The sequence below is a fragment of the Kitasatospora sp. NPDC058063 genome (assembly GCF_042885395.1).
GTDB lineage: Bacteria > Actinomycetota > Actinomycetes > Streptomycetales > Streptomycetaceae > Kitasatospora > Kitasatospora lactacystinica.
This window is the reverse complement of the sequence record NZ_JBHVSD010000001.1, coordinates 281256-395478: the sequence shown is the minus strand read 5'-3', so window position 1 is coordinate 395478 and position 114223 is coordinate 281256. Positions and strand designations below refer to the sequence as shown.

99 protein-coding genes, 3 tRNA genes and 2 pseudogenes (2 of these 104 only partly in view) are annotated in these 114223 nt (G+C 73.0%); 44 read left to right on the top strand and 60 right to left on the bottom strand.

What is annotated here, in order from left to right; translation table 11 throughout:
* Positions 1–188, top strand: the end of a protein-coding gene (locus ACFVUY_RS01860) for an aminopeptidase P family protein (RefSeq protein WP_387726704.1). 1312 nt of this gene lie to the left of the window's left edge; the window shows 188 of its 1500 coding nt (coding positions 1313–1500); its start codon lies beyond the left edge, outside the window; its stop codon occupies positions 186–188.
* Positions 189–282: 94 nt separating this feature from the next.
* Here ACFVUY_RS01860 and ACFVUY_RS01855 read toward each other — a convergent pair whose 3' ends face one another.
* From ACFVUY_RS01855 to ACFVUY_RS01845, 3 genes are all read right to left on the bottom strand, one after another.
* Positions 283–1497 (bottom strand): hypothetical protein, encoded by a 1215-nt coding sequence (locus tag ACFVUY_RS01855; protein WP_387726702.1) that lies wholly within the window; start codon positions 1495–1497, stop codon positions 283–285.
* Between the two features lie 267 nt (positions 1498–1764).
* Positions 1765–3213, bottom strand: a complete 1449-nt coding sequence (locus ACFVUY_RS01850) for a hypothetical protein (protein WP_387726700.1) — start codon at positions 3211–3213, stop codon at positions 1765–1767.
* Positions 3210–3887, bottom strand: coding sequence for a SigE family RNA polymerase sigma factor (locus ACFVUY_RS01845; RefSeq protein ID WP_359897781.1), 678 nt, complete (start codon positions 3885–3887; stop codon positions 3210–3212). Before ACFVUY_RS01845 ends, ACFVUY_RS01850 begins: the two co-directional genes overlap by 4 nt.
* A 235-nt stretch (positions 3888–4122) precedes the next feature.
* On the opposite strand from ACFVUY_RS01845, the gene ACFVUY_RS01840 reads away from it, so the two are divergent.
* Complete coding sequence (locus ACFVUY_RS01840) at positions 4123–5232, top strand: helix-turn-helix domain-containing protein (protein WP_387691440.1); 1110 nt, start codon at positions 4123–4125, stop codon at positions 5230–5232.
* 69 nt (positions 5233–5301) lie between these two features.
* Here ACFVUY_RS01840 and ACFVUY_RS01835 read toward each other — a convergent pair whose 3' ends face one another.
* The 7 genes from ACFVUY_RS01835 to ACFVUY_RS01805 form a co-directional block, all read right to left on the bottom strand.
* Positions 5302–6087: a MerR family transcriptional regulator gene (locus ACFVUY_RS01835; protein ID WP_387691439.1), complete on the bottom strand. Its 786-nt coding sequence runs from the start codon at positions 6085–6087 to the stop codon at positions 5302–5304.
* 86 nt (positions 6088–6173) lie between these two features.
* The gene (locus ACFVUY_RS01830) at positions 6174–7421 is read right to left on the bottom strand and encodes a hypothetical protein (protein WP_387726698.1); all 1248 of its coding nucleotides are present in this window, start codon (positions 7419–7421) and stop codon (positions 6174–6176) included.
* Positions 7422–7684: 263 nt separating this feature from the next.
* Positions 7685–8830 carry an LPXTG cell wall anchor domain-containing protein gene (locus ACFVUY_RS01825; protein ID WP_387726696.1) on the bottom strand — a complete coding sequence of 382 codons (1146 nt, stop codon included), beginning with the start codon at positions 8828–8830 and terminating at the stop codon, positions 7685–7687.
* Between the two features lie 284 nt (positions 8831–9114).
* On the bottom strand, positions 9115–9693 hold the full coding sequence (locus tag ACFVUY_RS01820) for a flavodoxin family protein (RefSeq protein WP_380549850.1): 579 nt from the start codon (positions 9691–9693) through the stop codon (positions 9115–9117).
* 186 nt (positions 9694–9879) lie between these two features.
* Positions 9880–10761 carry an NAD(P)-dependent oxidoreductase gene (locus ACFVUY_RS01815; RefSeq protein WP_387726694.1) on the bottom strand — a complete coding sequence of 294 codons (882 nt, stop codon included), beginning with the start codon at positions 10759–10761 and terminating at the stop codon, positions 9880–9882.
* A gap of 106 nt (positions 10762–10867) precedes the next feature.
* Positions 10868–11293 carry a hypothetical protein gene (locus tag ACFVUY_RS01810; protein WP_387691430.1) on the bottom strand — a complete coding sequence of 142 codons (426 nt, stop codon included), beginning with the start codon at positions 11291–11293 and terminating at the stop codon, positions 10868–10870.
* 156 nt (positions 11294–11449) lie between these two features.
* The gene (locus ACFVUY_RS01805) at positions 11450–12010 is read right to left on the bottom strand and encodes a heme-binding protein (protein ID WP_387691428.1); all 561 of its coding nucleotides are present in this window, start codon (positions 12008–12010) and stop codon (positions 11450–11452) included.
* Positions 12011–12363: 353 nt separating this feature from the next.
* Between ACFVUY_RS01805 and ACFVUY_RS01800 the strand changes: the two genes are divergently transcribed.
* The gene (locus ACFVUY_RS01800; protein ID WP_387726692.1) at positions 12364–13644 is read left to right on the top strand and encodes a sensor histidine kinase; all 1281 of its coding nucleotides are present in this window, start codon (positions 12364–12366) and stop codon (positions 13642–13644) included.
* A gap of 67 nt (positions 13645–13711) precedes the next feature.
* A complete protein-coding gene (locus ACFVUY_RS01795) occupies positions 13712–14359 on the top strand; it encodes a response regulator (RefSeq protein ID WP_380549859.1) in 648 nt (215 codons plus the stop codon).
* A gap of 528 nt (positions 14360–14887) precedes the next feature.
* Here ACFVUY_RS01795 and ACFVUY_RS01790 read toward each other — a convergent pair.
* On the bottom strand, positions 14888–15367 hold the full coding sequence (locus tag ACFVUY_RS01790; protein ID WP_387691424.1) for a hypothetical protein: 480 nt from the start codon (positions 15365–15367) through the stop codon (positions 14888–14890).
* Between the two features lie 383 nt (positions 15368–15750).
* Between ACFVUY_RS01790 and ACFVUY_RS01785 the strand changes: the two genes are divergently transcribed.
* A complete protein-coding gene (locus tag ACFVUY_RS01785) occupies positions 15751–16533 on the top strand; it encodes an alpha/beta fold hydrolase (protein WP_380549865.1) in 783 nt (260 codons plus the stop codon).
* A gap of 275 nt (positions 16534–16808) precedes the next feature.
* A complete protein-coding gene (locus tag ACFVUY_RS01780; RefSeq protein ID WP_387726689.1) occupies positions 16809–17927 on the top strand; it encodes a nucleotide disphospho-sugar-binding domain-containing protein in 1119 nt (372 codons plus the stop codon).
* A 196-nt stretch (positions 17928–18123) separates the two neighbouring features.
* Here the strand turns inward: ACFVUY_RS01780 and ACFVUY_RS01775 are convergent, their stop codons facing one another.
* Both ACFVUY_RS01775 and ACFVUY_RS01770 read right to left on the bottom strand, forming a co-directional pair.
* Positions 18124–18723 (bottom strand): cysteine hydrolase family protein, encoded by a 600-nt coding sequence (locus ACFVUY_RS01775; protein ID WP_387726688.1) that lies wholly within the window; start codon positions 18721–18723, stop codon positions 18124–18126.
* Positions 18720–19988, bottom strand: a complete 1269-nt coding sequence (locus ACFVUY_RS01770; RefSeq protein WP_387726686.1) for an MFS transporter — start codon at positions 19986–19988, stop codon at positions 18720–18722. Before ACFVUY_RS01770 ends, ACFVUY_RS01775 begins: the two co-directional genes overlap by 4 nt.
* 145 nt (positions 19989–20133) lie before the next feature.
* Between ACFVUY_RS01770 and ACFVUY_RS01765 the strand changes: the two genes are divergently transcribed.
* On the top strand, positions 20134–21069 hold the full coding sequence (locus tag ACFVUY_RS01765) for a LysR family transcriptional regulator (protein WP_387726684.1): 936 nt from the start codon (positions 20134–20136) through the stop codon (positions 21067–21069).
* A 51-nt stretch (positions 21070–21120) separates the two neighbouring features.
* Here the strand turns inward: ACFVUY_RS01765 and ACFVUY_RS01760 are convergent, their stop codons facing one another.
* Together ACFVUY_RS01760 and ACFVUY_RS01755 are read right to left on the bottom strand one after the other, a co-directional pair.
* Positions 21121–21978, bottom strand: a complete 858-nt coding sequence (locus tag ACFVUY_RS01760; protein ID WP_387726682.1) for a choice-of-anchor K domain-containing protein — start codon at positions 21976–21978, stop codon at positions 21121–21123.
* 306 nt (positions 21979–22284) lie between these two features.
* Positions 22285–22358: transfer RNA gene (locus ACFVUY_RS01755), tRNA-Gly, on the bottom strand.
* A 276-nt stretch (positions 22359–22634) separates the two neighbouring features.
* Here ACFVUY_RS01755 and ACFVUY_RS01750 point away from each other — a divergent pair.
* Complete coding sequence (locus ACFVUY_RS01750) at positions 22635–22856, top strand: hypothetical protein (protein ID WP_380351225.1); 222 nt, start codon at positions 22635–22637, stop codon at positions 22854–22856.
* A gap of 71 nt (positions 22857–22927) precedes the next feature.
* On the top strand, positions 22928–23503 hold the full coding sequence (gene dcd / locus ACFVUY_RS01745; protein ID WP_380548121.1) for a dCTP deaminase: 576 nt from the start codon (positions 22928–22930) through the stop codon (positions 23501–23503).
* Positions 23504–23587: 84 nt separating this feature from the next.
* Here the strand turns inward: dcd and ACFVUY_RS01740 are convergent, their stop codons facing one another.
* The 4 genes and pseudogenes from ACFVUY_RS01740 to ACFVUY_RS01725 form a co-directional block, all read right to left on the bottom strand.
* Positions 23588–24478 (bottom strand): metal-dependent hydrolase, encoded by an 891-nt coding sequence (locus ACFVUY_RS01740; RefSeq protein ID WP_387726680.1) that lies wholly within the window; start codon positions 24476–24478, stop codon positions 23588–23590.
* 154 nt (positions 24479–24632) lie between these two features.
* Positions 24633–25661: a Yip1 family protein gene (locus ACFVUY_RS01735; protein WP_387726678.1), complete on the bottom strand. Its 1029-nt coding sequence runs from the start codon at positions 25659–25661 to the stop codon at positions 24633–24635.
* A 235-nt stretch (positions 25662–25896) separates the two neighbouring features.
* Positions 25897–26961: pseudogene (locus ACFVUY_RS01730) on the bottom strand (sugar phosphate nucleotidyltransferase); the annotation flags it as partial.
* 340 nt (positions 26962–27301) lie between these two features.
* Positions 27302–29527, bottom strand: coding sequence for a heterodisulfide reductase-related iron-sulfur binding cluster (locus ACFVUY_RS01725; RefSeq protein WP_387691407.1), 2226 nt, complete (start codon positions 29525–29527; stop codon positions 27302–27304).
* Positions 29528–29850: 323 nt separating this feature from the next.
* On the opposite strand from ACFVUY_RS01725, the gene dnaK reads away from it, so the two are divergent.
* From dnaK to ACFVUY_RS01700, 5 genes are all read left to right on the top strand, one after another.
* Positions 29851–31692 (top strand): molecular chaperone DnaK, encoded by a 1842-nt coding sequence (gene dnaK, locus ACFVUY_RS01720; RefSeq protein ID WP_359897741.1) that lies wholly within the window; start codon positions 29851–29853, stop codon positions 31690–31692.
* Positions 31689–32309 (top strand): nucleotide exchange factor GrpE, encoded by a 621-nt coding sequence (grpE, locus tag ACFVUY_RS01715; protein WP_387691405.1) that lies wholly within the window; start codon positions 31689–31691, stop codon positions 32307–32309. Before dnaK ends, grpE begins: the two co-directional genes overlap by 4 nt.
* Before the next feature lie 146 nt (positions 32310–32455).
* Positions 32456–33622 carry a molecular chaperone DnaJ gene (dnaJ, locus tag ACFVUY_RS01710; protein ID WP_387691403.1) on the top strand — a complete coding sequence of 389 codons (1167 nt, stop codon included), beginning with the start codon at positions 32456–32458 and terminating at the stop codon, positions 33620–33622.
* 16 nt (positions 33623–33638) lie between these two features.
* Positions 33639–34166, top strand: a complete 528-nt coding sequence (locus ACFVUY_RS01705) for a heat shock protein transcriptional repressor HspR (protein WP_387727073.1) — start codon at positions 33639–33641, stop codon at positions 34164–34166.
* A gap of 177 nt (positions 34167–34343) precedes the next feature.
* Positions 34344–35333: a hypothetical protein gene (locus ACFVUY_RS01700; RefSeq protein WP_387691401.1), complete on the top strand. Its 990-nt coding sequence runs from the start codon at positions 34344–34346 to the stop codon at positions 35331–35333.
* A 69-nt stretch (positions 35334–35402) separates the two neighbouring features.
* Here ACFVUY_RS01700 and ACFVUY_RS01695 read toward each other — a convergent pair whose 3' ends face one another.
* Positions 35403–35588 carry a hypothetical protein gene (locus tag ACFVUY_RS01695; RefSeq protein WP_387691400.1) on the bottom strand — a complete coding sequence of 62 codons (186 nt, stop codon included), beginning with the start codon at positions 35586–35588 and terminating at the stop codon, positions 35403–35405.
* 307 nt (positions 35589–35895) lie between these two features.
* Between ACFVUY_RS01695 and ACFVUY_RS01690 the strand changes: the two genes are divergently transcribed.
* On the top strand, positions 35896–36513 hold the full coding sequence (locus ACFVUY_RS01690; RefSeq protein ID WP_143204511.1) for a hypothetical protein: 618 nt from the start codon (positions 35896–35898) through the stop codon (positions 36511–36513).
* A 7-nt stretch (positions 36514–36520) separates the two neighbouring features.
* On the opposite strand, the gene ACFVUY_RS01685 is transcribed toward ACFVUY_RS01690, so the two are convergent.
* The 4 genes from ACFVUY_RS01685 to ACFVUY_RS01670 form a co-directional block, all read right to left on the bottom strand.
* The gene (locus ACFVUY_RS01685; RefSeq protein ID WP_387726676.1) at positions 36521–37105 is read right to left on the bottom strand and encodes a hypothetical protein; all 585 of its coding nucleotides are present in this window, start codon (positions 37103–37105) and stop codon (positions 36521–36523) included.
* Positions 37098–38108: a LuxR C-terminal-related transcriptional regulator gene (locus tag ACFVUY_RS01680; protein ID WP_387726674.1), complete on the bottom strand. Its 1011-nt coding sequence runs from the start codon at positions 38106–38108 to the stop codon at positions 37098–37100. Before ACFVUY_RS01680 ends, ACFVUY_RS01685 begins: the two co-directional genes overlap by 8 nt.
* Entirely contained in the window at positions 38098–39087 is a 990-nt protein-coding gene (locus ACFVUY_RS01675) for a LuxR C-terminal-related transcriptional regulator (RefSeq protein WP_387726672.1), read from the bottom strand. The genes ACFVUY_RS01680 and ACFVUY_RS01675 overlap by 11 nt, the downstream gene beginning before the upstream one ends.
* A 651-nt stretch (positions 39088–39738) precedes the next feature.
* Positions 39739–40848, bottom strand: a complete 1110-nt coding sequence (locus tag ACFVUY_RS01670) for a TDT family transporter (protein WP_387691392.1) — start codon at positions 40846–40848, stop codon at positions 39739–39741.
* A gap of 70 nt (positions 40849–40918) precedes the next feature.
* Between ACFVUY_RS01670 and ACFVUY_RS01665 the strand changes: the two genes are divergently transcribed.
* Positions 40919–41872, top strand: coding sequence for a LysR family transcriptional regulator (locus ACFVUY_RS01665; protein ID WP_387691390.1), 954 nt, complete (start codon positions 40919–40921; stop codon positions 41870–41872).
* Between the two features lie 72 nt (positions 41873–41944).
* The gene (gene clpB / locus ACFVUY_RS01660; RefSeq protein WP_387726670.1) at positions 41945–44551 is read left to right on the top strand and encodes an ATP-dependent chaperone ClpB; all 2607 of its coding nucleotides are present in this window, start codon (positions 41945–41947) and stop codon (positions 44549–44551) included.
* Positions 44552–44675: 124 nt separating this feature from the next.
* Here clpB and ACFVUY_RS01655 read toward each other — a convergent pair whose 3' ends face one another.
* Positions 44676–44960 (bottom strand): helix-turn-helix domain-containing protein, encoded by a 285-nt coding sequence (locus tag ACFVUY_RS01655; protein ID WP_387691387.1) that lies wholly within the window; start codon positions 44958–44960, stop codon positions 44676–44678.
* 404 nt (positions 44961–45364) lie between these two features.
* Between ACFVUY_RS01655 and ACFVUY_RS01650 the strand changes: the two genes are divergently transcribed.
* The 6 genes from ACFVUY_RS01650 (at position 45365) to pyrE (ending at position 52035) form a co-directional block, all read left to right on the top strand.
* Entirely contained in the window at positions 45365–45922 is a 558-nt protein-coding gene (locus ACFVUY_RS01650) for a YbjN domain-containing protein (RefSeq protein WP_380630603.1), read from the top strand.
* Positions 45923–46204: 282 nt separating this feature from the next.
* Entirely contained in the window at positions 46205–47365 is a 1161-nt protein-coding gene (locus tag ACFVUY_RS01645) for a pyridoxal phosphate-dependent aminotransferase (protein ID WP_387726668.1), read from the top strand.
* Positions 47366–47865: 500 nt separating this feature from the next.
* Positions 47866–48405 (top strand): DUF2617 family protein, encoded by a 540-nt coding sequence (locus tag ACFVUY_RS01640; RefSeq protein ID WP_380541384.1) that lies wholly within the window; start codon positions 47866–47868, stop codon positions 48403–48405.
* A gap of 154 nt (positions 48406–48559) precedes the next feature.
* On the top strand, positions 48560–50206 hold the full coding sequence (locus ACFVUY_RS01635) for a polyamine aminopropyltransferase (RefSeq protein ID WP_387726666.1): 1647 nt from the start codon (positions 48560–48562) through the stop codon (positions 50204–50206).
* Positions 50207–50428: 222 nt separating this feature from the next.
* Positions 50429–51454: a hypothetical protein gene (locus ACFVUY_RS01630; RefSeq protein WP_387726664.1), complete on the top strand. Its 1026-nt coding sequence runs from the start codon at positions 50429–50431 to the stop codon at positions 51452–51454.
* A 44-nt stretch (positions 51455–51498) separates the two neighbouring features.
* Positions 51499–52035, top strand: coding sequence for an orotate phosphoribosyltransferase (gene pyrE, locus ACFVUY_RS01625; protein WP_359897723.1), 537 nt, complete (start codon positions 51499–51501; stop codon positions 52033–52035).
* A gap of 87 nt (positions 52036–52122) precedes the next feature.
* Here pyrE and ACFVUY_RS01620 read toward each other — a convergent pair whose 3' ends face one another.
* The gene (locus tag ACFVUY_RS01620) at positions 52123–52845 is read right to left on the bottom strand and encodes a DedA family protein (protein ID WP_387691378.1); all 723 of its coding nucleotides are present in this window, start codon (positions 52843–52845) and stop codon (positions 52123–52125) included.
* A gap of 384 nt (positions 52846–53229) precedes the next feature.
* On the opposite strand from ACFVUY_RS01620, the gene fbaA reads away from it, so the two are divergent.
* Positions 53230–54252, top strand: coding sequence for a class II fructose-bisphosphate aldolase (gene fbaA, locus ACFVUY_RS01615; protein ID WP_380541376.1), 1023 nt, complete (start codon positions 53230–53232; stop codon positions 54250–54252).
* A 114-nt stretch (positions 54253–54366) separates the two neighbouring features.
* Here fbaA and ACFVUY_RS01610 read toward each other — a convergent pair whose 3' ends face one another.
* Positions 54367–54786: a DUF3151 domain-containing protein gene (locus ACFVUY_RS01610; protein WP_359897720.1), complete on the bottom strand. Its 420-nt coding sequence runs from the start codon at positions 54784–54786 to the stop codon at positions 54367–54369.
* A 219-nt stretch (positions 54787–55005) separates the two neighbouring features.
* On the opposite strand from ACFVUY_RS01610, the gene ACFVUY_RS01605 reads away from it, so the two are divergent.
* The gene (locus ACFVUY_RS01605) at positions 55006–55797 is read left to right on the top strand and encodes a DUF3152 domain-containing protein (protein ID WP_387726662.1); all 792 of its coding nucleotides are present in this window, start codon (positions 55006–55008) and stop codon (positions 55795–55797) included.
* Positions 55798–55834: 37 nt separating this feature from the next.
* Here ACFVUY_RS01605 and ACFVUY_RS01600 read toward each other — a convergent pair whose 3' ends face one another.
* The 4 genes from ACFVUY_RS01600 to purS all read right to left on the bottom strand — a co-directional run bounded on the left by ACFVUY_RS01600 (position 55835) and on the right by purS (position 59901).
* On the bottom strand, positions 55835–56650 hold the full coding sequence (locus ACFVUY_RS01600) for a sterol carrier family protein (protein WP_387726660.1): 816 nt from the start codon (positions 56648–56650) through the stop codon (positions 55835–55837).
* A 67-nt stretch (positions 56651–56717) separates the two neighbouring features.
* Positions 56718–58973, bottom strand: coding sequence for a phosphoribosylformylglycinamidine synthase subunit PurL (gene purL / locus ACFVUY_RS01595; protein WP_387726658.1), 2256 nt, complete (start codon positions 58971–58973; stop codon positions 56718–56720).
* A complete protein-coding gene (purQ, locus tag ACFVUY_RS01590) occupies positions 58973–59650 on the bottom strand; it encodes a phosphoribosylformylglycinamidine synthase subunit PurQ (protein WP_359897716.1) in 678 nt (225 codons plus the stop codon). Before purQ ends, purL begins: the two co-directional genes overlap by 1 nt.
* Positions 59647–59901: a phosphoribosylformylglycinamidine synthase subunit PurS gene (gene purS, locus ACFVUY_RS01585; protein WP_049654013.1), complete on the bottom strand. Its 255-nt coding sequence runs from the start codon at positions 59899–59901 to the stop codon at positions 59647–59649. The genes purQ and purS overlap by 4 nt, the downstream gene beginning before the upstream one ends.
* Before the next feature lie 465 nt (positions 59902–60366).
* Here purS and ACFVUY_RS01580 point away from each other — a divergent pair, with 465 nt between their 5' ends.
* The 7 genes from ACFVUY_RS01580 to ACFVUY_RS01550 all read left to right on the top strand — a co-directional run bounded on the left by ACFVUY_RS01580 (position 60367) and on the right by ACFVUY_RS01550 (position 65002).
* Positions 60367–60684 carry an Lsr2 family protein gene (locus ACFVUY_RS01580; RefSeq protein WP_359897715.1) on the top strand — a complete coding sequence of 106 codons (318 nt, stop codon included), beginning with the start codon at positions 60367–60369 and terminating at the stop codon, positions 60682–60684.
* Between the two features lie 143 nt (positions 60685–60827).
* A tRNA-Gly gene (locus ACFVUY_RS01575) sits at positions 60828–60900 on the top strand.
* Positions 60901–60939: 39 nt separating this feature from the next.
* Positions 60940–61012: transfer RNA gene (locus ACFVUY_RS01570), tRNA-Gly, on the top strand.
* A gap of 187 nt (positions 61013–61199) precedes the next feature.
* The gene (locus tag ACFVUY_RS01565; protein ID WP_387691370.1) at positions 61200–62207 is read left to right on the top strand and encodes an ABC transporter ATP-binding protein; all 1008 of its coding nucleotides are present in this window, start codon (positions 61200–61202) and stop codon (positions 62205–62207) included.
* Positions 62204–63034 (top strand): ABC transporter permease, encoded by an 831-nt coding sequence (locus ACFVUY_RS01560; protein WP_387691368.1) that lies wholly within the window; start codon positions 62204–62206, stop codon positions 63032–63034. The genes ACFVUY_RS01565 and ACFVUY_RS01560 overlap by 4 nt, the downstream gene beginning before the upstream one ends.
* Positions 63035–63131: 97 nt before the next feature.
* Positions 63132–64361 (top strand): sensor histidine kinase, encoded by a 1230-nt coding sequence (locus ACFVUY_RS01555; protein WP_387726656.1) that lies wholly within the window; start codon positions 63132–63134, stop codon positions 64359–64361.
* A gap of 17 nt (positions 64362–64378) precedes the next feature.
* The gene (locus ACFVUY_RS01550) at positions 64379–65002 is read left to right on the top strand and encodes a response regulator (protein WP_387726653.1); all 624 of its coding nucleotides are present in this window, start codon (positions 64379–64381) and stop codon (positions 65000–65002) included.
* A 27-nt stretch (positions 65003–65029) separates the two neighbouring features.
* On the opposite strand, the gene ACFVUY_RS01545 is transcribed toward ACFVUY_RS01550, so the two are convergent.
* From ACFVUY_RS01545 to purD, 4 genes are all read right to left on the bottom strand, one after another.
* Positions 65030–65929 carry a phosphoribosylaminoimidazolesuccinocarboxamide synthase gene (locus ACFVUY_RS01545; RefSeq protein ID WP_387691363.1) on the bottom strand — a complete coding sequence of 300 codons (900 nt, stop codon included), beginning with the start codon at positions 65927–65929 and terminating at the stop codon, positions 65030–65032.
* A gap of 152 nt (positions 65930–66081) precedes the next feature.
* Positions 66082–67629 carry a N,N-dimethylformamidase beta subunit family domain-containing protein gene (locus ACFVUY_RS01540; RefSeq protein WP_387691361.1) on the bottom strand — a complete coding sequence of 516 codons (1548 nt, stop codon included), beginning with the start codon at positions 67627–67629 and terminating at the stop codon, positions 66082–66084.
* Between the two features lie 228 nt (positions 67630–67857).
* Positions 67858–69441 carry a hypothetical protein gene (locus tag ACFVUY_RS01535; RefSeq protein ID WP_387726650.1) on the bottom strand — a complete coding sequence of 528 codons (1584 nt, stop codon included), beginning with the start codon at positions 69439–69441 and terminating at the stop codon, positions 67858–67860.
* Between the two features lie 662 nt (positions 69442–70103).
* The gene (gene purD / locus ACFVUY_RS01530; RefSeq protein ID WP_387726647.1) at positions 70104–71351 is read right to left on the bottom strand and encodes a phosphoribosylamine--glycine ligase; all 1248 of its coding nucleotides are present in this window, start codon (positions 71349–71351) and stop codon (positions 70104–70106) included.
* Between the two features lie 367 nt (positions 71352–71718).
* On the opposite strand from purD, the gene ACFVUY_RS01525 reads away from it, so the two are divergent.
* On the top strand, positions 71719–72504 hold the full coding sequence (locus ACFVUY_RS01525; protein ID WP_359897705.1) for an SLATT domain-containing protein: 786 nt from the start codon (positions 71719–71721) through the stop codon (positions 72502–72504).
* Positions 72505–72554: 50 nt separating this feature from the next.
* Here ACFVUY_RS01525 and ACFVUY_RS01520 read toward each other — a convergent pair whose 3' ends face one another.
* The 3 genes from ACFVUY_RS01520 to ACFVUY_RS01510 form a co-directional block, all read right to left on the bottom strand.
* Positions 72555–73202 carry a hypothetical protein gene (locus ACFVUY_RS01520; protein ID WP_359897704.1) on the bottom strand — a complete coding sequence of 216 codons (648 nt, stop codon included), beginning with the start codon at positions 73200–73202 and terminating at the stop codon, positions 72555–72557.
* A gap of 115 nt (positions 73203–73317) precedes the next feature.
* Positions 73318–74337, bottom strand: coding sequence for a GntR family transcriptional regulator (locus ACFVUY_RS01515; protein ID WP_387691356.1), 1020 nt, complete (start codon positions 74335–74337; stop codon positions 73318–73320).
* A gap of 146 nt (positions 74338–74483) precedes the next feature.
* Positions 74484–75281 (bottom strand): carbon-nitrogen family hydrolase, encoded by a 798-nt coding sequence (locus ACFVUY_RS01510; RefSeq protein WP_387726644.1) that lies wholly within the window; start codon positions 75279–75281, stop codon positions 74484–74486.
* A gap of 174 nt (positions 75282–75455) precedes the next feature.
* Between ACFVUY_RS01510 and ACFVUY_RS01505 the strand changes: the two genes are divergently transcribed.
* Positions 75456–76277: a maleylpyruvate isomerase family mycothiol-dependent enzyme gene (locus tag ACFVUY_RS01505; RefSeq protein ID WP_387691354.1), complete on the top strand. Its 822-nt coding sequence runs from the start codon at positions 75456–75458 to the stop codon at positions 76275–76277.
* A 48-nt stretch (positions 76278–76325) separates the two neighbouring features.
* On the opposite strand, the gene ACFVUY_RS01500 is transcribed toward ACFVUY_RS01505, so the two are convergent.
* Positions 76326–77705, bottom strand: a complete 1380-nt coding sequence (locus ACFVUY_RS01500; protein WP_387726641.1) for a nitrate/nitrite transporter — start codon at positions 77703–77705, stop codon at positions 76326–76328.
* Between the two features lie 62 nt (positions 77706–77767).
* Positions 77768–79000 (bottom strand): M64 family metallopeptidase, encoded by a 1233-nt coding sequence (locus ACFVUY_RS01495; RefSeq protein WP_387726639.1) that lies wholly within the window; start codon positions 78998–79000, stop codon positions 77768–77770.
* A gap of 364 nt (positions 79001–79364) precedes the next feature.
* Between ACFVUY_RS01495 and ACFVUY_RS01490 the strand changes: the two genes are divergently transcribed.
* Together ACFVUY_RS01490 and ACFVUY_RS01485 are read left to right on the top strand one after the other, a co-directional pair.
* A complete protein-coding gene (locus ACFVUY_RS01490) occupies positions 79365–80291 on the top strand; it encodes an LAETG motif-containing sortase-dependent surface protein (protein WP_387691348.1) in 927 nt (308 codons plus the stop codon).
* A 210-nt stretch (positions 80292–80501) separates the two neighbouring features.
* Positions 80502–81443, top strand: a complete 942-nt coding sequence (locus tag ACFVUY_RS01485) for an LPXTG cell wall anchor domain-containing protein (protein ID WP_387726636.1) — start codon at positions 80502–80504, stop codon at positions 81441–81443.
* Positions 81444–81541: 98 nt separating this feature from the next.
* On the opposite strand, the gene ACFVUY_RS01480 is transcribed toward ACFVUY_RS01485, so the two are convergent.
* The 3 genes from ACFVUY_RS01480 to pdhA are packed head-to-tail and all read right to left on the bottom strand — an operon-like array spanning position 81542 to position 85130.
* A complete protein-coding gene (locus tag ACFVUY_RS01480; protein ID WP_387726633.1) occupies positions 81542–82987 on the bottom strand; it encodes a dihydrolipoamide acetyltransferase family protein in 1446 nt (481 codons plus the stop codon).
* A gap of 14 nt (positions 82988–83001) precedes the next feature.
* Positions 83002–83976, bottom strand: coding sequence for an alpha-ketoacid dehydrogenase subunit beta (locus ACFVUY_RS01475; RefSeq protein ID WP_387691343.1), 975 nt, complete (start codon positions 83974–83976; stop codon positions 83002–83004).
* Positions 83976–85130 carry a pyruvate dehydrogenase (acetyl-transferring) E1 component subunit alpha gene (pdhA, locus tag ACFVUY_RS01470; protein WP_380353393.1) on the bottom strand — a complete coding sequence of 385 codons (1155 nt, stop codon included), beginning with the start codon at positions 85128–85130 and terminating at the stop codon, positions 83976–83978. Before pdhA ends, ACFVUY_RS01475 begins: the two co-directional genes overlap by 1 nt.
* 426 nt (positions 85131–85556) lie before the next feature.
* Between pdhA and ACFVUY_RS01465 the strand changes: the two genes are divergently transcribed.
* Positions 85557–86216, top strand: coding sequence for a response regulator (locus ACFVUY_RS01465; RefSeq protein WP_387726630.1), 660 nt, complete (start codon positions 85557–85559; stop codon positions 86214–86216).
* 65 nt (positions 86217–86281) lie between these two features.
* Positions 86282–87382, top strand: coding sequence for a phosphotransferase (locus ACFVUY_RS01460; protein ID WP_387691339.1), 1101 nt, complete (start codon positions 86282–86284; stop codon positions 87380–87382).
* Between the two features lie 72 nt (positions 87383–87454).
* Here the strand turns inward: ACFVUY_RS01460 and ACFVUY_RS01455 are convergent, their stop codons facing one another.
* The 10 genes and pseudogenes from ACFVUY_RS01455 to ACFVUY_RS01410 form a co-directional block, all read right to left on the bottom strand.
* On the bottom strand, positions 87455–89167 hold the full coding sequence (locus tag ACFVUY_RS01455; RefSeq protein ID WP_387726627.1) for a protein kinase: 1713 nt from the start codon (positions 89165–89167) through the stop codon (positions 87455–87457).
* A gap of 112 nt (positions 89168–89279) precedes the next feature.
* Positions 89280–90722 (bottom strand): protein kinase, encoded by a 1443-nt coding sequence (locus ACFVUY_RS01450; protein WP_387726624.1) that lies wholly within the window; start codon positions 90720–90722, stop codon positions 89280–89282.
* Positions 90723–91026: 304 nt separating this feature from the next.
* The gene (locus ACFVUY_RS01445) at positions 91027–91641 is read right to left on the bottom strand and encodes a bacterial proteasome activator family protein (protein WP_387691334.1); all 615 of its coding nucleotides are present in this window, start codon (positions 91639–91641) and stop codon (positions 91027–91029) included.
* 221 nt (positions 91642–91862) lie between these two features.
* Entirely contained in the window at positions 91863–92651 is a 789-nt protein-coding gene (locus ACFVUY_RS01440) for a hypothetical protein (protein ID WP_387726621.1), read from the bottom strand.
* Positions 92652–92801: 150 nt separating this feature from the next.
* Complete coding sequence (locus ACFVUY_RS01435; protein WP_387691330.1) at positions 92802–93779, bottom strand: NAD(P)H-quinone oxidoreductase; 978 nt, start codon at positions 93777–93779, stop codon at positions 92802–92804.
* A 43-nt stretch (positions 93780–93822) separates the two neighbouring features.
* Positions 93823–94884: a potassium channel family protein gene (locus ACFVUY_RS01430; RefSeq protein WP_387691328.1), complete on the bottom strand. Its 1062-nt coding sequence runs from the start codon at positions 94882–94884 to the stop codon at positions 93823–93825.
* On the bottom strand, positions 94881–96089 hold the full coding sequence (locus ACFVUY_RS01425; protein ID WP_387726618.1) for a molybdopterin molybdotransferase MoeA: 1209 nt from the start codon (positions 96087–96089) through the stop codon (positions 94881–94883). Before ACFVUY_RS01425 ends, ACFVUY_RS01430 begins: the two co-directional genes overlap by 4 nt.
* Positions 96086–97027, bottom strand: a pseudogene (locus ACFVUY_RS01420) (NTP transferase domain-containing protein). The gene ACFVUY_RS01425 and the pseudogene ACFVUY_RS01420 overlap by 4 nt, the downstream one beginning before the upstream one ends.
* Positions 97028–97043: 16 nt before the next feature.
* Positions 97044–98030: an MBL fold metallo-hydrolase gene (locus ACFVUY_RS01415; protein ID WP_387726615.1), complete on the bottom strand. Its 987-nt coding sequence runs from the start codon at positions 98028–98030 to the stop codon at positions 97044–97046.
* Positions 98031–98230: 200 nt separating this feature from the next.
* The gene (locus ACFVUY_RS01410) at positions 98231–98992 is read right to left on the bottom strand and encodes a polyprenol monophosphomannose synthase (RefSeq protein ID WP_380353374.1); all 762 of its coding nucleotides are present in this window, start codon (positions 98990–98992) and stop codon (positions 98231–98233) included.
* Positions 98993–99326: 334 nt separating this feature from the next.
* Here ACFVUY_RS01410 and manA point away from each other — a divergent pair, with 334 nt between their 5' ends.
* Positions 99327–100532, top strand: a complete 1206-nt coding sequence (gene manA / locus ACFVUY_RS01405; RefSeq protein ID WP_387726612.1) for a mannose-6-phosphate isomerase, class I — start codon at positions 99327–99329, stop codon at positions 100530–100532.
* Between the two features lie 23 nt (positions 100533–100555).
* On the opposite strand, the gene dnaB is transcribed toward manA, so the two are convergent.
* Positions 100556–102031, bottom strand: a complete 1476-nt coding sequence (gene dnaB, locus ACFVUY_RS01400; RefSeq protein WP_387727071.1) for a replicative DNA helicase — start codon at positions 102029–102031, stop codon at positions 100556–100558.
* Between the two features lie 577 nt (positions 102032–102608).
* On the opposite strand from dnaB, the gene ACFVUY_RS01395 reads away from it, so the two are divergent.
* The gene (locus ACFVUY_RS01395) at positions 102609–103955 is read left to right on the top strand and encodes an MATE family efflux transporter (RefSeq protein ID WP_387726609.1); all 1347 of its coding nucleotides are present in this window, start codon (positions 102609–102611) and stop codon (positions 103953–103955) included.
* 97 nt (positions 103956–104052) lie between these two features.
* On the opposite strand, the gene rplI is transcribed toward ACFVUY_RS01395, so the two are convergent.
* The 4 genes from rplI to rpsF all read right to left on the bottom strand — a co-directional run bounded on the left by rplI (position 104053) and on the right by rpsF (position 105828).
* Positions 104053–104499 (bottom strand): 50S ribosomal protein L9, encoded by a 447-nt coding sequence (gene rplI / locus ACFVUY_RS01390; RefSeq protein WP_387691319.1) that lies wholly within the window; start codon positions 104497–104499, stop codon positions 104053–104055.
* A gap of 17 nt (positions 104500–104516) precedes the next feature.
* Complete coding sequence (gene rpsR / locus ACFVUY_RS01385; RefSeq protein WP_030059640.1) at positions 104517–104753, bottom strand: 30S ribosomal protein S18; 237 nt, start codon at positions 104751–104753, stop codon at positions 104517–104519.
* A 79-nt stretch (positions 104754–104832) separates the two neighbouring features.
* Positions 104833–105441: a single-stranded DNA-binding protein gene (locus tag ACFVUY_RS01380; RefSeq protein WP_359909464.1), complete on the bottom strand. Its 609-nt coding sequence runs from the start codon at positions 105439–105441 to the stop codon at positions 104833–104835.
* A gap of 96 nt (positions 105442–105537) precedes the next feature.
* The gene (gene rpsF / locus ACFVUY_RS01375; RefSeq protein WP_188298654.1) at positions 105538–105828 is read right to left on the bottom strand and encodes a 30S ribosomal protein S6; all 291 of its coding nucleotides are present in this window, start codon (positions 105826–105828) and stop codon (positions 105538–105540) included.
* A 322-nt stretch (positions 105829–106150) separates the two neighbouring features.
* Here rpsF and ACFVUY_RS01370 point away from each other — a divergent pair, with 322 nt between their 5' ends.
* From ACFVUY_RS01370 to ACFVUY_RS01360, 3 genes are all read left to right on the top strand, one after another.
* Positions 106151–106450, top strand: coding sequence for a hypothetical protein (locus ACFVUY_RS01370; RefSeq protein WP_359909468.1), 300 nt, complete (start codon positions 106151–106153; stop codon positions 106448–106450).
* 216 nt (positions 106451–106666) lie between these two features.
* A complete protein-coding gene (locus ACFVUY_RS01365) occupies positions 106667–107785 on the top strand; it encodes a peptidoglycan bridge formation glycyltransferase FemA/FemB family protein (RefSeq protein WP_359909471.1) in 1119 nt (372 codons plus the stop codon).
* Positions 107786–107798: 13 nt separating this feature from the next.
* Positions 107799–108833 (top strand): alanine racemase, encoded by a 1035-nt coding sequence (locus ACFVUY_RS01360; protein ID WP_359909474.1) that lies wholly within the window; start codon positions 107799–107801, stop codon positions 108831–108833.
* A 1-nt stretch (position 108834) separates the two neighbouring features.
* Here the strand turns inward: ACFVUY_RS01360 and ACFVUY_RS01355 are convergent, their stop codons facing one another.
* A complete protein-coding gene (locus ACFVUY_RS01355) occupies positions 108835–110412 on the bottom strand; it encodes a glycosyltransferase family 87 protein (RefSeq protein WP_387726606.1) in 1578 nt (525 codons plus the stop codon).
* Between the two features lie 192 nt (positions 110413–110604).
* The gene (locus tag ACFVUY_RS01350; RefSeq protein ID WP_387726603.1) at positions 110605–113073 is read right to left on the bottom strand and encodes a transglycosylase domain-containing protein; all 2469 of its coding nucleotides are present in this window, start codon (positions 113071–113073) and stop codon (positions 110605–110607) included.
* 518 nt (positions 113074–113591) lie between these two features.
* Here ACFVUY_RS01350 and ACFVUY_RS01345 point away from each other — a divergent pair.
* Positions 113592–114223 carry the 5' portion of a PadR family transcriptional regulator gene (locus tag ACFVUY_RS01345; protein ID WP_359909483.1) on the top strand. 67 nt of this gene lie beyond the right edge of the window, so 632 of the gene's 699 nt are visible here — the first part of the coding sequence; it begins with the start codon at positions 113592–113594; the stop codon falls past the right edge of the window.

Below are 114223 nucleotides of genomic sequence, written 5' to 3'. Positions count from 1 at the left end.
TGGTGCTGACCGTCGAGCCCGGGCTGTACTTCCAGCAGGACGACCTGACCGTGCCGGAGGAGTACCGCGGCATCGGCGTCCGGATCGAGGACGACATCCTGGTCACCGCCGACGGCAACGAGAACCTCTCGGCCGGCCTGCCCCGCAGCGCCGAGGACGTCGAGGCCTGGATGGCCTCGCTCGCCTGAGCCGCCGCACGACGGCCGTGACGAGGTCACGGTGAAGGGCCCGGCCTCCCGAGCAGTGGGAGGCCGGGCCCTTCGGCTTCGGTGCGGGCGGCTGTTACCGGCGGCCCTGGGGGTCGAAAGCGTGCCGGCGGGCGGCCTGGTGGCCGTTCGCCTCGGCACCCACCTGGACGTCCACGTCGAACTGCGGGGCCTGCTTCATGGTGATCCGGAAGGAGTACTCGACCGAGTCGCCCCAGCGGTTGGCCTCCAGCCCGGTCGGGGTGACCGCGGTCAGACCGTTGCAGTCCTCGCGCACCTCGACCGGCTTCCAGGCGCCGCCGGCCATCACCTCCAGCGTGACGTCGTCCGGGGTCAGCCAGTTGGCGCTCGACAGGCCCACCACGGGGTGCAGGTTCGCGGTGCCGTCGGGCGCGGCGACCACGAAGCCGAACTCGGCGGGGGTCGTACCGACCTTGAGGCTCGACGCCGACACACCGGTCACCTCCGGGGCGTGGCGGTCGACGACCACGGCGTTCAGCTCGGCCTTCGCCATGTCGCGGTAGTCCGCGGAGTTCGGCACGGGGGCGTCCGCCTCGATCGTGATCCGGCCCGGACGGTTGGCCGAGGACAGCTGCATCCGGTACTCGATGGTCCGGCTCTCACCGGCGGCGAGCGTGAAGGCCCCGTCCTTCCGGTTGATCACGTAGTCCATCCCGGTGCCCGCGCTGAGGTTGTCCAGCTTCTTCCAGCCCGAGGCGTCCTTGCGCTCCAGGGTGCCCTCCGCCATCGCGATCATCGAGCAGGGCGCGCCCTCGTACAGCTGGGTCGACACCACCGGGGCCACGTTGCGGGTGCCGGTGGCGTCGTTGTTCTTCCAGGTCACGGAGAAGGACACCAGGTCGTTCAGCTCGATCTGCTGGTTCTCCTTCAGGCCGCCGAAGGTGATGCCGACGCCGCTTCCGCCGGGCTGGGCGCCCTTCGGGGCGGCGGGCTTGGCCGGCTTGGCGGGCGCCGGCTTGGCGGCGACCGGCTTGGCCGGGGCCTTCGCGGCCGGCTTGGTCCCGGTGGCGGGGGCCTGTGCCGCGGGGGCGTCGGCGGCGGGTACGGCGGCGGGCGGAGCCGCCTCGGTGGTCGGCGCGGCCGGGGCGGGGGTGGTCGGGACGGCGCCCGCGCCGGGGGTGGCCGAGGAGGTGACGGCCGGGGTGGAGGCGGGAGCGGAGGCGGCGACGGACGCTCCGCCGTTCGTCGGTCCGCAGGCGGCGACACCGACGGCGGCGACGACGGCCAGCGGGACAATCTTCGCAATACGGGCGATAACGGACGCGTTCATGTGACAGTCCCCCCAAGGACACGTGGTGATGAAGGTGATGGTGATCGGATGAACGGGCGCCTGATGTCGCGCCCCGGGGAGCCGGCCCGAGCCCCCCGGCTCCGCCGGCTCGCTCTCCCCGCCTCTCACCCTGATAGACGTCCATCCCCCCGGGGGGTTGCAGGTCGGTTCGAAGAAATTTTCCGCGGACTTCGCCCGGAACGCCGAAAGGCGCCGTGACCAGGGGAGATCCCCGGTCACGGCGCCTCGACGGCCCGCTCGGAACGGCTACTTCACGACCGTCACCGGGACGATCACCTCTTTCAGGGAGGCCAGCGGCGCGGAGCCGTCGTACGGCAGCATCGCCTGGACGGACACCGGCATCGTGCCGGGCCCGTCCAGCTTGTCGAGGCTCATCCGGTACGTCACCGTCCTGGACTCCCCCGGCGCGAGCGAGAACTGGGCCTGCTGGCCCACCATGGCGTAGTCCATGCCGCCGCCTATCCCGAGCGGGATCTCCTTCCAGACGCCGGCGTCCTGGCGCTCCAGCTTGCCCCTGTTGATCATGACTATCTCGCTCGGCGGCGTCCCGGCGTACTCCTTCGTGTAGACCAGCGGTTGGAGCTTGTCGTAGGTCTTCAGGCCGGTGTTCCGGTACGTCACCGTGAAGGTCACCGGGGTGCCGTTGGTGGACATCTTCTGTCCGGCGCCGATGCCGCCGTCGACCGTGATCGCAATGTCCTTCGCGCCCTTGTCGGACGGGGTCAGGGACGGCGACTTGTGACCGCTCACGTCCAGGCTGTTGACGATCGCCGTCAGGCCCGACTGGTAGTCGCTCTTGAGTCCGTTCGCCACCACGAAGACCTGGTCCAGACCCATCCCCCACAGCTGGGCGGTGAAGGTGTCCCCGGGCTTGCAGGTGACGTTCCACTGGGTCTTGTCGATCGTCTTGCCGGCCACGGTGGGCTTGGTCCGCACGGGTGCGCCGACCGAGGAGTAGCCGTTCTCGGGGAAGTAGGGCCGGCCCCAGATCGGGCAGTTCGGCTGGTGGCCCCAGCCGCTGTCGGCGACCAGGTCGTCCGTCGTCGGCCAGGCGCCGCCGCCGATCTCGTCCGGGCTGTTGTAGACCACGACCAGGACGCCGTACGGCTCGCACTTCGCCGAGTCCCAGCCCTGCTGCGGGTCGGTCGGAGCGCCCGGGCTCAGGACGCAGACCTGACTGGTCGAGACCGGCACGGTCTTCCAACCGGCCGGAACCTTGAACCTGACACCCCGGAAGGTGTACGAACTCGCCGTACCCGTCGGCGTGTTGGAGGCCGGAGGGGCGGAGGAGGAGAAGCCGCCGGCGGCCGGGACCTCCGGCTCGGCCTCATTCGTGGGGGTGCCCTGGTCGGTGGGGGTGGCCGTCGGGCTGGGCTCGCCGGTCGGATCGGGCGTCGGGCTCGGCACGGCGGTCAGGGTGGCGGCCGGCGGCGGGACCTGGTCCTGGGCGACCGGCTCGCCGTGGAAGGTGAGCACGCCGAGCGCCATGGCGGCGGCCAGGCCGAGCGGCACGGTGACGGCGTACACCGGGCGCAGCCGGCGGATGCGGTTCTTCGGGGGAGCGGCCGGTCGCAGGTCGGCCGCCGTGACCATGGAGGCCCGGGCCGTCATCGCCTCGCGGAGCAGCCGTTCCGTCGGTGTCTCGGCCGGCCCGTCGCCGTCGCCGCCGATGCGGCGGGGGAGCTTGTCGGTCATCGAACCTTCTCCAGGTGCTTTTCCAAGGCGTCCAGAGCGCGGCTGGCAGTGGACTTCACGGCGCCCCGGGACAGTCCCAGGGTCTCGGCAATCTGCGCCTCCGACATGTCGGACCAGTAGCGCAGCACCAGCACCTCACGCTGGCGGGGAGTCAACTCCTGCAGGGCCACCAGCACCCGGCGGTGCTCGTCGTTGAGCACCGCGTGGTCCTCGGCGGACGGGGCGTCGGCCACGTGCGGCGGCACGTACTCGCGGGCGGTCTTGCGGCGGCGAAGCATCGAGCGGGCGCCGTTGACCACCGAGGTGCGCAGGTAGCCGAGGGCGTTGTCGAGGTCGTCCAGCTCCTCGCCGTAGCGCTGGTAGAGCTGGGTGAAGGCGTCCTGCACGACGTCCTCGGCCAGGTCCTGGTGGTCGACCAGCAGGACCGCCATCCGGACCAGACCGAGCCGGTGGGCGTGGTAGAGGTCGGTCAGGGTGGGCCGGTCCTCGGCGGGCTTCCGGCCGCCGCGCAGCAGCCGGAACCCGGAGCGGCGCTGCTTCGCCTCCTGCTCGGTGGCGACGGCGGCGAGCGGCTCGCCGGCCTCCTGTGCGCCGAACAGTGCGGCGACCACTCCGCGAACGGAGAAGCCGCGCCCCCCTGCCTGCACGGCGGTCGGCCCGATGGCCATGGACATTCGCGATTCCGCTTTCCCCCGGGACGGTGACGGCGGCCGCCGTTCCGTCAGGTCCACCTGATCAAGATCGTGATCGGGGGGATCATCCCAGCCGCCCTCTGCCGGGCTCCCTCCGCCCCCGTACCAAAGGACGTGTGACGGAGGTGAAGGTTGCAGTCGGGTTCGAAGAAAATTCCGAAGGGGCCGGGACGGCTACACTCACCGGCGTTCCGCCACCCGTGAGCAGGGGGTTCGCATGGCCGAGCAGAACGTCTCCGGCCCGGCCGGCGCCCCGGTCGCCGAAGCCGCCGTCGGGCCACGGCCGGTGGCCGTCACCATCGGCCGGCGCCCGGAGCCCGTGCACGACGTCGCGGTGTACGCCTTCCCGGGCATGGCACCGTTCGAACTCGGCGTGGTGGTCGAGGTGTTCGGGCTGGCGCGACCCGAGCTGACCGGCCTGCTGGCGGCACCCTGGTACGGGCTGAAGGTGTGCGCCGACCGGCCCGGTACGGCGCTGGAGGCGGTGGGCGGCTTCACGCTGACCGCCCGGCACGGGCTGGACGAGCTGGCCGCGGCCGACACCGTGGTGGTCCCCGGGGTGCCGAACGCGTTCGGCGGCGCGGGGGCACCTCCCGGCCGCCAGGGCGGTGGCGTCTCCCCCGCCCTGGTCGAGGCGCTGCGCACCGCGCACGCGCGCGGCGCCCGGATCGTGTCGATCTGCTCGGGCGCCTTCGCCCTGGCCGCCGCCGGGCTGCTGGACGGCCGGGTGGCGACCACCCACTGGCGGTACGCCGAGCTGCTCCAGCAGCGCTACCCGGCGGTGCGGGTCGATCCGGACGTGCTCTACGTGGACAACGGCGACGTGCTGACCAGCGCGGGCAGCGCGGCCGGCATCGACCTCTGCCTGCACCTGGTCCGCCAGGACCACGGCGCCAAGGTGGCCAACACGGTGGCCCGGCGCTTCGTGGTGGCGCCGCACCGGGACGGCGGGCAGTCCCAGTTCATCGAGGCGGCGGTCCGCCCGGTCGAGGAGGAGGACGACGGGATCGCCCGCAGCATGCAGTGGGCGCTGGACCACCTGGCCTCCCCGCTGACCATCTCGCAACTGGCCGGCGCCGCCCGGATGTCGGACCGCTCGTACCTGCGGCACTTCACCGCCCGCAACGGGACCAGCCCGATGCGCTGGGTCGTCACCCAGCGCATCGCGGCCAGTCTGGCGCTGCTGGAGTCGCCGGAGGGGTCGGTGGAGGAGATCGCCGCGGCGGTCGGCTTCGAGAGCGCCGCGACCTTCCGCCACCACTTCGGCCGGGTGATGCGCACCTCCCCGACCGCCTACCGGCGCTCCTTCGGGCGCGGGGCGGCCTGAGCCCGGCACTCCTTCGGGCGCGGGGCGGCGTGGGCGCGGGACGGGCGCGGGACGGCCCGGGCGCGCGGCCTACTGCCCCGCGCGCTTCTCCTCGCGCCGGTCGGCGTTGGCGAGGACGGCGTCGTGCAGCCACTGGGCCAGGCCCGGCGCGATCTTCTCGTAGGCCTCGGTCCAGCGCGGGTCGGAGACGTACAGCCCGGCCAGGCCGCGGTGGATGGTGTACGTGCAGTCGTAGAAGTTCCGGCAGATGTGCTGCCGGTGCTCCTCGGCGAGGTCCGTGGCCACCGGGCCGTCCGCGGGCTCGCCGGCGGTGATCGCCTCGGCCAGACGGTCGTTGAGCCCGGTCATTTCGGCCTGGATCCGCTGCCAGTCGGCCTTGGAGTAGCCGCCGGTGCGGCGCTGCGACTCGGCCCAGGCCGCGGTGTCGCCCCAGCGCTGCTCGGCCTCCTGCTCCCAGTCCTCCTGGTAGTCCTCGCCGAAGATCTCGAACTTCTCCTCCGGGGTCAGCTGAATGCCCATTCTCCGTGCCTCCATGGCGTGTTCGACGGCTGAGGCGAGTTCCTGGAGGTGACTGATCCGGTCGGTGAGCAGCCGGTGCTGCCGCCGGAGGTGTTCGGTCGGGCTGACCGAGTCGTCGTCCAGGATCGCCGCGATCTCCTCCAGGGGGAACCCGAGTTCTCGGTAGAAGAGGATCTGCTGCAGCCGGTCGAGGTCGGCGTCCGTGTACCGGCGGTAGCCCGACCGGGTACGGCCGGCCGGGGACAGCAGACCGATCCCGTCGTAGTGGTGCAGGGTGCGGACGGTCACCTTGGCGATCTTCGCCACGGCGCCGACCGAGTAGCCCTCACTGGTCATCGGAGTTCCTCCCTGGTGCTGACCACCACCCTCGGCTCTCACGTCGCGTGAGGGTCAAGCGGTGAACGGGGGCGGGCCCTCCCGCGTCAGACCCCGGCGCCGGCCGGCACCCGCACGCGCCGCCGCCCGCCCCGCCGGCCGACGGCACCGCCCTCGCCGTCGCCGTCGCCCGGCGCACCGGACCGCGGCCGGCGGGACCGCTGCGCGGGCCAGAACAGCACGTACGCGGCGGAGACCACCACGAAGGCGAGCCGGACGAAACCGCGGGCCGCGTCCGACGGGAGGAACAGCGTGCCGCCGTACAGCGCGGCCAGCGCGATCCAGCTCCACCACGGGACGAGCCGCTTCTGCCCCACCGCGTCCCAGAGCAGGGTGCCGAGCAGGATCGAGGCCGTGTAGTAGGTGTAGACGCTCGGGTCGAGCAGGACGCGGGCGTCCGCGCCCAGCAGCACCACGGCCGGCCAGCGGCCGCGCCAGACGGCGACGCAGCCGAGCCCGATGCCGAGCGCGAACTGGGTCGGCCGGTCCCACCAGGGGGTGGCCGGGTCGGTGACCCCGAACCAGCGCAGCGCGGAAGCGGGCTGGTTCGGGATGGTGAACTTGGCGGCCGCCATGGTGTCCAGGTTGCCCAGGTAGAACGGCAGCCAGGCGATCGCCACCAGGGCGCAGAACCAGAGCGCGGTGCGCAGCCAGGCGGGCCGGGGCAGCGCCAGGATCAGCGGGGCGAAGGCGATCGCCCAGGGCTTGGAGTCCACCGCCAGCGCCAGGAGCACCGCGACCTGGACGGGCTTGCCGCGGGCCAGGGCGTGCGCGGCGAGGGTGGTGAAGAACAGCGCGAGGACGTCGTCCAGGTGCGCGAAGCGGACCGAGACCTCGACCCACATCGGGATGAACGCCAGCCCGGCGATCAGCAGCCGCTGCTGGAGCCGCCGGTGGTTGATCCCGGTGCCGAGGTAGTACAGGGCGGCGGTGCGGCCGACCACGACCAGCATCACCAGGCCCAGCCCGGCGCTCACCGCCTCGGCGATCAGCTCGCCGGTGTGCGGTGCGAACGGGGCGGTGAGCCTGGCCGCGGCCAGGCTCACCGGGCCGATCTGGAGCTCCGGGTGGCGGGCGTAGAGCGACAGGCCGCCGTCGGGCTGATCGCTGAAGAGCAGTTGCTCGCCCTGGCGCAGGTAGTGCCAGGAGAAGCCGCCGCTGGGCTCGACCAGGAGGAACCAGAGCACCGTCCAGGCGGCCAGCAGGACGTGGTGCCTGCGCAGCGGCAACCCGGCGATCCGCCCGGTCGCCGCCTCGTAGTCGGTGGTGGCCCGTGCCGTGCGTGCTGTCCGCACCTGTCCTCTCCCCGCCGTTCCGCCCCCCTCCGGCCGGACATCCTATGTGACGGAGGAGAACCGTCCGCGCCGCCCGCGGATCCGTCCGACGGGACGGTGCGGGCGGCACGGGGGGCTCCGGGGGCGCGGCCGGAACGGCGGGAGCGGGCGTGCCCGGAAACACCGGGAGGGCGGGCCGGGAGGGGACACCGCCCGGGAACGCCGGGAGGGCCGGGCCGGCATCAGCCGCAGCCCGGCCCTCCCGGGCATCGGTGCGCTCCGGGTCAGCCCTGCTGGGCGGACTTGCGGCGGCGCAGCACCACGAGGGTGCCGACACCGGCCGCCAGGACGGCGCCGCCGGCGACCGCGATGGCGGTGGTGTCGTCACCGCCACCGGTCTGGGCCAGGGCCTTGTCGCTGCCGTCGGCGGCGGCCTTGGCCTTGTCGACGGCGGCCGGGGTCAGCGGCGGCGGGGTGATGACCGGGGGCACGACCGGGAAGTCGATCGGGCCCGCGGTGTCGCCGCTGCTCTCGGCCGGAGCCGGGGCGGTGGCCGAACCGGAGGGCTCGCCGGTGGCCGGGGTGGTCGGCTTCTCGGTGGGCTTCTCGGTGGGCTTCTCGGTCGGCTTCTCGGTCGGCTTGCCGGTGGGCGTCTCGGTCGGCTTCTCCGTCGGCGTGGTGGTGGCCGACGAGGAGCTGCTCGGGGTCGGGCTGGGCTTGCCCGTCTGGGTCGGGGTCGGGCTGGGCTTGCCGGTCTGCGACGCGGTGGGCGTCGGGGTCGGCTTGCCGCCGCCGTGCGCCTTGATGACGAAGCCCACGCCGCCGTCGCAGCTCAGGTGGCCGTTGTCGACCGGCTGGTGGCTGGAGTCGTCGAGCTCGGCGGCGAAGACGACCGGGATGACGCCGGCCCGGCCGAGCGGGGCACCGTCGGTGAAGGACGCGCGGACCTTGATCGGGACGTTCTTGCCGCGGTTCACTCCGAGCAGGTCGTCGCCGACCGGGTTGCCGGCCCCGTCGAGGGTGCCGAGCATCATCAGGACGGAGTCGTTCTTCTCCCCGCTCTGGTCGGGGGCGACCACGGCGTTCTGCCACTCGCCCCCGGGGAGCCGGTACTGGACCTTGAGGTCCTTCGCCTGGAGCGAGCCCGCCTTGTTCTTGAACTTGAGCAGCGGGATGAAGACGAAGTCGTGCTTCGTCCTGTTGTCGACCTTGAAGGTGAACTCGCGGGCGTCACCGCCGGCGATGAAGGTGCCGGGCACGCCGTTCAGCGAGAGGTCGAGGCTCGCGTGCGACGCCTTGTCGGCCTGCTGCGCGACGGCGGACGGGGTACCGGTGGCACCGACGGCCATGGCGCCCTGGGCGCCGGCCAGGACGAGCGAGGATGCGAGCGCGACGGCTCCGGCAAGGGCAAAACTGCGACGTATGGACAAGGAGACCTCACGGAAGTGTCCGGGCGAGGCCCGGGGCGCGAGGGGGCGGCCGCAGACGCCACGTACCCCCCGCGAAGCTGAAAGTCCGACGGAGAGTACCGAACGACCCGACCGGTCCGGAAGCCGGGTGGCACGCTACGAATCGAACCCGGCGGCGGAGTGCCCGAATCATCCAACTCTGGCCACTCGTAAGGCTTTTGCGCCTTGCCCCGGGTCGACCTCCGGGGTGCCGCGTGACGGGTACACGCCCGAAGGGCGATAACGCGCGGCCCCCGGCCCGGGGTTCAGCCCGCGAAGAACGACTTGGCCGCGATCACCGCCCGCTCGTCGTCCAGCACCTCGCCCGGGCGGCTGCCGTTGCCGAGCAGCACCCCGCCCCAGCGCATGCCCATGTACTCGGCGGTCAGCCGGAGGGTGCCGATCAGCGGCTCGGCCTTGTCGTCCTCGGTGGCGAGGGCGGTGACGCCCCAGAGCGTGCCGCCGCCCAGCCGGGCCTTGAGGTTCACCCCGGGCACCCGCATCCAGGCCGACCAGTGGTCGAGGTAGAGCTTGGCGCTGGTCGGCAGCGAGTACCAGTACAGCGGCGCGACGAAGACCAGGTCGGTGGCCGCCAGGGTGGCGTCCAGCAGCGTCCGCTCGTGGCCGGCCGGCTCGGGGTAGCTGCCGTCGCCGGTGTGCCGCAGGTCCCGGAAGGGCGGCAGCGGGTGCTCGTCGAGGCGCAGCCAACGCTGCTCGGCACCGGCCGGCAGGCTCGACCCTGCGGCCAGCCGGGCGAGCCGGGCCGAGTTGCCGTCGGCGCGCGCGCTGGCGTCGAGGAACAGGAAACGGCGCGGCGCCTCGGCGCCGGACGGCTGATCGGCCATCAGGACTCCTCCGTCGTGGGTACGGTGCGGACGCAGGAGTGAGCAGCCCTCGAACGCCGGTTTATTCCGCGCCCATGCCAAACCGCGGGCGCGGAGCACCCGGCGCGGGCCGGGGGCGCGGAGCACCGGGCGCGGGCCGGGGGCGCGGAGCACCCGGCGCGGGCCGGGGGCCGGCCCGGCCGACGGTCAGTCGGGCAGTCCGGCCCGGCGGCGGGCGACGGCCGCGACGGCCGCCCAGTCCTTGTCCCCGTCGCCGTGGGCCAGCGCGTCCAGGAAGGCGTCCCGCAGGATGCTGCCGAACGGCAGCGGAACGTTGCGCGCGGCCCCCGCCTCCAGCGCGAGGCCGACGTCCTTGAGTCCGAGCGGCAGCCGGAACCCCGCCGGCTCGTAGCGGCGCTCGGCCACCATCGAGCCGTAGCCGCTGTGGATCGGCCCGGGGAAGAGCGTCCCACTGAGCATCTCCACCAGGTCGGTCGGCCGGACGCCGTGCGCCTCGGCCAGACTGCACGCCTCGGCCATCGACTCGATCGCGCAGGCGATCAGGAAGTTGGCGCTGATCTTGGCCGTGTTGGCCTGCCGGGGGCTCTCACCGAAGTGCCAGGTGCGCTCGCCCATCGCGGCGAACAGCGGCTCGGCCCGTTCCAGCAGTTCGGGCGCGCCCGCGACCAGGATGTTCAGCCGCCCCTCCGCCGCGACCGGCGGACGGCCGAGGACGGGCGCGGCGACGTAGCCGATGCCGTGCTCGGCGTACCGCTCCTCGGCCCGCTCGGCGAGGGCGAGCGAGACGGTGGCCATGTTGACGTGCAGGGTCGCCGCGGCGCCGGCCAGCAGCGCGGGGTCGAGCAGCTGCTCGACCGCCGTGTCGTTGGCGAGCATGGAGACCACCGTGTCGGCGGCGAACACCTCGGCGAGCGAGTCGGCCGCCTCCGCGCCCTCGGCCACCATGGCGGCCACCGGCCCGGGCGAGCGGTTCCAGACCCGTACGGTGTGGCCGGCCCGCAGCAGGCTGCCGGCCATGCCGCGCCCCATCGCACCCAGCCCCACGAAGCCGATCGTCCGCCCGGTCATCCCCGCACTCCCGTCGCCGCACCTGCTCGTGCACGACCGACTGTACGTCAGAACGCCCGCGGGCCGGCCGGTGACCCGGGCGGCGCACCCGCGGCCGGGCAGCGGCTCACGCGCAGGCGCGGGCCGGCATCGGGGTGCGGTCGTCGGCCGCCCCGCGCTCCAGTTCGGCGACCACCCGGCCGCGCAGGAGCTCGTACTGGGCCTGGAGCCGGCCGGGGCGGGCCGGTCGGGCCACCGGGCGGCCGGGACCGACCAGTTCGTCCGGCCCGAACTGCTCACGGGTGAGGTCGATCTCGAAGCCGGTGGCGAAACGGTTCCACCAGTGGAGGTCCGTCCGCACCCCGTCGACGTACACCTCGCCCATCATGAGCTCGCCGCCGAGCAGGTCGTGCACCACCATCGCCGTCACCCCGCACTGGCCGCGGGCGGGATTGTCGGGACGCCAGTGGGCCAGATCCTCGGGCGCACAGGTGTCGACACCCCAGGAGGAGCGGATCGCACGTTCGATGTCGTTGAGGGTCCACGCCGTCATACCGGGAAGCCTGCCACGCGCCACTGACAGTGGCACCGGCTTTTCGAAGGGTCATCCCGTGTTCTGCGGCGACCCTCCCGGTGTTCACCCGAACGAGACCATGACCCGGCCGCCGGCCCTCCCCTCGCGCGGGGCGGTCCGGCGGCCGGGCTCACGTCACTTCGCCAGCTCGGCGACGCCGGCCTGCGCGAACTGCTCGTCCAGGTCGCCGCTGGGCGCACCCGCGACGCCGACGGCCGCGATCGGAGCGCCCTTCGACTGGATCGGGGCACCGCCGGCCAGGAACAGGGTGCCCGGGATGTCCTTCAGGTTCGGGGCCTGGGCCAGCCGCTTGGCCAGCTCCGAGGTCGGGGCGTTCCAGGACACCGCGGTGAAGGCCTTGCGCTCGGCCGAGACCGGGGCCTGCGGGCCGGCGCCGTCGCCCTTCAGCAGCACCCGGGTGACACCGTCGCGGTCGACGACCGCGACCGACACGTGCTGGCCGGCCTTGGTGGCCGCGTCCAGGGCGGCCTGGGCGGCGCGGGTGGCGGCGTCGATGGTCAGGCCGCTGCTCGCGGCCAGGTTCTTGTTCTGGGTGTCGGCCTTCGCCGCCACCGGGACGGCCGGGGTGTCGGTGGACTCGGCGCTCGCCGAGACGGCGCCCACGGTGGCGGCGGCGAGCGCGGCGGCGGCGACGGTGCCGGTCAGCACCCGGGTGCGCACGGAGGTCTTCTTCATGGTCCAGCTCCTCAGCGGATCTGCGGGGTGGGTGTGGCGAGGGGGGGTGTGGCGAGGTGGGGTGGGGCGGGGGTTCGGGGGCCGCCGGGCCGTTGGGGGGATCGCCCGGCGGCGTGCTTCGATCCTCCGCCCGGGGAAGGCGCCGCCACATCGACGGTCCGGCGCGGACGTCCGGGCATGATGGTGGACGCCGGGGTCAACCGATCGGCTGATGCGGCCCCGGGCCGGACGGGTCACCATCGAGGGATCGACGCAGGTCGGTGCGGGGCCGGGCCGCGACGGTACGGGCCGATGCAGGCTGTCCGGGCCGGTGCCGACCGCGCCCGCACCACCCGTTCAGCCAGGAGCCACCCGTGCAGCAGCCCCGCCCGACCGCCGGCCGCGGCACTGCGGAACGCACCGGCACCGGCCGCCGGGACGCCCTCGGCACCCGCACCGGCACCGGCGACACCCGTGACACCGGCGACCCGGACGCGGGCCGGTTGGCACTGCTGCTGGACTCCGCCTTCCTGCTGCTGCTCGCCGCCTCGCTCAACCGCTACCTCAGCCACCACTCCGGCACCGCGCAGGCGCCCTGGGTGATCGGGCTGAGCGCCGCCCTCGCGGTCGCCCGGCCGGCCGGGTCCTGGCTCGACCACCGCCGTCCGCCCGCCCCGGGCCGGCCCCGCCGGTGGCCGCTGGCCCTGGTGGTGGCCCTCTGGGTGGTGCTGGTGCTGCTCGCGCCGAGCTTCGCCTGGTGCGCCGTCCCGCTGATCTACAGCGTGCTGCGGGTGCTGCCGGCGAGGGCGGCCATCCCGCTGGTCGGGGCGCTGACCCTGCTGGTGGTGATCGCCGAGATCCGGCTGCCCGGCGGCACCGACGCCACGCTGGTCCTGCTGCCGCCCGCGGTGGCCGGGCTCGCCACCGGCGTCTTCCTCGTCATGGCCCGGCAGGCCGCCCGGCAGCGCGCGCTGATCGCCGATCTGGTCCGCACCCGGCGCGAACTCGCCGCCACCGAGCGGCGGGAGGGCACCCTGGCCGAGCGCGAGCGGCTGGCGATGGAGATCCACGACACCCTGGCGCAGGGCCTGTCCAGTCAGCAGATGCTGCTCCAGGCCGCCGAGCGCACCTGGGACACCCACCCGGCGACCGCCCGCACCCACGTCCGCACCGCCGCCGAGGTGGCAGCCCGGAACCTGGCCGAGGCCCGCCGCTTCGTCCACGACCTCGCGCCGGTGGAGCTGTCCGACGGCCGCACCCTCGACCGGGCGCTGCGGTCGCTGGCCGAGCGGGAGTCCACCGAGAGCGGGCTGCCGGTCCGCTTCCACCTGGACGGCACGCCGGTGCCGCTGCCCGCGGCCGCGCAGTCCGCGCTGCTGCGGATCGCCCAGGGCGCACTGGCCAACGTCCGTGAGCATGCCGGGGCTTCGGCCGCCGCGATCACGCTGTCCTTCCTCGGCGACCAGGCCGTGCTGGACATCGCCGACGACGGACAGGGCTTCGACCCGGACGCGGCCGGCCCCGGGGGCGGGCGCGGGTACGGCCTGCCGGCGATGCGGGCCCGGCTGCGGCAGCTGGGTGGCAGGCTGACCGTGGAGAGCACGCCCGGTGAGGGCACCGTCGTCTCCGCCGCGATCCCCCTGACGCAGCGATGAGTGCGGAGCACCCGTGCACCCGGCGCGGCGGCGACCGGCCCGGAGCAGCCATGACCTTGGAGCAGAGATGAGCACGACTCCCGTCCGGACGACCCCGGTCCGCCTGCTGGTCTGCGACGACCACGCCGTGGTGCGGGCCGGGCTGCTGGCGTTGCTGGCGAGCGCCGGCGACATCGAGGTGGTCGGCGAGGCGAGCACCGGGGAGGAGGCCGTCGCGCTGGCCGCCCGGCTGGCGCCGCAGGTCGTGCTGATGGACCTCCAACTCGGCGACGGCATCGACGGGGTGGAGGCCACCCGGCGGATCACCGCCGCCCCGGGCGGACCGCACGTCCTGGTGCTCACCACCTACGACACGGACGCCGACATCACCCGGGCCATCGCCGCCGGCGCCACCGGCTACCTGCTGAAGGCCGAACGGCCGGAGGAGCTGTTCGCCGCCGTGCACGCGGCCGCGCGGGGCCGCACGGTGCTCTCGCCGCCGGTCGCCTCCAGGGTGATGGCGCAGATGCGGGCCCCCTCACCGCAGCTCACCGAACGCGAGCAGGACATCCTCGAACAGCTGGCGCAGGGGCTGGGCAACCGGGAGATCGCCCGGGCGCTGTTCATCAGCGAGGCCACGGTGAAGACGCACCTCGGCCGGATCTACGACAAGTTGGGCGTGGACACCCGGGCGGGCGCGGTGGCGGTGGCGAAGGAGCGCCGGCTGCTGCGCTGAGGCCGTCCGCCCCCGCTTTCCGCTCCCCCGCTCCCCGTTCTCCCGGCTGCGCTGGGCGCTCGCCCGGTGTCACTGCGTGCTGCCATGATGCTCGGAATGTCGGATTCCGAGCCGGTGCCCGCCCGTGAGCTCCACCGGCCCGGTGCGGGCGGCTCGGGCGCCGGCCGTCCCGGATCGGCCACAACTCCCTGGTCCGAGGCCTTTTCGGGTTCCGCCGAGGCCCTCGCCACAATGTGGATGTTTCGTGGATTTCGCTATTGACAAACCAACCACGCGGTTTGTTAGTTTGAGATCAACGACGTCCCCGGGGGGTGGGGGCTCGCCGGGGCCTGTGCGGACCGCTCTCGCCGGAGGGTGTGGCCAGGGGGGAACGGCGGGTTTGCCCGGGGTGTCGGGGGGAGCGGCAGCGCCGAAGCCGCGCGACGAGGCGGCGTGGAGCGGGTCCGGGGGGACTCGCTCCACGCCTCCCCCGGTCCCGTTCCGCCGGCTCCTCCGGCCTCCCCGGCGCGTTCCGGCGCGTTCCGACACCTACGCCAGGGCGCTCCAGTACGGACAGCGGACGTACGGCAGCGGCGGCGCGCAGTGGTCGACGCTCCCGGACAGCACCGGGCCCCGCTCCGAGCGGGCCACTCCGGGCGAACTCGCGGTCAGCCCGGCCTCGCCCGACTCGCCGAAGCGCAGTGCCAGCCGGTAGCCGTCCGGGGTGGTCGCGGCGACGCCCGGGCGCTCCTGGCCGGCGTTCAGCGAGGTGATCGTCCAGCCGCGCCGCCGCCAGTGCTGCTCCACCACGTCCGCGAGCACCGCCCGCCGGGGCAGCGAGACGACGGTGAGGAGGTCCCGGCCCCGGGTGACGTACCAGAGCAGCTCCGACTCGCGCCCCGGCAGCGGCAGCCGCGCGCCCGCCCGCGCGGGCGCCCCCTGCCAGACCGGCGCCGGACGGACGGCGTCCAGGGTGTCCTGGAGCAGTGTCTCGCAGCGCTCGGCGGCGTCGAGTTGATCGACCGTCACCCCCGACTCCGACCCCGGCCCGGACCCGGACCGACGGACCGGCGCGACCCGCGCGCCCCCGGGGCCGCCGCCCGGACATCCGACGTTCAGCTCGGCACCACCTGACTGCACAGGGCCCTCCGTACTCCTCCCGGTGTTCAACCCGGGCAGGCATTCCGTCACTGCTTGGACGGCGGGCGGGTACGGGCAGTTCCCCTCCCGGCTCCATCCCTCACCGTTCCCACACCCTCAAAGTGCACTGCACGGTGCAGTTGAATCACTGATCTGCACCGTGTAGTTTACTTCTCGTGTCGAGCCGCCGGGCCGCCGGTCCGAAACCGCCGTCCAGCCGCTTGCCGCACGTCTCCTGACCCACCGTCCGCCCCCTGTCGAGAGGACCCGCCATGCCCGTCATCACCGTCGGCACCGCCCGCATCCCCTACCGCGTCGTCGGCGACGGCCCCGACACCCTCGTCCTGGTGCACGGCACCGGCCCCGGCTCGGCCATGTGGGACGGCCTGCTGGACGCCTTCACCGACCGCTGCACCGTGCTGCTGCCCGACCTCTCCGGCAGCGAGGCCGCCGACGACGACGGCGCGCCGCTCACCCTGGAGGCGCTGGCCGCCCAGGTCGCCGCCGTGATCGAGGACGCCGGCCGCGGCCCCGCCGATGTCCTCGGCTTCTCGCTCGGCGCCGTCGTCGCCACCGCGACCGCCGCCCTGCACCCCGAGCGGGTCCGCCGGCTGATCGCCGCCGCCGGCTGGATCAGCGCGGAACAGGACGAGTACCTGCGGCTCTCCATGGCCACCTGGCTCTCGCTCGCCGACCACCCCGCCGCGTTCGGCGGCTACGCCACCCTCACCGCCTTCAGCCGCGGCTTCCTCGACCGGATCGGGCGCGCCGCCGTCCAGGCCAACACCGCCTACATGCAGCCGACTCCGGGCACCCTGCGGCACATCGCCCTCAACCTCGGACTGGACCTCGGCCCGCTGCTCCCGCGCGTCCAGGCGCCCGCCCTGGTGATCGGCTGCACCCAGGACGCCACCGTCCCGGTGGAGAACGCCCGCCGGCTGCACACCGCCCTGCCCGGCAGCGCCTACGCCGAGTTCGACACCGGCCACATCGTGCTCGCCGAGGAGACCGAGGCGTTCACCGGCACCGTCCGGGACTTCCTCACGGCCGCGTGACCGGCCGCCTCACGACCGGCCGCCGCACGACCGACCGCCGTACGACCGGCCGCCGCGCAACCGACCGCCGGGAGGGAGCGGGCGGCGGCGCACGGGGGTCCGGTCGGCGGGCGCGCACGGCCCGGGCGACCGGCGCGCGGAGCACACCGTTGCCCGAGAGGCAAGCCCTGCTCCAGAAAGGCCGATTACCGCGCATGGCGATCCTTATCAAATTGACTGAACGTCAACTTCAAAGGTGAGACTGCCTTGTCAGCGACATTCGCAAGGAGACCGCCATGCGCATACTCTTCACCGGCCCCACCGCGGCCGGTCACCTCTACCCGATGGTGCCCACCGCCCAGGCGCTGCGCGCCGTCGGGCACGAGGTCCTGTTCGCCGTCGGACAGCCGATCGAGCTGATCCGGTCCGCGGGCTTCCCCGTCGTCCAGATCGGCGACGGCCGGAGCCTGCGGGAGATCATCGAGGAGGCTCTCGGCGGCAAGGTCGAGTACGTCAACCAGAACAGGACCCAGGACGAGATCCTCGACATGGCGGCCGCGATGTTCGCGCGCGCCTCCCGTCCCGACGTGGACGGCCTGCTGGCGGCCGCCACCGACTGGGGCGCCGACCTGATCGTCCACGACTCCTTCGCCGCCGCCGCCCCGCTGGTCGCCGCCCAGCTCAAGATCCCGTCGGTGGTGCAGAACTTCGGTGCCAGCCCCGGCCGTCCCATGGCCGAGCTGGTGGCCTCGCACGTGTCCGACCTGTACGAGGAGCGCGGCCTGACCGGCCCGGACATCACCGCGGTACTCAACGTCGGCCCGCTCGGCGGCGACCCGGACGGCCTGCCGATGCGCTACGTCCCGTACAACGGCGGCGGCATCGTCCCGGCCGAGTTCCTCCGCAAGGCCGACCGCCCGCGGGCGGTCGTCACCCTGGGCACCGTGCTCGCCGAGCTCGACGGCGTCCGCGCGGTGGTCCGCCTGGTCGAGGCGGCGGCCGAGGTCGACGCCGACTTCCTGCTCGCGGTCGGCAGCGCCGACCTCGCCCCGCTCGGCACCCTGCCCGCCAACGTCCGCGGCCTGCCCTGGGTCCCGCTCAACGAACTGCTCGGCCGCGCCGACGCGCTGATCCACCACGGCGGCTCGGGCACCATGCTGACCGCCCTCCAGGCGGGCCTGCCCCAGCTGCTGCTCCCCCAGGGCGCGGACCACTTCCTCAACGCCGACGCCATCACCGCCACCGGCGCCGCCCTGAGCTCCACCTCCGACGCCGTCGACACCCCGCTGCTCACCCGCGTCCTCACCGACGCCGCGCTGCGCGACGCCGCCCACCGCCTGCAGGCCGACAACGCCGCCCTGCCCACCCCGGCCACCCTGGTCCCCGCCCTGGAGGGCCTCGCCGCCCGCCGCTGATCCACTGCCGGCTCCGGCCCACCCGGAGGCCGCACGACAGCCGCGGGCCGGTCGGCCTGCGGCTGTCGGCCGTCTGCGGGCGTCTGTCGGTCGGCCGTCTGCGGGCGCCCGTCGGCGGGGCCGGGTCGCGCCGGGGCTCGCCGCACACCCGCACCGGGTGGGCACGGCGTGCGGGGGCGGGACGGGTTCGGGCCCGTCAGTCGCCCCGGAGCAGGGCGCGCAGCCCGGCGGTGTCGACGACGTCGGCCCGGGAGGGGAGGACCCGGCGGAGCAGGACCTCGTGGACCTCCGGGTCCGGGTCGGCGACGCCGTCGGACAGGACGAGGAGCCGGTAGTCGCGGTCGGCCGCGTCGAGGACGGTGGACAGGACGGCGCCGCCGGTGGCGAGGCCGCAGACGACCAGCGTGGTGATGCCGCGCTCGCGCAGCCGCCGGTCGAGGTCGGTGGTGGACAGGGCCCCGTAGCGGGTCTTGCGCACGAGGATGTCGCCGTCCCCGGGCGCCAGGTCCTCGTGGACGGCGGCGGCCGGGTCCTCGTGGTGCATGGCGCGGTGCCGGGCCAGCGGGGCGAAGGTGGTGTTGGCGGCCGGGACGGCGTCCCAGTCGGCCTCGGTGAAGCCGACGCGTACGTGGGCGACGGTGCCGCCCTCGGCGCGGACGTCGGCGATCGCCCCGGCCACGCGGCCGAGCAGGGCCTCGCGGTCCCCGTCCCCGGGCAGCGCGGCCAGGATCGCGGGCTGGCAGTCCAGGACGAGGAGGGCGGTGTGCGCGGGATCGAGTGCCCGGTCGGTGCTCATGCGGGTGTCCTCCGTACGGATGGTGCGGCCGGCGGGGTGCCCGGTACGGCGTCCGGCCGCGTCCGGTCGGGTCGGGGAAGCAGGAAGGGGGTGGCGAGGATGAGCAGTCCCGCGACCGTGAGGGCGGTGCGCGGGCCGGTGGCGTCGGCGAGCACCCCGCCGAGCGCGGTGCAGACGGCGATGGACGCCTGCTGGCCGATCGACCAGGCCGACAGGGTGCGGGCGACGAGGTGCTTGGGCGTGCGTTCGAGCCGGTAGGTGGCGAGCACCGGGTTGAACAGGCTCATGTTGATGATGATCGCCAGCTCGACGGCCATCACGGTGACGAGCCCGACCACGCCGGGGCGGACGAAGACCAGGCCGATCAGCCAGACGGCCCGCAGGGTGCCGACGACCCGGAAGACCCGGTCCCGCCCGTGGCGCTCCACGACCCGCCGGGCCAGCCGGGAGCCGATCAGCCCGCCGAGGCAGGGGGCGGCGAAGGCGAGGCCGTACTCCCAAGGGGCGAAGTGGAGTTGGCGCAGGAGGAGGACGGCGAGCACCGGCTCGGTGGCCATGATCAGACCGGCGACGAGCATGTTGTTGAGGTAGAGCGCCCGCAAACCGGGGTCGCCCAGGATGTGTCGCCAGCCGTCGAGCACCGCGCCGGCCCGGAGCGGGTTCCCGCCGGCCCGGACGGGCGGCTCCTCCCGGTCGCGGATCGCGGTGACGCCCAGCGCGGAGAGCAGGTAGCCGAGCGCGTCGGCCACCACGGTGGTGACCGGCCCGAACCAGCCGATCGCCGCCCCGCCGAGCGGCGGCCCGATCGCGATGGAGCTCCAATTCGTAGACTCGAAGCGCGCGTTGGCCACGAGCAGGTCCTCCGGCCGGACGAGCGCCTTGAGGTAGGCCCCACTGGCCGCGCCGAACGCGATCTTGGCCGCGGCGATCACGATCGAGACCGCGAGCAGCTGGACGAAGCCGAGCCACCCGAAGGCGTAGGCCACCGGGATCGTCGCCATGGCCGCGAACCGGATCAGGTCCGTCGCGATCATGACCGGCCGCTTGCGCCGGAACTCCACCCACGGCGCGAGCGGCACCGCGACCAGCGCACCCACCGCGGGCCCCACCGCGGACAGCGCGGACACCTCGGCGGGCCCGGCGTGCAGCACCAGGACGGCGATCAGCGGCAGTGCCCCGAACCCCAGTCCGGACCCGTACGCACTCGCCGCGTACGCCGCCCACAGCCATCCGAACCGCCGGCCCAGCCGTTTCCCGCCCGTCATGCGCGGTGCGCTCCCCTCGACGTCCCGACCCCGGCCGAACAAACCGGGGTTGACCGGTGAGAGCCAATCGGGCGCCGCTGCGGCAGGTCAAACAACCGATTCACCCACTCCGCACAACCCCTGGTTGTTCCCTAAGGTGGGTCGCGTGGACCTCGAAGCAGTGCGCACCTTCGCCGCCATCGCGGAGGCCGGCCAGTTCCAGAAGGCCGCCGTCGACCTGTCCGTCACCCAGCAGGCCGTCTCCAAGCGCGTCGCCGCACTGGAGCGCGACCTCGGCGTGCGGCTGTTCACCCGCACCCCGCGCGGCGCCGAACTCACCATCGACGGGCAGGCGTTCCTGCCCCACGCCCGCGAGCTGCTGCGGGTCGCCGAGCGCGCGGTCGCGTCCGTGCGCGCCGGCCGCCGCCCGCTGCGGGTCGACGTGATCAACTCACGCGGCGCGGTCTCGGGCCTGATGCGCGGCTTCCACCGCAGCCACCCCGACGTCGACCTCGACGTGCTGATGCTGTTCGACATCGACACCGCCGTCGCCGCCATCCGCTCCGGCACGATCGACGCGTCCTTCCGCGCCGTCGCCGCGCCCGGCAGGCCCCTGCCCGAGGACATCGAGTCCGTCCGGGTGCTCGACGAACCGCTCCAACTCCTCACCGGCCCCGACCACGCCCTCGCGGACGCCGGGTCCGTGACCGTCGCCGAACTGGTCGGCCACCGGATCTGGATGCCCGGCATCGCCCCCGGCACCGAGTGGGGCGCCTACTACGCCGACCTGGTCGCCGAGTTCGGCCTCACCATCGAGGCCACCGGCCCCAACTTCGGCTCCGACGTGCTCCTCGACACCATCGCCGACACCCCGGCCCTGGCCACCTTCATGAGCGAGCGGACCCGCCTCGTCTGGCCCGCCGGCCACGGCCTGCGCCGCATCCCGGTGACCGACCCGACGCCCGTCTACCCCCACTCCCTCCTCTGGCACCGCGACAACCCCCACCCGGCGCTGCCCACGCTCCGCGCCCACCTCGCGGCCGCCCCCGCGGACCCCGCCGCCCCGGACACCTGGACCCCCGCCTGGGCCCTCCCCCACTGACCACCCCGAACCGGCCCGGGCAACGCGGCCCGAACCGGCCGGGACGGCACTTCAGAGAGCCTCGGTGCCGTAGCTGTAGTCGGAGATCAGTTCGCCCTCGGCGTCGGAGAGGTGTGCGGTGTCGCCCTTGTCGTTCCAGATGGCGCGTCCGCTGCCGTAGGAGTAGCCGCCCCACTCGGCATGGACTTCGTTGGTGTGGATGCGGATCCGCTGACCGGCCTTGAGCGTGGTGCCGGACGGGAAGGTGAAGTTCTGGCCGGGGTCGTCGGCGTAGAGGATCCAGCCGGAGATGTCCGCGTGCGCCGTGCCCTGGTTGACGATCTCCACGTACTCGTCGGCCTGGGTGTACTTGACCTCGCCCTTGTGGTGGACGTGGGTGATGACCACGTCCGGGGCGCCCACACGGGAGAGCACGGCGACGATGTCGGCGCTGTTGGCGCCGTTCTCCGGGCTGAGGAACCTGTTGACGATCTCTCCGTTCCGCTTGAAGCCGGTGATCACGGCGGCGTATTCCTCGCCGTCGATGGTCACGCTCTCCGGGGACACCCGCGTGGGCAGATCGACCTCGTCATCGGGCGTGGGGCCGTCGTTGGGCGTCTCGAAGTGGTGGAAGCTGAAACTGAAGTCGCGGTCCTTGTCGTCCTCTTCGAACCGGATGCGGACCACCAGATCGACATCGAACTGGTTGATGCCGCCGCCCATGATGGGGAAGTTCTGGTGGGTGAAGGTGCCAAGTGTCGCCTCTGAACCGTCGGCCTTCACTTCGACCGTGCCACCGGAGAACGAATAACCGCTCTTTCCGCCCCCGACGGGGACACCCCAGGTGATGTCGCTGGTGTTGAGGCCCGAAACGTTGGGCGGGGTCGGGGTGACAGCAGTCCAGGTTCCCGACGTCGTGACTGTGGACATGCTCGGACAACTCCTCGATTCGATGGGTGGACACGCCGCCCGCGACACGGCTGCACGCGTTTCGTGGGCACCCGTCCCTGAGGGGGCTTCGCCGGCGGATACCCACAGCGCCGGTTCGGCAGGAAGCCCGCCGCCGCCGCCGGCACACGAACGCTAGCCCCCGACCTCCCGACGAGCCCTGGGTTTCGCGCGCGATTCACCGGTTCGTGTGGCGCGGCCGGCTCCGCCGCTGCGCCGCTTCGACCAGCGCTCGAATCGGCCCGGACAACGCGAAAGCCCCAGGCCACTGGCCTGGGGCTTTACTGCTGGAGCGGGCGACGAGAATCGAACTCGCGCTCTAAGCTTGGGAAGCTCATGTTCTACCATTAAACTACGCCCGCCTGATGAGCCGTCAGAGACCGCTCGATCCAGTGTCACTGTACCCCATCTGCGACGGTGGTTGCACAGGGGGTCGGTGGACGTGGCGGAGCACGGTGGGGCGGGTGCGGGGGCGTACTGTTTGGGCCGCGTGCGAGTGCCCCGGTGGGTGGGGGCCGGGGCGGCGAGCCATGGTGAGGAATGTCCGGAACATCCCTTCGTGTGACGCTGTCCCGGGGCTCGGCCGCCGGGGCACGTGAGTACGGGTGAGTACTGGGTTAGGGATGGGAAGGGGATCGATGGAGCAGCGCGCCGTCGTTCGTTGTGCCGAGGGGCACCTGTTCAGCACCACCACGTTCCCGATGCAGAACCTCGGTCCGGGCCGGATCGGCCCCGGGCGGTTGATCCGATGTCCGCAGTGCGGACGGCTGCGGAGTTCGGTGCTGGCCGACGTGCGGGAGCTGTCGGAGCCGCAACTGGCGCGGGCGATGCGGCTGGAGGCCGCGGAGTTCCTGGCCTGAGGGCCGGCGGAAGGGCGGACGGGCTCCGGGCGGATTCGTCCGGGGCCCTTTCTTGCACGTAACCTCGAAGCGTGCTGCTCTCTGACAAGGACATCCGGACCGAAATCGACCGGGGCCGGGTCGTCGTCGACCCGTTCGACCCGTCGATGATCCAGCCGTCGAGTATCGACGTGCGCCTCGACCGCTTCTTCCGCGTGTTCGAGAACCACAAGTACCCGCACATCGACCCCTCGGAGGAGCAGCCGGACCTGACCCGGCTGGTCGAGCCGGAGGGCGACGAGGCGTTCATCCTGCACCCCGGCGAGTTCGTGCTGGCCTCGACGTACGAGGTCATCACGCTGCCCGACGACGTCGCGTCCCGGCTGGAGGGCAAGTCGAGCCTGGGCCGGCTGGGCCTGCTCACCCACTCCACGGCCGGCTTCATCGACCCCGGCTTCAGCGGCCACGTGACGCTGGAGCTGTCGAACGTCGCGACGCTGCCGATCAAGCTGTACCCGGGCATGAAGATCGGGCAGCTGTGCCTGTTCCGGCTCTCCTCGCCCTCGGAGCACCCGTACGGCTCGGAGCGCTACGGCTCGCGCTACCAGGGCCAGCGCGGCCCGACGCCGTCGCGCTCGTACCTGAACTTCCACCACACCAAGGTCTGAGCCGAAGGGCTCCGCAGAGCGCACGCACGACGGGCGGCCACCCCCTTCCGAGGTCGGAAGGAGGGTGGCCGCCCGCGGCGTTCCTCAGGCCCGCTTCGGGCTGGTGACGGCGACCAGCTCGGTGCCGTCCTCGGACAGCCGCAGCTCGGTGCGCAGCTCGGCCAGCTCGCCGAGGTGGTGCAGGTGGGTGCCGCCGCAGGCGATCTGCGCGCCGCCCTCGGGCAGCTCGCAGTGCCACTGGCGGCGGGCGGTCAGCTCGGGGCCGGGCACCTCGATGCGGACCGGGGCGTCCGCGGCGACCCAGGCGGCCAGCCGGGCGTTGACGGCCTCGGTGAGGGCCGGCAGGGCGTCGGCGAGGGCCGGGAACTCCTCGGTGGCGTCCACCGTGAAGCCCTTCTTCTTCAGCGACTTGCCGAGCCGGTAGGTGTCGGTGCTGGCCGCGGTGTCCATCACCGAGCTCGCCATGGCGAGGCTGTCGAAGTCGGGGTGGCCGAAGGCGTCCGAGCGGCCCGGGTCCTTGCGCCAGCGCGGGGCGAGCGCGGCGTTCAGGGCGAGGGCGAGCAGGTGGCAGCCGCTGTGCGAGGCGCTGAGGGCGCCCCGGCGGTCGGCGTCGACGGCGAGCGCGGCGGTGCGGCCGACGATGTCGCCGGGGTCGCCGTCGAGGACGTGCAGGACCAGCCAGGACCACTCCTCGTCACCGCGCCGGACCGGGATGTCGGCGCCGACCAGCAGCTCCCCGCCGTCCGGGCCGACGGCGCCGGTCAGGCAGTCGACGACGGCCAGCCCGGTGCCGTCCACGGTCAGGGTGCCGAGGTCGGCCGGCTGGTCCGGCCAGGTGTGGTCGAGCGGGTGGAACGGGGTCGCCTCGGTGACGACGGCGTACCGGCCGTCGGCCAGCGGGTGCACCGCGAGCACCGGGGACTCGCCGGTCACCGCCCCGGCCGGGAAGCTGACGTGGGTGGTGGGGAGGGTCATTCCTGGCTCCGGTGAAGGTGGGACGACGAGGGTGGGCGGGCCCGGCGCTCGGCCGCGGCCCGCCCCCATTCTGCCTTCCGCCCGCCGAAGGGTTCCGCCCGCCGGAGCCCGCCGGAGCCGTCCGCCCGCCGAAGGGCTCGGCCCGCCGGGGCGCTCAGCCCAGCGTCGGCAGCTTGATCAGCACCAGCAGCGCGACCAGCTGTACCGCCGAGGCGGCCGCGGCCTTGCCCCAGGGCAGGTCGTGCAGCCGCCGGACCATGCTGGTCAGCAGGTACGCGCAGAGCATCCAGGTGGCCCAGCCGACGACCTGGACGACGGCGCTGCCGGAGGGCAGCACCAGGTCGAGCAGCAGCCGGGGCGCGTCGGTGAGCCAGCCGATCAGCGCGGCCAGGCCGATGGTCGCCTTCCACGGGCCGTCGCCGCCGAGCTGGCGGGCCAGCGCGTAGGTGACTCCGCCGAAGAGCGCCCCGGTCACGGTGAAGCCGATGGCGGCGGCGAGGATGCCGGTGAGCGCCACGGTGAAGGTCGAGTTGACGATGTCGTCGTGGGTCAGCCCGATGCCGAGCACCGCGAGCGCGCCGTACAGCAGCGAGACGGTGAGGGCGGGCAGCCAGACCTGGTGGTCGCGGGTGCGGTCGAAGATGGCGGTCGGGGCGCGGAACAGGCCGGTGAACAGCTCGCGCCAGTGCGGCCGGGGCCCGGCGACGTGCGGGGCGGACTGGCCGCCGGCCCGGTAGACGGCGACGTTGTCCTGGCCGTACGGCTGCTGGTCGTACCCCTGATCGGGGTGGTGCCCCTGGTCGGGCCCGTACCCGTGGTCCGGACCGTACCCGTGGTCGGGCCCGTAGCCCTGGTCCGGGCCGTAGCCCTGCGCGGGCCCGTACGGCGGCTGCTGCGCGTACGGGCCGCCGTCCGCGTACGGGTCGCCGGTCGGGAAGGCCCGGGTGCTGCCGGGCCGGTCCGCCGCGTACGGGTCGTACCCGTCCCCCGCCGGGTGCCCCGGACCGCCGGGCGGGCCGGCGGGCCTGCCGGGACCGCCGGGCGTCGCCGCGTGTGGGGCCGTGAAGTACTCCGGCCCGTCCGTCCCCCCGTGCCCCCCGGGCACCGACGGCGGCGGAGGGGCCGACCACCCGCCGTGCGGACGGTCGGCGCCCTGACCGCTGTCGTATCGATTACCAGCCACGGTCCGAAGGTACCCGCCCGGCCCGGCCCGCGTCGGCCCCGGACGGAGCCGGGGCCGGTTTGCAGCGAGGCTGAGACGAACGGGGCCGAAAACCCGCCGGAACGACCCCCGGGAGCCCGGCAGCCCGGCACCCCGGGAGCCCCCGGAGGCGCTACCGCTGCGCGCCGACCGACGGCCCGTGCACCGCCGCGGCCGCGCTGGTGCCGGCCGGGCAGCCGCCCGGCCCGGCCGTGGTGCGGACGGCGCCGACCGGCAGCAGGGTGCCGCAGGCGATCCGGATGCCGTTCGGCAGCTCGTTGTCCGACTCCACGATCGCGCCGTCGCCGATCACCGCGCCGTCCAGCGCCGAGCGGTCGCCGACGGTGGCGAAGGCGCCCACGATCGAGTCCTTGACCAGGGTGTCCGGGCCGATCACCGCGCCCGGCAGGATCACGCTGCCCTCGACGATCGCGCCGGCCTCGACCACCGCGTCCTCGGAGACCACGGTGCCGCCGCTGAGCACCGCGCCCGGGTGGACGGTGGCGCCGGGCAGCAGCAGGGCGTCGCCGGTCGGGCCGGGGACGGCCGGGGAGTCGACCTTGCCGAGCACCAGGTCGGCCGAGCCGCGGACGAAGGCCGCCGGGGTGCCCAGGTCCAGCCAGTACGAGGTGTCGACGACGCCGCGCAGCAGTGCGCCGGTGGCCAGCAGCTCGGGGAAGGTCTCGCGCTCGACGGACACCTCGCGGCCGGCCGGGATGCGGTCGATCACGGACCGGGTGAAGACGTAGCAGCCGGCGTTGATCTGGTCGGTGACGATCTGCTCGGGGGTCTCCGGCTTCTCCAGGAACTCCAGCACCCGCCCGTCCTCGTCGGTCGGGACGAGGCCGAAGGCGCGCGGGTCCTCGACCCGGGTCAGGTGCAGGGTGACGTCGGCCCCGGCGGCCACGTGGCCGTCGCGCAGGGCGGCGATGTCGACACCGGACAGGATGTCGCCGTTGAAGACCAGGACCGGTTCGTCCGGGCCGCAGGTCAGCCCGGACGCGGCGTTGCGGATGGCCCCGCCGGTGCCCAGCGGCTCGCGCTCGGTCAGGTAGACCAGCTCGATGCCGTACGGGGTGCCGTCCTGGAAGTGGTCCTCGAACACCTCGGCCAGGTACGACGTGGCCAGCACGACGCGTGTGACGCCGGCGGCGGCCGCGCGGGCCAACTGGTGCGCGATGAACGGGACGCCTGCCACCGGCAGCATCGGCTTGGGGGTGTGGGTGGTCAGCGGACGCAGTCGCGTGCCCTTACCACCGACCAGCATGATCGCCTCGGTCATGGTCTGCGCTGTTCCCCTTGTGTCTCTGCGGCCCGGCCCGGCGGGCCGACACCTCGTCGTCGGTCTGGACCCGGCCGTCCGGCCGGCGCGGGTCGCCACCCGTCCGGGGCTTCCGTCCGGAACGGGTCGACCGGCACGAAGCCGGTCCGGGCCTACTGTATTTGCTTCCGACCGAATGCCCGTCCGGCGCCTGTGCGATTGCCGTCACTCCCCGTACGCCCGCCGTACCGGCGCGCGCCGTCGGGCCGCCCAAAAGCCCGGCCCGGCGGGCGCGTTCGGGGCGTCCACCGGGCCGGGCGGTTGTAGCAGAACTGTCGAACAGCGGGCTCTGCGGCGGGCGTTACGCGTCCACCGTCGCGGGCTGCTCCTCGCTCCCGGCCGGCGGGAGGGCCTTCACCGAGTCGAGCAGCAGCTGGGCCACGTCGACCACCTTCAGGTGCTCCTTGGCCGCGCCCTCGTTCTTCTTGCCGTTGACCGAGTCGGAGAGCATCACCAGGCAGAACGGGCAGGCGGTGGAGACGATGTCGGGGTTGAGCGACAGCGCCTCGTCCACGCGCTCGGTGTTGATCCGCTTGCCGATGCGCTCCTCCATCCACATCCGGGCACCGCCGGCGCCGCAGCAGAAGCCGCGCTCCTTGTGCCGGTGCATCTCCTGCTGGCGCAGACCGGGGACCTTGTCCATGATCTCGCGCGGCGGGCTGTAGACCTTGTTGTGGCGGCCCAGGTAGCAGGGGTCGTGGTAGGTGATCAGGCCCTCGACCGGGTTGACCGGGATCAGCTTGCCCTCGTCGATGAGGTGCTGGAGCAGCTGGGTGTGGTGGATGACCTCGAAGTGGCCGCCCAGCTGCGGGTACTCGTTGGCGATGGTGTTGAAGCAGTGCGGGCAGGTGGCGACGATCCGCTTGACCGGGGCGTCCTCCAGGGCCGCGTTCAGCGTCTCCACGTTCTGCGCGCCGAGCATCTGGAACAGGAACTCGTTGCCCAGGCGGCGGGCGGAGTCACCGGTGCAGGACTCCTCCTTGCCGAGGATCGCGAACTTCACGCCCGCGGTGTGCAGCAGCTCCGCGAAGGCCTTGGTGGTCTTCTTGGCGCGGTCCTCCAGGGCGCCGGCGCAGCCGACCCAGTAGAGGTACTCGACCTCGGCGGGGTCGATGTCCTCGCCGATCACCGGCACCTCGATGCCGGTCTCCTTCTTGAGCTCCTTGACCCAGTCCAGGCGGGCCTTGGTGGCCATGCCCCACGGGTTGCCCTTGTTCTCCAGGTTCTTGAGCATCGTCCCGGCCTCGGTCGGGAACGAGGACTCGATCATCACCTGGTAGCGGCGCATGTCGACGATGTGGTCGATGTGCTCGATGTCCACCGGGCACTGCTCGACGCAGGCGCCGCAGGTGGTGCAGGACCACAGCACGTCCGGGTCGATGACGCCGTTCTCCTCGGCGGTGCCGATCAGCGGGCGCGCGGCCTCGGCCAGGGCGGCCGCCGGGACGTCCTTGAGCTGCTCGGAGGTGGCCTTCTCCTCGCCCTCCATGTCCTTGCCGCCGCCGGCCAGCAGGTACGGCGCCTTGCCGTAGGCGTGCTCGCGCAGGCTCATGATCAGCAGCTTCGGCGAGAGCGGCTTGCCGGTGTTCCAGGCCGGGCACTGCGACTGGCAGCGGCCGCACTCGGTGCAGGTGGAGAAGTCGAGGATGCCCTTCCAGGAGAAGTGCTCGACCTGGGAGACGCCGAAGACGGCGTCCTCGGCCGGGTCCTCGAAGTCGATCGGCTGACCGTCGCTGGTCATCGGACGGAGGGCGCCGAGCGCGGTGCCGCCGTCCTCCTCGCGCTTGAAGTAGATGTTGAAGAAGCCGAGGAAGCGGTGCCAGGCCACGCCCATCGAGGGGTTGAGGCCGATGGTGGTCGCCCACGCGAACGAGATGCAGATCTTCAGCATCGCGAACAGGTAGATCAGGTTCTCCAGCGTGCCGTGCGACAGGCCGCTCAGCGCGGAGACCAGCGGGTACGAGACCAGGTGCTCCGGCCCGTACGAGTCGACGCCGTTGAGGGCGCCCTCCAGGCCGCGCAGCATCAGGATGCACAGGCCGATGCCGAGGATCGTGTACTCGACGTAGAAGGCCTGCCAGGCGATCGAGCCGGCGAACCGGGACTTGCGGCCCGACCGGGACGGCAGGCTCATCAGCCGGATCACGATCAGGACCAGGATGCCCAGGGTGGTCAGGGTGCCGACCAGCTCGACGAAGAGCTGCCAGATCGTCCAGTGGCCGATGATCGGCAGCGCGAAGTCGGCGTCGAAGAGCTGGCCGAAGGCGTTGACGATGGTCAGCACCAGGCTGAAGAAGCCCACCGCGACGAACCAGTGGGCGATCCCGACGATCCCCCAGCGGTTCATCCTGGTGTGGCCGACGAACTCGGTCGCGACGGTCTTCACCCGCTGGGCGGGCTGCCCGAAGCGGGTGGAGTCCGGCGCACCGGTGCGGACCACCTTGTAGATGTACAACGCCGCACGGGCGGCGAGCGCGGTGCCGATCACGAATGTGACCAGCGAGATGACGATCGCTGCTAGCTGCATCGGCTCTCCGTCTCCTGCGGCTTTGCGGTTGAGCAGGCTCTGCGGTTCCACGTTCTTCGGGAACCGAGTGTACTGGTCGGTAACTTGCCGGGCCGACGGCCCGGACATTACCGGTGCACAACGGTTCTCCAGAAGATTCCCAAGCTATGGCGGCAGTCACGTGGGCGCACCCCCGCCACGGCGCGGCGGGGCACTCCGGCGGCGGGCGCCCACCGATCCGCTCAGCAAAGTTGAGCGAGCCGCACTCATACCTGTTGACGCCGCCCACCGAGTCATGCATCCTTGAGCCCGTAAAGCTCAACTCTTCCGTGGAGGTATCTACGATGGCACGCGCGGTCGGCATCGACCTCGGTACGACGAACTCGGTCGTCAGCGTTCTGGAGGGTGGCGAGCCCACCGTCATCACGAACGCCGAGGGTGCGCGGACCACGCCGTCCGTCGTGGCCTTCGCCAAGAACGGCGAGGTTCTGGTCGGCGAGGTGGCCAAGCGCCAGGCGGTCACCAACGTCGACCGCACCATCCGCTCGGTCAAGCGCCACATGGGCACCGGGTGGAAGATCAACATCGATGGCAAGGACTTCAACCCCCAGCAGATCTCGGCCTTCGTGCTGCAGAAGCTGAAGCGGGACGCCGAGGCGTACCTGGGCGAGACCGTCACCGACGCCGTCATCACCGTCCCGGCGTACTTCAACGACTCCGAGCGCCAGGCCACCAAGGAGGCCGGTGAGATCGCGGGCCTCAACGTCCTGCGCATCGTCAACGAGCCGACCGCGGCCGCCCTCGCGTACGGCCTGGACAAGGACGACCAGACCATCCTGGTCTTCGACCTCGGCGGCGGCACCTTCGACGTCTCCCTGCTGGAGATCGGCGACGGGGTCGTCGAGGTGAAGGCCACCAACGGTGACAACCACCTCGGTGGTGACGACTGGGACCAGCGCGTCGTCGACCACCTGGTCAAGGTCTTCCAGGCCGGCCACGGCGTCGACCTGTCCAAGGACAAGATGGCCCTGCAGCGTCTGCGCGAGGCCTCCGAGAAGGCGAAGATCGAGCTGTCCTCGTCCTCCGAGACCTCGATCAACCTGCCGTACATCACGGCCTCCGCCGAGGGCCCGCTGCACCTGGACGAGAAGCTCACCCGCGCCCAGTTCCAGCAGCTGACCGCGGACCTGCTGGAGCGCTGCAAGGTCCCGTTCCACAACGTCATCAAGGACGCCGGCATCTCGCTCTCCGAGATCGACCACGTCGTCCTCGTCGGCGGTTCGACCCGCATGCCGGCCGTCGCCGAGCTCGTCAAGGAGCTGACCGGCGGCCAGGACGCCAACAAGGGCGTCAACCCGGACGAGGTCGTCGCCATCGGCGCCGCGCTCCAGGCCGGTGTCCTCAAGGGCGAGGTCAAGGACGTCCTGCTGCTCGACGTCACCCCGCTGTCCCTCGGCATCGAGACCAAGGGCGGCATCATGACCAAGCTGATCGAGCGCAACACCACGATCCCGACCAAGCGCTCCGAGATCTTCACCACGGCCGAGGACAACCAGCCGTCCGTGCAGATCCAGGTCTACCAGGGCGAGCGCGAGATCGCCGCGTACAACAAGAAGCTCGGCATGTTCGAGCTGACCGGCCTGCCGCCGGCGCCGCGCGGCCTGCCGCAGATCGAGGTCACCTTCGACATCGACGCCAACGGCATCATGCACGTCGGTGCCAAGGACCTCGGCACCGGCAAGGAGCAGAAGATGACCGTCACCGGCGGCTCCTCGCTGCCGAAGGACGAGGTCGACCGCATGCGCCGCGAGGCCGAGCAGTACGCCGAGGACGACCACAAGCGCCGCGAGGCCGTGGAGACCCGCAACTCCGCCGAGCAGCTCGTCTACTCGACCGAGAAGTTCATCGCCGACAACGCCGACAAGCTGCCGGGCGACGTCAAGACCGAGGTCGAGACCGCCATCGGCGAGCTCAAGGAGGCCCTGAAGGGCGAGGACATCGCGAAGATCCGCGAGGCCTCGGAGAAGGTCTCCACCACCGCGCAGAAGCTCGGCCAGGCGCTGTACGCCAACGCCGACGCCGCTGCCGGTGCCGCCCCCTCCGGTGACTCCGCCCAGGCCAAGGACGACGACGTCGTCGACGCCGAGATCGTGGACGACGAGAAGCCCAAGGGCGGTGCGGCATGACGGACAAGCCGCAGGGCGGTAAGCCCGGCGACGACTCCGCCGCCGAAGAGGCCGTGATCAAGGCTGCCGAGGAGGCCGCCGCGGCCGGCTCCGGGGAATCCGGTTCGGACGACCTCGCCACCGCCAAGCGCGAGCTCGCCGAGCGCACCGGTGACCTCCAGCGCCTCCAGGCCGAGTACCAGAACTACCGCAAGCGCGTCGAGCGCGACCGGCTGACCGTCCGCGAGATCGCCGTCTCCAACATCCTGGAGTCGCTGATCCCGGTCCTGGACGACATCGGCCGCGCCCGCGAGCACGGCGAGGTCACGGGCGGCTTCAAGTCCGTCGCCGAGTCGCTGGAGACGGTCGTCGCCAAGCTGGGCCTGCAGCAGTTCGGCAAGGAGGGCGAGCCCTTCGACCCGACCATGCACGAGGCGCTGATGCACAGCTACTCCTCGGACGTCACCGAGGACACCTGCGTGCAGATCCTCCAGCCCGGCTACCGCATCGGCGAGCGGATCATCCGCCCGGCGATGGTGGCCGTCGCGGAGCCCCAGCCCGGCAGCCAGGCGTCCGCCCCGGACGCCGAGCCGAAGTCCGCCGACGCGGACAAGTCCGACGGTGACTCGGACAGCTGACAACCTGTGACAGCTGACAACCAGTGCGCTGCGGAGTCGTACGCCGGCCAGTACGGCGGCCGGCTCCGCAGCGCTCTGTCAGCAGCCGTTTGCTCACCGGCTGTTGACAGCACAGTGACGATGGACATCGGGAGGTGGCGGAAGCCATGAGTGGCAAGGACTTTGTCGAGAAGGACTACTACAAGGTCCTCGGCGTGCCCAAGGACGCCACCGCCACCGAGATCAAGAAGACCTACCGCAAGCTCGCGCGCGAGTTCCACCCCGACGCCAACAAGGGTGACTCCAAGGCCGAGGAGCGGTTCAAGGACATCTCCGAGGCGTACGACGTCCTCTCCGACGAGAAGCGCCGCAAGGAGTACGACGAGGCCCGCAGCCTCTTCGCCAACGGCGGCTTCCGGGCCGGCGGCGCCCCCGGCGGCAACGGCAGCTACAGCTTCGACTTCGGCGACCTCTTCAGCGGCAGCCAGGGCGGCGCCGGCCAGGCCGGCGGCGGCCTCGGCGACGTGTTCGGCGGCCTCTTCAACCGCGGCGGCACCCGGCAGGCCCAGCCCCGGCGCGGCGCCGACGTCGAGACCGAGGTGACGCTCTCCTTCGAGGAGGCGGTGGACGGCGCGACGGTCCCGCTGCGGATGACCAGCCAGGCCCCCTGCCGGGGCTGCAACGGCACCGGCGCCAAGTCCGGCACCACCCCGCGGGTCTGTCCGACCTGCGTCGGCGCGGGCACCGTCAGCCGCGGCCAGGGCGCCTTCGCCCTCTCCGAGCCGTGCAAGGACTGCCGCGGCCGGGGCATGATCGTCGACGACCCGTGCCCCGACTGCCACGGCAGCGGCCGGGCCAGCTCGGCCCGCACCATGCAGGTCCGGATCCCGGCCGGCGTCCAGGCCGACCAGCGCATCCGGCTCAAGGGCAAGGGCGCCCAGGGCGAGCGCGGCGGGCAGCCCGGCGACCTCTACGTGACCGTGCACGTCGACCCCCACCCGGTCTTCGGCCGCAAGGGTGACAACCTCACCGTCACCGTCCCGGTGGCCTTCCCCGAAGCCGCGCTCGGCGCCACCATCGAGGTGCCCACGCTGAACGGCCCGACCGTGAAGCTCAAGCTGCCCCCGGGCAGCGCCAACGGCCTCACCATGCGCGCCCGCGGCAAGGGCGCCACCCGCAAGGACGGCACCCGCGGCGACCTCCTCGTCACCGTCGAGGTCGTGGTGCCCCAGCACGTCACCGGCGACGCGCTGAACGCCCTTGAGCAGTACCGCGAGGCCACCGCCTCCGACGATCCGCGCGCCGCCCTGTTCCGGGCGGCGAAGGGAGCGTGACGACCAGATGTCCCCGATGTCCCCGATGAACCCGATCGACCCCGACACCCCGATCGGCCCCGGCCTCGGCGAGGGCCTGCCCGGCGCCGGCCCCCGCCGCACCCGCCGCGCCGCGGCCCCGCCGACGTACGTCCTCACCGAGGACACTCCGGTGTACGTCATCTCCGTGGCCGCCGAACTGTCCGGTCTGCACCCGCAGACCCTGCGTCAGTACGACCGCCTCGGCCTGGTCTGCCCCGACCGCACCGCCGGCCGCGGCCGCCGCTACTCCGCGCGCGACATCCAGCAGCTGCGCGAGGTCCAGCGGCTCTCCCAGGACGAGGGCATCAACCTGGCGGGCATCAAGCGGATCATCGAGCTGGAGAACCAGGTCACCGCCCTGCGGTCCCGGGTCGCGGAACTGGTCGACTCCCTGGAGGGCGCCGCCACCGCCCTCCAGCAGCGCGAGGCCGCCGTCCACGCCTCCTACCGGCGCGACCTCGTCCCGTACCAGCCCCCCACCCCGCAGTCCAGCGCCCTCGTCGTCTGGCGCCCCAAGCGCTGACCGAAGCACCCACCGGCCGCCGGCCCCTCCTCTCGGGGGGTGCCGGCGGCTGCCGTGCGGTGAGAGAGTGCGGTCGTATTCCCTCTCCGGGGGACTCACCAGATCTGGCATGCTAAAACTCGTTCAGCACCAGCGCTGATGGGACGCAGGTAGCACGGTAACGGCAAGGAGTCGCGAATGAGTGGACGAGAGCAACCCCTTGCCGCCGGCTTGACCATCGTCTCGCCAGAAGCACGGGAGCTATATCTCGCCGTCATCCGAGGAGACGGCAAACTGCCGTTGGACTCCGATGGCGACCAGGGTGATCCCGCGCGGGACGAGCTGGTGCGGATCGGCCTTCTCATACCCGACAGCGATGATCCGAATGTTTTCGTGGCCGCCGACCCCGCGCAGCTCTCGACAAGCCTCAGCCATTCGTGGCAGCGTCAGGCACTGGAACTCCTGTCACGCGCCGTATCGCTCCCCTCCGAACTGCAGGATCTCGCCCGGGAATTCCACACCCCGAAGCGGTCCGGAGGATCCATAGAGCATGTGCGGGGGAAGGCGCTCATTCGGCAGCGACTGGAGCAGTTCAGGGGTTCCGGGTTCGAGGAGGCCCTGGCGCTTCAACCCGGCGGCCCCCGGCAGCCGGATCTTCTCGCCGGAATGATCGCATACGATCTGGAGACGCTCCGCAGTGGGACGAAGATGCGGACGATCTACCACGCCAGTACCCGGTACCACCAGCCGACCAGGGATTACGTCGCCACACTCGCCCAAGTCGGCGGCCAGTACCGCACTCTTGACGAGCCCTATACGCGGCTCATAGTGATGGATCGGCGCGTGGCAGTGATCCCGATCGACGATGACATGAGCCTCGCGGCCTTCATCTACGACCCTGCCGTCGTCGACTATCTTGCCAATGAGGTCTTCGAGCAGTACTGGAGCCGGGCCCTGGAATTCGAGGGCGACCGCACGGTGCCGCAGCAGGTCGTGTCACGCCTGCGTCAGACGATCATTGACCAGATGCTCGAAGGGACCAATCACCGAGTTATCGCGCGACGCCTGGGAATTAGCGAGCGGACATTGGCCAGACATATAGCCGAAATGCGAGACGACTACAAGGTCGACTCGCTATTCCAACTCGGATATGTCCTCGGCCGAAAGGCGCAGGGGACTTCCGACTGACTCGCCCGGCCGGCTTCAGGCGGGTCCGTCAATAATCTGGCACGCGGCCGTGCAGTTACCCGGCCGCGCTCACTGCCAGGAGATGTCGTCTGCGATGCTCACGGAGGCATTGACGGCAATCGCGTCGTGCGAGTCGGCAGCACTCACGAGAGAGCCGGCACCGAGCACGGCGGCGACGGCAACCAATGAAAGCACAACCACGCGGACAAATTGGTGCATATCAGTCACGCCCTCACTTTTCTGGAGAATCGCCACTAGAAGCGTCAAGCAGGATAACGGTCCACATGGTGCCACGCCAGGGGGAGGCTGTCACCTGCTTCCGCATGCGGGGGTGTGCGTCATCTCTCTGCCAGTCATCCAGATGACACAGGCCAACCCTGGACGCGGCACGGAGATGCGATGGACGATCAGTTCGCCCTCAATGGTCTCGGCAGGGTGCCACACCTTGCCAATGTACCGTCAAATACTAAACCGTTCAGCAGCGGCATCAGTCCACCGAGCAGACCACATCCAACGCATCGCCGACACTCACTCCCCCGGTCGGCCTTTCCCCGGAGTCGACATGACCGAGCCCTACCTGCGTCACCACGACAGCCAGGCCCCTGAGGGTCGGCGTGCACGTGTGTTCCTGGCCGCCCCGCTGATGCGACTGACCGGGCCGGCCGACAGCGTGGTGACCCTCGCCAGCCGGACGCGGCTGACGACGCTCCGCACCACCCTCCTGCGCAGCGGTGCCGCCGTGTACAGCGCGCACCACAGCGACGCCTGGACCATCTCCGGCCGCGCGCCGGAGCCCCGCGTCCCCTCCGACTTCCGCGCCCTCCAGTCCGCCGACCTCGTGTTCGCCTACGTCGGCGCCCCCCTCTCGGCCGGCGTGAGCCTGGAGCTCGGCTGGGCGTCGGCGCTGCGCAAGCCGATCGTCCTCCTGGTCGACGAGGCCATCACCCACAACCCGCTGATCGCCACCATCGAGCAGGTCGCCCCCGTCCTGCCGCTGGTCTTCGACGACACCTGGTCGCAGGAGGCCCTCAACCACACGGTCGAGACCGCGCTCGACTGGGCGGGCATGGCGCTCTCCCTGCGCGAGGGCTTCTGGACCGCCCCCGGCGAGCAGTTCAACGTCCCCCGGCAGCAGCCCGCCGTCCCCGGCTACTGGCCGACCGGCGCCGCCACCGGCTGAGCGGCGGCTACCCACCGGACTCCCCCGTCCGGGATCCCCGCCTCCGCCGGCCCCACTGGAACAGCGTCTCCGCGTCGAACAGCTCACGCAGCCGGGCGATGTGACCGGCCACCGTGCGCTCGCCCAGCCCCATCCGGCCGGCGATCGCCCGCTGCGTGAGGCCGCGGGCGACGGGTTGGGCACCGAGCGCCTCGTGCGGGTGGTCCTTGACCAACTGCGAGACCGGGTACCGGATCCCGGCCATGCCCCTCAGCCGGCGGACGCCTCCACCCGGCTCGCTCCGCCGCGGCACCGCGTCATGGGCCCGGGTGGGTTCGCGCAGCTGCTCGGGGATCCGGTCGGCCTCGGCCAACAGGCGGGTACCGGCCTTCCGGAGGTCGCCTCCGATCCGCTCGCCGACCGCCCGGGGATCCATCGCGCTGTCCGAACCGTCCACCAACTGCGGTACCGGCAGACCGAGTTCCACCGGCCGTCGGAGCGCCGGCCCGTCCTCCGCGCCGACTTCGGCCGCCCGCACCCGGCCGCCCTCGTGCAGGACGGCGAGGTGGAGAGCGCGAGCTGCGGCGAGCGGGGTGGCGGGCGTGTCAGTCATGGTGCTCGCCCCGCAGCCGCCAGCCGAGGTGGAAGAGGGTGTGGGCGCCGTAGCGGTCGCGCAGCCGGGAGATGTGGGCGGCGACGGTGCGTTCGCTCACGCCCAGCCGGGTGGCGACGGCCCGTTGGGTGAGGCCGCGGGCGAGCAGCCGGCCGATCCGCACGGTGGTGACGGACGGCGGGTCGAGGTGGCGGCCGGCAGGGGTGGCGCGGGCCCAGTCGCGTTCGAACTGGGCGGCGAGGTAGGCGACCGTGGTGGGGTCGGTGAGGAAGGCGGCCCGGCTGAGGTCCTCGGCGGCGGGGATGACGGCCACCGCGCGGTCGAAGACCAGCACCCGCTCGTAGGGCTCGGCGAGGACCCTCACCTGGGCGCCCTGCCCGGTGCGCAGGACGACCTGGCTCCGCACGGCGGTGTCGGCGAGGGTGACCGGCTGGTAGAGGGTGCGCAGCGAGCAGCCGCGGCGGAGCAGCGAGAGGTCCTGGGCGAGGGCCATCCGGAGGCCTTCGAGCGGGCGCGGTCCGGGCTGAGCGGCCAGGACCTCCTCCCGGCATTCCGAGACGAGTTCACTGACCCGCCCGCGGACCTCGGCGGCGCCGACGACGGTGCCGCCGAGGGCGACGGCCGGGGAGCCTGTGGCCGGGGAGCCGACGGAACCAACGGCCCGGGACCCGACAGCAGGGGACCCGGCCGCCGGCGACCCCCCGACCGGGCCGCGCGCCTCGTCGTAGGCGCGGGACAGCGGCCCGAGGGTGCCCGGGAGCCGCTCGGCGTGCCGCAGCAGGCGGACGGCGCGGGTGCGCAGTTCCAGGCCGATCCGGTCGCCGAGGGCGCGCGGGCTGGCGGCGGTCCAGCCGGTGGCGGTGGGGGTGAGCAGGCCGCGGGCGACGAGGGCGGCCAGGGTGGGCCGGTCGGCGGGGGCGAGGTCCTCGGGGCGCAGCCGGCCGCCGGCCCGGACGGCGGCGAGGTAGAGGGACCGCTCGGCCGGGCCCGGCTCATCGGTCATCGCGGGCGCCCCGCATCAGCCAGCCGAGCTGGAAGAGGGTCTGCGCGCCGTAGCGGTCGCGCAGCCGGGAGATGTGGGCGGCGACGGTGCGTTCGCTCAGGCCCAGCCGGGTGGCGACGGCGCGCTGGGTGAGGCCGCGGGCGAGCAGCCTTCCGACCCGGTCGGGGATGGTGCGGGCGGGTGCCTGGCCGAGGGCGGCGGCCTCGGCGGTGTCGGCGCGCGCCCAGTCGCGTTCGAAGGTGCCGACCAGGTAGGTGATGGTGGCCGGGTCGGTGATGAAGGCGGCGGTGCTGTTGTCGTCGTTGGCGGAGATCACGGCGACGGAGCGGTCGAAGACGATCAGCCGCTGGAAGGGCTCGTCGAGCACCCGGATGAGCGAGCCGTGCCGGATGACCTCCTCGGCGTAGGCGAGGGCGGGCGGGTCGGCGAGCGCGACCGGTTGGTAGATGGTGCGCAGCGAGCAGCCGCGCTGGAGCAGTTGGACGTCCTGGAGGAGGGCGACCTGGAGGGTGTCGGCGGGCCGGTGGCCGGGCTGGGCGGTGAGGACCTCGGAGCGGCAGTCGGAGACCAGCTGGGAGATCCGCTGGCGGATGTGGACGTGCCCCTCGACGTGGACGGCGCCGCCGGCCCGGTCGGTCGGGCGGGGCATCGCGTCGTAGGCCCGGGTGAGGCCGTCCAGGGCGCCCGGGAGGTTCTCCGCGCGGACCAGCAGCCGGGTGGCCTCGCTGCGCAGTTCGGCGCCGAGGCGGTCGCTGACCGAGCGCGGGCTGACCGCGGTGTAGCAGCGGTCCATCCGGTTGACCATCAACAGGCCGATGTCGATGAGTTGTTGGAGCGCTCCCCGGTCGACGTCGGCGACCTCGCCGGTGGGGACGCGGCCGCCCTCGGCGATGATGGCCAGGTAGAGCTGCCGGGCGGCCTCGTCGGGCTCCTCGCCCACGGGCCCGTGGTGCGGTGTGACCGCCGGTTCCGCCGTCACGTCGCACTCTCCCTGCCGAACGCCTCTCCCCTGGTCTGCCCGTGCTCCCCGCCGCACGAGCCGTGGCACCGGTGGGCCCGGCGGGCTCACGGTACCGGTGGGCCGGTACGGCGTGATCATGGATCAGGCGGTCACGGTACCGGGTGGGACGGCGGACCCCGGGTCCGGGTGCCGTCGCACGCCGGGTCGTCCGGGGGCCGCCATCGGTACGCCAGTCAAGGCGCTCCCGTCGAGGCGGAGCAGCAACGCCTCGACGGGATCCGGTCCGGGGGCCATCACCACACATGGACCCCGGCCCGGCGCTCTTCCCCCCCGTTCCACCGGCGCGGGATGTCGCACCTGCGGTCAGCATCGAAGAGCGTGTCGCCACCATCGGGCTGCGGTTGCCCGGACGACTTGGCGCGTCTCCACCCTCACAGCGTGACGGCCGGTGAACAAGTGCCGCCCGAGTGCATGTTCGCGCAATTGCAGCTACCTGCATCCGGCCGCGGGCGCGACGGTCCGGACGGCTGGGTGGATTCCGGTGGAACCGGGGCGGGCCGGGGGCGTCGGCACCACCCGGCAGCGCCGTTGCCCGGCCGTGCGCGTTCCTGCACCGGCCGCGCGCTCCTGAGCTGCGTGTTCACGCAGGCCCGGGGGTCCGGCGCCGCCTCAGCGGGCCAGCAGCCGGCCCCGTGCCAGCCCGGCGGCGGTGCCGCCCGCGGCGAGCACCCAGGCGAGCGCCAGCAGCAGGTACAGGCCGACGGCCAGGCCGCTGAAGCCCCCGAAGCCGGTGTGCCGGGCGAGCGCGGAGGCTCCGGTGACGCAGGTGCCGACCGGGAAGGTGTACGCCCACCAGGTCATCGCGAACGGCATCCCGGCCCGCCGGGCCCGCAGGTTGGCGGTGAGCGCGACGGCCAGCCAGAGCATGGCGACGCCGATCACCGCCACGCCGTACAGCTCGGCGAGGTCGACCATGGCGGGCGCCAGCGCGGGCAGCACCGGGCGGGCGGCGTCGGCGAGCTGGTGGACCGCGGTGACGGACTGGCCGAGCGGGCCGAGCACCAGGAACAGCGAGGGGGTGAGCGCCAGGGCGGGCAGTTTGCTGTGGAGCAGCCCGGTGAACACCACCGGCAGCAGCACCAGGGTGGCCAGCAGGCCGATCCCGAACAGCGCCCAGCAGCCGTACAGCATGGCCTGCTGGGCCGTCCCGGCCGGCAGGTGGGGGACGAGCGCGGGGCCGCAGGCGGAGGCGACCAGCGGGGCGACCACGGGCAGCAGCCAGGTCGGGTTGGCCTCCAGGGCGGAGAGCCGGTGCCGGGTGATCATCAGGTACGGGATGCCGCCGGCCACGGCCAGCGCGTACAGGGTGCCGAGGGTCCACAGCACCGCGTCCAGGGCGACCGCCGGGCCGGTGCCGATGACCCGGGAGCCCAGCAGCAGGGTGCCCAGCCCGACCGCCAGCAGCGCCATCGGCGGGCAGCCGTAGAAGACCGCGGTGGCCGGGTTGTCCAGCAGCTGGGCGCGGGCCGCCTCGCGGTGCCGGGTCAGGTGGACCAGCCGGGCCCCGGCCAGCACCAGCAGGGCGGCCAGCGCGAGCGCCCACATCACCTCGCCGAAGGCGGTCAGCCCGGGCGGCCGCACCGGCAGCACGGCGGCGCCGTTCGCCAGGATCGCGGTGCCCATCACGGCGGCGTACCAGTTGGGGCCGAGTTGGGCGAGGTCGGGCCGGCGGCGGACGGCGGGGTGGGCGAGGGGGCGGATACCGGCCAAAGTGGACATGTCCCCACCGTCGCCCGAAGGCCGGGCGGCCGGTAGCGCCGGGGCTTCTATGGGGGCATAGCCTGAACCTATGGCCCTCTCACCGCACGTCCCCGAACTCGGCGCCCTGGAACTGCTGCTCGCGGTGGCCCGGCTGGGCAGTGTCGGACGGGCGGCGGCAGAGCTGGGTGTCACCCAGCCCACCGCCAGTGCCCGGATCAAGGGCATGGAGCGGCAGGTCGGCGTCCCGCTGCTGGACCGCTCGCCCCGGGGCAGCCGGCCGACCGAGGCGGGCCGGCTGGTGGTCGAGTGGGCCCGGCAGGTGGTGGAGGCGGCGCAGGCGCTGGACGCCGGGATCGACGCGCTGCGCGAGCGGCGGGACGCCAAGCTGCGGGTGGTGGCCAGTCTGACGGTCGCCGAGTACCTGATGCCCGGCTGGCTGCTGGGCCTGGCCGAGGCCAGCCCGGGGACGGCGGTGACGCTGCGGACGGCGAACTCGGCGGAGGTCGCCGGGCACGTCCTGGACGGGGACGCCGACCTCGGCTTCGTCGAGGGCCCCACCACCCCGCCCGGGCTGGCCGGCGTGGTGGTGGCCGCCGACCGGCTGGTGGTCGTGGTGGCGCCCGGGCACCCGTGGGCGCGCCGCCGCGCCCCGCTGACCGGGGCCGAGCTGGCGGCCACCCCGCTGGCGCTGCGCGAGCCCGGCTCGGGCACCCGGGAGGTGCTGGAGATGGCCTTGCGGCCGTACGGGGGCGTGGCGCGGCCCCGGATGGAGCTGGCCTCGTCCACCGCGCTGAAGGCGGCGGCGATGACCGGGGCGGGGCCGGTCTGCCTGAGCGAGCTGGCGGTGACGGAGGAGCTGGCCACCCGGCGGCTGGTCGAGGTGCCGCTGGTGGCGGAGCTGGACCTGCGGCGGCCGCTGCGCGCGGTCTGGCCGGCCGGGCAGCGGCCGGGCGGTCCGGCCCGGGAGCTGCTGGGGCTGACCCGGCGGTCGGTCAAACGTTCACCGAGAAGTTGGGACGAGGACCGAAGAGGAGAAAGTTGAGCGGAATAGACTCAACTTAGTGCATGCTGTACGCAGCAGTAGTGAAGGACGACGAGGGAGGACCCCCCAGCAGTGGACGCCAGCAAGTTCACCACCAAGACCCAGGACGCCCTGTCCGCCGCCATCCGGCAGGCGGGCACGGCCGGCAACCCGGACGTCAGGCCGGTGCACATCCTGATCGCCCTGCTGGAGCAGCCCGAGGGCATCGCCCGGCCCCTGCTGGAGGCGGTCGGGGCCGACGTCGCCCGGGTCGACGCCGAGGCCCGCCGCCAGGCGGCCGCGCTGCCCAGCGCGATGGGCTCGACGGTCGCCGCGCCCCAGCTCGCCCGGGACACCGTCGCGGTGCTCACCGAGGCCGGCAGGCGCGCGAACGACCTGGACGACCAGTACGTCTCCACCGAGCACCTGATGGTCGGCCTGGCCGCCGAGGGCGGCCAGGTGGCCGAGCTGCTGGCGCACCAGGGCGCCGCGCCGAAGGCGCTGCTCGCCGCGTTCAAGGAGGTCCGGGGCAGCGGCCGGGTCACCTCACCGGACCCGGAGGGCACCTACAAGGCGCTGGAGAAGTACGGCACCGACCTCACCCAGGCCGCCCGGGACGGCAAGCTCGACCCGGTGATCGGCCGCGACCACGAGATCCGCCGGGTGGTCCAGGTGCTCTCCCGCCGGACGAAGAACAACCCGGTGCTGATCGGCGAGCCGGGCGTCGGCAAGACCGCCGTGGTCGAGGGCCTGGCCCAGCGCATCGTGGCCGGCGACGTGCCGGAGTCGCTGCGCGGCAAGCGGCTGGTCGCACTGGACCTCAGCGCGATGGTCGCGGGCGCCAAGTTCCGCGGCGAGTTCGAGGAGCGGCTGAAGGCCGTCCTGAACGACATCAAGGCCTCCGACGGCCAGGTCGTCACCTTCATCGACGAGCTGCACACCATGGTCGGCGCGGGCGCCGGCGGCGACTCCGCGATGGACGCGGGCAACATGCTCAAGCCGATGCTGGCCCGCGGCGAGCTGCGGATGGTCGGCGCCACCACGCTGGACGAGTACCGCGAGCGGATCGAGAAGGACCCGGCCCTGGAGCGCCGCTTCCAGCAGGTGCTGGTCGGCGAGCCCAGCGTGGAGGACTCGATCGCCATCCTGCGCGGCCTCAAGGGCCGGTACGAGGCGCACCACAAGGTGCAGATCTCGGACGCCGCCCTGGTCGCCGCGGCCACCCTGTCCAACCGCTACATCACCTCCCGCTTCCTGCCCGACAAGGCGATCGACCTGGTCGACGAGGCGGCCTCCCGGCTGCGGATGGAGATCGACTCCTCCCCGGTCGAGATCGACGAACTCCAGCGCTCCGTGGACCGGTTGCGGATGGAGGAACTGGCCCTGGAGAAGGAGTCCGACCCGGCCTCGGTGGACCGGCTGGCCCGGCTGCGGCGCGACCTCGCCGACCGGAACGAGCAGTTGAGCGTGCTGACGGCGCGCTGGGAGCAGGAGAAGAAGAGCCTCAACCGGGTCGGCGAGCTCAAGGAGCGGCTGGACGACCTGCACGGCGCGCTCGAACGCGCCCAGCGCGACGGGGACTTCGAGCGCGCGTCCAAGCTGATGTACGCCGGGATCCCGGCCGCCGAGGCGGAGCTCACCGAGGCCCAGGAGCGCGCCGCGGACCAGGACACCTCGACCTCGATGGTCAAGGAGGAGGTCGGCCCGGACGACGTGGCCGACGTGGTCGCCTCCTGGACGGGCATCCCGGCCGGCCGGCTGCTGGAGGGCGAGAGCGCCAAACTCCTGCGCATGGAGGAGGAGTTGGGCCGACGCCTGATCGGCCAGCAGGAGGCGGTGCAGGCCGTCTCGGACGCGGTGCGGCGCACCCGCTCCGGCGTCGCCGACCCGGACCGCCCGACCGGCTCCTTCCTGTTCCTCGGCCCGACCGGTGTCGGCAAGACCGAACTCGCCAAGGCCCTGGCCGACTTCCTGTTCGACGACGAGCGGGCGATGGTCCGGATCGACATGAGCGAGTACGGCGAGAAGCACTCGGTCTCCCGTCTGGTCGGCGCCCCGCCCGGGTACGTCGGCTACGAGGAGGGCGGCCAGCTCACCGAGGCCGTCCGCCGCCGCCCGTACAGCGTGGTGCTGCTGGACGAGGTGGAGAAGGCGCACCCGGAGGTCTTCGACGTCCTGCTCCAGGTGCTGGACGACGGGCGGCTCACCGACGGGCAGGGCCGCACGGTGGACTTCCGCAACGCCATCCTGATCCTCACCTCCAACCTGGGCAGCCAGTACCTGGTGGACCCGGCCACCCCGGAGGAACGCAAGCGGGAACTGGTGCTGGGCGCCGTCCGGTCCGCGTTCAAGCCGGAGTTCCTCAACCGGCTGGACGACATCGTGGTCTTCGAGCCGCTGGGCACCGGCGAGCTGAGCCGGATCGTCGACCTCCAGGTGGCCCGCCTGGGCGAGCGGCTGCGGGAGCGGCGGCTCACCCTGGAGGTCTCCGCGGCCGCCCGCGACTGGCTGGCGCTCACCGGCTACGACCCGGCGTACGGCGCCCGCCCGCTGCGCCGGCTGGTGCAGTCCGCGATCGGCGACCAGCTGGCCCGGGCGATCCTGTCCGGCGCGGTGCACGACGGGGACACCGTCCTGGTCGAGCAGGACGAGGCGGGCGACCGCCTGACCGTCCGCGGCCGGGGGCCGCTGGAGAAGTAGCACCGCCGGCGTCCGGCTCCCGGGCCGCCCCTCCGCTCCGGCGGCGGGGGCGGCCCGTTCCGCGCCCGCGGGCCGCACCGGGGCCGTCCCGGCCGCCGGGGCGGCCGCCGTCACCGCGCCGCCGTCACTCCGCCGCCGCCTGTCGCAGCAGCCGCCGCGTCCGGTCCCGCCGGCTGCGCGCCAGCCGGTGCAGCTCGGCCACCTGGACGTCCGGCAGGCTCCAGGCCTGGGTCAGCAGCCTGAGCGTGGACACCCGCGGACAGGACACCCCCCGCTCCAGGTCCCGGATCGACCGCACGCTCAGCCCGGTCGCCTCGCCCAGCTGCTCCTGCGTCATGCCCCGGTCCAGCCGGATGCTCCGCAGCAGCGCCCCGAGCGTCGCGCCGTCCCCCGTCGCCGCTCCACCCACTCCTGTTCCCCCCTCAATTCCGGACAGCCCACCTCAGGACAGCTCAACTCCCCCGGCCGGGCCGGGATTTGATCGAAGCGAGTTCCGTCGCACGCTAACCGCAACCGGGCGGGACGGCAGCCGAACCAGCGCGCCGGGCGCGTGACGTGGCTCACGCGCGCCCCTCCGCGGGCCCACACCCCACCGGGGTTCCCACCCCCGGCCCGAGCCCCGCACACCCTCGGTGACCGACACCCTTCCCACCGCCGCCGGAGCCGCCGGACGACGGCGGGAAGAACGCCCGACGAAGATCGACGCGCCCCTCGGCCGCCCCTGTGAGCGGAGCCCCGGATGAGGCAGGATGGGAGGTGGAAAGGGCGGCCTCTCATTGCCGGCCACCACGTGCACTGAGGAAGAGGACCCCCATGAGCATCGACCCGTCGTCCATCCCGTCCTTCGGCGTTCCCCAGGGCGGCCAGCCCGGCGGCCAGGGCGGGCGGCCGGCCGGCCCGCCGCCGATCGTCGTCCCGGACCAGGCCCTGGTCACCCAGCTGCTGGACCAGATGCAGCTCAAGCACGTCGTGGACGAGGAGGGCGACCTCACCGCCCCCTGGGAGGGCTTCCGCGTCTACTACATGTTCCGCGGCGAGCAGAAGGAGCTCTTCGCGGTGCGCGCCTTCTACGACCGCGCCTACCCGCTGGAGAAGAAGGGCGAGATCCTCGACCTGATCGACGAGTGGAACCGCGAGACCCTCTGGCCCAAGGTCTACACCCACACCCACGAGGACGGCGTGGTCCGCCTGATCGGCGAGGCCCAGATGATCGTCGGCACCGGCGTCAACCTGGACTACTTCGTCACCACCACCGCCAACTGGACCCAGGCCGCGGTCGGCTTCGAGCAGTGGATCGTCGAGCGCCTCGGCCTCCAGAACGAGATCGAGGGCGAGGACGGCGAGGACACCGAGGGCACCGACGAGGCCTAGGACGTGTCTGACCATTCGAGTCGGATCAGGGCGCGGCGTTGGGGTGCGTGCATCGCAAGGCGGAGGAGGGAGCCACTGCGGAGCATTGGCGACCGACGACAACGCGGCGAGGTGCGTGCCCCGGCGTCGCGCACCCGGCGGGAATTGTCAGACACGCCCTAATCCCGTCCCGGTACTCCGGTCCGGCCCGCCACCGCCCTCCGTGCCGGTGGTGGGCCGTTCTTGTCCCCGGCCCCCGGCTGACCCAGGATGGCCCTGACGACGAGCCGTGAGGAGCCACCGATGGGTACCAGGCCGCTGCTGAACCGCCGACTGACCGGGATGGGCACGACGATCTTCGCCGAGATGTCGGCCCTGGCCACGGCCACCGGATCGATCAACCTCGGCCAGGGATTCCCCGACACCGACGGGCCCGAGGAGGTCCGCGAGGCGGCCGTACGGGCCCTGCGCGACGGCCGGGGCAACCAGTACCCGCCCGGCCCCGGCATCCCCGAGCTGCGCACCGCGATCGCCGAGCACCAGCAGCGCTTCCGCGGCCTCGCGTACGACCCGGACACCGAGGTGCTGGTCACCGCCGGCGCCACCGAGGCCATCGCCGCCACCCTGCTGGCCCTGCTGGAGCCCGGCGACGAGGTGATCGCCCTCGAACCCTTCTACGACTCCTACGCCGCCTGCATCGCGATGGCCGGCGCCACCCGGGTTCCGCTCACCCTGCGGGCCCCGGCCTTCCGCCCCGACCTGGACGAGCTGCGCGCCCTGATCACCCCGCGCACCCGGCTGCTGCTGATCAACACCCCGCACAACCCCACCGGCACCGTCCTCACCGCCGAGGAGCTCGCCGCCGTCGCCGCGCTCGCCGTCGAGCACGACCTGCTGGTCGTCACTGACGAGGTCTACGAGCACCTGGTCTTCGGCGCCGTCCACCACCCCCTCGCGGCCCTGCCCGGCATGCGCGAACGCACCGTCACCATCTCCTCCGCCGGCAAGACCTTCTCCTTCACCGGCTGGAAGGTCGGCTGGGTCACCGCGAGCCCGGACCTGGTCGCGGCCGTGCGCACCGCGAAGCAGTACCTCACCTACGTCAGCGCCGGCCCCTTCCAGTACGCCGTCGCCGAGGCCCTGCGGCTGCCCGACACGTACTTCGACACCCTCCGCGCCGATCTGCTGCGCAAGCGCGACCTGCTGCTCGGCGGTCTCACCGCGGCCGGCTTCCGGGCCTTCACCCCCGAGGGCACGTACTTCGTCACCACCGACATCACGCCGCTCGGCGAGAAGGACGGCATCGACTTCTGCCGTGCGCTGCCCGGACGTTGCGGTGTCGTCGCCATCCCGAACGCGGTGTTCTACGACGACGTGGAGGCCGGCCGTAGCCTGGTCCGCTTCACTTTCTGCAAAAAGGACGAGGTCCTCCAGGAGGCCGTCACCCGCCTGCGGCGCCTGTGAGGGGCCGCACGCCCCCTTTCGCGCCCTTCGAACAGGGATGCCCGTGATCCGACACCAGTACTGATGGATCATCAACTTCCTTGATCGGCTTGCTTGTTTGCCATCATTGCGGCAATCCTTCCGAGCATCCGGGCACTCCCCGCCGCCCTCCACGCCCCGCGCCTGGAGGGCGGCGGTGTGTGATGCACCCGGACAGCGCACACCCGGCGCGCACGGCGCACGATCCGGTGATAGGGGCGCGCGCTGTGCAGACTCGTACACGGGCTCGATCAGAGCCGGGAAGCAGGTGTGCTCGAAACGGTGAATGCTTGACAAAGTTGGGTAAATCACCGGCGGACCCGGCGTATTCGTGCTTCTCTGCTGCTGAATCTCCAGCCGGAATCCTTCCTTCCACGGTCGGCCGCGCCCAGGGCCGCACAGCCACGAACAGCCTCGCCATCGCCTAGGCCTACTCGATGCTGCTCGGCGGGCGCGCACGGAGCTGAAACGCGGAGCCGAGCATGCTCACCACACTGCAGACCTCCTACACGGACACCCGGGCGGGTGACCTCGCCTGGTGCCTCGGCGGCGACCCGCTGCCCGCTCTCGCCGTCCGCGACCTGAGACTCGACGGGGGCGGCCACCCGGGCACGCCCGGCACCCTCCAGCTGCGCCTGCTGGGCGCCTCCCACCAGGTGGTGATCGACGCGGGCCCCGGCCAGTGCCTGGAGACCGTCGCCTGCCTGCCCGGCCGCCGCACCCCGCTGCCGGCCCGGGTGGCCAAGCAGGTCGGCGGCTGGGAGTACGAGTTCGCGGCCCGGATCGAGGCGCTGCCGCCGCACGACTTCGCGGCCCGCGCCCAGGAGCTGCTGGCCCTCGTCGAGGGGCACCCGCGGGGCCTCGCCGGGGTCTTCCCGGGCGACCCGAGCGCCTTCACCGCGCTGGTCACCCAGGGCGGCGCGGACCGGCTGCTCTGGCGCACCTGGCACGCCTACCCGCAGGAGGGGCAGCTGGTGTGCACCCGCTCCTCGCTGGTGGTGACCGGGGTGGCCGGGGCATGACCGCCGGAAGTCCGGACCGGAACACCGATCCGGCCGTAGGCCGCCCGACCCAGGCCTACGAATCGTACGCAGGAACGGTTCGTCAATCCGACGTCGCCCACTGTCCGTCGGATGGGCGCATCCATCCGTCCCGCACGTCCCCTAGCGTTTGTTCGTGATCAACCATCCGACCGGTCCGCCCGCACGCCCGCGAGTGGACCTCGACGACGGCGCCCCACCCCGGCCCGGGCGAGGCCTCGCCCCACTCCCGCCCGCCCGCCGTCGGTCCCGGCTGCGCTCCAGCCCCCGGCTCGCCCGCCTGACCGTCCTGCTGGCCGCGTTCGTCTGCGCGGCCTGCGGACTCGTCTACGAGCTCGAACTCGTGGCGCTCGGCGACTACCTGCTCGGGGACACGGTCACCCAAACCTCCGTCGTGCTCTCCGTCATGGTGTTCGCGATGGGCCTCGGCTCACTGCTCGCCAAACGGTTCACCAGCCGGCCCGCCACCGCCTTCGCCCTCGTCGAGTGCGCGCTCGCGCTCACCGGCGGACTCTCCGTCCTCGCGCTCTACTCCTGCTGGGCCTGGATCGGCCGCTACCAGGCCGCCATGGTCGGCCTCACCTGCCTGATCGGCATCCTGATCGGCGCCGAGATCCCCCTGCTGATGACCCTCATCCAACGGATCCGGCGCGAGGACGCCGGACGCGCCGTCGCGGACCTGTTCGCCGCCGACTACGTGGGCGCGCTGATCGGCGGCCTCGCCTTCCCGTTCCTGATCCTGCCCGCCCTCGGACCGGGCGACGGCGCCCTGCTCACCGGCGCCGTCAACGCCGTCGCCGGGGCGGCCGTGGTGCTCTGGCTGTTCCGCGAGGAACCCGCCCCCCGGATCCGACGGCTGCTCTGGGGCGGCTGCCTGCTGGTCCTCGCCCTGCTCGCGACGGCCGCGGCCGGCTCCGACGCCGTCGAGCGCGCCGCCCGGCACGCCCTGTACGGCGACCAGGTCCGCTACGCCACCCGCAGCCGGTCCCAGGAGATCGTGCTCACCGGCCCCGCCGAGGGCCCCCTGCGGCTCTACCTGGACGGCCGGCTCGCGGTCTGCGGACCGGACGAGTACCGGAGCAGCGAGGGCCTGGTCCACCCCGCCATGGCGGCCGGCCCGGACGCCCGCGTCCTGCTGCTCGGCGGCGGCGACGGGCTCGCCCTGCGGGAGGTGCTGCGGCACCGGGGCGTGCGCACCGTCCGGCTGGTCGACGCCGACCCCGCCCTCCCCCGGCTCGCCCGCACCGACCCCGGGCTCGCCGCCCTCGGCGGCCGCTCGCTGGACGACCCCCGGGTCCGCACCACCGCGGCCGACCCGCTGGCCTGGCTGCGCGGCGCCGGCGCCCCCGGCGGGGACGGACCGTACGACGTGGTGCTCGCCGACCTCCCGGCACCGGCCGACGGCGGGCCGGTCAAGTTCCACTCCCAGGAGTTCTACGGCCTCGCCGCACGGCTGCTCTCCCCCGGCGGCCGGATCGCCGTCCGCGCCGGGAACGACCTGGACGGCCTCTGGCAGATCGAGTCCGGTCTGCGGACGACGGGCCTGCAGACCGCCCCGTACGCCGTCCCGGGCAGCGCCACCGCCGCCTGCCGCCCCGGCCCGCCGGACGACCCCCAGAACTTCCTCCTCGCCGCCGCCACCCGGCCCCCGCTCACCCTCGCCCCCGACGCCCCGTCGCCCCGCGCCCTCACCCCCGACGTCCTCCACGCCACCACCGCCCGCCTCACCGCCCTCCGCCCGGCCCACCCCCCGGCGGCCCTCACCCTCCTCGGTCCCCGCTGAGGCCGCCCGGCCCCCGCCGAGGCCACCCTGGGGAACCCTCTTCTCGGAAGCCCCGGCCCGCGCCCGTGGCGGGCCGGGGCGGGTGCCCGTGCGGGCGGCCGTGCGGGCGACCGTGCGGGCGGCCGCGGCGATGGTGCGACGGCCAAGGGAACAGGTGGGGCGGGGAAAATCCGGTGGTGGTGGGTAGGGACCGGGCGCGGCCCAGTCGGTAGGCTCCGTGACATGGAGCATGAGGTTCTCGTCCCGTTGTCCGCCGAGCCGGTCCGGCAGGCCTTGCAGGATCCGGCGCTGCTGGCGCGGAGTGTGCCGGGGCTGAGCACCGAGCCGGCCGCGGTCGGCGCCGGTGCGGCCGAGGAGATCGGCGGCCGGCTGAAGCTGCGGATCGGCGGCTCCACGATCACGTACAAGGGCGTGCTGTCGCTGATCGGGGGCCGGGAGGGCGTGCTGACCGTGCTCGCCGAGGGCGAGGAGGCCCGGGGCACCGGTGAGGTGACCGCCACCGTCCGGGTCAGCGTCGCGGACGGCGCCGAGGACGGCACCGCGGTGATCCGCTTCACCGGCGACCTGAGCGCCACCGGCCGGCTGACCGAGTTCGACGAGGAGACCCTCGACGCGACCGGCCGCCGCCTGCTGGACCGGTTCGCCGCCGCGCTGGTCGCCCCGGAGGGCGAGCAGCCGCAGGACCAGGACCAGGAGGAGGACGCCGAGCAGGACAGGTCCGGGAACGCCGGGGCCGACGCCGGTGTGGTCTTCATCGAGGACCGCCAGGACCAGCCCGGCGACGACCTGGACGACGACCTCTCCGACCTGATCGCCTTCTCCGACGCCGACGCCGAGCGCTTCGGCCTGCCCACCGGCTCCGCCGACGACGAGGACGAGGACGAGGAGGACGACGTCGAGGACGGGGCCGCGGACGGCTCCGCCGAGCAGGACGGCGTCGCCGAGGAGATCCCCGCCGAGCCGCTCTTCGCGTACGAGGAGGAGCCGGTGCTCAGCGGCCCGGTGCGCCGCAGCATCGTCGGCCGGTCCGCCGAGGAGGTGGACCACGCCCCGCCGCGCGGCCCGTACGCCCCGGCGCTGCCCGCCCGCAGCGCGCGGGCCCGGGCGGCGTCCCGCTGGGGCGGCGAGGCCGGCGGGATCGTGGTACCGGGCACCGGCGGCCGCAGCGCGGTGCCGTGGGTGATCGGCGGCTCGGTGGCCCTGCTGGGTGGCGCCGTGGTGCTGGTCAGGGCGCTGCGCCGGCGCTGAGCCCGGAGCGCCGCGGGAACCGTCAGGGCCTAGACTGAACGCTCATGAGCAACGACCGCGACGCCCTGCTGGCACAGATCAAGGACAAGGCCGTCGTGCACGGCAAGGTCACCCTCTCCTCCGGCAAGGAGGCCGACTACTACGTCGACCTGCGCCGGATCACGCTGGACGGCGTGGCCGCCCCGCTGGTCGGCCGGGTGATGCTGGACGCGACCTCGCACCTGGACTACGACGCCGTCGGCGGCCTGACCCTGGGTGCCGACCCGGTGGCCGCCTCGATGCTGCACGCCGCCGCCGCGCGCGGGCAGCAGCTGGACGCCTTCGTGGTCCGCAAGACGGGCAAGGCGCACGGCCTCCAGCGCCGGATCGAGGGCCCGGAGGTCAAGGGCCGCCGGGTGCTGGCCGTCGAGGACACCTCCACCACCGGCGGCTCGGTGCTGACCGCCGTGGAGGCGCTGCGCGAGGCGGGCGCCGAGGTGGTCGGCGTCGCGGTGATCGTGGAGCGCGGCGGCGCGGCCGCCGTGGAGGCCCAGGGCCTGGAGTACGTGACCGCCTACACCCTGGACGACCTGGGTCTCTGATCCCGTCCGGTACGACGAACGACTGAGGGCCGGTGCTGTTTCACGTGAAACAGCACCGGCCCTCGCCGTGTCCGGAGTTCCGGGCGCTCAGCCCCGCCGGTGCCGGCCGCCGCCGGCCTGGACCTGGCTCTCGTCGTCGACCTCGGCCACGACACCGGCCCGCTTCTTCTTCCGCTCGCGCATGATCTCGACCAGGATCGGCGAGATCGACAGCAGGACGATCAGCAGCACCGCCGGGATCAGGTACTTGTCGATCACCGGGGCGAGCGCGTCGCCGAAGAAGTAGCCGATCAGCAGCATGGACTCGGTCCACAGCACGCCGCCGATCACGTTCCAGAGGAAGAAGGTCCGGGCGGGCATCTCCAGGGTGCCGGCGACCGGGTTCAGGAAGGTGCGGATGATCGGCATGAAGCGGGCCAGCACCACGGCCTTGCCGGAGCCGAACTTGTTGAAGTACTCCTCCGCCTTCACCACGTAGTCGCGTCGGAAGATCTTCGAATCGGGCTTGTCGAACATCTTCGGCCCGACCTTGGCGCCGATCAGGTGCCCGAGCTGGGCGCCGGCGATCGCCGCGATCGGGCAGCCGATCAGCAGCACGGCGATCGGCAGCTTGGCACCGTCGCCGAGCACCGAGGAGGCCGCGTTCGAGGCGGCGACACCCGCGAGGATCAGCAGCGAGTCGCCCGGGAAGAAGAAGCCGACCAGCAGGCCGGTCTCCGCGAAGATGATCGCGATCAGCCCGATGGCGCCGAGGGACGAGATCAGGGATTTGGCGTCAAGCAGGTTGACGGCCAGCTGGTTGTAGTCCACGGGCGCAGGATAGCGGGCGCACCGTGCCGACCACGCGGGCGCACCGTGCCCACGACGCGGGCGCACCGTGCCGACGGCGCCCGGCGGGGGACGCCCCCCGGCCGCCCGCCGGAGCCGCCCGCGGCCGCCGTGCGCCCGTGTCGTGCGACGTTCCGCATGGCGGGCTCCTGCTGACCCGCGGGCACGAGTCTGGGAAGATGGCACAGGCGTCCGGTCCGCGGTGGCACACCACCCTCATGGCCGTACCGCGCAGGTCGCCGCGAACGTGCCGGAGAGCCACACCGCAACGCCGCGCGTCGGCGGGCCGGCACGGAGTCGTCACGAAGGCGTACACAGCGTCGGACAGCACCGTCCGTACGCCGCAACCCGACAGGAGCGGATCGCATGCCCATCGCAACTCCCGAGGTCTACAACGAGATGCTGGACCGGGCCAAGGCGGGCAAGTTCGCCTACCCGGCCATCAACGTCACGTCGTCGCAGACGCTGCACGCCGCACTGCGTGGTTTCGCCGAGGCCGAGAGCGACGGCATCATCCAGATCTCGACCGGTGGCGCGGAGTTCCTGGGCGGCCAGCACAACAAGGACATGGTGACCGGCGCCGTCGCGCTCGCCGAGTTCGCGCACATCGTCGCCGCCAAGTACGACGTCACCGTCGCGCTGCACACCGACCACTGCCCGAAGGACAAGCTGGACGGCTACGTCCGCCCGCTGCTGGCGGTCTCCGCCGAGCGCGTGGCCCGGGGCGAGAACCCGCTGTTCCAGTCGCACATGTGGGACGGCTCGGCCGAGACCCTCTCCGACAACCTGGGCATCGCCCAGGAGCTGCTGGCCCAGGCCGCCGCCGCCAAGATCATCCTTGAGGTCGAGATCACCCCGACCGGCGGCGAGGAGGACGGCGTCACCCACGAGATCAACGACGAGCTGTACACCACCGTCAACGACGCCGTGCGCACCGCCGAGGCGCTGGGCCTGGGCGAGAAGGGCCGCTACCTGCTGGCCGCCTCCTTCGGCAACGTGCACGGCGTGTACAAGCCGGGCAACGTCGTGCTGAAGCCGGAGCTGCTGCGCGAGCTCCAGGACGCGATCGGCAAGCAGTACGGCAAGACCGACCCGTTCGACTTCGTCTTCCACGGCGGCTCGGGCTCGAGCGCCGAGGAGATCGCCACCGCGCTGGAGAACGGCGTCGTGAAGATGAACCTGGACACCGACACCCAGTACGCCTTCACCCGCCCGGTGGCCGGCCACATGTTCGCCAACTACGACGGCGTGCTGAAGGTCGACGGCGAGGTCGGCAAGAAGAACACCTACGACCCGCGCACCTGGGGCAAGCTGGCCGAGGCCGGCATGGCCGCCCGCGTGGTCGAGGCCGCCGAGCAGCTGCGTTCGGCGGGCAAGCGCCTGAAGTGAGTCCCGCGCCCGAGGCGGGGCCCACGGCCGCGTGAGCCCCGCGCCCCGGGCGTGACGTGACAGACGGGTGCCCCCGGCGGAGACCGCCGGGGGCACCCGTCTGTCCGGGGGTGTCTACTGCTTGAGCTCCGCGTACGCCTCCGCGCTGCTGTCCTTCAGGAACTGCCAGCAGCGGGTCTCCTCCTCGGTCTCCTTGATCGCGCCGGCCGCCCGGGCGAGCGCCGCCAGGCAGCGCAGGAAGCCGCGGTTGCCGCGGTGCTCCCACGGCACCGGGCCGTGGCCCTTCCATCCGTTGCGCCGCAGCGCGTCCAGGCCGCGGTGGTAGCCGGTACGGGCGTAGGCGTACGACTCGACGTACCGGCCGGCCGCGTAGGCGTCGTCGGCGAGCATGGCCCAGGCCAGGCAGAAGACCGGGAACTCGGCTGCCACCTGGGTGGGGGAGGCCGACTCCTCCGCCAGCATCCGGTAGGGCCGCTCCTCCTCCGGGAGGAGAGTGGGTTCGGGACCGTCGAGAAGGTTCCTGTGAATCGCCATGCCCTGAAGTCTGCCACCCGAGACGCAGGGGTCAACCGCCGTCCCCGGCGGGCGCCCGTCCCGCGACGCCGAAGTCACAGACGAGGCGTGTGGACATTCACCCGTTCGCCTGCCACTGTGAAGATCATGTCCGCAGCCCGATCCGTCGGCCGGCGCACCGCACCGCCCCGGAAGGGCGGTCGCCGACGCCGCAAGCCGCGACGCGGACCCGGTCCTGGCATGCTCACGGCATTCGTGGTCTCCGCAGTGGTCCTGGGGGCCGCGGCGATCATGCTGTACCGCCCAGCGGGCACCCCGGTTGCCGCCCCGACCGCCCAGGCGAGGGTCGCCCCACCGGGCGAGCAGGCCACCACGGCGGCACCGACGGCGGAGCAGGCGCCGCCCCCGGCTCCCACCCCGGCCGACACCCCGCCGCCCGCCCCCACCCCCGCCGCGCCGGACCCCGGCCCCACCAAGGGCGCGGGCACCTTCGCCGTCGCCCCGGCCACCGCCAAGCCGGTCGGACGCGGCAACGTGCGCCGCTACCGGGTCGAGGTCGAGGACGGCATCGGCATCGACGCCCCGACCGCCGCCACGCAGATCCACGCCATCCTCGGCGACAAACGAGGCTGGACCAACGACCGCAAGAACGGCTTCCAGCTGGTCGCCGACGGCCCGTACGACTTCGCCGTGAAGATCGCCTCGCCGGCCACCGTGGACCGGATCTGCGGCGCCTCCGGGCTGGACACCCACGGCGAGGTCAACTGCAACGTCGGCAACCAGGTGCTCGTCAACTCCAAGCGCTGGAACACCGGTTCACCGCAGTTCAGCGGACCGCTGGAGGAGTACCGGGCGCTGATCGTCAACCACGAGGTGGGCCACCGGATCGGCCACGGGCACGAGGGCTGCCCGGGCGAGGGCAAGCCCGCCCCCGCGATGATGCAGCAGATCTACGGCCTCAAGGGCTGCACGCCCAACGCCTGGCCGTACTCGGCGCAGGGCACGTACGTGGGCGGGCCGTCCGTCCCGTAGAACCGCGGCGGCGGGGGCGGGTCCTGTCAGCCACGCCCTAACAGAGCACCGGCAGGTACTCCCGCAGGTCGCTGCGCTCCCCCGAGGCGGACACCTCGGCCGCCTCCACCGCCGCCGCCCAGTCGGCCCGGCCGGTGGCCAGCCGGATCCAGGTCAGCGGATCGGTCTCCACCACGTTGGGCGGGGTGCCCCGGGTGTGCTTCGGCCCCGGCACCGCCTGGACGACCGCGAACGGCGGGACGCGCAGCTCGACGGCGCCGCCGGGCACCTGCCCGGCGAGGGCGTCGGCCAGCATCCGGGAGACGGTGGCGAGGGCCTCGCGGTCGTGCGGGAAGTCGTCCAGGCCGAGCGCGTCGGCCAGGTCGTCGGCGTGCACCACGGCCTCGATCAGCCGGGTCACCAGGTAGTCGCTCAGGAGCATCGGATGACCGCTCAGGAAGGTCACCCGCCGCTCCGGTTCCGCCGCGGCCCGGCGGTCGAGCACGGCCAGCACGGCGTCGAGCGACCGGTCGAACTCGGCGGCCACCTCCTTGGGCGGGCCGGCGAACCCGGCCGCCGTGTGCTCCGTGGTCGCGGCGTCGACGAAGCCGGCCATCGTCCCGGCCAGCGCCGCGTAGTCGGCCAGCGGGAGCACCGGCCCGTCCACCTCCGGCAGGTCCAGCACGACGGACAGCTGGCTCAGCGCCAGGCTCAGGTGGGTCACCAGCTCCCGCACCCTCCAGGCGCCGAGCCGGGTCGGCCGTTCCAGATCGGACTCCGTCAGCCGGTGCACGACCACGCGCACCGCCTCGCTCTGCGCCGTCAACGCGGCGCTCACCTTCTGTGGCTGATACGTACGGGACTTGGCAGGCATGGGCGTCAACATACGCCGAGGGGCGGGTGGTTCACCAGAGAACCAACCGCCCCTCGTCGACCGTGCGTCAGGCCAGCAGGGCCTCGATGACACCGGTGCGGGCGTCCTTCAGCTCGGCCAGCGAGACGCTGAACTGGCCCTGGACGTCCAGGCTTTCGCCGTCCACGACACCGATCCGGGTGGCCGGCAGGCCGCGCGCGGTGCACATGTCGTTGAACCGGAGCTCCTCGCTGCGCGGCACCGCCACGACGGCGCGGCCGGCCGACTCCGAGAACAGCAGGACGAACGGGTCCTGGCCCTCGGGCAGAACGATCCGCGCGCCGTGGCCGCCCTTGAGGCAGCTCTCCACCAGCGCCTGACCGAGACCGCCGTCGGACAGGTCGTGCGCGGCGTCGATCATGCCGTCGCGCGAGGCGGCGATCAGGATCTCGCCGAGCAGCCGCTCGCGCTCCAGGTCCACCGCGGGCGGCAGGCCGCCGAGGTGGTCGTGGACGGCCTGCGACCAGGCCGAGCCGCCGAGCTCGTCCGCCGTGTCGCCGAGCAGGTAGAGCAGCTGCCCCTCCTCGGCGAAGGCCAGCGGGGTGCGCCGGGTGACGTCGTCGATGACGCCGAGCACCGCGACCACCGGGGTCGGGTGGATGGCGACCTCGCCGGTCTGGTTGTACAGCGAGACGTTTCCGCCGGTGACCGGGGTGCCGAGCACCAGGCAGGCGTCGGCCAGGCCGCGGGTGGCCTCGGCGAACTGCCACATCACGTCCGGGTCCTCGGGGGAGCCGAAGTTGAGGCAGTCGGAGACGGCGAGCGGCTTGGCACCGCCGGCCGCGACGTTGCGGTACGCCTCGGCCAGGGCCAGCTGGGCGCCGGTGTACGGGTCCAGCTTGGCGAAGCGGCCGTTGCCGTCGGTGGCGACCGAGACGCCGAGGTTGGTCTCGTCGTCGATCCGGATCATGCCCGAGTCCTCGCCGTGCGAGAGCACGGTGTTGCCGAGCACGTAGCGGTCGTACTGGTCGGTGATCCAGGACTTGGAGGCCTGGTTCGGGTGGCTCGCGACCTTCAGCAGGTCGGCCTTGAGGCCTTCGCCGGTGGTCGGGCGGGCCAGCCGCTCGGCGGTCGGGGCGTCGGCCTGCAGCGCGTCCTGCCAGCTCGGGCGGGCGTACGGGCGCTCGTAGGTCGGGCCCTCGTGGGCGACGGTGCGCGGCGGGACGTCCACCACGAGCTCGCCGTGCCAGAAGATCTCCAGGCGCTCGCCGTCGGTCACCTCACCGATGACGTTGGCGATGACGTCCCACTTCTCGCAGATCTCCAGGAAGCGGTCGACCTTGTCGGGCTCCACGATCGCGCACATGCGCTCCTGCGACTCGCTCATGAGGATCTCCTCCGGCGAGAGCGTGTGGTCGCGCAGGTGCACGGTGTCGAGCTCGATCCGCATGCCGCCGGAGCCGGCCGAGGCCAGCTCGCTGGTGGCGCAGGACAGGCCGGCGCCGCCGAGGTCCTGGATGCCCTTGACGAGCTTCTCCCGGAAGATCTCCAGGGTGCACTCGATCAGGAGCTTCTCCTGGAACGGGTCGCCGACCTGGACGGCCGGGCGCTTGGCCGGCTTGCTGTCGTCGAAGGTCTCGGAGGCGAGCACCGAGACGCCGCCGATGCCGTCGCCGCCGGTGCGGGCGCCGTACAGGATGACCTTGTTGCCGGCGCCGGAGGCCTGCGCGAGGTGGATGTCCTCGTGCTTCATGACGCCCACGCACAGCGCGTTGACCAGCGGATTGCCCTGGTAGCAGGAGTCGAAGACGACCTCGCCGCCGATGTTCGGCAGGCCCAGGCAGTTGCCGTAGCCGCCGATGCCCGCGACGATCCCGGGCAGCACGCGCCGGGTGTCCGGGTGGTCGGCCGCACCGAAGCGCAGCGGGTCCATCACGGCGACCGGGCGGGCGCCCATCGCCAGGATGTCGCGCACGATGCCGCCGATGCCGGTGGCCGCGCCCTGGTAGGGCTCGATGTACGACGGGTGGTTGTGCGACTCGACCTTGAAGGTGACCGCGTACCCCTGGCCGACGTCGACGACGCCGGCGTTCTCGCCGATGCCGACGAGCATCGCGTCCGAATCCGGCTTCTTCTCGCCGAACTGCTTCAGGTGGACCTTGCTGCTCTTGTACGAACAGTGCTCCGACCACATGACCGAGTACATGGCGAGTTCGGCGCCGGTCGGGCGGCGGCCAAGGATCTCCCGGATGCGCGCGTACTCGTCCTCCTTGAGGCCGAGCTCGGCCCAGGGCTGGGCTGCGTCCGGGGTCTGCTCGGCGTTCTTGACGGTGTCGAGGCTCATCAGGCGTTCACCAGCTGCTTCAGGACGGAAGTGAAGAAGCCCAGGCCCTCGGTGGTCGGGCCGGTGAGCGGCTCCACGGCGTGCTCCGGGTGCGGCATCAGGCCGACGACATTGCCGGCGGCGTTGGTGATGCCGGCGATGTCGCGGTACGAACCGTTCGGGTTGACGTCCAGGTAACGGGCGACGACCCGGCCCTCCGCCTCCAGTTCGTCCAGCACCCGCTCCTCGGCGACGAAGCGGCCCTCGCCGTTCTTCAGCGGGACGACGATTTCCTGGCCGACCGAGTAATCCCGGGTCCAGGCGGTGCCGGCGTTCTCGATGCTCAGCTTCTGGTCGCGGCAGATGAAGTGCAGCGAGTCGTTCCGGGTGAGCGCCCCGGGCAGCAGGTGCGATTCGCAGAGCACCTGGAAGCCGTTGCAGATACCGAGCACCGGCATTCCGAGCTTCGCCTGCTCGATGACGGTCTCCATCACCGGCGAGAAGCGGGAGATCGCACCGCAGCGCAGATAGTCGCCGTAACTGAATCCGCCGGGCAGGACGACGGCGTCGACCTGGTGGAGATCCTTGTCACGGTGCCACAGGGCGACCGGCTCGGCGCCGGCGAGGCGGACCGCCCGCTGGGCGTCGCGGTCGTCGAGGGAGCCGGGGAAAGTGACGACGCCGACGCGGGTGGTCACTTGCCCTCCTCCTCGACCCGGACGGTGAAGTCCTCGATCACGGTGTTGGCGAGAAAGGTCTCGGCGGCTTCGCGGATACGGGCGAGCGCCGCGTCGTCGACCGGGCCCTCCACATCCAGCTCGAAACGCTTGCCCTGGCGGACGTCGGCGATCCCGGTGAATCCGAGGCGGGGCAGTGCACGCTGCACCGCCTGTCCCTGGGGGTCGAGGATCTCCGGCTTGAGCATGACGTCGACTACGACGCGTGCCACTGGCACTCCCGGTGGTGTCTTCGGTGAGGCGGGGGAACTCCAGACTACCGGTGGTTTCGGGCAGGATTGCTGGCCGGGGATAGCGACGCGCGTAGACCCGAGACCCTTACGCCACAAGGGATCCGGACCCCTCACCCGCCGCCCGGGCCGACCGGTTTCCGTGGAATCGGCACTCGGAACGGCCCCGCCCGGAGAACACCCGAATACGGCACTTGGGGACAGAACCGCCCGTCCCGCACATCGGTATCCAGGAGTCCCGCGAAGAGACGTGAATATCCGGAAAAGAATGCCGGACTCTTCGATTTCTGCCCCCTTCGGGTGCAGAATAGGGCCACCTGTCGCGGCAAGTGCTGCGTATCAGGCGAGCCGTCCGGCCCGCCCGTACGCGCTTGCGCGAGTTGGTGCACATCAGGCCCCGGTACCCCCTCGGACCGGCGGCCGAATTGCCCGAGAGGATTGACACCCATGGCACAGCGTGTAGTTGTCACGCTCTCCGACGACCTGGACGGCGGCTCCGCCGCGGAAACCGTCCACTTCGGCGTCGACGGGAAGTCGTACGAGATCGACCTGTCCGTGGACAACGCGGAAAAGCTGCGGGAGGCCCTCGCTCCGTTCGTCGCCGCCGGCCGCCGCCAGAGCCGCACCGGAAAGTCCTTCCGCCGCACCGCCCTCACCCCGGACCCGGCCGCCGTCCGCGCCTGGGCCCTGTCCCGCGGGATGGAACTGCCGGCCCGCGGCCGCATCCCCAAGCACGTGTACGAGGCGTTCGCCGAGGCGAACTGAGCCTCGCGGGAGTCCGCTCCCCGGTCGCCCCGCCCGCCCTGGCCGAAAGGGTGGGGCGACCACCCCGAACGATGCTGTAGAGTATTCCTCGTCGCCGCAACGGAGAGATCCGAAGAGGCGGCGGGTGCCCCACCAGGCACCATGCGGACGTGGCTCAGTTGGTAGAGCATCACCTTGCCAAGGTGAGGGTCGCGAGTTCGAATCTCGTCGTCCGCTCGCAGTGCGCGAGCACAGCACAACTCAATAGTTTGACCTGCGGACGTGGCTCAGTTGGTAGAGCATCACCTTGCCAAGGTGAGGGTCGCGAGTTCGAATCTCGTCGTCCGCTCAGATACGAAGGGCCCCCTCGTTTGAGGGGGCCCTTCGGCATTCCTCCCCGCACCCCCGGCACGGCGGTGCCCCGGGCGCCGGCGATATCGGCCATGACATTTGTCATCGCCGACCCGTGGATCCCCACCGCGATGTCATGACGGCCCGCACTGCCCGCGCGGCCCGGTCGGCGGAAGGCTTGGGGCATGGAGACGAGCCGGGCCCCCCGCCCCAGCGAAGACGTGATCGAGGTCACCGACCTGCACCGCCACTACGGCGGCGGTACCACCGGGTACCACGCCGTGCGCGGCGTCGACCTGACCGTCCGCCGCGGCGAGCTGTTCGCCCTGCTCGGCACCAACGGGGCCGGCAAGACCTCCACCATGGAGGTCATCGAGGGCCTGGCCGCGCCCTCCGGCGGCACCGTCCGGGTGCTCGGCCTGGACCCCCACAAGGAGCGCGCCGCCGTCCGCCCGCGGATCGGCATCATGCTCCAGGAGGGCGGCTTCCCCGGCGAGCTCACCGCCGCCGAGACCGGCCGCGTCTGGGCCGGGATGACCAGCGGCGCCCGCCCGGTGGCGGAGGCGCTGGAGCTGGTCGGCCTCGGCCACCGCGCGAACGTCCGGGTCAAGCAGCTGTCCGGCGGCGAGAAGCGCCGGCTGGACCTCGCGATGGCCCTGCTCGGCCGCCCCGAGGTGCTCTTCCTGGACGAGCCCAGCACCGGCCTCGACCCCGAGGCGCGCGCCGCCGTCTGGCAGCTGGTCCGCGAGCTGCGCGCCCAGGGCACCACGGTGCTGCTCACCACCCACTACCTGGAGGAGGCCGAGGAGCTCGCCGACCGGCTGGCCATCATGCACGGCGGCCGGGTCGTCACCTCGGGCACCGTCGCCGAGGTGATCGCCGACCGGCCCGCCCGGATCGGCTTCGAGCTTCCCGAGTTCACCGGCGCCGCACTGCCCGTCCTGGCCGGGGCCGAACTCGCGCTCGACGGCCGCAAGGTCACCGTGCAGACCCTCGCGCTCCAGGACACCCTCACCGACCTGCTCGGCTGGGCCCGGCACCACGGGATCGTGCTCGGCGCCCTGGACGCCCGCAGCGCCTCGCTGGAGGAGGCCTTCCTCGCGATCGCCTCCGAGGCCGCCCACCAGAACCCCCCGCAGGCGCCCGCCGCCGACCGCCCCGCCCGCCGCCGCCTGATCGGATCCGCCCGATGACCACCACCGCCGCCACCGCCGCCTCCGGTCCGCAGAGCACCGCCGCCCGCCGGCTGCTCGCCCTCGGCCGGGCCGAGGCCACCCTGCTGCTGCGCAACCGCACGGCCCTGTTCACCGCCCTGGCGCTGCCGCTGTTCCTGGTCTTCACCCTGAAGGGCGTGCTCTCCCAGCAGGCCGAGTCCAACCCCGGACTGGACGTCGACTCGCTGCTGGTCTACGGCTCGGTCGGGATGATCCTGGCCTTCGTCGTGTACTACAACCTGACCGCCGCGTACGTCGGACGGCGCGGCGAGCTGGTCCTCAAGCGGCTGCGCACCGGCGAGGCCCGGGACATCGAGATCCTGCTCGGTACGGCCGTCCCCTCGGTCGCGCTCGGCCTGATGATGGCCGCCCTGATCGGGATCGGCGGCAGCCTCGGCCTCCACCTGGCCGTACCGGTCAACCCGGTGCTGATGCTGGTCGGCCTGCTCCTGGCGCTGGCCACCATGATCGCCCTGGCCGCGCTGTCCAGCGCCTTCACCAGGACCGTGGAGAGCGCGGGCATCACCACCCTGCCGATCATGCTGGTGATGCAGCTCGGCTCCGGGCTGTTCATCCCGCTGGAGGTCATGCCCAAGCAGCTGGCCGACATCTGCCGCCTGCTGCCGACCACCCCGGCCTTCCAGCTGATCCGCGTCGGCTGGTTCGGCACCGACGGCTCGGCCGCCGCGACCGGCTTCGCCGGCTCCTGGGGCGCCGCCGGCTCGCACCTGGTCACCGGGGCGATCTGGCTGGGCCTGGCGGTCTGGGGCGCGGTGCGCTACTTCCGCTGGGAGCCGCGCCGCTGAGCATCGAGCGGTAATCCGAAGGAACGCCCCCAGTACGGCCTCTGATATGAAGGCAGGAAGCAGGATCGTGGTCGAACTGGGGGCGGAAGAATTGAGAATGCGGTCGCCGCATCGGCACTGGAGCAGCCTGAGCAAACCCCAGCGCACCGAGCTGTACCTGCGCTGGTCGCTCTACCTGATGGCGCTGTTCGTCCTCCCCGGCGTCCTGCTCGGCGCCGGGAGCGCCGCCGGTCAGGCCGGGAACATCCCGGTGATCCGGATCTCCGTGCTGATCGGGCTCGCCACCACCCTGGTCCTGCTGCGGACCTACCGCGTCGCGATGGACCACTACCTCGGCCGCCCCACCGACCCCCGGCTCTGGCTCGCCCTCTCGGTCGGCCTCGCGGTGACGGGCTCCTGGACCGTCCTGCTGTTCGGCCCCGCCGACGGCGGACCGGAAAGCCCGGGAGGCCTCCCCTTCACCCTGTTCGTCACCAGCAGCCTGCTGCTGTTCGCCCACGGCCCGGTGTGCGTGGCGCTGGCTCCCCGCCGGGCCGCCGCCGTCGGGCTGGGCATGCTGCTGGCCGTCTACCCGGCCGCGGTACTCGCCGGGATCGACCCCGGCGGCACCGCCGGCTACCTGACCGGACTGACCGTCGCGATGGCCTTCCTCGGCCCCAGCTGCCGCAGCTTCGCCTGGCTGACCTCGATCGTCTGGGAGCTGGACGCCGCCCGCGAGGCCCAGTCCCGGCTGGCCGTCGCCGAGGAGCGGCTGCGCTTCTCCCGCGACCTCCACGACGTGATGGGCCGCAACCTCACCACCATCGCGCTGAAGAGCGAGCTCGCCGTCCAGCTCGCCCGCCGGGGGCGCGAGGAGGCCGCCGACCAGATGGCCGAGGTGCAGAAGATCGCCCAGGAGTCGCAGCGCGAGGTCCGGGACGTCATCCGCGGCTACCGCACCGCCGACCTGCACGCCGAGGCGATCGGCGCCCGGGCGGTGCTGCGCTCGGCCGACGTCTCCTGCGAGATCGACCTCGGCGAGCACGCCGACCGGCTGCCGGGCCCGGTCCAGTCGGTGTTCGGCTGGGTGATCCGCGAGGCCACCACCAACGTACTGCGGCACAGCGAGGCCGGCCGCTGCCTGATCCGGCTGCGGGCCGAGGACGGACGGGCCGTACTGGAGCTGGAGAATGACGGGGTGCCCGACATCCCGTTCCCCTCCCAGGGCAGCGGCACCGGGCTGCGCGGACTGCGCGAGCGGCTCGCCGCCCACGACGGCGAACTGACCGTGTCGACCGCCGAGGCGGGCGTCTTCCGGATGCTCGCCACCGTCCCGCTCCCCCGCTGAGGAAGAAAGACCGCCCGATGACCGAGAACGCCGCGCCCGTCCGCGTCCTGCTCGCCGACGACGAGCACCTGATCCGGGGCGCGCTGGCCGCGCTGCTCTCGCTGGAGGAGGACATCGAGGTGGTCGCCCAGGCCGGCTCCGGCACCGAGGCAGTGGCCATGGCGCTGGCCCACCGCCCGGACGTCGCGGTGCTGGACCTCCAGATGCCGGGCAAGGACGGCATCGAGGTGGCCACCCAGCTGCGGCTGGCGCTGCCGGACTGCCGCTGCATGATCGTCACCGGCCACGGCCGCCCCGGCTACCTGAAGCGGGCGCTGGAGGTCGGGGTGCGCGGCTTCCTGCCGAAGACCGTCTCGGCGGCGGACCTGGCCGGCATCATCCGCACCGTGCGCTCCGGCGGCCGGTACGTGGACCCCGAGCTGGCGGCGGACGCGATCAGCGCCGGCGAGACCCCGCTGACCCCGCGCGAGACGGACGTCCTGGAGCTGGCCGCCGACGGCACCCCGATCGCCGAGATCGCCGAACGGGCCTCGCTCTCCCAGGGCACCGTGCGCAACTACCTGTCCTCGGCGGCCACCAAGCTGGGCGCGGAGAACCGCCACGCGGCGGTGCGGATCGCCCGCGAGCACGGCTGGATCTGAGGCCGTGCCCGCGGGCGGTCGAGCGGGTCAGGCCCAGGTGGTCCCGGTCAGCCGCTCGTACACGTCGATGTACTTGGCGCGGGTCAGCTCGACGATCTCGGCCGGCAGCGCCGGCGGCGGCTGCTCGCTGTAGCGGTCCCAGCCGGAGTCCGGGGAGACCAGCCAGTCGCGGATCAGCTGCTTGTCGAAGGACGACTGCGAGCGGCCCGCCTCGTACTCGTCGGCCGGCCAGTAGCGGGAGGAGTCCGGGGTGAGCACCTCGTCGCCGATCACCAACTCGCCGTCCAGCAGGCCGAACTCGAACTTGGTGTCGGCCAGGATGATGCCGCGCTCGCGGGCGATGTCCCGGGCCCGGGCGTAGACGTCCAGGGTGGTGCGGCGCAACTGCGAGGCGAGTTCGGCGCCGATCCGGCGGGCGGTCTCCTCGTAGGAGACGTTCTCGTCGTGCTCGCCGACCTCGGCCTTGAGCGCGGGGGTGTAGATCGGGGCGGGCAGCTCGGAGCTGTTCTCCAGGCCCTCGGGCAGCGCGATGCCGCAGACCGTGCGGCTCTCCTGGTACTCGGCCAGACCGGAGCCGGCCAGGTAGCCGCGGGCGACCGCCTCGACCGGGATCATCTCCAGGCTGCGGCAGACCAGCGTGCGGCCCTTCCAGTCGGCCGGGGCGCCGGCCGGGACCTCGGTGGAGATCACGTGGTTGGGAACGATGTCGGCGATCCGGTCGAACCACCACAGCGACAGCTGGGTGAGGATGCGGCCCTTGTCCGGGATCTCGTTCGGCAGCACCCAGTCGTGGGCGGACGTCCGGTCGCTGGCCACCATGACCAGCTCGCCCGAACCGGTGCGGTAGAGGTCGCGCACCTTGCCGGTGTGCAGGTGGACCAGGCCGGGTACCTGGACCGGCTCGGGCTTGGTGACAAATCCGCTCAAGGTGTTCAGTCCTCAGGGGTCGTTCACGGGCGGGGGCACCGCGAAAGGGGAGGTCACTGCCCCCGCAGTCTTTCACGCCCGCCGGAACGCCGGTTCTCCGGCCACCGCGCGCCGGTTCTCGGCTGCCGCGCGCCGGTTCTCGGCCACCGTGGTCAGTGCAGCTGGTTCTTGCAGAGCCGGTCCAGCAGGTTGGCGGTGGCCCGCTGGATGCGCTCGTCGGTCAGGCCCGGGCGCCCCAGCGCGGGCGACCAGGCGAAGGTGCCGGCCGCGAAGACGTACGCGCCGCTGGGCGCGCGGTACAGCGAGGTCTCCTGGTAGCGGGTGCGGCCGGCCGGGTCCTGGTACGGCGAGTGCGCCAGCAGCACCCGCTCGACGTGCTCGGGCAGCGCCACCTTGGGGTAGTAGCGGTCGGCCTCGCCGGCGACCAGCCCGGGCAGCTCGTCGCCCTCCTGGAGGCCGGTGCCGTCCCAGAGCCAGTGCGCGGTGTGCCGGGCGACCAGCGGGACGGGCGCGGCGACCCGCCCCGAGTACTGCACCCCGAGCAGGTGCTGCTCGGGCTCCCCGGCGTCCCGCCACAGCGCGCTGGCCGCGCCGGGCGCCCCGGCGGCCGGGCTGCCGGCGCCGACCTTCTGCCGCTTGCGGCAGTTGAGCAGCCGGTTGGGCTCGCCGGAGGCGGCAGCGGTCAGCTCGACCCGCCAGTACATGGTGTTGGCGGAGAGGAACACCAGCGAGGTGCCGCCGTCCCTGGCCCGCTCGGCGGCCCGGCGCATCGGCTCGGACCAGTACTCGTCGTGGCCGGGGAAGACCAGCGCCCGGTGCCGGGACGGGTCCACCAGGCCGGCGTGCAGGTCGGTGGCGGTGGCGTAGGAGAGGTCGTAGCCGAAGCGCTCGGCCCAGCGGATGAAGTCGTACGCGTGGCCGACGTGCAGCGGCAGTCCGGCGGTGGCGTGCGGGCGGTCGAAGGAGACGGTGACGGCCGCCTCCGGCTCGCCGACCAGGCCGCCCCGGCCGTCCCAGGCGTGGTAGAGGCTGGCGCCGGTCCGGCCGTCCTCGGGGAAGAGGTTGTACGCCTGCCAGGTCACGTCCGGGAGCACCAGGAGCAGTTCGGCGGTGCGCGTCCGGTCCTCGAAGTCCCGGACGGTGAAGGGGATGTGGCTGCGGTGCAGCATGTCCGCGGTGGTCAGCACGGCGACGTAGGCGCCGGGCTTCCAGTGCGCCGGGATCTGCTGCCGCCAGGAGTGCCACCAGTGGTGGCAGGAGACCGTCCGGTCGACCACCAGCGGGGCGGGCTGGGCGAGGCCGGCGATCGACGGGCTGGAGGTCATGTGGCGGGCGCCGTCGCCGCCGTAGTGGCCGATCCGGAAGATGTTCACGGTGAACTCGCGGGGCGGGTTGACGGTGACCCGGAAGTCCACCGAGCCGCCGGGGCGGACCACCCCGGCCGAGGCGAAGCCCTTGATCTGCTGGTCCACGTCGTTGGCGCCCTGCGGGGTTCCGACGGACGGCTTCCTGCGGACTCCGGCCGTCAGTGACTGCTGGCCCGGCGCGCCCACCGAGACGTACCAGGGCACGGCGCCCTCCGCCCCGGCCAGGTACTGGTCCGGGCTGCGCAGCCAGGGCAGCGGGCCCTGGCCGAAGGGGTCGGAGACGCTGTAGGCGTGCGTCCCCGACTCCCAGCGGCGGTTGAGTTCGGTCCCCACGCGCCCCTCCCAGGTGCACTTCCGCCCGGTTGGCACGTGCCCCCCGGATGTGCGTGCGGTCTAATACACCACAGACTGCTGGCGCAGCGTCACCCTCCGGTAGCGATTGGTGCGGGGAATCTCGCGCGCCTCCCGGGAGGGGCCTCCGGCCTGCGAAGACGCCCGGCGGCCGGCCCTTTTGGGGGCGCGTGCGGTGGTGCCGAGCGCCCTCCTGTGACTCCCGGGACGTCAGAGGCGCACGGGTTTCTCAAGACGGACGTCGGCGGCGTCCAGCCAGGCGCGCAGCGGACCGTCCTGGCCCTGCTCGACGGCCTGGGCGACCGGACCGGCCAGGTCGGTGCGGCGCACCCCGCCGAGCAGCAGCACCGGCCCGTCCAGCCAGTCCAGGCCGGGGGCGCCGCCGGCGGTGTCCACGGCGGCGCAGCAGACCATCGCGGTGACGTGGTCGACCAGCAGGTCACGGCCGCTGCGGTCGGGTTCGAGCAGCGGGGCCGGGGCGGTGGTGCGGGCCAGCTGGGCGGCGAGCGCGGCGGCCAGCAGCTCTCCGTCGCCCTCGGCGAGCCGGCCCAGCAGCCGGGTGAGGGTCGGGGCGCCGGGGCGGGACTGCGGGGCGAGCCGGTCCAGGGCCGTCTGCAGGGTGGCGGCGCCCGCCCGCCAGCCGGCGTCCACCACCTCGGCCGGGTAGTCGGCCCACTCCAGCTCGCGCCAGGCGCCGGCCGCCGGGCGGCCGAAGAACAGGTCGGCGGCGAGCCGGGAGACCGCCCGGTCGACGGTGCCGGGCTCCTCCAGCAAGTCGCAGGCGGGGCGGTCGCCGAGCCGGCTGCCGTAGCCGTCGGCCAGCCGGTCGCGCCGGGACAGCTCGGTGAGCGCGGCGACCACGCCGGCGTTGAGGTGGGCCGGGTGGCGGCCGAGCCGCCAGGCGGGCAGCGCGACCCGGGTGAGCAGCCGGTCCCAGCCCGCGTAGGCCAGGCCGACCTGCTCCTGGGCGGCGATCCGCAGTCCGTAGTCGACCGTCCTGGCCTGCTCGGAGGCCCAGCTCGCGACCGAGCGCTCCAGCTCGGCGGAGTGGCCCCGGCAGGCGCCGAGCAGGCGGCGCACGACCCTGCGGACGATCCGGTCGGCGAGCGCGGCCGGACCGCGCCGGGGCGGCCGGGGCGGGGCGGCCAGGGTGGCGCCGCCGAGACCGGGGGCCGCGCCGGCGCCGGAGTCCAGACAGGCGTCCAGGCTGCGCAGGAAGCGCCGGGCGGCGGCGATCTCCGGGTCGGCGGAGGCGGCGGTACCGGCCACCACGGGGGCGAGCAGGGCGCGCAGTTCGCCGGCCCGCATCCACCACAGGAAGGGCGAGCCGATCACCAGGACGGGGGCGGGCGCCCCGGGCCCGGGCCGGGCCGGAGCCGTGCGCCGGCTCGGCGGGACGTCCTCCAGCCAGCTGTCGCAGTCCGGGGTGAGGGCGACGGCGGAGGGCGCGGGCACCTCCAGCCGGTCCGCCAGCTCGCCGATCAGCCGGTACAGCTCGGGGGCCTCGGCGCGCTCCAGCGGGACGGCCGGGGTGCGCGGCGGGACGGTCCGGTGCAGGGCCCGGGCGGTCAGCCCGGCCACCGCCAGGGTCAGCGCGGCGACCGCGCAGACCGCCCAGCGGGCGGCGTCCCAGCCCGCGGCGTCGGCGGCCCCGGGCGCGCCGATCCGGCCGGTGAACCGGCCGGCGAGCAGGACCACCGCCACGGCGGCGGGCAGGGCGGCGGCGGCCCGGGCGAGGCCTCGGATCCGCAGCACCACCTGGGCGTGAGCGCGCGCGATGTCGATTGCGGCCATACGGTGCGGCACCCCCTTCGGAGCCCTCGGGCGCCCGGCTTCGGGCCCTGAGCCGACTCGAAACGATCAGTTCCGACCGGGAAGCGGAGGCGTCCGATCCCGGTAGTGCATGCTGCGTGGCGCTACTGACATTTTCGACGCCCCGGTCCGGGTGGGCGTTCCGGATCACCCCGGTTTCCACTCGTCCCGGTGACACCGTCCGGTTGTTCCGGTGACGCCGCCCGGTTGTTCCGGTGACACCGCCCGGACGCCGGCGACCGGTCCGGTGCGAAGCACCCCGACGACCGACCGGCCGGACGCCGTCCAGCATCCCCCCGTGGGAGCACCGCTACCCGGCGGCGACCCCGGCGCACGGGCCCCGCGCACCGCGATCCAGCGCACCATAAGGCCGCGCGGCCGGTTGCGTCAGCCGGATGCGGGTGCTGTCACCCGATGGGCTGGAATCCGTCGGCCGAACGGTGCGTCGGCCCCCGCGGCCGCTCCAGCCCCGAAACGCCGGGAACGCTGCGCCCATGGGGTTGACCGGTGGGCGCAGATGTTCGAATCCCGCTCGCCCCTGCTGGTACGGGCGGCCGCGGGCCGCCGCCCGTACCGCGGTGGCACGCACCGCGGCCCCCGTGCGAGCGGTTCGCACGGGGGCCGCGGTCGGAGCGGGCGGGGGCTCAGGCGGTGGCCGCCTTCAGCGCGATGTCGGTGCGGTGCTGGCCGCCCTTGAGGGAGATCCGGTCCACCGCGGCGTACGCGCGCTCGCGCGCCTCGGCCAGGTCGGTGCCGGTCGCGGTGACCGACAGGACGCGGCCGCCGGCGCTCAGCACCCGGCCGTCCTCGTCCGCCTTCGTCCCGGCGTGCAGCACGAACGCGGTGCCGTCCGCCTCCGCCTCGGCCAGGCCCTCGATCGGGTCGCCGGTGCGCGGGGCGTCCGGGTAGCCCTCGGAGGCGACGACCACGGTGACGGCCGCGCCCTCGTCCCAGCGCAGCGGCTCCAGCTGGTCCAGGCTTCCGGTGGCGGAGGCGAGCAGCACGCCCGCCAGCGGGGTGCGCAGCCGGGCCAGCACGACCTGGGTCTCCGGGTCGCCGAAGCGGGCGTTGAACTCGATCACCCGGGTGCCGCGCGAGGTGAGCGCCAGGCCCGCGTACAGCAGGCCGGAGAACTCGGTGCCGCGGCGGCGCAGCTCGTCCACGGTCGGCTGGAGGACGGTCTCCAGGACCTCCTCGACCAGCCCGGCGGGCGCCCACGGCAGCGGGGAGTAGGCGCCCATGCCGCCGGTGTTCGGGCCCTCGTCGCCGTCCAGCGCGCGCTTGAAGTCCTGGGCGGGCTGGAGCGGGACGACGGTGGTGCCGTCGGTGATCGCGAACAGCGAGACCTCGGGGCCGTCCAGGTACTCCTCGATGACCACGCGCTCGCAGCCGGCGGCGTGCGCCAGCGCGGCCTCGCGGTCGGAGGTGACCACGACGCCCTTGCCGGCGGCCAGGCCGTCGTCCTTGACCACGTACGGGGCGCCGAAGGCGTCCAGCGCCTCGGCGGCCTCGGCCGCGGTGGTGCAGACGTAGGACCGGGCGGTGGGGACGCCGGCCGCGGCCATCACATCCTTGGCGAAGGCCTTGGAGCCCTCCAGTTCGGCGGCCGCGGCGGACGGCCCGAACACCGGGATGCCGGCCGCGCGCACGGCGTCCGCGACGCCGGCCACCAGCGGGGCCTCCGGGCCGACCACCACCAGGGCGGCACCGAGCCGGCCGGCCAGCGCGGCGACCTGCGCGCCGTCCAGCTGGTCGACCGGGTGGACCGTCGCGACCTGCGCGATCCCGGCGTTGCCCGGGGCACAGTGCAGTTCGGTCACTGCGGGATCTTGGGACAGGGAGCGGCACAGGGCGTGTTCGCGGGCGCCGCCGCCGATGACGAGGACCTTCACGCCTGGCAGCGTAGTCGGTGGCCTGTTCCGGCCGCTCTCCGGTCCCGTCGGATCCTCCAGCGGAGGAGCTCCGTACGCCGAGGATGTCGGAGGATCCTCCAAGCCCGGCGGGGCCGGTTCGGCGGTGGGTGGTCGGGTCACGACGTCGGGTCACCGGCCCCTCGCTCGGACGGGTGAAATCTCGCCGCCTCCCGCAACCCGCCCACCTCGGGTTCCGTTGGCCGAAACCGGTAACGATCAGCGGAGAAGCGCCCCCACGGTCAGCCATTTGGCGGTAAGAAGTGCTGTTGGAGAACCACCGGCGGACACCACGTCAGCCGTTGCGCCGACAGAGCCAGCAGTCCGCCCGCCACAGGGAGCCCCACAGGTGAGCCAGCCGGAAATGCAGCCCGAGGAGAGTGCCTGGGGCAAGGAGATCGGTGAGGAGGACCCGCCCGCCGCCGCCGTCGTCCGACGGGCCTCCACCCGCCAGCGGGCCGATCTGAGCACCCGCCAGTTCCCGCTGGGGGACTGGGGCGAGCCCGCCGAACGGCTGGAGGAGCTCTACCGCTGGTCCGAGGAGCGGGCGGTCGAGGCGATCGAGTGGTACCGCCGGGACCGCGTCTGGAAGCGCCGCTGGGCCCGCGTGCTGCGGTTCGGCGCGGCCGGCTTCGCGGTGGGCGGGGTGACCGCCCCGCTGGTCGACCTGGCCGGCGCCTTCGCGCACGGCACCGGCTGGGGCTACGTCGGCTTCGCGCTCTCCGCCGCCTGCCTGGCCACCGACCGGGTCTTCGGCCTCACCTCCGGCTGGATGCGGGACGTCTCCACCGGCCAGGCCCTGCAACGCCGCCTGGAGGCCTTCCAGTTCGACTGGGCGTCGGAGTGCGTTCGCGAGGTGCTCGGCCCGACCGAGGGCACCGCGGGCGAGGCCGCCGAGCGCTGCCTGGGCGTGCTGCGCCGGTTCTGCGAGGACGTCTCGGACATGGTCCGCTCCGAGACCTCGGAGTGGATGCTGGAGTTCCGCGCCTCGATGACCCAGCTGCCCACCCAGTCCGGCGGGGCCTGGGGCGGGCGCAGCGAGCCCGGGGTGGGCGCCCAGGTGCGGGTGCTGCCGCCGCCGGGCACCCGGCCCACCATGCCGCGCCAGCGGCCGCCGGAGGGGCCGCTGCGCTGAGGCGTGTCCGACAATTCCCGCCGGGTGCCCTGGAACCTGTCCGCCCGGGGTCAGGCGAAGACGATCATCGAGCCCTGGGTGACGCTCCTGGTCGCCGCCGCGTACAGGCCCGACCAGGCGTGCCGCTCCCGGGCGAAGGGGTGGACGTCGTCGATCGGCGGCCCGAACGGCTGCTCCAGGCCGGTCGGGCCGAGCGGCCGGGTCGGGTCCGGCGGGTTGAGCGGGTCGATGCCCAGCGCCGGTGCGACGGCCTGGAGTTCGCGCAGCAGCCCGTGGCTGGAGCCGAGCGGGCCGCCGGCGGCGAGCAGCGTGTCGTCCACCAGCGGCACCGCGAACTCGACCGGCACGTACGCGCCGGCGTGGTCGAAGTGCCAGACCAGGTGCGACTGTTCGGCGCTGCTCTCGAACATCTCCAGCAACTGCTCGTAGTCGCCGCCGAGCGCGTCGACCGGGGTGATGTCCAGGCCGGTGAGGCCCAACAGGTAGGCGCGGCGCAGGAAGTGCAGCGAGTCGTAGTCGAAGGCGGCTATCGGCTCGACCGCGCCGCTGATGCCCGGGACGAACCGGTAGACCGGCACCTCGGGCAGCCCGCGCGAGGCCAGCACCGAGTTGTAGAGCGCGAGGTCGTCCCGGAAGGGGTTGTCGGGGCTGTGGCTCAGCGCGTCCACCAGCGGGACGAGCCAGAGGTCGCAGGCCATGGCCGGCAGTTCCTCTCCGGAGGCGGGGATCGCCCGCGCGGGCGGGGCGACGACGGGGGTCGGGTCGGTACCCGGACGGCCCTTCAGGAGGCGCCCGGTCCGATGACCGCCCACCCTACCGGCCCGGCGCGGCGTGCGGGTCGGGCCGTCCCCGAGGGGCCTCCGGGGACGGTTCGGACAGCCGTCGGCCGAACCGGCCGTACGGCACCGTACGCGGCTGCGGCACCAGCCCGAGGCCCAGTCCCAGCTCACGGCCGAGTTCCCGGCCGACGTCGGCGCTGCGGGTCCGCCCGGTGCGGGCCGCACCGGGCCCGGCACCGGCCTCGGGCTCGTCGCCCGGCTCCGGCGGGGCCGCCGGCGCGGGCGGCGGTTCGGCCGGCACCGGCGCCGGCTCCTCCCCGACGAACTCGGTGAGCAGGTCCAGCACGGTCACCGACTCCAGCGGCTGCCCGGCCAGCCCGGCCAGCAGCCGGACGGTGTACAGGTTGTACTCGCAGATGATCCGGTGCGCGCCGAGCGCATCGCGGGCCTCGATCGCCGCGACCAGGTCCGGGTGGCGCTCCCAGCAGATCCCGCCCAGCGCGGGCAGCTCCCGCAGGTAGGGCGCGGCGAACATCCAGGACTGCACCCGCAGCCAGTCCAGGTAGTCGGCGATCCGGCGGTTGCCGAGCAGCGCGCCGACCTCCTGCCAGAACCGGCGGTCGCAGCCGACCATGACGTCCAGGTTCCCGGCCCGGGCCGCCCGCACCGCCGCGTCGGCCCGCCGGTGCAGCGAGGGCAGCCGGCCGAGGTCGGGCAGTGCCCGGCGGGTGGCGTACTGGCGGTGGAAGCTGTCGGTGATCAGCACCCGGGACTCGAAGATCTCCAGGAAGTCGTCCCACCCCAGCTCGGGCACGGTGAAGCCGCGGTGGTGCTCGGCCCGCAGCAGGCCCTGCGCGCCGAGGTCGACCAGGGCCTCGCGGGCCGGGGTCGCGGAGACGCCGTACAGCTCGGCGATCTCCTTGACGGTGAAGTTGCGGCCGGCCGCGAGCCGGCCGGCCATCATCTCCTCGCGCAGCGCGCCGGCGATCTGCTCGCGCAGGCTGTTGCGGTGGATGACGGGGCGGGGGGTGTCGCCTGCGCCGTTGTCAGGCATGGGGCGACCTCCTCGGGCGGCCTACCGTGCCGGCCCTCGTCCGGGCCGGCGGGGAACACGACGAGTGCTCATCTTCTCAAACCCGACCGACCCAGGTACGAACCAACCCTCCGGAACGCCCTCCCCGGCGCCCCGCCCACCCCCGCTCAGCGCTGGACCGGCGCCGGAATCCCCAGCAGACGGTCCCGCAGCACCGGGAACTCCGCGCGCGCCTTCGCCACCTCGGCCGGATCGAACTCGACCGTCAGGATCTCCTCGCCCGCCCCCGCCTCGGCCAGCACCCGGCCCCACGGGTCCACCACGATGCTGTGTCCGGCCTGCTCGACCCCGGCGTGCGTCCCGGCGGTGTTGCAGGCCAGCACGAAGGCCTGCTCCTCCACCGCCCGGGCCCGGGCCAGCAGCGTCCAGTGCTCGCGCCGCCGGGCGGGCCACGCCGCCGGCACCACCAGCAGCTGCGCCCCGGCGTCCAGCAGCGCCCGGAACAGCTCCGGGAAGCGCAGGTCGTAGCAGGTGGCCAGACCCAGCGTGGCGAAGTCGGTGGGCGCGGTGACGATCTCCTGCCCGGCGCCCATCACCACCGCCTCGCCGCTGTCGAAGCCGAAGCGGTGGATCTTGCGGTACGTGTGCACCAGCTCGCCGTCCGGGGAGAACAGCAGCGAGGTGTTGTAGATCGGCCCGTCCGGATCGCGTTCGACGACCGAACCGGCGTGCAGCCAGACCCCGGCGGCCCGCGCGGCGGCCGACATCACGTCCGAGGTGGGCCCGTCCAGCGTCTCCGCGCCGTCCGACCAGAGGTCGTAGGCGAAGCCGCCGAGCGGCCACAGCTCCGGGAGCACCACCAGGTCGGCGCCCTGCTGTGCCCGTACCAGGGCCGCCGCCCGAGCCCTCCGCTCGGCGGGCAGCTCCTCGTCGGAGACCGCGAGTTGGATCAATGAAGCGCGCACAGTACCACCGTCCACGGCAAGAGACCTACGATCGTCACCCGAAAGCGCTGCCCAGCTGTCTCCCGGCAGCGTAACGTGCGGTTAGCGTGCGCGCCCGGAAAGCCGGACCATCCCGGTCGGCCGTGACGGCGGGGCGCAGGCGGCAAGGAAGCTGACGGAGGGCCGGAGATTCCCGTGACGGACAACCAGACCGTGCAGGCTTACACCGAGGCGTGGACCCAGACCATCGAGTCCATATCGGAGCTGGTCGCCCCCCTTCCCGAGGGCTCCTGGAACCGGGCCACCGAGTGCCCCGGCTGGTCCGTCCGCGACATCGTCTCGCACGTGATCGCGGTCGAGTCCGACCTGCTCGGCGACCCGCGCCCGATCCACTCGCTGCCGCGTGACCTCCGTCACGTCACCACCGAGTTCGCCCGCTACGTCGAGCTGCCGGTCGACAAGCGCCGTTGCCACACCGCGCTGGAGATGACCGGCGAGCTGGAGTACACGATCATCCGCCGCTCCCGGGCGCTGCGGAACGCCAAGCAGACGCCCGAGGAACCGGTGCGCTGGCCGGCCGGGCCGCTGGCCAGGGACGTCCCGTACCACGAGCTGCTGCGGATGCGGGCCTTCGACGTCTGGGTGCACGAGCAGGACCTGCGCCGGGCCCTGGAGACCCCGGGCAACCTGGACGCCCCGGCCGCGCTGATCACCCGGGACCTGCTGCTGGAACTGCTGCCCAAGGCCGTCGCCAACAAGGCCGGGGCCCCGGCCGGGACGGCCCTGGTGCTGGACGTCACCGGCCCGGTGGAGTTCCTGCGCACCGTCCGGGTGGACGCCACCGGCCACTGCACCGTGGACGAGTCGATCAGCCTGGCCCCCGACGTCCAGCTCACCATGGACTGGGAGACCTACCTGCGGCTCGCCTGCGGCCGTGGCCGGCCCGGCCCGGTCTCCGTCGAGGGCGACCGGGAGCTGGCCGAACGGGTGCTGGCCAACTTCTCGGTCACCATCTGAGGCCCGGGGCCCTACGAGCCGTCGCCCGGGGCCCGTCCGGCCCCGGGCTCAGCCCGCCTGCGCCGCGACCTTCCGGCGCAGCCGCAGGATCATCGCCGTGCCCACCGCCAGCGGGACGTACTGCCAGCAGAACGCCCAGCGGAAGGCGGTCGCCGAGTACGACCCGGCGCCGTCCGGGGAGAGCACGTCCAGCAGCACGCCGATGCCGAACAGGGTGATCATCGTGCCGATGAAGCCGCCCATGTTGACGATCCCCGAGGCGGTGCCGAGCCGCTCCGCGGGGTTGCGGGAGCGCGCGTAGTCCAGGCCGACCAGCGAGGCCGGGCCGTTGCTGCCCATCACCAGGATGATCCCGACCAGCAGCCAGGCCGGCGGGTGGCCGCCGGGCCAGGCCAGCACCAGCGCCCAGCCGAGCGCGGTGGTCGCGACGACGGTCAGCACGATCGGCATCCGGGCCCGCGCCGAGACGGAGAGCAGCCGGCCGAAGACGAAGCCGAAGGTCATGTTGCTGAGCACCAGCAGGGTCAGCAGCCCGCCGGCCCCGGCCCGGGACATCCCCTGGGCCTGCACCAGGTAGGGCAGGCCCCAGAGCAGGCCGAAGGCGTTGCCGGGGAACTGGGTGGTGAAGTGGATCCAGAGCCCGAGCCGGGTGCCCGGCTCCCGCCAGCAGGCGAGGACCTGCCGGCCGACCTTCGGCCGCGCCGCGGCCGCCCCGGGCCGGACGACGGCCTCCTGGTGGGGCGCGTCCCGCAGGAGGAACGCGACCGGCGCGAACACCACCGCGCCCAGCAGCGCGATCGCGGTGAAGGTGGGCGTCCAGCCCTCGCTGTGCAGCGCCCTGGCGAGCACCACGGTGGTGACCAGGTTGCCGCCCATCCCGGCCAGGCCGGTCAGCTGGGCCACGAACGGGTTCCGGGCCGCCGGGAACCACCGGGCGGCGATCCGCAGCACGCTGATGAAGGTCATCGCGTCGCCGCAGCCGAGCACCGCGCGGGAGGCCAGCGCGGGGCCGAAGTCGGAGCTGAACGCGAAGGCCAGCTGGCCGGCGCTCAGCAGCACGACGCCGGACAGCAGCACCCGGCGCGGCCCGTACCGGTCGACCAGCAGGCCGACCGGGATCTGCATGGCCGCGTAGACCAGCACCTGGAGGATCGAGAAGGTGGAGAGCGCCGAGGCGCCGATGCCGAAGCGGTCGGCGGCGTCCAGTCCGGCCACCCCGAGGCTGGTGCGGTGGATGACGGCCAGGATGTAGACACTGACCCCGATGGACCAGGCGAGCCAGGCCGCCCTGCCGCCGGGCGGCGCGGCCGCGAGCACGGACGCGGGCGCGGCACCGGGCGTGGGTACGGGCGCGGCCGGGGGGTCGGCGATGAGCCGGGGAGCGGGGACGGACGGGGACGGGGCTGGGCGAGCGGGCTCCACGGTCATAGTCCGACCAGACTAGTCATCCCATGATGGGATGCTCGGACCCGGGGGCACGCGACCGGGCCTCAGCCGGTCAGCGTCCAGGAAACCGAGCGGGTCATGGAGCGCTCCCGGAAGGCCTCGTCCCGCACCCAGTCGGTGGTGTCCCGGACGGTCGCCGTCACGGTGGCCGTCCGGCCCGGGGCCAGCTCCAGCCGGGCGGTGTCCAGCCAGGAGCCGTCGGCGGACTGCGGGGCCACCGGGACGCCGTCCACCTTCCATTCCACCTTCAGCTGCCGCGGGCCGGTCAGCGGCAGCGGCCGGACGTCGAGCCGGGGCCGCCCGGACACCTCGCCGGGAGCCGGCACCGGGGCGTCGGTCGGCCGGACCCTGCGGTACAGCTCCTCGATGATCGCCTCGCGCGAGGGGAGGTTGTACGCGCTGCCCAGGGTGCGCATCACCGAGTCCGGGGTGGGCCGGTAGAGGCCGTTGGCGCTGCGGTACGCCCCGATCACGCCGGCCCCGTCCGGGGACTCGGCGCCCAGCCAGCGCCACCACTTGGTCTGCTTCCTGCGCATGTCGTCGGCGTTGAGGGTGGCGAGGTTCGGGTAGTCGGCGTCGTCCGGGGCGCTGTCGTACTCGTCTCCGAGGTCCCCCACGGTGTGCCCGATCTCGTGCTGGATGATCCGCCCGGCGTCCGGGCTGCCGCCCGCCAGGGTGGTCACCCCGGTGCCGCCGGCGCCGCCGTACTCGGTGGAGTTGGCCAGCGCGATCAGGTACTGCGGCCCGGAGCCGTTGCCCGCGTAGCGGGCGGTGGCGGACTCGTCGGCGCAGAGCAGCCGGGCGGTGCCCTCGCACCAGAAGTGCATGCCGAGCGGGGTGGCGGTCCTGCGGCCGCGGCTCTCGGACTCGGCGATCCCGGAGACCGGGGAGACCACCTCGACCCTCCTGATGTTGAAGAAGCCCTGGTAGGTGCGGAAGGGCTCGATGTCCATCAGCGCGTGCCAGGCCTTGTCGGCCTGCTGCCGGAAGAGCTCCTGCTCGTCTGTCGTGTAGCCGTCGCCGAGCAGCACCAGGGTGATCCGGTTGGCCGGGTCCCCGGTGCGGCGTATGTCGACCGTCGGGGCGGCCGCGGATATCCGCTGGTCGGCCTGGAGGGCCGTGTGCGGCGGCACCGCGCGGTCGGCCGGGGCCCCCGGACCGATCACCCCGAACGGCGGGGGGCCGGTCAGTTCCAGGGCGGCCGGGAGAGCGGCGGCGGACACCAGCACGAGTGCGGCCAGACTCCGGACGAGACGGCCAGGGTTGCCAGGCGGCATACGGGTGCGTCCTCCGGGAGCCGGTCGCCCGGTGTCGCCCGGGTGATGGAGCGGAGACGTACCCGGGCGGCCGGGACTCCCCTATCCGGCCGCGAAAAAGTCACCGACCTGGCCGAACGATCCTCACATTTCGGATCATCCAGGTCATACCAACCATTCCTCGGGCCGTCTTCGGGACCCGCCGGAGAAGCCCGAAAAAATTTCGGAACCCGTCTGCAACCCCCCGCGGGGATGCGCGTCTATACGGATGAAGGCACGGAGAGCGAGACCGGCGGAGCCGGGGGGCGCTTCCGCTCACGAGGAGCGGAGCCGGTCGTCTTCACCCACTCACACCATCAGCACGTCGACCCTGGGGACTCACGTCATGCGCATGCCCGTTATCACCCGTTTTGCGAAGAACGACCGCGCGCTCTCCGGCCGCCGCCGCATCGCCACCGTCGCCGCCACCGTCGTCCTCGCCGGCGGCGTCCAGTTCCTCGCCACCGACACCGCCTGGGCCTGCGGCGACCACCGGCTCGGCGGCGCGTACGAGGCCCCGACCAACGTGCCTGGGCTCTCCCCCGACACCGCCATCACCTCGGCCAAGTCCTCGGTGGTCGCGGACGGCAGCTGGAACGAGGTCTCCCTCAAGGTCACCAACAAGGGCGACGAGGACGCCCACGGCATGGAGCCCTTCCTCGGCCTCGTCACCCCGGGCTCGGGCGCCGCGACCCGCCTCAAGGACGTCAGGATCCAGTACCTGGACTACACCGGCGCCTGGAAGAACCTCCAGCTGCAGGACGGCTGCATGCGCTCCGTCGAGGTCACCGGCTCCCAGCGCCAGCGCATGGCCGCCAACAGCTCCGACACCTTCAAGTTCCGCTACTCGCTGGCCGCCGCCACCCCCGCCGGCGTGACCACGATCAACCTGTTCGCCTCGGCGGAGATGGCCGGTTCCCAGGGCGCCGGCAGCTCGGCCTTCAAGACGGTCAAGGTGACCCACCCCCAGGGCACCGCCACCGCCAAGCCGACCACCACCGCCAAGCCGACCACCCCGGCCAAGCCCAAGCCCGCGCCCACCAAGGCCGCCGAGCCCGCCGCCGACCGGACCGCGGACACCGCCCCGGCCGCCCCCGCCACCCAGGCCCCGAAGGCGTCGGCCCCGGCCACCACCGCCCCCGCCGGCACCCCCGAGCTGGCCCAGACCGGCTCCTCCTCCAGCAACACCTTCCTCGCCCTCGGCTCCGCCGCACTCCTCGCCCTCGGCGCCGGCGTCCTGGTCGCCGTCCGCCGCCTGCGCCACCAGCGCTGACCGGCGCCCGCCGGGTCCGGGCGCCGCTCGGCCCCGGCGGGAAACTCTCGGAAACCGACCTGCGACCCCCGCCGGGGCTGCGCGTCCCACGGATGAAGGCACGGAGAGCGGGACCGGCGGAGCCGGGGAACGCTCCCGCTCACGAGGAGCGGAACCGGTCGTCTTCACCCACTCACACCATCAGCACGCCGACCCTGGGGGACTCACATCATGCGCACGCCCGTTATCAACCGATTCGCGAAGAACGACCGCGCGCTCTCCGGCCGCCGCCGCATCGCCACCGTCGCCGCCACCGTCGTCCTCGCCGGCGGCGTCCAGTTCCTCGCCACCGACACCGCCTGGGCCTGCGGGGCCCCGGACGACGCCCCGGTCACCGCCCCGGCGAAGCCGTCCGCCGCGGACGAGCAGGACAACTCCTTCGAGCTGCACGGCCAGGGCGCCACCACCACGTTCCTCAAGGTCCCCACCGCGATCACCGTCGGCGGCCCCAAGGTGGAGATCAGCATCAAGGTCACCAACAACACCGGCGCCGACTACCACCGGATCGCCCCGGGCATCTCGTTCTTCAACCCCGACGGGACCACCCCGAAGCCCTCGCAGGTCACCGCCGAGGTCATGTCGAACGGCCAGTGGCAGCGCATCACGCTGCGCAACGGCTGCGACCCGGCGATCGGCGGCGAGTCCCGGTCCGCGGGCGTGCCGATCGCCAACGGTCGCACCGTCACCTTCCGCTACCGGGTGGGCCTCTCCGCCGACGTGGCCAAGGGCATCAACGGGCTCCAGATCATCGCCACGCCGAGCCAGGGCCGGGGGGCGATCACCGAGGTCGAGGTGGTGCACCCGAAGCCGTCCGCGAAGCCGACCACCCCGGCCAAGCCGAAGCCGACACCCACCAAGGACGCCAAGGACGCCGACGCCAAGGGCTCCGCGCCGGCCGCCGACACGACCAAGGACGCCTCCCCGGCCGCCGAGGCCCCGAAGGCGTCGACCCCGGCCACTGCCCCGGCCACCACCGCCCCCGCCGGCACCCCCGAGCTGGCCCGGACCGGCTCCTCCTCCAGCAACGCCTTCCTCGCCCTCGGCTCCGCCGCACTCCTCGCCCTCGGAGCGGGCGTCCTGATCGCCGTCCGTCGACTCCGTCCCCAGCGCTAGTCGACGGGCGGTACACCGAAGGGGCCCTCCTCCGCACGGCGGTGCGGAGGAGGGCCCCTTCTTCGGTTTCTTCGGTCCTGCCGGTTCCTTCGGTCCCGTCAGCCCCAGGTGATCAGGCGCTTCGGGCGCTCCAGCAGCGCGGCCACGTCGGCCAGCACCTTGGAGCCCAGCTCCCCGTCCACCAGGCGGTGGTCGAAGGAGAGCGCCAGCGTGGTCACCTGACGCGGGACCACCTTGCCCTTGTGCACCCACGGCAGTTCCCGGACCGCCCCGAAGGCCAGGATGGCGGCCTCGCCCGGGTTGAGGATCGGGGTGCCGGTGTCGACGCCGAAGACGCCGACGTTGGTGATGGTGACCGTCCCGCCCTGCATGTCGGCCGGCGAGGTCTTGCCCTGACGGGCGGTCTCGACCAGTTCACCGAGCGAAACGGCCAGCCCGGCGAGGGTCCTGGACCCGGCGTCCTTGATGTTCGGGACGATCAGGCCGCGCGGGGTGGCCGCGGCGATGCCGAGGTTCACCTGGCCCTTGAGGACGATCTCCTGGGCCGCCTCGTCCCACTGCGCGTTGATCCCGGGGTGCCGCTTGATCGCGGTGAGCAGCGCCTTCGCGACGATCAGCAGCGGGCTGACCCGGACGTCCCGGCCCAGTTCCCCGCTCTCCTTGAGCCGGCGGACGAACTTCATCGTGCGGGTCACGTCGACCTGCACGAACTCGGTGACGTGCGGGGCGGTGAAGGCCGAGGCCACCATCGCCTGCGCAGTCGCCTTGCGGACGCCCTTGATCGGCACCCGGACGTCGCCCGCGGCGGGCACCGGCACCTGCGGCGCGGCCGGCTCGGCCACGGCCGTTCCGGCCACCTCCGCCACCGCGGCGGCCGGAGCCGCCGGAGCGGCCTGAGCGGCGGCGTGGGCGTGCACGTCCTCGCGGGTGATCACGCCGTCCCGGCCGGTCGGGGTGACCGCGCGCAGGTCGACGCCGAGGTCCTTGGCCAGCTTGCGCACCGGCGGCTTGGCCAGCGGCCGCTCCCCGCCGGGCACTTCGGCGACCGGCGCGGGCGCCGCGGGAGCCGGGGCGGCGACCGGGGCCGGAGCGGCCGCCGGAGCCGGCGTGGTCGCGGCGACCCTGGTGGTGGTCGTCCGCCGCGCCCGGCGCTGGGCGGTGCCGGTGCGCGGGCCGTACCCGACCAGCACCTCGCGCCGCTCGGGCTCGACCTCTTCGGCCGGAGCCGGAGCCGGAGCCTGCGCCGGAGCCGCGGCGGGGGCGGCCGGAGCCGCGGCCCCCGCTTCCCCAGCGACCGCGATCGAGATGATCACGGTGCCGACGTCGACCGTCGAGCCCTCGGGGAAGTGCAGCTTCTCGACCACCCCGTTGAACGGGATGGGCAGCTCCACGGCCGCCTTGGCGGTCTCCACCTCGCAGACGACCTGCCCGTCGGTGACGGTGTCACCGGGCTTGACGTACCAGCTGAGGATCTCGGCCTCGGTGAGGCCCTCGCCCACATCGGGCATCTTGAACTCGCGGAGCGAGCGAACTTCGGTGGTCATCTTCGCTCCCCGGTTCAGTACGCGAACGCGCGGTCGACGGCGTCGAGCACGCGGTCCAGGTCGGGCAGGAAGGCCTCCTCGACCCGGGACGGCGGGTACGGCGCGTGGTAGCCGCCGACCCGCAGGACCGGTGCCTCCAGGTGGTAGAAGCACTTCTCGGTCAGCCGGGCGGCCAGCTCGGCGCCCATGCCCAGGAAGACCGGTGCCTCGTGCACCACGACGGCCCGACCGGTGCGCTTGACCGACTCCTCCAGGGCGGCGAAGTCCACCGGGGAGAGCGAGCGCAGGTCGACGACCTCCAGGCGGCGGCCGTCCTCCTCGGCGGCCGCGGCGGCCTCCAGGCAGACCTTGACCATCGGGCCGTACGCGATCAGCGTCGCGTCGGTGCCGGGCCGGACGATCCGGGCGTCGTGCAGGCCCAGGTCCGCGGCGTCGCCGACCTCGCCCTTGTCCCAGTAACGGCGCTTGGGCTCCAGGAAGATGACCGGGTCGTCGGACTCGATCGACTGCCGCAGCATCCAGTGCGCGTCGTGCGCGCTGGCCGGGGTGACCACGCGCAGACCGGCGGTGTGCGCGAAGTAGGCCTCGTGCGACTCGCTGTGGTGCTCGACCGCGCCGATGCCACCCGCGTAGGGGATGCGCACGGTGACCGGCAGCTTGACGTGGCCCAGCGCACGGGCGTGCATCTTGGCCAGCTGGGAGACGATCTGGTCGAAGGCCGGGTACACGAAGCCGTCGAACTGGATCTCCACGACGGGACGGTAGCCGCGCAGCGCCAGACCGATCGCGGTGCCCATGATGCCGGACTCGGCGAGCGGGGTGTCGATCACCCGGTCCTCGCCGAAGTCCTTCTGGAGGCCGTCGGTGATCCGGAAGACGCCGCCGAGCTTGCCGATGTCCTCGCCCATCAGGACGGTCTTCGGGTCGTTCTCCAGCGACTTGCGCAGCGCTCCGTTCAGCGCCTTGGCGATGCTCAGCTGACCGGCCATCAGTGGTTCTCCCCCGCCTCGAAGGAGGCCGCGTACTCGGCGTACTCGGCCCGTTCCTCATCGACCAGCGTGTGCGGCTCGCTGTACACGTGGTCGAAGATCAGGGTCGGGTCCGGGTCCGGCATGCCGCGCACGCCCTCGCGCACCCGCAGCCCCAGCTGCTCGCTCTCGGCGTCGACGGCGGCGAAGAACGCCTCGTCGGCCAGGCCCTCCTTCTCCAGGAGGGCGCGGAGTCGGCTGATCGGGTCCTTGGCCTTCCAGGCCTCGGTCTCCTCGGCGTGCCGGTAGCGGGTGGGGTCGTCGGACGTGGTGTGGGCACCCATCCGGTAGGTGAACGCCTCGATCAGCACCGGGCCGTTGCCGCTGCGGGCGTGGTCGAGCGCCCAGCGGGTGACCGCCAGGCAGGCCAGCACGTCGTTGCCGTCGACCCGGACGCCGGGGAAGCCGAAGCCGGAGGCGCGGCGGTACAGCGGGATCTTGGTCTGGGTGGTGGTGGGCTCGGAGATCGCCCACTGGTTGTTCTGGCAGAAGAAGACCACGGGCGCGTTGTAGACCGAGGCGAAGGTGAAGGCCTCGTTGACGTCACCCTGGCTGGAGGCGCCGTCGCCGAAGTACGCGATCACCGCGTCGTCGGCGCCGTCCTTGGTGATGCCCATCGCGTAGCCGGTGGCGTGCAGGGCCTGCGCGCCGATCACGATGGTGTACAGGTGGAAGTTCTTCTCGTTCGGGTCCCAGCCGCCGTGGTTCACGCCGCGGAACATGCCGAGCAGGTTCAGCGGGTCGACGTCGCGGCACCACGCGACGCCGTGCTCGCGGTACGTGGGGAAGGCGTAGTCGCCGGGGCGCATGGCGCGGCCGGAGCCGACCTGGGCGGCCTCCTGGCCGAGCAGCGAGGCCCACAGGCCCAGCTCGCCCTGGCGCTGGAGCGCGGTGGCCTCGCCGTCGAACCGGCGCACCAGCACCAGGTCGCGGTAGAGGGCGAGCAGCTCCTCGGGAGTGGTGGTGAGGGGGTAGTCAGGGTGCTCGACCCGCTCGCCTTCCGGCGTGAGCAGCTGGACGAGCTCCGGCTGGGCGTCCTTGCCCTTGGCGCGGAGGGTGTCAGGGACGCCGGGGGCCGCCTTCTTGCGAGCCCTCGCCGTGCTTTTGACGGTCACGTTCACTCCTCGGTCTGTCCGGCCGCCCGGGGTCGCCGGTGACCGGTCCGGTCACCGCCTCGCGGGGCGCGCGTGGGTGTGCGCTCCCACTGCGGGGCAGGTGGTGATCCTGTTCCGACGGCGTCCCTCACGAGAACGTTACCCAGCGTCCGCCCTCGACGCGCTTGCGCTAGGACGTCCTACTTGTTCAGGGCCTACAACCCCGAGGGTGCCGCGATCGGCTCGCCGTCGGAAGGGTGGGGGTGACGGTCGGCGTGACGCAGCTCTCAATTCGAGCGCCTTCAGGACACCAGCGCACGTTATCCGGGCGGAAGCCCGTGCGTAAGGGGGTTCTCGGTATCGGTTTCGGACGGCCCTGGCCGGATCACGTCGTGACCGGGGTACGGGTGATAGGTCTTTCGTACGGTGGTATGGGAGGCTTTGGACGTGACTGATAACGGACAAATCAGGGTATTCCTGCTCGACGATCACGAGGTCGTCCGGCGGGGCGTGCACGATCTGCTCTCGGTCGAGGACGACATCGAGGTGGTCGGCGAGGCCGGCACGGCCGCCGAGGCGCTCACCCGGATCCCGGCGGTCCACCCGGACGTGGCGGTGCTCGACGTCCGGCTGCCGGACGGCAACGGGGTCGAGGTCTGCCGCGAGATCCGGTCCAGGCTGCCGGAGATCAAGTGCCTGATGCTGACCTCGTTCTCGGACGACGAGGCGCTGTTCGACTCGATCATGGCCGGCGCCTCCGGCTACGTGCTGAAGGCGATCCGCGGCACCGACCTGATCACCGCCGTCCGGGACGTCGCGGCCGGCCGCTCGCTGCTCGACCCGATCGCCACCAGCAGGGTGCTCGCCCGGCTGCGCGACGGCGGGGAGAAGGAGGACGAGCGGCTCTCCCAGCTCACCAAGCAGGAGCGGCGAATCCTGGATTTGATCGGTGAAGGTATGACAAATCGTCAGATCGGCAACGAGTTGCACCTGGCCGAGAAGACGGTGAAGAACTACGTCTCGAGTCTGCTCGCCAAGATGGGCATGGAGCGGCGCACCCAGGCGGCCGCCTTCGTGGCACGGCACCAGGTCGACCACCAGTACTGACCGCACGACTGCACAGAACTGATGGCTTGTCAAGGGCCCCCGCAAGGGGGCCATAACCTCTGCACGTGACTTTCAGCCAGACCCTCGCCTGCGCCCCGGCCCGCCCCGACCTCTCCGCACCGCCGATGGGGACCCTCAGCCCACCCGTCCCGCTGGGCGCGCTCGCCGAGGTACTGGCCCGCTACCGGACAGGACGGCTGCTGACCGCCGAACCGGTCGCCGAGGGCCTGCTGAACCGGGGGTACCTGGTCACCACCGAGGCCGGTCCGTACTTCCTGAAGTGCTACGTCGACTCCGCCACCGCCAGCCGCCCGAAGATCGTCGCCCACCACCGCGCGATGGCCGCGCTGAACGCCCTCGGACTGCCTGTCGCACCCCCGCTGGCCTGCGCCGAACGGTCCGGCACGGTGGCCTCGTGGGGCGGCCGGCTGTTCGCGCTGTTCCCCTGGGTCGAGGGCCGGCACCGGCACGGCGGCGAGCTCGAACCGTCGCAGTGCGACGCGCTCGGCACGCTGCTCGGCCGGCTGCACGGCGCACTCGACGACGTCTGCGCCCCCCTCGAACAACCCGCCGGATACCGGAGCGCCGACGCCGTCGACAGCGCCGCCCTCGCCCGCGACCTGCGGCGCCGCGCCCGCGAGCAGCACCCCGCCGGGGAGCTGGACGCCCTGGTGGTGGAACGGCTCACGGAACGGCTGGAACTGCTCGCCGAGCACGCCCACCGCCGCCCCGCCCCGGCGGCCGCGCCACCCACCGGCTGGACCCACGGCGACTTCCACGGACTCAACCTGCTGTACGGCGACGGCCCGCGGAGCGGCCTGGTGACGGCCGTCCTGGACTGGGACAAGCTCGGCCCGCAGCCCCGCGCCGAGGAGGCGGTCCGGGCCGCCACGCTGCTCTTCAACGACCGCTCGTCCGGCGTCCTCGACCTGGTCCGGGTCCGCCGCTACTCACAGGCCTACCGGGCCTCCGGCGCCGCCACCGCCGAGCACCTGGCCGCCGCCGTCCACCGGGTCTGGTGGGAGCGGCTGAACGACTTCTGGATGCTGCAGTGGCGCTACCAGCGGGCCGACCACCGGGCCGACCCGCTCTACCCCGCCTCCGCGGGGCAGCTGGCGTGGTGGTGCCAGGAGTACGAACAGGTCCTGGACGCCTTCGCCAACTGACCGCCTACCGGCCGGTCCGGCCGACCCGCGAGGTCGGCAGGACCGGTCGAGGCCGGTCGGCCCGTCGGCCGGTCAGCCGTTCCCGGACTGCGCGGGCGCCGAGGGCGGCGGCGTCACCGGCGGGTTCGTCTTGCTCGGCAGCGGGTTCGGCGGCAGCGTGTTGCCGCCCCCGCCGCCGGGCGTCGCACCACCGGTCGTGGGCGCCGTCGAGGCGGGCGTCTGCGTGCGGCTCGCGGTCCCGGTCGGCGTCGGGGTCGGGGTGTGCTTGCCCCAGCCCGGCGACGGCGACATGTTGTTTCCGCTGTTCCCGGTGTTGTTCCCGGTGGTGTTGGGGTCGGTCGGCTGCTGCGGCTTCTTGCTGCCGGAGCCCGAGGTGGGCGGAGGCGTCAGGCCGCTCTGGACCGGCACAGGCGTGTCGCTGCTGGTGACCGCCGGGGGCTGCGTCGGGGACACCATGGGGTCGACCTTGTCGTTGCCGCTGAGCGCGAAGGCGATGCCCGCACTGGCCGCGACCAGCACGGCGATCGCACCGGCCACCCAGGCCCACGGCCCACGCCGCCGGCCGCCGCCGTCCTCCTCGCCCGCGCCGTCGCCGTACGGGCCGCCGGCCGCCGGATAGGGCGACGAGGGAGTGTGCGGGCCGCCCGTCGGGTACGGCAGCACGGAGGTCTGGTCGCCGGGGCCCACCGCGCCGAAGGCCGCGGTGGCCGCGGCCTGGTCCGGCCGGAGCACCTGGGTCGCGCCGGTGTCGCCCGCCGTCGCGCCCGCCCAGACCGCCCCGCCCGCGCCGTGCATCTCGCGCAGCGCGTGCTGCACGTGGGCGCGGAACTCGTCGGCGTCCTGGAAGCGGTCGTCCGGGTTCTTGGCGAGCGAGCGCAGCACCAGCGGGTCGAGCCCGGTCGGCACCCGGCCGTTGGCCTGCGAGGGCGGCAGCGGCGGGTCCTGGACGTGCTGGTAGACCACGGACAGCGGGGTGTCACCGGTGAACGGCGGGCGCAGCGTGAGCAGTTCGTAGAGCATGCAGCCGGCCGCGTACAGGTCCGAGCGGTGGTCGACCGGCTTGCCGAGCGCCTGCTCGGGCGAGAGGTACTGCGGGGTGCCCATGACCATGCCGGTCTGGGTCATCGTGGTCGCCCCGCCGGTGAGCGCCCGGGCGATGCCGAAGTCCATCACCTTGACCGCGCCGGCGTTGGTGATGCTCACGTTGGCGGGCTTGATGTCACGGTGGACGATGCCGTTGCGGTGGCTGTAGGCGAGCGCCTCCAGCACCCCGGCGATGATGATCAGCGCCTGGTCGACCGGCGGCGCCTCCTCGTCCGCCAGCAGCTCGCGGACGGTGCGGCCCTCGACCAGCTCCATCACGATGTACGGCGTGGACTCGTCCCCGACGTACTCCTCGCCGGTGTCGTAGACCGCGACGATCGAGTGGTGGTTGAGCGCGGCGACGGCGTGTGCCTCGCGGGTGAAGCGCAGCCGGGCGACGTCGTCCTGGGCCAGCTCGCCGCGCAGCAGCTTGACCGCGACGGTGCGGCCGAGCCGCACGTCCTCGGCGGCGAACACCTCGGCCATGCCGCCACGGCCGAGCCGGTAGGTCAGCCGGTAGCGGCCGTCACCGACGGTGCTCAGCGGCACGGCGGTGCCGCGGCCCGGGGTCTGCGGACCGCCGAACGGCGGCAGCGCCGAGGTCTGGGCCTCGCTGCCGGGCTCGGGAATCCTCGGGGTCCCGCCGGTCCGGCCGACCGCTCGGACACCCGCGTCGTCGTCCGGCTGCTGCGTCTGTGCCATCGCTCCTCGCCCCGGGCGTTCGCTCGGATCGCGCTGCCCTGTCGCTTACGTATCCCCGAACGCTACCGCTTCCGGCGGACGGACGCGGCACCCCCGAACCGGCCGGAATCCGTCAGAGCAGGCCATTCCGGTCGGCGGGGAGGTCGGCGACCAGCACGTTGGCGGGACGCTCCCCGTGGCTGTACTTGCCGCCGGTCTTCACGTCCGCCTTGTTGACCACGATGGCGATGATGATGCCCGCGAGCACCAGCACGCCGACGATGATCCCGATCACGACCACGGCCGTCGAGCAGCCGCCGCCGGTGGGCGCCTTGGGCTGCTGGTACGGCGGCATCGGCTGCGGCGGCGGGGTGTGCGCCTGCGGCGCCCCCTGCTGCAGGAACTGCGGGTGCGGGGTGTGCGGGGCCTGCGGCCGCGGGGGCTGGAAGGCGGGCGGCGGGGTCTGGTACTGCTGCGGGAAGGGGTGCGGGGTCTGCGGCTGCGGCTGCGGCGTCGGGTACGCCGGCGGCGGGGTCCGGTACTGCTGCGGCCCGCCCTGCTGGAGGTACTGCGGCTGCGGCGTCTGCGGGTTGTGCGGCGCCTGCGGGGCCTGCGGGGCGGCGTGCACCGAGCGCGGACCCTCGTTGATCACCAGCGGGGTGCTGGCCTGCAGCCACTGCCCGTTGCCGCCGCCCTTGGCGGCCTCGATCAGCCGCTCCGCCTCGTCCCGCATCGCCGCCGCGCTCTGGAAGCGGTGCGCCGGGTCCTTGCGCAGCGCCTGGGCGACGAAGGCGTCCACCTCGGGGGTGACCGAGCGGTTGAGGGTGGAGGGGGCCGGCGGCTCCTCCTGGACGTGCTTGTAGGCGATCGAGAACGCCGAGTCGCCGTCGAAGACCAGCTGCCCGGTGATCATCTCGAAGAGCATCACGCCGACCGAGTACAGGTCGGAGCGGGCGTCCACCGGCTTGCCGAGCGCCTGCTCGGGCGAGAGGTACTGCGGGGTGCCGACCACCATGCCGGTCTGGGTCATCGACGTGACGCCGGATTCCAGCGCACGGGCGATGCCGAAGTCCATGACCTTGACGTTGCCCTTGCGGTCGAACATGACGTTGCCGGGCTTGATGTCGCGGTGCACCAGGCCCATGTCGTGCGAGGCCTCCAGCGCGTTCAGCACGCCGATGGTGACCTTCAGGGCCTCCTCGGCCGGCATCGCGCCGTACTGGCCGATCGCCTCGTTGATCGCCTCGCGCAGACCCTTGCCGTCGATCAGCTGCATGACGATGTACGGCGTGCTGGAGCCGTCCGCGGCGACGTCCTCGCCGCTGTCGTACACCGTGACGATGTTGGGGTGCTCCAGCCGGGCCACGGCCTGGGCCTCGCGGCGGAACCGCTCCTTGAACGAGTCGTCCCGGCCCAGCTCGCTGTGCATGCTCTTCAGCGCGACCTGCCGGTCCAGCACGCGGTCGTGGGCGAGGTGCACGGAGGCCATGCCGCCCTCGCCCAGCAGTCGCTGCAGCACATAGCGGCCGTTGCCCAGCGAGAAGCCCTCGACCGCCGCGTTGCCGTGCTCGCTCATGGTCCTCTGCTCCCCCTCGGCGCGGGCGTGCTCGCCGCAGCCTGACGTTCGGTCTCGTCCGTGCGTGGTGGGCCCGGCCCGCTGGCCCGGCGGGCCCCTGCCGCGGCGGTTCCACCGGCCGGCGACAGGGGTCAGGGTATCGGCTCGCGCCGACGGTGATCGGCCCAGGGCCGGGCAGCGGTCCCGGGCCGCCGGCCCCCGGTCCCGGTGGCCGGGGCCGGGGCGGACCGTCGCGGTACGTCCGGTCCGGCGGCGGTCCGGGCGGACCGGCCGGCGGGTACCGGCGCGTACCCGCCGGGTGCGGTCACAGGTAGGGACCGGAGCGGATGCCGCGGCCCGGGCCCGGCTCGTCCTCGTCCGACTCTCCGCTGTGCAGACCGGGCGGCAGTGCCCGCCGCATCTGCTCCAGCTGGGCCCGCGCCGCCATCTGCTGCGCGAACAGGGCCGTCTGGATGCCGTGGAACAGACCCTCCAGCCAGCCGACCAGCTGGGCCTGGGCGATCCGCAGCTCGGCCTCGGTCGGGATGGTGTCGTCGGTGAACGGCAGCGACAGCCGTTCCAGCTCGGCGACCAGCTCCGGAGCCAGTCCCAGTTCGAGCTCCTTGATCGAGCTCGCGTGGATGTCCTTCAACCGGACCCGGCTCGCCTCGTCGAGGGGCGCCGCCCGGACCTCCTCCAGCAGCTGCTTGATCATGCTGCCGATGCGCATGACCTTGGCGGGCTGCTCGACCATCTCGGTCACCGGGAGCTCACGCGGCACGTCGCCCTCGTCGTCCCCGTCCCCGACCGTGCCGGCGAACCCCTGGCCCACGGGCAGCCCATCCGGTCCGACGATCAGCACCTTCTGGCCGTCCTGCGACTGCCCGCCGGCGGCCCGGAAGGGCTCCTGCGACGGGCGCTCGTTCATCGGATTCGTCATGAACAACATTCTCTCTCACTGGGGTTGGTCGGGCGGAAGCCCCCGGTCGTCCCGCCGTCCTGCGCCACCCGTGACGAAGGTACGCCCCCGGCCGCCGCACGGGAATCCGTACGGATACTCAGTTCCGGCTCCCCGGCCGCCGCCCGCCCGCCGACGGCGCCCCGGCCCGGACCGGCCCGGACCTGCCCGCACCTGCCGGAATCCCGGCCCGGCCCGGCGCCTCAGCCCTTGCGCAGCCGCACGCCGACCAGTCCCAGGCCGCAGCCGATCAGCCCCAGGCCGACGCCCAGCGGCAGCTGGGTGGTGGAAGCGTCCTGCCAGTGGACGGGGAAGATCGCGGGCACGGCGGCGACGGCCGCGACCGGCTGTCCGGCGGCAGTGGCGGCGTCCGCGGTGTCCACGGCGGCCGGGTCCGGGGCGGCGGCATTGCCGGGGGCCCCGTTCTCCGCCGCCTCCCCGTCGGTCTCCGGCGGCTCGGCCTCGACGCCCTGCTCCGGGGCCTGCTCGGCGGCCCGGTCGGGGGCCTGCTCCGGATTCTGTTCCGGGCCCTGCTCCGGAGCCTGCTCGACCGCCTGCTCGGCGGTCCGGTCCGGCGCCTGCTCGGGAGCCTGCTCGACGGCCTGCTCGGGGGCCTGCTCCACGGCGGCGTCGGAGCGCTCGGGCAGCGAGGCCGGGTGGTGCCGGTGGGCCTGCGGGAGGTCGCCGTCCGGCTTCGGATGCGGATGCGGCACCGGCCGTCGCCGCGGCGCGGCCACCGGCCCGGAGGTGTCCGGTTCCCCGCCCTGCCCGGCGCTCGCCCCCGCCTCCGGCGAGCGAGCGGCCTCCGGCGGGGACAGCACCGCGGACGAGGGCAGTGCCATCGCCGCCGAGGCGGCGGCCAGTGGGAGCGTGAGCCCCAGCACGGCCGCCGCGACCAGCCGCTGGACACGGCCCGGGGAGCGGTGGGAAGTACGACGGTGGTGCGGCGCGACGGGCAGCGGCCCGAGGGATGCGTGCGGTGATGCGGCCACGGTCGGAGTCCTTCCGACGGCCGACGGCGCCCGGGGGCGGGATCGGCGGCGGGACTGCTCCGGACCAGATTCGCACGCCCCCGGCGCTACGGCATTTCGGGCGAATTCACGCCCTGCCTGGTGTCGCCCCGCCGCCGGGCCGCCCCCTTCTCAGGCCCGCAGCACGACCTTCCCGACCTGCTCCCCGCGCTCCAGCACCCGGTGCGCCTCGGCCACGTCGGCCAGCGGCAGCACCCGGTCCACCACCGGCTGCACCACCCCGGACTCGACCAGCGGCCACACGTGCTCCCGCACCGCCGCCACGATCGCCGCCTTCTCCGCCAGCGGCCGCCCGCGCAGGTTGGTGGCGATCACCGCGCCGCGCTTGCGCAGCAGCGCGTTGAGGTCGAGCTCGCCCTTCACCCCGCCCTGGAGTCCGATGATCACCAGCCGCCCGTTGACCGCCAGCGCGTCCACGTTCCGCTGGAGGTACTTGGCGCCCATGATGTCCAGGATCACGTCCGCCCCGGCCCCGCCGGTGGCGTCCCGGAGCGCCTCGACGAAGTCCTGCTCGCGGTAGTCGATCAGGATGTCCGCGCCCAGCTCGGCGCAGCGCGCCAGCTTCTCCCGGCTGCCCGCCGTGACCGCGACCCGCGCGCCGACCGCCTTGGCCAGCTGGATCGCCATCGTGCCGATCCCGCTCGCGCCGCCGTGCAGCAGCACCGTCTCGCCGGGCCGCAGGTGCGCGGTGAGGAAGACGTTGGACCACACCGTGCAGGCGACCTCGGGCAGCGCCGCGGCCTGCTCGACGGACAGCCCCGCGGGCAGCGGCAGCAACTGCCCGGTGGGCACCGCGACCCGCTGCGCGTAGCCGCCGCCGGCCAGCAGGGCGCACACCTCGTCGCCGACCGCCCAGCCGGACACCCCGGGCCCGAGCGCGACGATCCGCCCGGCGCACTCCAGCCCCGGGTAGGGCGAGGCGCCGGGCGGCGGGTTGTAGAAGCCCTGCCGCTGGAGCAGGTCGGCACGGTTGACGGCGGTGGCCGCCACTTCGACCAGGACCTCGCCCTCGGCGGGCACCGGGTCGGGCACCTCGGCCCACACCAGTGCCTCGGGACCTCCGGGTACGGGAATCGTCATCGCATGCATGCCCCGAACCTACTGCGGGGCCGGGGCGGTTGCGCGGTACGGCTCAGCCGGTCGGCAGGACCGTACTGGACTTGATGACGATCACCCGGTCGGTGAGCTGGAGCACGGCGGCCTCCGGCTCGGTGTAGTTGAGCACCCGTCGGCCCCGGACCACCGCGACCACCAGGTCCGCGCACTCGCGCGGGCTGTGCCCGGCCTCCGCCCGGGTGACCGGGCGCTCCACCACGTCCAGCCCGTTGCCGTACGTCAGCAGGTCCTCCATCACCGCCCCGGCGTGCGGGCTGAGCATCGACATCCCGAGCAGCCGTCCGGCCGAGCTGGAGCTGGTGACCACGACGTCGGCCCCGCTCTGCCGCAGCAGCGGCGCGTTCTCGTCCTCCCGGACGGCGGCGACCACGGTGGCGGCCTTGTTCAGCTGCCGGGCCGTCAGCGTGATCAGCACGGCGGTGTCGTCCCGCTCCGGCGCGACCACCACCCGGGCCGCGGTGGGCAGCGCGGCGCGCACCAGGGTGTCGGTGCGGGTGGCGTCGCCGACCACCCCGACCAGGCCGTGCTGGGCGGCGTGGTCGATCACCTTGCGCTGCGGGTCGACGACGACGATCTCCTCCTTCTTCACCCCCTGTCCGAGCAGGGTGTCGACGGCGCTGCGGCCCTTCGTCCCGTAGCCGATGACGACGGTGTGCTCGCGCACGGTGGACCTCCAGCGGTTCAACCGCCATTGCAGGCGGGTCCGTTCGGTGAGCACCTCCAGGGTGGTGCCGACCAGGATGATCAGGAACACCACGCGCAGCGGGGTGATCACGAAGATGTTGGTGAGCCGGGCGCTGTCGCTGAACGGGGTGATGTCGCCGTACCCGGTGGTGGAGAGCGTCACCGTGGCGTAGTACGCCGCGTCCAGGAAGCTGAGCTCGCCCCCGGCGTTGTCGTTGTAGCCGGCCCGGTCCACATAGACGATGAACGAGGTGGCGACCAGGACGGCGAGCGCCAGCAGCAGCCGGAAGCCGACCTGCCGGACGGCGGGATCGGCCCGCCGGGCGGGCAGCACGATCCCGGCGTCCGCCCACGGCTCCGTCCCCGGGGCCAGGTTGCGTCGGAATCGGTTCACGGCACCTCCAGGAGTTCGACCGGCTCCCCCGCCGCCGCCCCGCCGGGCGGCACCACGGCCAGCGCGTCGGCCCGGGCGAGCCCGCGCAGCATCGCCGGTCCGTCGAAGGCCAGCGGCAGGACGCCCTCGGCGGTCCGCCGGACCGGGTGGAGCCGGGTGTCCGTCCGGTGCCCGGGCAGGGCCGCCGCGGCCGGGGCGAGGACGGGGGCGCCGACGGTCCGCCCGCTGCGGGCGTGCAGCAGCGGCAGGGCGAGGGTGACCGTTCCGGCGACGGCGGCCAGCGGGTTGCCGGGCAGGCCCACCAGGTGGCGTCCGCCGGGGAGTTCGGCCAGCAACATGGGGTGGCCCGGCCGGACGGCGACGCCGTCCACCAGCAGCCGGGCGCCGACGTCGGCGAGCGCCCGGTGCAGGAAGTCGACCGGCCCGGCGGCGGTTCCGCCGGTGGTGACCACGAGGTCCGCGGTGGAGTGCCGCAGCGCGTCCCGGAGCAGCCCGAAGTCGTCCCGGACGTACCCCACTTCGGCCGGGTCGGCGCCGGCCGCCCGCAGCCAGGGCGGCAGCAGCGGCCCGAGCGCGTCCCGGACCAGCCCCGGACCGGGTACCCCGGCAGTGAGCAACTCATCGCCCAGGACGAGCAGTTGGACCTCCGGGCGGCGGTGGACCGACAGCCGGTCGTGGCCGCAGGCGGCGGCCAGGCCGAGCACGGCCGGCCCGACCGGAACGCCGGACGGCAGCAACTCCTCGCCCCGGCGGCACTCCTGGCCGCGCGGGCGGACGTCCTGGCCGGTGGTCAGCGGCTGCGGACCGCGGTCGTGCAGCAGCACGCCGTCCGCCCGCCCGTGCTCACGGCGCAGTACGGCGGTGGCTCCGGGCGGGAGTTGGGCACCGGTGGCGATCTCCACGGCGGTGCCGTCGGCCAGCGCGGCCGGTTCGGCCCGGCCGGCCAGCACCCGGCCCGCGACCCGCCACGGACCGGGGCCGGCGACCGCCCAGCCGTCCATCGCGGAGGTGTCGAAGGCGGGCAGGTCGGTCAGCGCGGAGAGCGGCTCGGCGAGGGTGCGGCCGAGCGCCTCGGCCAGCGGGGCCCGTACCCCGGGCAGCGGGCGCAGCCCGGCCCGGCGCGCGGTCTCCCGGGCCCGGGGCCAGCTCAGCACGCCGGGACCGGTGGACGGTGCGGCCACGGTGGACTGTCCGACCGCGCTCACGACTCGTCCGGCCGCTCGGCGGCGCCCCAGCGCTCGGCGAGCGCCTCCGTCCGCCGGGCCGCCTCGGCGACGGCCTGCTCCCCGCCGCCCTGCCGGGCGGCCGCGTAGCCGATCAGGAAGGCGGTCAGCGGTGCGGCCGGCCGGGCCACTCCGTGCGCGACCACCCGGGCCGTGTCGAGCAGACCACGGACGTCGACGTCCAGGTCGATGCCCAGGTCGGCCTTGACCTCGGCGATCCAGTCATCCAGCGTGCGCTCCATGCGCCCATGCTGCCCGATGGCCGGTTCGCCGAGGTGTTCGCCCCGTGTGCGGCGCGCGTCGTTTCGCTCACACGCCGGTGACGGCGCCGGTGAGGATCACGTCCGGTCGCGCTCGCGGGCCTGCTCCAGGTCCTCCCAGGTGTCGCAGTCGTAGGCGACGTTGTCGGTGTCGGCCACCCGCAGCCGGGCCAGCCCGCCGACCAGGCGGCGCAGCGGCTGGTCGGCCGGATCGCCGAGCGCGGCCAGCGCGGCGCGCAGCGGGCCGGTGCGGTAGGCGGCGGCGAGCGGCTGGTCGCGGCCGCCCGCGTCGACCAGCACGGCGGCGTCCGCGGCCGCGCCGGCCCCGTCGAGGGCGGCGACCAGCCGTTCCACCGTCCGCCGGTCCAGGAAGGGCAGGTCCGCGGCGAGCAGCAGCACGGTGTCCGCGGTGACCAGGCCGAGCCCGGCCGCGACGGCGGCCACCGGTCCGCCGCCGGGCGGCCGCTCCCTGGTCCAGTGGACGCCGCCGAGCACGGTCGGCCGGGCCGGGCCGACCACGACGGCGGTCCGGGCGCCCGCGCAGGCGGCGAGGACCCGGTCCAGCAGGGTGGTCTCGCCGACCGTCAGCCCGGGTTTGTCGGCGCCGCCGAGGCGCCGGGCGGCCCCGCCCGCCGGAACGATCACGTCGTACGGCGTCATGCGGCCAGTATCCGCCCTACCGCGCCGCGGTCCCGTCGTCCTCCGGCCGCTCCGGCGCCTCCTGCGCTTCCTGCGCTTCCTGCGCTTCCTGCGCGTCCTGAGCCTCCGCGCCGGGCGCGGCCCCGGCCGCGCGGGCGGTGTTGGCCGCCGCGCCCAGCTCCAGGATGGACGGCAGGGTCAGCTCCCCGTACCGCTCGTTCATCGCCGTGACCAGCGCCTCCGGGTCGTCCGGGTGCTCGGCCAGCAGCCGGTCGAAGTCCTGGAGGTACTCGCCGGTGAAGGCCAGCACCCGGGCGGCGTCGTCGCCCTGGCCCGGGGCGCGGTGGCCGGCGATCACCCGGTCCGCGCCGAGGTCGGCGATCCGGCCGAGGTTGTGCCCCCAGGTGGTGCGCTGGGCCGGGGTGGTGTCGGCGGTCCAGACGTGGGTGCCGTTGTGGACGAAGTCCCCGGCGATCACGGTGCGGACGCTCGGCACGTGGACGACCGTGGAGTCCCCGCAGTCGGCCTGGCCGAGCAGCAGCACCGGGATCACCTGCCGGTCCAGCATCAGCGGCTGCGGCAGCAGCGGGGCGGGGATCAGCGGGTGGTCCGGGATGTCGTCGCCGTACACCGGCTTCCACTGCGCGACCTTCGCGGCGACGGTGCGCCGGATGCCCTCGACCACGGCCGGGGCGGCCAGCAGCTGCGCGTCGGGGAAGAGCCGCAGCACCTCCTCGGCGCCGAAGTAGTGGTCCGGGTGCTGGTGGGTGACCACCACGGCGAGCAGCCGTCTGCCCTTGCCGGCGACCCACTCGGCCAGCTCGCGCCCGGCGCTGCGGGTCAGCTGGGCGTCCACCAGGATCGCGGTCCGCTCGCCGAGGATCAGGGTGGAGGTGGCGAAGAAGGCCGACTCGGGGCCGGTGAAGACGGCGACCTCCAGCGGCCGGGCCGGCTGTCCGGCCTCCGGCGGCCCGACCTGGGCACGCTCCGCGCCGGCGCTCTCCTCGGACGGGGACGTCGTCACGGGCTGCTCCCTCTGGTCGGCGGTCGGATGTCCTGCGCCCTACAGCATGGGAGCACCGGCGGCCGAATGCGCGGAAGGCGCGCCCGGCGGGGCGCGCCTCCGCTCCACGTCACACCGCGCTCCGGGCGGCACATGCGCAAGGGCCCGGCCACCGGTTCCGGCGGACGGGCCCTTCGGGCACGGGAGGGCTGTCCGGTCGGTCAGCGCCGGGCGCCGCGCAGCCGGGCCAGCCGGTCGGTGACGCCCCAGGTGGTCACCCGCCACAGTGCCTCGACCACGATGCTGCGGCTCATCTTGGACGCGCCGAGCTCGCGCTCGACGAAGGTGATCGGCACCTCGGCGACCTTGAACCCGGCCTTCACCGTGCGCCAGGCCAGGTCGACCTGGAAGCAGTACCCGGCCGAGGCGACCTCGTCCATGCCCAGGCCCAGCAGGGTCTCCTTGCGGAACGCCCGGTAGCCGCCGGTGACGTCCCGGATCGGCACGCCCAGCATCAGCCGCGAGTAGGTCGAGCCGCCGCGCGAGAGCAGCAGCCGCGACTTCGGCCAGTTCACCACCCGGCCGCCCGGCACCCAGCGGGAGCCCAGCACCAGGTCGGCGCCGCGCAGCGCGCCCAGCAGCCGGTCGAGCTCCTCGGGCTGGTGCGAGCCGTCCGCGTCCATCTCGACCAGGACGTCGTAGCCGTTGTCGATGCCCCAGCGGAAGCCCGCGAGGTAGGCGGCGCCCAGGCCCTCCTTGCCCTTGCGGTGCATGACGTGGACGTGCTCGTCCTCGACGGCCAGCTTGTCGGCCAGTTCGCCGGTGCCGTCGGGGCTGTTGTCGTCGGCGACCAGCACGTGCGCCTCGGGCACGGCGGCACGGACCCGGCCGACGATCCGCTCGACGTTCTCCGCCTCGTTGTAGGTCGGGATGATCACCAGGACCTTGCCGAGATCAGCAAAACTCTGCTGGTTCACGGTCACGTACAAACCTCTCGGCCGATGGCGGGGGTCTCGGAACACCGGCGCCCGCACTCTGGAACGCGGCTCCGCCGGCAACCCGCCGGGGGGACCCGGTGGCGAACTGCGCGCAGGGCGGAGGCTACTGCGTCCTGGCATCCTACTACCGCGCTGGGAACCACCCGCCCGACCGCGGCACTCCCACCCGATGCCCGCCGTTTCCCGTTGGGTGACACCGGTCGGCTAGGGTCGTTTCCCTTGCCCGTGCCCGGACCGCCCGCACCGCCGGGAGCGTCCCGGCGATCCGGACTCGGGACACCCGGGGCCGCCCAGACAGCGAAGGAGTAGGACCGCGCGCATGGACAGGCTCGTCAACACCGTCCGCCCGTACGCCTGGGGGTCGCTCACTGCCCTGCCCGAGCTGCTCGGGCAGCGGCCGACCGGTGAACCGCAGGCCGAGCTGTGGATGGGCGCCCACCCCGGGGCACCGTCGCGCGCCGACCGCGGCGAGGGCCCGCGCCGGCTGGACGAGCTGATCGCCGCCGACCCCGAGGGCGAACTGGGCGCCGCGAGCGTCGCCAGGTTCGGCCCGGCCCTGCCGTTCCTCTTCAAGGTCCTGGCCGCGGGCATCCCGCTGTCCATCCAGGCCCACCCCACCCTCGACCAGGCCCGGGCCGGCTTCGCCGCCGAGAACGCCCTCGGGATCCCCCTGGACGCCCCCGAGCGCAACTACCGGGACGCCAACCACAAGCCCGAGATGGTCTGCGCGCTGGGCGATTTCGAGGGCCTGTGCGGCTTCCGCCGGCCCGCCGGGGCAGCCCGGCTGCTGACCGGACTCGCGGTGCCCGGGCTCGCCCCGGTGATCGAGCGGCTGGCCGCCGGTGGGGGCACCTCCCGGCCGAAGGCCGGGGGAGAGTCCGAGGCGCTGCGCGGCGCCCTGACCGCCGCCCTCTCGCTGGACGGGGAGACCGTCCGGCGGACCGTCGAGGTGCTGGCGCTGACCGACCCCGACGGGGAGTACGCCCCGTACGCCCGGATCGCCGAGGACTTCCCGGACGACCGAGGCGTGATCGCCGGCATGCTGCTCAACCACGTCCGGCTGCGGGCCGGCCAGGCGCTCTACCTGGGCGCCGGGGTGCCGCACGCCTACCTGTCCGGCGTCTGCGTGGAGCTCCAGGCCAACTCCGACAACGTGCTGCGGGCCGGCCTCACCCCGAAGCACATCGACGTGCCGGAGCTGCTGGAGGTCGTGGTCTTCGAGGCCGGCGCCCCCGAGGTGCTGGAACCGGCCCCGGTCCCGGGCACCCCGGGCGAGGAGCTCTATCCCGTGCCGATCGACGAGTTCCGGCTCTCCCGCTTCGTCCTGGACGGTACGGAGCGCCGGATCGACGGCCGCACCCCGCAGATCCTGCTCTGCACCGAGGGCGCCACCCGCCTGACCGCCGCCGACGGCACCGTCCTGGACCTGGCCCGCGGCCAGTGCGCCTTCCTCCCCGCCACCGGCGCCCCGACCCGCCTGAGCGGCACCGGCAGCACGCTGTTCCGCGCCACCGTCACCGTCTGACCGGCCCCCCGCGCGCTCCGGGCTCAGTCCCGGGTCATGTCGACGAAGCGCGAGTAGTGGCCCTGGAAGGCCACCGTGATGGTCGCGGTCGGACCGTTTCGGTGCTTGGCGACGATCAGGTCGGCCTCGCCCGCGCGGGGGGACTCCTTCTCGTAGGCGTCCTCGCGGTGCAGCAGGATGACCATGTCGGCGTCCTGCTCGATCGAGCCGGACTCGCGGAGGTCGGAGACCATCGGCCGCTTGTCGGTGCGCTGCTCGGGACCACGGTTCAGCTGGGACAGCGCGATGACCGGGACTTCCAGCTCCTTGGCCAGCAGCTTGAGGTTACGGGACATGTCCGAGACCTCCTGCTGACGGTTCTCGGCCCGCCGGGAGCCGCCGGACTGCATCAGCTGGAGGTAGTCGATGACGACCAGCTTGATGTCGTTGCGCTGCTTCAGCCGACGGCACTTGGCCCGGATCTCCATCATCGACAGGTTCGGCGAGTCGTCGATGAACAGCGGCGCCTCGCTGACGTCGGGCATCCGGCGGGCCACCCGCGTCCAGTCGTCGTCCGTCATGTTCCCGGAGCGCATGTGGTGCAGCGCCACCCGCGCCTCGGCGGAGAGCAGGCGCATGGCGATCTCGTTGCGGCCCATTTCGAGCGAGAAGATGACGCTCGGCAGCTTGTGCTGGATCGAGCAGGCCCGCGCGAAGTCCAGCGCGAGGGTGGACTTGCCCATGGCGGGGCGGGCCGCGATGACGATCATCTGGCCGGGGTGGAGGCCGTTGGTCAGCGCGTCGAAGTCGGCGAAGCCGGTCGGCACGCCGGACATCTGGCCTTGCCGGGAGCCGATCGCCTCGATCTCGTCGAGGGCGCCCTCCATGATGTCGGCGAGCGGCGCGTAGTCCTCGTTGGTGCGCTGCTCGGTGACGGCGTAGATCTCCGCCTGGGCGGCGTTGACGATCTCGTCCACGTCGCCCTCGGCCGCGTAGCCCATGCCGGCGATCCGGGTGCCCGCCTCGACCAGCCGGCGCAGCACCGCGCGCTCGTGGACGATCTGGGCGTAGTACTCGGCGTTGGCCGCGGTCGGGACGGAGTTGACCAGGGTGTGCAGGTACGAGGCGCCGCCGACCCGCTGGAGCTCGCCGCGCTTGGTCAGCTCGCCGGCCACGGTGATCGGGTCGGCCGGCTCGCCGCGGGCGTAGAGGTCGAGGATCGCGCCGTGCACCATCTCGTGCGCGGGCCGGTAGTAGTCGGCCGGCTTGAGCACCTCGACCACGTCGGCGATGGCGTCCTTGGAGAGCAGCATGCCGCCCAGGACGGACTGCTCGGCGGCCAGGTCCTGCGGCGGGACGCGCTCGAAGCCGTCCGCCCCGCCGTCGCCGTCGCCCTCGTCCCGGCGCTGCCGGCCGCCTTCCGACCGGCCGCCCTTGCCACCCTTCTGGAAGCCGCCCTTCTGGAAGCCGTCGCGGCCACCGCCCTGACGTCCCTCGCCGCGGCCGCGCGAGACCGGCAGCCGGTCCCCCGGGCCGTCCGGGAAGGGCGCGTCGTCGAAGGCGCCGGCCGGGAAGGGGTCCTCGGCGGTCTGCCACTCCTCCTCCGGCGGCGGGGCGTCGTGGTCGTCGTACTGGGGGCCGGTCACGCGTGTTCCCCGATCAGCGAGTGGTGCGAAGTTGGAGCGGGCTTGCCGGTGGCTGGGTGGAGCGGATCCGCTCCTCTTTGTACGCCACGGCTCCGACAAATCGGACGCCGGTGCGGCGGGAGTGTCGGGCGGAGGGCCCACGCTAAGGCGCCGGACGCCGTTGCGCCAAGGCGGTTATCCACAGGGGGTGTGGATGACCGGCCCTCTCCTGTGGAGAACTGCCGCAAAGCTGTGGACACCCCTGTGGACGTTCCTGTGGATAACCGGACCATCGATCCACCGTCAACCTGTTGACCTGGGATTACCTCGTTCCGGGCCTGTGCATGAGAAATTCTTCACACACCTCCGAACGGCTGTGGGCACAGAGCGGGCGAACCGCACCGCTCAAGATTTCGAGTAATGGTCACATAGCACTTACATCCATTACCTGTGGATGAGTAGCCTGGAGCCCATGACCGCCTCGCCCACGACCCCGGCCCCGGCCCCCTCGCGACGCCGGCACGACCGGGAGATCCTCGCCCTGGCCGTCCCGGCCTTCGGCGCGCTCGTCGCCGAACCGCTCTTCCTGATGGCCGACTCGGCGATCGTCGGCCACCTCGGCACCCCCCAGCTGGCCGGGGTGGGCGTCGCCTCCGCCGCGCTCTCCACCGCGACCGGCGTGTTCGTCTTCCTCGCCTACGCCACCACCGCGGCGGTCGCCCGCCGGATCGGCGCCGGAGACCGCCGGGGCGCCGTGCAGCAGGGCATCGACGGCATCTGGCTCGCCCTGGGCCTGGCCGTCCCGGTGGTGCTCCTCACCCTGCTGCTGGCCCCCTGGGCGGCCGACGCGCTGGGCGCCTCGGCGACCGCCGCGCCGCACGCGGTGACGTACCTGCGGATCAGCTCCCTGGGCATCCCGGCGATGCTCATGGTGCTGGCCGCCACCGGTGTGCTGCGCGGCCTCCAGGACACCCGCACACCGCTGGTGGTGGCCGTCGCCGGCTTCGCCGCCAACATCGGCCTGAACGTCGGCCTGGTGTACGGCGCCGGGCTCGGGGTGGCCGGGTCGGCCTGGGGCACCGTGCTCGCCCAGACCGGGATGGCCGCCGCCTACCTGGTCGTGGTGGTCCGCGGCGCCCGCCGGGAGGGGGCCTCGCTGCGGCCGGACACGGCGGGCATCCGGGCCAGTGCCAGAGCCGGCGGCCCGCTGCTGGTCCGGACGATCAGCCTGCGCGCGGTGCTGATGACCGCCACCGCGGTGGCCGCCAGGCTCGGCGACGACCAGGTGGCCGCCCACCAGATCACCATGGCGCTGTTCAACTTCCTGGCCTTCGCGCTGGACGCCATCGCGATCGCCGGCCAGGCCATCATCGGCCGCTACCTCGGCGCCTCGGACGCCCCCGGCGCCCGGGCCGCCACCCGGCGGATGGTCGAGTGGGGCATCGTCTCCGGGCTGGTGCTCGGCCTGCTGGTGGTCCTCGCCCGCCCGCTGTACGTCCCGCTGTTCACGCCCGATCCGGCCGTCCGGGCCCAGCTGGACACCGCCCTGCTGCTGCTCGCGCTCACCCAGCCGGTGGCCGGCCTGGTCTTCGTGCTGGACGGCGTGCTGATGGGCGCCGGGGACGGGCCGTACCTGGCGTGGGCGGGGCTCGCGACCCTGGCGGTGTTCGTCCCGGTGGCCCTGGCGGTCCCGGCCACCGGCACCGGACTGGCCGGGCTCTGGTGGGCGATGAACCTGTTCATGCTGCTGCGGGCCGGCTTCCTGGCCTGGCGCGCCCGCGGCGGCAAGTGGCTGGTCACCGGGGCGGTGCGCGGCTGAAACGGCTCCGGACGGGACTCCCGCGGGGGTCCCGTCCGGAAATGACCGAGGGCCGGACTCCCGGAGGAGTCCGGCCCTCGGGCCTTGGCTACGGAGCTCAGGCAGCCACGACGGCGACGTCGAGGTTGGCCACGACGTCCGAGTGCAGCTTGACCGAGACCTTGTGGGAGCCCACGGTCTTGATCGGCGAGGCGATCGCGACGGCGCGCTTGTCCACGGCCGGGCCGCCGGCGGCCTTGATGGCCTCGACGACGTCGGACTGGGTCACCGAGCCGAACAGGCGGCCGGCCTCGCCCGAGCGGACGGCCAGCTTGACCTGGACGCCCTCGAGCTGACCCTTGACCTCGTTGGCGGCCTCGAGGGTCTGGATGGCGTGGATCTTCCGGGCGCGACGGATGGCGTCGACGTCCTTCTGACCACCCTTGGTCCAGCGGATGGCGAAGCCACGCGGGACCAGGTAGTTGCGGGCGTAGCCGTCCTTGACCTCGACGACCTCGCCGGCGGAGCCGAGACCCGGCACCTCGTGCGTGAGGATGATCTTCATTACTTGGTCACCCTCTCTTAGCGCGCGGTGCTGGTGTAGGGCAGCAGCGCCATCTCACGGCTGTTCTTCACGGCCGTGGCGACGTCACGCTGGTGCTGGGTGCAGTTGCCGGTCACCCGACGGGCACGGATCTTTCCGCGGTCGGAGATGTACTTCCGCAGCAGGTTCGTGTCCTTGTAGTCAACGTAGTTGACCTTGTCCTTGCAGAAGACGCAAACCTTCTTCTTCGGCTTGCGAGCAGGCGGCTTCGCCATTGTGTGCTCCATTTGGGGTTCACGGCCCGGCGGGCGTCCGGGGACGCCGGCCGCCGGGCCGCACGAAATCTGTCAGCTCTTAGAACGGGGGCTCTTCCGAGAAACCGCTGCCACCGGACGGGGCACCCCAGCCGCCGCCCTGGTTTCCACCGGACGGGGCGCTGGAGGCCCAGGGGTCGTCGGAGGGACCGGACTGGCCGCCACCGGAGTTTCCACCCCAGTTGCCGCCGCCCTGCTGGCCGCCACCGCCGCCGCCCCAGTTACCGCCGCCCTGCTGGCCGCCACCCTGCTGGCCGCCGAAGCCGCCACCGGGGCCGCCGGACCGGTTGGCCCGGGTGACCTTGGCGGTCGCCGAGCGCAGGCTCGGGCCGACCTCGTCGACCTCGACCTCGAAGACCGTCCGCTTCTCGCCTTCCTTGGTCTCGTAAGACCGCTGGCGCAGTCGGCCCTGCACGATGACGCGCATGCCGCGCTGCAGCGACTCGGCCACGTTCTCCGCCGGCTGCCGCCAGACGTTGCACGTGAGGAAGAGGCTCTCGCCGTCCTTCCACTCGTTCGTCTGACGGTCGAAGGTGCGGGGGGTGGACGCGATGCGGAACTTCGCGACCGCCGCACCCGACGGGGTGAAGCGCAGCTCGGGGTCGTCGACGAGATTGCCGACGAGGGTGATGACGGTCTCGCCTGCCATGGTGGTGATGACCTCTCGGGAAGATGTCCGTTCGTCGCTGTTTCACGTGAAACAGCGGACGCGAGCTACCCGAGACCCGAAGGCCTCAGAGGTGGCTCAGTGGGTGTCCGGGCGCAGGACCTTGGTCCGCAGAACCGACTCGCTCAGGCCCAGCTGGCGGTCGAGCTCCTTGACGACCTCAGGCGTGGCCTTGAGGTCGATGACCGAGTAGATGCCCTCGGACTGCTTGTTGATCTCGTAAGCCAGACGGCGGCGACCCCAGGTGTCGACCTTCTCCACCTTGCCACCCGCGTTGCGGACGACAGCGAGGAAGCTCTCGATCAGGGGGGAGACAGCGCGCTCCTCGACCGAGGGGTCGAGGATGACCATCAGCTCGTAGTGACGCATGAGTAACCCACCTCCTTTGGACTCAGCGGCCACGGTCTCTCCGTGGCAGGAGGGTTGTGCGTAGCGTCGGCACCGGAGCAGTGACGACTCCGGCCCACCGTAGCGGCCGGGTCGGACAATCGGCCCCCTGCTCCACCCGAAAGTGGTCGTCGCCCGGAAGCGGACGCAAAGGGGGCACAACTACACCAGTGCAGACGGCACAGCCTACCTGCACCCGGACGGCCGAACAAAACGCATAGGGGTTGTGAGAGCGACCCAAGCACCGCAATCTGGACGGAACGGGATTCCTGCCCGTTCGTCTCCACGCCAGGAGGTGGGACCCATGGCCCAGTCCGTCCACCGCATGCCCGCCCTCACGCTGAACACCGACGGCCACCCGCACCCCCGCGAGAACACCCTGGTGGGCGTCACCGCCCTGCTGGGCGTGATCGCGTTCACCACCTCGTTCTTCCACAACCTGCACCTGCTGACCTCGTGGACCGGCCTGTTCGGCATCGTCACGGGCCTGTGGGGCATGTTCGTCTCGGTCACCACCGCCGAGCGCTTCGTCCTGATGGTCTCGCTCGGCGCCGCCGCGCTCGGCTTCTACCTCGGCATCGCCCGGGGCGGTCTCTGGGGCTGACCCCTCCCCCGCGCCCGCCCCGCGCCGCCGCCACTGGGACCGAGCCCACAGGGCCCGCCCGGAACCCTCGCCGCCCCCGTCGCGTATCTGCAGAGGAGACAGGTACCCGGCGGGGGCGCCGTCGTGCCCACCACGACGGGTGCGCGAGCCCCGGACGATAGGGTCAAGCCCGAGAACTGGGGCCACCGCAGCCCGACCGACGAGGAGCACCGAGCAATGAGCCTGCGCCTGAGGACGATCACCCGCGAGGAGCACCTCGCCTTCATCAGGAGCCGCGCCTCGGCCAGCCACATGCAGGTGCCGTCGTGGGGTGACGTGAAGGCCGAGTGGCGGTCCGAGTCGATCGGCTGGTTCGACGAGGCCAACCAGCTCGTCGGCGCCGGCCTGGTCCTGTACCGCCAGCTGCCCAAGCTCAAGCGCTACCTCGCCTACCTGCCCGAGGGCCCGGTCATCGACTGGTTCGACCGCGACCTCGACCGCTGGCTCTCCCCGATGCTGGCGCACCTCAAGTCGCAGGGCGCGTTCTCGGTGAAGATGGGCCCGCCGATCGTCATCCGCCGCTGGAACGCCCCCACCATCAAGGAGGCCATCGCCGCCAAGCAGGCCAAGCGGCTGCGCGACGTCGAGGCCGACTGGTACGAGGCCCGCGCCTTCGAGGTGGCCGACCGGCTGCGCAAGGCCGGCTGGCTCCAGGGCGAGGACGGCGGCGCGGGCTTCGGCGACGTCCAGCCCCGCTACGTCTTCCAGGTGCCGCTGGCCAACCGCTCGCTGGACGACATCCACAAGAACTTCAACCAGCTCTGGCGCCGCAACATCAAGAAGGCCGAGAAGAGCGGCGTCGAGGTCGTCCAGGGCGGCTACGACGACCTGCCGATCTTCCACCAGCTCTACCTGGTCACCGCCGAGCGCGACAAGTTCACCCCGCGCCCGCTGGCCTACTTCCAGCGGATGTGGAAGGCCCTCGTGGCCGAGGACCCGAACCGCATGCGGCTCTACATCGCCTACCACCAGGGCGAGCCGCTGGCCGCCACCACGATGCTCGTGGTCGGCGAGCACGTCTGGTACTCCTACGGCGCCTCGGCCAACCACAAGCGCGAGGTCAAGCCGTCCAACGCCATCCAGTGGCGGATGATGCGCGACTCCTACGCCCTCGGCGGCGGGGTGTACGACCTGCGCGGCATCAGTGACACCCTGGACGAGGACGACCACCTGTTCGGTCTGATCCAGTTCAAGGTCGGCACCGGCGGCCAGGCGGCCGAGTACCTCGGCGAGTGGGACTTCCCGCTCAACAAGCTGCTGCACAAGGCCCTCGACCTCTACATGTCCCGCCGCTGAGGAGGCTGCCCCGATGACGCTGTCGCTCTACCTCGACACCGAACGCTGGCGCACCCACCAGCGCTCCGTCCTCGCCGAGTTCCCCGGCCTGGTGCCGGTCGCCAAGGGGAACGGCTACGGCCTGGGCAACCACCGGCTGGCCGAGGAGGCGACGCTGCTGGGCACCGGGGTGCTCGCCGTCGGTACCGCGTACGAGGCGGCCGACGCCGCCGAGTGGTACGGCGGCGAGCTGCTGGTGCTCACCCCGTACCGGGTCGGCGAGGAGGCGCTGCCGCTGCCGCACGCCCGGGTGATCCGGACGGTGGCCAGCGTGGACGCGCTGCGCGCGCTGCACGGCGCCCGGGTGGTGCTGGAGTGCATGACCACCATGCGCCGGCACGGCGTGAGCGCGGACGACCTGCGCACCGTCGCCGCCGAGCTGGAGGGCGTGAGCTTCGAGGGCCTGGCGCTGCACCTGCCGATGGACCGGCCGGACGGCTCCAGCCCCGTCGAGGAGGTCGCGTACTGGGTGGACACCGCCCGGGCGGCCGGCATCCCGGTGCACACGGTGTTCGTCAGCCACCTCGGCGCGGCCGGCCTGGACCAGCTGGCCCAGCGCTACCCGCAGACGGTCTTCCGGGCCCGGATCGGCACCCGGCTCTGGCTGGGCGACCACGCCGCGCTGGAGGTCCGGGCCACCGTCCTGGACGTCACCCAGCTGCGGAAGGGCGACCGCTACGGCTACCGCCAGCACCCGGCGCCCTCCGACGGCCACATCCTGGTGGTCGCCGGCGGCACCGCGCACGGCATCGGCCTGGAGGCGCCCAAGTACGTCCAGAGCATGGGGGCGCGGGCCAAGGGCATCGCCCGGGCCGGCCTGGCGACGGTCAACAAGACCAAGTCGCCGTTCCACTGGGCCGGCAAGCAGCTGTGGTTCGCCGAGCCGCCGCACATGCAGGTCTCGCTGCTGTTCCTGGACGGGGAGACCACGCCCCCCGCGATCGGCGAGGAGCTCGGTCTCCAGGTCCGGCACACCACCACGCACTTCGACCGCGTGGTGGACCGCTGAGCTACGGCTTCTCGGCCGGCTCCGGCAGTTCGGGCTCGTCGAGCCACTGCCCGGGGCCGGCCGGCGCGTACGCGGCGTAGCTCTCCTCCTCGCGCAGCCGACGGGCGGTGCCCAGTACGGACACGTCCGGGGCGTGGTCCAGCACCCCGCCGGAGGGGTCGTCGCTGCCGTCCCAGCGGACCGGGTCGCGGTCCGGGTGGAGGACGTCGCGGACCACCAGGGCGACCAGGTAGAGCGTGCCCAGCAGGTGCAGTCCGATCGCGAAGTGGTACCAGCCCTCGCTGATCCCGTGCTGCTTGGAGCCGGTGACCAGGCCCAGGTGGGACCAGATGCCCAGGGTGTAGAGCACCTCGCAGGCCTGCCAGATCAGGAAGTCCCGCCAGCGCGGCCGGGCCAGCACCGCGAGCGGCAGCAGCCAGAGCGCGTACTGCGGCGAGTACACCTTGTTGGCCAGCACGAAGAGCGCGACCACCAGGAAGGCCAGCTGGGCGAAGCGCGGCCGGCGCGCGGCCGAGAAGCCGAGCCACGCTATGGCCAGGCAGCCCAGCACCATCAGCACGCCGATGTAGACGTCGAGGTCGGCCAGCCCGGCGCCGCGGCGCTGCATCAGGATCAGCCAGAACGAGCCGTAGTCCTCGCCGCGGTGCTTGCTGAACACGTAGAAGGTCGACCAGCCCCGCCAGTTGGCCACCATGATCGGCAGGTTGACCACCAGCCAGGCGCCGACCGCGCCGCCCAGCATCACCCGGAACTCGCGCCACTTGCCGGCCCGCCAGCAGAGCACCAGCAGCGGGCCGATCAGCAGCAGTGGATAGAGCTTGGCCGCGGTGGCCAGACCGATGAAGACACCGGCCCAGCCCGGCCGGGCACCGGCCCACCAGGCCATCGCCACGGCGGCCAGGGCGACCGCGAGCAGGTCCCAGTTGACGGTGCCGTTGAGCAGCAGGACCGGGGCGAGCGCGAACAGCAGCGCGTCCCACGGGCGGCGCCGGTGGGTGCGCGAGAGCGCCACCGCGGCGACCACGGCGCAGGCCATCAGCAGCCCGGCGTTGATCGCCCAGAACCACTGCTCCTGGCTCTGCTGGTCGCCGCCGCCGGGCGTCAGCCAGGCCGCGACCTGCATGAACAGGCCGGTCAGCACCGGGTACTCCAGGTACTGGAGGTCCCCCGAGGAGCCCGGGATGCGGTCCACGTACGGGTGCAGCCCGGCCGCGAAGCCGCGTCCGGAGAACAGGTGCGGGATGTCGCTGTAGCAGGCGTGGATGTACTGCGGCGAGCCCGGCTGGAACCAGGCCTGCTCGTAGCAGGGCAGCTTCTGCACCATGCCGAGCACCGACACCACGATCACCGCGAGCGCCAGGAAGCGCGCCGGGATCCACCAGGAGACGCCGAGCAGCGCACGGCGGCCCGGCGGCCCGCCGAACACCTCGCTGCCGGCCGCCGCCACCGGGTCCTCGTCGGCCGGGACGACCACGGTGTTGACCGGTGGCGCGGCCGTGGCGACGGCTGCCGGGAGGGGCCCTGCGGCGGCGCCGGACCCGACCGGGCCGGCGGTTTCGTCACGATCGCTCGACGTCATGCCGGACATCCTGCCGCACCGATCCCGTCGGGACGAGGAGGCCCCCGCAACGGTCCGCGCCCCCGCCCGGCGGGCGGCCCGCCGGTCGCGACGCGACGGCCGGGCCGGAACGGCGGTGATCCGGACGAAAACGGCGGTGGCGGCCCTCCGAGGAGGACCGCCACCGCCGTTCGGGGTCGAGCCGGGACCGGGCTACTGCCCGGCTGCCGCGCCCTGTTGGCCGCCGCCGGTGCTGCTCGGCGTCGGCTTTCCGCCACCGCCCGGCTTTCCGCCGCCGCCCGGCGACGAGCTGTCCGTCGGTCCCGGGGGCTGCGTCTGGCAGCCGACAAACGGCAGACAGCTGTTGCCCGGGTGCGGGTTCCTGGTGCTCGACGGGCTGGGCTGGTCGCCGGGGCAGTCCACGCCGGGCACGCAGGTCTGGGTGGGCTGCGGCTGCACCGGCGGCTGCGGCGCCTGCGACTGGGGCTGCGCCGGGGCCGTCGGGGTGTCGGCCGTGGTCGGAGTGGCCGCCGCGGAGGCCGTGGACGGCGCACCGGAGGAGTCGACCTCGGTGCCGACCGGCTGCGGGGTCGGGAAGTCCATCTTCTTCTCGTTGGCCAGCGCGGCCTTCATGTACCGGGTGAAGACATCGGTCGGGATGTCACCACCGTGGATGGACTCCTTGCCGCCGGTCCCGTTGAGCGACTGCCGCTCGTGCTTGGTCGGGTCCTCGCGCCACATCGCGACGCTGGTCACCAGCTGCGGGGTGTAGCCGACCCACCAGGCCGACTTGTTCTGGTCGGTGGTACCGGTCTTGCCGGCCACCGGGCGGCCCAGGTCCTTCGTCTTCTTACCGGTACCGTTCACGGCCACGTTCACCAGCACGTCGGTGACGTTGTCGGCGACGGCCGGCTCCAGCGCGACCTTGGGCTCCTTCTTGCCGAAGCCCGGGCGCTCCACGCCGCTCACCTCGACCTTGGTGACCGAGTACGGCTCGGCCTCCTTGCCGCTGGCCGCCAGGGTGCCGTAGGCGGTGGCCATCCGGATCGGGCTGATGGTGGAGGTGCCGAGCGGGAAGGTCGCCGTCTTCGGGTCGGCGAGGCTCTCCTTCTTGACGCCCATCTGCACCGCGATGTCGGCCACGTTCTGGCCGCCGACGTCCTGGTTGAGCTGGACGAAGGGCACGTTGTACGAGTACTGCATGGCCATCCGCAGCGAGACGTAGCCGCGCTTGCCGGAGTCCTCGTTCTTCTGCCGGTACGGCTTGCCGTCGTCTCCGATCACCAGCGAGCCGTCCGCCTTGCGGATCTCGGACATGTCGTCGGCGAGGTAGCGGCTGTCGGCGTTGATCCGCTTCGGCTTGCCCTTGTCGTCCTTCGCGGTCTGCACGCCGGTCTGCATCGCGGTGGCCAGCACGAAGGGCTTGAAGGTCGAGCCGACCTGGACGCCGGTGGCGTCGGCGTTGTTGTCGAAGTGGCCGTTCTCCACGCCGTCGCCGCCGTAGAGGGCGACGATCGCGCCGTCGCCGGGGCGGATGCTGGCGGAGCCGAACTGGATGTTGGTGTCGTTGTCCGGCCGCTTCTGCGGGTTGAGGTTCTCCGACTTGACGGCGTCGACGGCGCTCTTCAGCGCGTCGACCTTGTCCTTCTCGAAGGTGGTGTAGATCTTCAGGCCGCCCCGGTCGATCATCTGCGGGGTGATCGACTTGTCGGTGGCCATCACGTACTTGTTGGCGGTGTCGACCAGGTAGCTGATCTCACCGTTCATGTTGGAGCTGGGCTTCTGCGGGATCGGGTCCGGGAACACGTTGCACTTGGCGCGCTCGTCCGGGGTGATGGCCTTGGTGTCCACCATCTGGTCCAGGATCCAGCTCCACCGGCCCTGGGCCCGTTCCTTGTTGTCCGGGTTGGTGGGGTCGTAGTACGCCGCACCCTTGAGCAGACCGGCCAGCATGGCGCTCTGGCAGACGTTGAGGTCCTTGGCGTCCACCCCGTAGTACGCCTGGGCGGCCGCCTGGGCGCCGTTCGCGCCGCGGCCGAACCAGCTGGTGTTGAGGTAGCCGGTGAGGATCTCGGGCTTCTTCTTCTCCTGATTGATCTTCAGCGTGATGAAGAACTCCTTCACCTTGCGGCTGAGGGTCTGCTCCTGGCTCAGGTAGGCGTTCTTCACGTACTGCTGGGTGATCGTCGAGGCGCCCTGGGTCTCACCCCCCTTCGCCATGTTCCAGACGGCGCGGAGCATGCCCTTGGGGTCGATGCCGCTGTCGGTCTGGAAGCTCTTGTTCTCCGCGGCGATGACGGCGTTCTGGAGGTTGGGGCTGATGTCCTTGAGCTCGACGATCTGACGGTTGGTCTGGCCCTTGCGGGTCATCTCCGTGCTGTCGGCCCAGTAGTAGATCGTGTTCTGGTTCTGCACCAGATCGTTCAGCTCCGGGACCTTGGTGCTCTGGTACAGGTAGAACACCAGGCCGACGAAGCAGCCGAAGACCAGCAGGAAGCCGCTCAGCCACTGCTTCCAGGACGGCAGCCAGCGCCGGATGCCGCTCTTGCCGAACCGCGGGTAGTCGATGAAGCGCTTCTTGCCGGGGCTCGCGGCCACGGCGGCGGAGGCCGCGGCGTCACCGCGCCGGCCGCCGCCCTTGCCCTTCTTCTGGGCAGCCTTGCGCATCTCCGCACGGGTCATCCGGGGCTGTTGTGCGGTCTCCCTCACCCCCGAGGGGCGGCGTCGGCCGACGCCGTCCGAGCTCAGCTCGTCGGGCTCCGACCCACCTCCCCGACGGCCGCCGCCTCCCGGGGGCTGCTGCCCGTCACCGCCCGGGTTGGGCGTCCTTCGCCGTCGCTCGCTCATCTTCCAGCCACTCCTCGCCAGGCGTTTCCAGCCTGAAGGCAGGGTTCACGTCCGATGCCCGCCAACCGCCCTGATCCCGGAGGTGGTCCTCGTGCACACGCGACAGCGTACGCAGCACGGATATACAACTAATCGGACATCAGTTGCCAATGCCCGCAAAACGGCAACAGATCATTACAAGCCCGTTGCCAACCTCACCTGCGCGTCGGCTTGTGATCACATTCACGCGTGCCCCCCTTGCTCGTTCCGAGGGCCGGGTTTACTGTTCTCGATATATCGAGCCGATACATCGAAGCGGAATACCGCCGGATGCGGCGGCCGGACGGACACCGAGAGGGAGGAGGACGAAGGCGATGGGCAGACGCTCAGGAGTGCTGGAGTTCGCCGTCCTCGGACTGCTCCACGACGCCCCGATGCACGGCTACGAGCTGCGCAAGCGGCTGAACATCCTGCTCGGCACGTTCCGGGCGCTCTCCTACGGAACGCTCTACCCCTGCCTGAAGAGCCTGGTCGCCCAGGGCTTCCTGGTCGAGGACAACCCGGACGTCGAGTACGTCCCGGCCACCGCGCTCAACGGCAAGCGGTCCAAGATCGTCTACCGGCTCTCCGCCGAGGGGAAGCAGCGCTTCGAGGAACTGCTCGCCGACTCCGGCCCGGACGCCTGGGAGGACGAGCACTTCGGCGTGCACTTCGCCTTCTTCGGCCAGACCGACCGGGCCGTGCGGATGCGCGTCCTGGAGGGGCGCCGCAGCCGGCTGGAGGAGCGGCTGGAGCGGATGCGCAACTCGCTGGCCCGCGCCCGCGAGCGGTTCGACGACTACACCGTCGAACTCCAGCGGCACGGACTGGAGTCGGTGGAGCGCGAGGTCCGCTGGCTCAACGAGCTGATCGAGACCGAGCGGTCCAACCGCACCGGTCGGACCGGCTCCGACGCCGGCGGCCCCGCCGCCGGCCCCCACAAGACTTCGGACGGCCGTGGCCAGGA

Coding starts and splice junctions, on each gene's coding strand:
- ACFVUY_RS01780 (WP_387726689.1), top strand. CDS start 16,809: ATGCGCATACTCTTCACCGGCCCCACCGCGGCCGGTCACCTCTACCCG.
- purL (WP_387726658.1), bottom strand. CDS start 58,973: ATGAGCCTCGACACCGTCAAGAACGCCGAGCAGACCCCGGACGCAGCC.
- ACFVUY_RS01535 (WP_387726650.1), bottom strand. CDS start 69,441: ATGGCCGCAATCGACATCGCGCGCGCTCACGCCCAGGTGGTGCTGCGG.
- grpE (WP_387691405.1), top strand. CDS start 31,689: ATGACGGACAAGCCGCAGGGCGGTAAGCCCGGCGACGACTCCGCCGCC.
- rpsF (WP_188298654.1), bottom strand. CDS start 105,828: ATGCGTCACTACGAGCTGATGGTCATCCTCGACCCCTCGGTCGAGGAG.
- ACFVUY_RS01815 (WP_387726694.1), bottom strand. CDS start 10,761: ATGACCGGGCGGACGATCGGCTTCGTGGGGCTGGGTGCGATGGGGCGC.
- ACFVUY_RS01805 (WP_387691428.1), bottom strand. CDS start 12,010: ATGAAGAAGACCTCCGTGCGCACCCGGGTGCTGACCGGCACCGTCGCC.
- ACFVUY_RS01445 (WP_387691334.1), bottom strand. CDS start 91,641: ATGACGAATCCGATGAACGAGCGCCCGTCGCAGGAGCCCTTCCGGGCC.
- pyrE (WP_359897723.1), top strand. CDS start 51,499: ATGAGCAACGACCGCGACGCCCTGCTGGCACAGATCAAGGACAAGGCC.
- ACFVUY_RS01490 (WP_387691348.1), top strand. CDS start 79,365: ATGCGCATGCCCGTTATCACCCGTTTTGCGAAGAACGACCGCGCGCTC.
- ACFVUY_RS01835 (WP_387691439.1), bottom strand. CDS start 6,087: ATGACCAGTGAGGGCTACTCGGTCGGCGCCGTGGCGAAGATCGCCAAG.
- ACFVUY_RS01370 (WP_359909468.1), top strand. CDS start 106,151: ATGGCCCAGTCCGTCCACCGCATGCCCGCCCTCACGCTGAACACCGAC.
- ACFVUY_RS01550 (WP_387726653.1), top strand. CDS start 64,379: ATGACCGAGAACGCCGCGCCCGTCCGCGTCCTGCTCGCCGACGACGAG.
- ACFVUY_RS01395 (WP_387726609.1), top strand. CDS start 102,609: ATGACCGCCTCGCCCACGACCCCGGCCCCGGCCCCCTCGCGACGCCGG.
- ACFVUY_RS01500 (WP_387726641.1), bottom strand. CDS start 77,705: ATGACCGTGGAGCCCGCTCGCCCAGCCCCGTCCCCGTCCGTCCCCGCT.
- ACFVUY_RS01645 (WP_387726668.1), top strand. CDS start 46,205: ATGGGTACCAGGCCGCTGCTGAACCGCCGACTGACCGGGATGGGCACG.
- ACFVUY_RS01565 (WP_387691370.1), top strand. CDS start 61,200: ATGGAGACGAGCCGGGCCCCCCGCCCCAGCGAAGACGTGATCGAGGTC.
- ACFVUY_RS01450 (WP_387726624.1), bottom strand. CDS start 90,722: ATGAGCGAGCACGGCAACGCGGCGGTCGAGGGCTTCTCGCTGGGCAAC.
- ACFVUY_RS01475 (WP_387691343.1), bottom strand. CDS start 83,976: ATGGCCGGTCAGCTGAGCATCGCCAAGGCGCTGAACGGAGCGCTGCGC.
- ACFVUY_RS01685 (WP_387726676.1), bottom strand. CDS start 37,105: ATGACTGACACGCCCGCCACCCCGCTCGCCGCAGCTCGCGCTCTCCAC.
- ACFVUY_RS01850 (WP_387726700.1), bottom strand. CDS start 3,213: ATGACCGACAAGCTCCCCCGCCGCATCGGCGGCGACGGCGACGGGCCG.
- ACFVUY_RS01680 (WP_387726674.1), bottom strand. CDS start 38,108: ATGACCGATGAGCCGGGCCCGGCCGAGCGGTCCCTCTACCTCGCCGCC.
- ACFVUY_RS01455 (WP_387726627.1), bottom strand. CDS start 89,167: ATGGCACAGACGCAGCAGCCGGACGACGACGCGGGTGTCCGAGCGGTC.
- ACFVUY_RS01610 (WP_359897720.1), bottom strand. CDS start 54,786: ATGGCGATTCACAGGAACCTTCTCGACGGTCCCGAACCCACTCTCCTC.
- ACFVUY_RS01355 (WP_387726606.1), bottom strand. CDS start 110,412: ATGACGTCGAGCGATCGTGACGAAACCGCCGGCCCGGTCGGGTCCGGC.
- ACFVUY_RS01495 (WP_387726639.1), bottom strand. CDS start 79,000: ATGCCGCCTGGCAACCCTGGCCGTCTCGTCCGGAGTCTGGCCGCACTC.
- ACFVUY_RS01650 (WP_380630603.1), top strand. CDS start 45,365: ATGAGCATCGACCCGTCGTCCATCCCGTCCTTCGGCGTTCCCCAGGGC.
- ACFVUY_RS01600 (WP_387726660.1), bottom strand. CDS start 56,650: ATGCCTGCCAAGTCCCGTACGTATCAGCCACAGAAGGTGAGCGCCGCG.
- ACFVUY_RS01435 (WP_387691330.1), bottom strand. CDS start 93,779: ATGCATGCGATGACGATTCCCGTACCCGGAGGTCCCGAGGCACTGGTG.
- manA (WP_387726612.1), top strand. CDS start 99,327: ATGGACAGGCTCGTCAACACCGTCCGCCCGTACGCCTGGGGGTCGCTC.
- ACFVUY_RS01555 (WP_387726656.1), top strand. CDS start 63,132: ATGCGGTCGCCGCATCGGCACTGGAGCAGCCTGAGCAAACCCCAGCGC.
- ACFVUY_RS01560 (WP_387691368.1), top strand. CDS start 62,204: ATGACCACCACCGCCGCCACCGCCGCCTCCGGTCCGCAGAGCACCGCC.
- ACFVUY_RS01365 (WP_359909471.1), top strand. CDS start 106,667: ATGAGCCTGCGCCTGAGGACGATCACCCGCGAGGAGCACCTCGCCTTC.
- ACFVUY_RS01855 (WP_387726702.1), bottom strand. CDS start 1,497: ATGAACGCGTCCGTTATCGCCCGTATTGCGAAGATTGTCCCGCTGGCC.
- fbaA (WP_380541376.1), top strand. CDS start 53,230: ATGCCCATCGCAACTCCCGAGGTCTACAACGAGATGCTGGACCGGGCC.
- ACFVUY_RS01380 (WP_359909464.1), bottom strand. CDS start 105,441: ATGGCAGGCGAGACCGTCATCACCCTCGTCGGCAATCTCGTCGACGAC.
- ACFVUY_RS01845 (WP_359897781.1), bottom strand. CDS start 3,887: ATGTCCATGGCCATCGGGCCGACCGCCGTGCAGGCAGGGGGGCGCGGC.
- ACFVUY_RS01785 (WP_380549865.1), top strand. CDS start 15,751: ATGCCCGTCATCACCGTCGGCACCGCCCGCATCCCCTACCGCGTCGTC.
- ACFVUY_RS01350 (WP_387726603.1), bottom strand. CDS start 113,073: ATGACCCGTGCGGAGATGCGCAAGGCTGCCCAGAAGAAGGGCAAGGGC.
- ACFVUY_RS01705 (WP_387727073.1), top strand. CDS start 33,639: ATGTCCCCGATGAACCCGATCGACCCCGACACCCCGATCGGCCCCGGC.
- dnaK (WP_359897741.1), top strand. CDS start 29,851: ATGGCACGCGCGGTCGGCATCGACCTCGGTACGACGAACTCGGTCGTC.
- ACFVUY_RS01690 (WP_143204511.1), top strand. CDS start 35,896: ATGACCGAGCCCTACCTGCGTCACCACGACAGCCAGGCCCCTGAGGGT.
- ACFVUY_RS01580 (WP_359897715.1), top strand. CDS start 60,367: ATGGCACAGCGTGTAGTTGTCACGCTCTCCGACGACCTGGACGGCGGC.
- ACFVUY_RS01485 (WP_387726636.1), top strand. CDS start 80,502: ATGCGCACGCCCGTTATCAACCGATTCGCGAAGAACGACCGCGCGCTC.
- ACFVUY_RS01520 (WP_359897704.1), bottom strand. CDS start 73,202: ATGGCCTGCGACCTCTGGCTCGTCCCGCTGGTGGACGCGCTGAGCCAC.
- ACFVUY_RS01605 (WP_387726662.1), top strand. CDS start 55,006: ATGCTCACGGCATTCGTGGTCTCCGCAGTGGTCCTGGGGGCCGCGGCG.
- rplI (WP_387691319.1), bottom strand. CDS start 104,499: ATGAAGATCATCCTCACGCACGAGGTGCCGGGTCTCGGCTCCGCCGGC.
- ACFVUY_RS01665 (WP_387691390.1), top strand. CDS start 40,919: ATGGCCCTCTCACCGCACGTCCCCGAACTCGGCGCCCTGGAACTGCTG.
- ACFVUY_RS01480 (WP_387726633.1), bottom strand. CDS start 82,987: ATGACCACCGAAGTTCGCTCGCTCCGCGAGTTCAAGATGCCCGATGTG.
- ACFVUY_RS01725 (WP_387691407.1), bottom strand. CDS start 29,527: ATGCAGCTAGCAGCGATCGTCATCTCGCTGGTCACATTCGTGATCGGC.
- ACFVUY_RS01670 (WP_387691392.1), bottom strand. CDS start 40,848: ATGTCCACTTTGGCCGGTATCCGCCCCCTCGCCCACCCCGCCGTCCGC.
- ACFVUY_RS01640 (WP_380541384.1), top strand. CDS start 47,866: ATGCTCACCACACTGCAGACCTCCTACACGGACACCCGGGCGGGTGAC.
- ACFVUY_RS01740 (WP_387726680.1), bottom strand. CDS start 24,478: ATGACCCTCCCCACCACCCACGTCAGCTTCCCGGCCGGGGCGGTGACC.
- ACFVUY_RS01820 (WP_380549850.1), bottom strand. CDS start 9,693: ATGGCCGATCAGCCGTCCGGCGCCGAGGCGCCGCGCCGTTTCCTGTTC.
- ACFVUY_RS01750 (WP_380351225.1), top strand. CDS start 22,635: ATGGAGCAGCGCGCCGTCGTTCGTTGTGCCGAGGGGCACCTGTTCAGC.
- ACFVUY_RS01810 (WP_387691430.1), bottom strand. CDS start 11,293: ATGACGGCGTGGACCCTCAACGACATCGAACGTGCGATCCGCTCCTCC.
- ACFVUY_RS01630 (WP_387726664.1), top strand. CDS start 50,429: ATGGAGCATGAGGTTCTCGTCCCGTTGTCCGCCGAGCCGGTCCGGCAG.
- ACFVUY_RS01760 (WP_387726682.1), bottom strand. CDS start 21,978: ATGTCCACAGTCACGACGTCGGGAACCTGGACTGCTGTCACCCCGACC.
- rpsR (WP_030059640.1), bottom strand. CDS start 104,753: ATGGCGAAGCCGCCTGCTCGCAAGCCGAAGAAGAAGGTTTGCGTCTTC.
- ACFVUY_RS01775 (WP_387726688.1), bottom strand. CDS start 18,723: ATGAGCACCGACCGGGCACTCGATCCCGCGCACACCGCCCTCCTCGTC.
- ACFVUY_RS01700 (WP_387691401.1), top strand. CDS start 34,344: ATGAGTGGACGAGAGCAACCCCTTGCCGCCGGCTTGACCATCGTCTCG.
- ACFVUY_RS01515 (WP_387691356.1), bottom strand. CDS start 74,337: ATGCCTGACAACGGCGCAGGCGACACCCCCCGCCCCGTCATCCACCGC.
- ACFVUY_RS01840 (WP_387691440.1), top strand. CDS start 4,123: ATGGCCGAGCAGAACGTCTCCGGCCCGGCCGGCGCCCCGGTCGCCGAA.
- dnaJ (WP_387691403.1), top strand. CDS start 32,456: ATGAGTGGCAAGGACTTTGTCGAGAAGGACTACTACAAGGTCCTCGGC.
- ACFVUY_RS01360 (WP_359909474.1), top strand. CDS start 107,799: ATGACGCTGTCGCTCTACCTCGACACCGAACGCTGGCGCACCCACCAG.
- ACFVUY_RS01795 (WP_380549859.1), top strand. CDS start 13,712: ATGAGCACGACTCCCGTCCGGACGACCCCGGTCCGCCTGCTGGTCTGC.
- ACFVUY_RS01770 (WP_387726686.1), bottom strand. CDS start 19,988: ATGACGGGCGGGAAACGGCTGGGCCGGCGGTTCGGATGGCTGTGGGCG.